The following is a 113248-nucleotide window of genomic DNA, read 5'->3' as shown; positions in this document are numbered from 1 at the left end:
GTCGCTGTTCTTCCGGACCACCACCGGCTGCAGCACGCCGAACTCGCGGACGCTGTGCACGAGCTCCGCGAGGTCCTCCGGGTTGAAGTGCGTGCGCGGCTGGCGGGGGTTGGGGACGATCGCCTGCGGGTCGACCTGGATCAGGTGGATCCCGGGCACCGCCTCGAGCTCAGCCTCGGGTGCCGCGTCGGCGTTCGCGGAGGGAGCCTCGGGTGCCGGAGCGATCTTCGCGCCCGGGAAGAACACGTCGACAGGACGTTCGGCCTGGTCCGCCGTCGGGATGAGGGCGCCGATGCCGCGGCCGAGTCCAGTGCGCTTCGCCATTATTTCTCCTTGCTCTGCGTCTGTCGCGACGCGATCTCGACGGCGGCCTCACGGTAGGCGATCGCTCCGGCGGACTGACCGTCGTAGGCGATGACCGTCTGGCCGAAACTGGGGGCTTCCGATACGCGTACGGACCGCGGTATCACGGTGTCCAACACCTGTGACGGGAAGTGCGAGCGCACTTCCTCCGCAACCTGCTGCGCCAGACGCGTCCGCCCGTCGAACATAGTCAGGAGGATCGTCGAGAGATGGAGGCTCGGATTCAGGTGCTTCTGGATCATCTGGATGCTGCCGAGCAGCTGGCTCAGGCCTTCCAGGGCGTAGTACTCGCACTGGATCGGGATGAAGACCTCGTTCGCCGCGGTGAACGCGTTGATCGTGAGGAGTCCGAGCGATGGGGGGCAATCGATGATGACGAAGTCGACAGGGTTGTCGACGAGGTAGTCCTTCAGAGCACGGCGAAGTCGGTGCTCCCGGGCGACCTGTGCGACGAGTTCGATCTCGGCACCCGCGAGGTGGATGGTGCTCGGCGCACAGAAGAGATTGGGGCTCTCCGGACTGGGCTGCACGATCTCCGCGAGCGGGAACTCGTCGATGAGGACGTCATAGACGCTCGGTGTGTCGGCATTGTGTGGCACCCCGAGCGCCGTGGAGGCGTTCCCCTGAGGGTCCAGGTCGATGACGAGCACCTTCGCACCCAGACCTGCCAATGCCGAAGCGATGTTGACGGCGCTCGTGGTCTTACCCACGCCACCTTTCTGGTTCGACACCGTCAGGATTCGCGTGTCTCCCCCGAACTCCACGGTGACTGCTTCGAGCGCGCGGCGACGAACGGAGAGATCCGCGATTTCTCGCGCGAGGGGGGTGTCCATCCCGAACGATTCGTTCGACGATGCCTTCTCGGACTGTTTCACGTGAAACATCCACTCCTTTCGGGGCCGCGTTCCACTCTAATCGCAGCGACCGACGTCGGATCACAGGCACGACCGGGCGGCAGAGGTGCTTCCCGTCCGCGCACTTCCGCATACACGCGGACAGTCAGCTCCGGTGAGGTTCGTTTCACGTGAAACGACGGCTTCAGCACGGCCCGCTGAACGCGGCTTTCGTCACCGGTGGCTTCGCGCAACTCCATCGACGAAAGGCGAAGGGACGCCCCCAGCGCTGACACCGGGGTCCCCTGCTGAGACGGATGTCTGAATCACGCGACTGGGGTCCCTACCGCTCCACCGAAGCGTGCTCGCGAGCCGACCTCGTGCCCCTCCTCTCGATGAGAGCGCCTGGCGGTCCGGCGTAGCTTCTTCGCGTCGTCCGGTTCGACGCCACATTTCTCGAGGCCCAGTCCCGCGCTCGCAAACCTCAGCCTCCCCACCTCACTCGGGTACCTTGTCGCAGCTTCCCACGCGGGGTGCCTGCCGCGGTCAGGCGAATCCGCGACCGCGTCCTTGTGGATAGCCCCTGCCTACACCCTCGAGCCACCGCTGTGCCGGGCACCTCCCCCGCAGGACGCGGATCCTTCACGCGTGCACCCTCGGCCGGGAGGACGCCAGCGTCACGCGGCACCGATCCGGTCCGCTCGCGCCCCGTGCCCCGTGTGACAGCGCAACAGGCGCGTCGCGTCGTTCTGGCCCCTCCATGACCTGCCTGCCCGCACAACTCGCGGAGCATCACACCGCTGCCTCCTCCAGCGTCCTAGCCGGCAGGTGGACGAAGGATCGCGCCGCATGGGGGCACCGACCCCCAATGTGGCCCGTCCCTTCGCCCTTTGCGACGGCTCGTCTCCCGTGAATCCGCCGCCCGGTCGCGGTCTGTTTCACGTGAAACACAACCCCTCCTGACCTGTTCACATCCGTTCGCCATCTCGGGCACGCACAGCAGCACGTGTTCCCAGCCGCTGCTCGGGTCGCCCCACGACGACGGAGCAAACCTGGGAGCAGTTCTGGCGCGGAAGGATTTCCCTTCACGGCGATGCCCATCGAACGACGTGGCGTCGCCCATCCACGCACACCACTCGGCATGCGTGCCCGAAGTGTGTGGAACGACCGTCGCTCAAGAGCCATCTGCGTCACGCTAGCGATAGCCCCCGGCGGCAGCTCCTCCACGGGAAGGCCGATCACCGGGCCCCTCCCACTCATCGAGGGACACCGTTGAGCATCAAGGCCAGTCCGGTTGTCCGGGGTCATTCCCCGGACGAAACACGAGCGAGGCATGAGCGCCTCTGCCGCAGCGGTCAAAAGCTCCAAAGCCCAGTCCCGCGTCAAGGCACTCACCGGCCCCCTCCACACATGGACACACACCATCCAATACCAGGCCTGCACCGGTTACACCCCGTCTCCCCCGACGACACTCGAGACCAGGCACGAGGGATCCGATAGCGCCGCAGAAAGGTTCAGAGGCCACTCCTCCGAAGAAGGCCACTCACCGGGTGCCTTTACACGTCGACACACCATCGAACGCCAGGGCCCGGCCTGGTTGCCCCGAGTCGTCATTGACCAAGCACGGGACGAAGTATCGCGCCGCCCCCCGCCGCAGAACCCGGCGACACCATCACACTCTCCCAAGAGAAAGCCACCCGCCGGCTCCAGTCCAGGCTTCGAGGCACACCCCGAACGTCACTGACAGGACTGGTGGCACCATGTCCGTTTCAGACGGCAGAGGAAACGAGGCACCGAGGCACCCCCTGCGGTAGCTTCGCCGAGCGGATGACCTTCTTGCCTGTCGACGCCCCCGCGGGGGACCTCCACTGCCGCAGCGACCTGCAGGAGCCAGCGGTACGACCCAGTCGACTCTGACGAGGGCTCCCCCCGACGACGGATGACACGTTCGCCCCGTGCCGCGCTCACCGTCACCACACTCTGCGCACGCGCTGATGATCGGTGCCCCTCAGCGCAAGGACGGGCACTCAGGCACCGTGGGAGCCACACTGAGAACCGACTGTTTCACGTGAAACACTCATTCAAGATCGCTACGACTGAGGGATACCTCCTCCTCTACCGAATGCGCCATGGCAAACGGTCGGAGATCGTCAGCGGACGACGTAGGCGCGTGCGATAACTCGTCGAAGCGAATCGCGGGACGTTTCACGTGAAACGGTTGTGTGTCTGATGTGGCCACGCCGACCACGATCCCACCTCCTGCGTCTGCCTCACGGGAGGTTCTGCGATCCGCAGCCCACCACGCCGCGCCGTGAAGACAGCACACCCCGCTCGCTGACCCACAGCACGGGCAGGTGCCAGTGTCGAGCAGAAGGGCACTCAACGAGCAGTGCGTCCAATGACCTCGCAGGAGAACATCACTGTTGACCTACGGACCGCCCGGGGCAGCGCCCCACGCTCCTTGGCTCGATCAGTGGATGCCCCACCGGTCTCCACACGCGCTTTCCAGAAAGACCCGGGGACGCTGATGAGTACGCCCGTCCACAGCGCCGATGCCAAGGAGTTGTGTGGCGGCGCCCACCGATTCCCTCCTCCGAGGCCGGCCTCGGAGTCGTGATACTCGCCCCTGACCGCCTCAGCGAAGATGGTCCCGCGATGGAAGAAGCTCTACGCCCCCGAACCCAGCGCTCCCGACAACCGTGTCAGACAGAGGTCGATCGCCGATTCAGGTTCACCGTAACTGGAGCAACCAGGACACTGGCGTCGCTGAAGCACCCAGTGAACGCGATTCCCGACTCAGCGCCTTCGGAGCCGTGAGTAGCGTCCTACCGCACTGCACCGAGACTCGTTGTTGTTTCACGTGAAACATGGCCTGTCCGGGCGAACCTCATGCGTGAGCCGACACTACCTTTTCGGATCAGCCGATCAAGAGGTAATGCCCACCAAAGAAGGCCACTCTGACGGCAGAGTTTCACGTGAAACGACAATGTCCTCAGCGCACGTGGGCACGGACGACCCGGGTCGTCTCGGGAAGCAGTCCCTCGCCCAGAACCTCGACGCGAACGTCGGAGAGTGTGAACTTCGCGATCTGCTTCCGCGCCGCCTCGATCTCGTTCGCGGCGTTCATGCCCTTCAAGAGGGTGAGTTCACCACCATCGCGCACCAGTGGAGCCGTCAGTGGAATCAAGGTACGCAGCGCGCTCACCGCACGAGCCGTGACGACGTCGAAGGCACCCTTCGCACGGACGTCCTCCGCACGCGCCCGGAGGATGGTGACGTTCGAGAGCTCGAGATCGTTCACCTGCTCCGTCAACCAGTTGATCCGACGCTCCATCGGCTCGACCAGTGTCCACGACACATCGGGGCGGGCGATGGCGAGCACCAGACCGGGCAGTCCGGCCCCAGACCCGATGTCCGCCACGGAACCATGGAAGAGCGGTGCGGCGATCGCGCTGTTCAGGATGTGACGGGTCCACAGGCGGGGCAGTTCGAGCGGCCCGATCAGACCCCGCTCCTCCCCCTCACGGGCGAGGGAGTCCGTGAACCGCCGAGCGATCTCCAGGCGGTCTCCGAAAAGATCGGCAGCGACAGCCGGCTCCTGCTCGACGGTCTTCTCGCCGGAATCGTTCGTCTCAGACACCCGCCCGTACTCGCCTTCGGTACGTCAGTGACGACGCAGGACCGTGTGACGGTCCGCGCCCTCGCCGTACGACTCGGAGACGAGCCCTCGCTCGGCAGCGATGTCGTGGACCAGCTTGCGCTCGTAGCTCGACATCGCCGGCAGCGACGCCTGCGACGAGCCCTCATCGAGCTTGGCGGCCGCCGCCTCGACCAGGGTCACGAGCTGCCGGCGGCGCGTGTCGCGGGATCCTCCGATGTCGAGGATGAGACGCGAGAACGAGCCAGTCTTGTTCTGCACGGCGAGACGCGTGAGCTCCTGCAGCGCCTGCACCGTGTCCGGAGCGGAGAGCAGCGCGAGGCCGTCACCCTCGGCCTCGACCGAGACGTAGGCACGCCCCTGCCGGACATCGAGGTTCAGGTCGCCGTCGATGTCGGCGATGTCGAGCAGCTCCTCGAGGTAATCCGCGGCGACATCGCCTTCGTTCTCGAGCTGCGCCACAGTGGGCTCGGTGCTCCCGGTCACGACCTCACTCATGACGCGTTCCCCTTCTTCTTCGCGCGCTTCTTCCCTACCGGCTGCTGTCGCTTCGGTGCCTCAGCCTTCGCCTTCTCGGCCTGCTCCAGCAGACGCTGCTGCTCTGCCTCGTACACCGACATCGGCACGACCTTGCCCGAGGAATCGATGGCCTTGCCCTTACGCGCCAGACGCTCTTCGCGCGCCTTCGCCGCCTCCGAGCCCGGGGTGGGCATCTCACGGATGACGAGGAACTGCTGGCCCATGGTCCAGAGGTTCGAGATGAACCAGTACACGACGACACCGAGCGGGAAGAACACACCGGAGAAGATGAAGCCCAGCGGCAGCACATAGAGCATGATCTTCTGCATCTGGTACGCCTGGCCGGTCTTGGCCTCCGGCGAGAGGTTCTTCGAGATGATCTGCAGCTGGGTGAAGAACTGCGACGCGATCATCAGGACGACCAGGGTGACGAGGATGATGATCGCCGTGACGTTCTGCGCATCGATGGCGTTGCCCAGCGTCTCGTGCAGCGAAGCGACGCCGAAGAGCTTCGCGTCGTAGAACTCCTTCGTGAGCTCCGGGCTCAGCAGGCCGACGCCACCCACGTTGTCGCGGGCGTGCTTGCTGACGTCGCTCAGCACGCTGTATAGCGAGAAGAAGATCGGCATCTGCACGAGCAGCGGCAGACAGCTCGACATCGGCGTCGTGCCGTGCTTCTTGTACAGCGCCATCGTCTCGCGGCTCATCGCCTCACGAGAGAGCTGATCCTTCTTGCCGCGGTACTTCTCCTGAACTTTCCGCAGTTCAGGAGCGATTTCCATCATCTTGCGCTGGCTCTTGATCTGCTTCACGAACAGCGGGATGAGCGCTGCACGGACCACGATCACGAGGCCGACGATCGAGAGGACCCAGGTGATGCCCGAGGCCGCAGGAAGACCGACGGCGGTCAGCAGCCAATGCCAGGCGACGAGGATGAGCTCGACGACCCACTTCAGCGGCCACAGGATCGTGCCGAGCAGGTCGAATCCGCCGGATGCCGGCTCCGGGCTGGGGGTGGCACTGGCGAACAGAAGGTCAAGACCCACCGATCAGTCCTTTCGGGAGGGGACGACGAAACCGTGTGCGGTCAGGTCGTAGCGGAAGTGTCGGTGCGGTGTGACGTCGTCGACGCCTCCGCGAGACCAGGGATTGCAGCGGAGGATGCGCCACGCCGAGAGCAGAGCCCCCCCCACGGCGCCGTGCTGCTGCACCGCACCTACAGCGTAGGCGGAACAGGAGGGGTAGTACGCACATACGTCCCCGTACATCGGCGAGACCACCCTGCGGTACCCCGCCAGGAAGGCGAGCACGACGTTGCGTGGCAGGAGCGGGATGCTGCGAAGCACGTCGCGCCCGTGCATCTCCCCCGTCCCCACCGACGAGGCCGGCAACGCGGTCATGAGGCGGCCTCGGCCGGTGCGAGCCGCGCCAGGCAACGATGCACATCGCTGCGAAGCTCCGCGTAGGAGGCGGTCGCGGACGCAGGAAGGGCACGGATGACGACATCCGTGCCCTGAGGAACACGCGGGAGCGCCTCCGCACAGACGGCTTTGAGTCGCCGACGGACGGTGTTGCGCACCACGGCCGTGCCCACCTGCTTGCTGATGATGAAGCCGAACCGGGCGGCCCTGCTCTCGCCCGTCGCCAGCATGGAGGTGAGGACGCGGGCCCCGCCACAACGCGATCCGCGTCGAACGACCAGTCGGTAGTCGCTCCCGCGGGTCAAACGGAACGGGCGGGCGAGCACAGCTGCTTACGCGGAGAGCTCGGTACGGCCCTTCGCGCGGCGTGCCGAGAGGATGGCACGGCCGGCGCGGGTACGCATGCGGGCACGGAAGCCGTGCTTCTTGGCGCGACGACGGTTGTTGGGCTGGAAGGTGCGCTTGCTCATGAGATCACTCCGGGAATGCTGTCACCGGATTCACTTCGACCGGAGACATAGGGAACTGCCAAACAGGCATAAGTCAACCGACTAAGGGTACGTCTTGGCGGCGGACAGGGCAAATCTGCGACCTGTACCGCTTGTCATCCCATGCGTACCGCACAGCCATTATCCACAAGCCGGACGCATCCGCCACATCCAACACGCCCGCGTGTTTTCAAGGGCAGGTTGCCGTTCCGAGCCGGTGTGACTACCGTGGCATCCGAAGTTATCCACAGGGGAACGGCACGTCGACCCCGACCCGATCCGTCGTCCGGAGCACCATGTCCTCACCAGCCCAGCCCGAAGTCCCGATCTGGACCACGGTGCAGGAGCTGCTGGAAGCCGACGATCGGGTCACGCCGCAGCTCCAGGGCTTTCTGAGCCTCGCGGTGCCGGCCGGGGTGATGTCGGCGACCCTGTACCTCGAGGTGCCGAACGACCTCACCGCCGCCCAGATCAACAAGCGCCTCCGCCTGCCCATCATGGAGGCCCTCGCTCACGTCGGCGAAGAGGTCACGTCCTACCGGGTGGTCGTGAACCACGAACTCGCGGACCAGCCCACGGCCCCCATCGCGGTCGCCGACTTCGGTCGCCAGGAGCCGGTGCGCGCCGAGTCGCCGATGGAGCAGCCGACGGCGCTGCGCCACGAGTCCCGCCTCAACCCGAAGTACACCTTCGACAACTTCGTGATCGGCCAGTCCAACCGGTTCGCCCACGCGGCCGCCGTGGCCGTGGCCGAAGCTCCGGCCAAGGCCTACAACCCGCTCTTCATCTACGGCGACTCCGGACTGGGCAAGACACACCTCCTCCACGCCATCGGTGACTACGCGCAGTCCCTCTATGCCGGGGTGAAGGTGCGGTACGTATCGAGCGAGGAGTTCACGAACGACTTCATCAACTCCATCGCCAACAACCGCGGCGCCGCGTTCCAAGCGCGGTACCGCGACGTGGACATCCTCCTCATCGACGACATCCAGTTCCTCCAAGGACGGGCGGAGACGCAGGAGGCGTTCTTCCACACGTTCAACACGCTGCACGACCACAACAAGCAGGTCGTCATCACCAGCGATGTCGCACCGAAGCACCTGACCGGCTTCGAGGACCGCATGCGCAGCCGGTTCGAGTGGGGCCTCATCACCGACGTGCAGGCGCCCGACCTCGAGACCCGTATCGCCATCCTGCGGAAGAAGGCGCAGAGCGAGGCCCTCCACATCCCGGACGAGGTGCTCGAGTACATCGCCACGGTCGTGTCCTCGAACATCCGCGAGCTGGAGGGTGCACTCATCCGCGTCTCCGCGTTCGCGAGCCTGAACCGCTCTGCTCTCGACATCTCCCTGGCTCAGACCGTGCTGCGGGACATCATCGACACGGCCGAGGACAACATCATCTCGCCGACCGACATCATCACCGCGACCGCGCAGTACTTCAAGCTCACCGTCGACGACCTCTACGGCTCCAGCCGTTCGCAGCAGATCGCCACCGCACGGCAGATCGCCATGTACCTCTGCCGTGAGCGCACCAGCCTCTCCCTCCCGAAGATCGGTCAGCTCTTCGGCAACCGGGACCACACGACGGTCATGTACGCCTACAAGAAGATCAGCGAACTCATGAAGGAGCGTCGCTCGATCTACAACCAGGTGACCGAGATCACCACGCAGCTCGGTCGTCGCTGACGACCTGCACCCACGAGAGGGACGCCGCATCCGACACGGGACGGCGTCCCTCTCGGCGTTTCGGCGACATGCACCCGCCGGATAGATGCGTCTATGCACATGTGGATAACTTGTGGATGAACGTGGAACGCGCCGTCTCGAATGTGGGGCGATCGGGGAAACCTGTGGATAACCCCGGGATGGCGAAACGACGACCGACCCCTGTCCACCCGCGGATTCCTCAGGGTCTCCACAAGTGACACGTGTGTAGTTCCCTACTCGCGCCTGCTTTCCACCGACTTATCCACAGTATCCACAGGTGTTAACACCGTTAAGGAGTTAAGTCGTTCAGGGTGCGATCCGATCACCAGACGGTGGGGAGAACCGGCGGCGGCATGACAAGTCCTCCGGCGTAGGGAACCGCAGGACTGTGGGGCTAGCATGGGATTCCCTGCAGTGGCAGGACCCGACGACGACCCGTCATGTTCGACGACAAGGGAGCACCCGTGAGGTTTCAGGTCAACCGCGATGTCTTCAGCGAGGCTGTGTCCTTCGTCGTCAAGCTGCTGCCCCAGCGCAATCCACAGCCGATCCTCGCCGGTGTCCTGATCGAGGCGGACGGCTCCGGACTCACCCTCTCGGCCTTCGACTACGAAGCATCCGCACGGACGACCATCGAGGCGACGGTCGAGACACCGGGCACGATCCTCGTCCACGGGCGGCTGCTCTCCGACATCGCGAGCCGCCTCCCGAACGCTCCCATCGAGATCGCCGTCGAGGATGACGGCGGAATCGCCGTGACCTGTGGCTCGGCTCGCTTCACCCTCGCGGCCATGCCGGTCGAGGAATACCCGTCCATTCCCGAGGTGTCCGGATCCTCCGGCGTCGTCCCGGCCGACGATTTCGGCACGGCGATCGCGCAGGTCGGCTTCGCCGCGTCCCGTGACGATGTGACTCCCGTGCTGACGGGTGTCCAGCTCGAGGTCACCGGACAGACGCTCAGCCTCGTCGCCACCGACCGCTACCGGGTCTCGCTCCGCGACGTGCCCTGGGATGGCGAGGCCGTCGAGGCCACCGCACTCGTTCCCGCCCGCACCCTCGTCGAGGTCGGCAAGACGTTCGGACACGCCGGCACGATCCAGATCGCCTTCTCGGGTGCCGGGGATCGCGAGATCATCGCGTTCACCGCCGGCAACAAGACCGTGACGTCGCTGCTCATCAAGGGCAACTTCCCCCCGGTCCGCCGCCTCTTCCCCGAGCAGACCGACCACTACGCCGTCGTCAACACGGCCGATCTCATCGAGGCCGTCCGCCGTGTCTCCCTCGTGCTCGACCGCGCGGCGCCACTGCGTTTCACGTTCTCGACCGACAGCGTCACGATGGATGCATCGGGCAGCGAGCACGCCCGCGCGTCCGAGTCGGTCGACGCGATCCTCTCCGGCGGCGACGAGGTGACGCTGGGTCTCAACCCGCAGTACCTCATCGAAGCCCTCGGTGCGGTCAAGAGCGAGTTCGTGCGGGTGACCTTCACCTCCAGCGACAACGCCAACAAGCTGAGCCCGGTCCTCATCACCAGTCAGACGTCGGTCGACCAGGCCGGTCTGGACTCGTTCAAGTACCTCCTCCAGCCCAACCTCCTCCTGCGCTGAGCACCCCCGGCCCCGAGGGAGTGTCCGACCCGGAAGGTAGGCTGGCTCCGTGATTGTGGAGCATCTCAGCCTGGTCGATTTCCGCAATTACGCGACCGCGGAACTCGCCTTGCACCGCGGGCCGAACGTCCTCGTCGGGCGGAACGGCCAGGGCAAGACGAACCTCGCGGAGGCGGTGGTGTTCCTCGCGACGCTGGGATCGCATCGGGTGTCCTCGGACGCGCCGATGGTGCGGGACGGCCAGGAGTTCGCCGTCATCCGGGCCCGGCTCGCGCACGGTGAGCGACGCGTGCTCGTCGAGGTGCAGCTCAATCGCCAGGGGTCGAACAAGGCACGGATCAACGGCTCCCCGTCGAAGACGAACGAGCTCCCCCGCTACGCACATGTCGTGCTGTTCGCGCCGGAGGATCTCCAGATCGTGCGGGGCGACCCCTCGGCCCGCCGCCGGTTCGCCGACCAGCTCCTCATCCAGCGCACCCCGCGACTCGCCGCCGTGCTGGGTGACTACGACCGCGTGCTCAAGCAGCGCAACGCCCTGCTCAAGTCGGCGCGGGCACGGGGCATCCGCGGTGAAGCGCTGAGCACCCTCGACGTCTGGGACGACAAGCTCGTCTCCCTCGGATCCGAGATCATCACGGCACGGCAGCGGCTGGCGTCCGATCTGCAGCAGCCCGTCGCCGATGCATACGCGGCGATCGCCGGCGCGGACCACCGTCCCCGGCTCGACTGGGCGCTGTCGGTCGCCGGCAGCGATCCCGAGGATGACGACGACCGCGATGACGCGGACGGTGCCGCTCCCGTCGACGACGTGCGCGGGGACGCCCGTCGCATCGCCGAGATGTTCCGCGCCTCTCTCGCGGCGAAACGCTCGAACGAACTCGACCGCGGCCTCACCCTCACCGGACCCCATCGGGACGACCTGGTGCTGCGGGTCCGGGACCTGCCGGTGAAGGGGTACGCCTCCCACGGCGAGTCCTGGTCGGTCGCACTCGCCCTGCGACTAGCGTCCGCCGAGCTGCTCCGCAGCGAGTCCCCGGCCGGCGACCCGGTACTGATCCTCGACGACGTCTTCGCGGAGCTGGACGCCGATCGGCGGCAGCGGCTCGCCGCACTCACCGCGGGCTACGAGCAGGTGGTGGTCACGGCAGCGGTGGAGGAGGATATCCCCGACGTGCTCCATGCTCACGTCGTCCGCATCACGGCGGGGACCATCACCGATGAGCGGGACCGGCTGCAGGGAGAGGACGGTGCGCCGAATGACTGACGTGGTCACCGACAGCGCGGCCTCGGCGGAGGCTCCCGAGACCGTCTCCACCTACCTGCGACTGCGGGGACTCAAGCCGAGCGCCAAGAACTGGAAGCGCAAAAGGCGGATCTCCGTCGACGACGACAACGCGCCGTTCACCCCCGGCCGCGATCCGGGGAGCCTCGGCGCCGTCCTCGACACGCTCAGCCGTGAATCCGGCTGGGAGACGACGCTCGCCCGGGAGGACCTCGTCCGCCAGTGGGCTGACCTCGCGGGGGCGGACACCGCGAAGCACTCGGAGCCGGTGTCTCTCGAGCGCGGACTGCTCACCGTCAAGTGCGATTCCACCGCGTGGGCGAAGAACCTCCAGTTCATGCGCGCGACGATCCTCACGGAGATCGGACGACGGTACCCGGAGGCGGGAGTGGAGAACCTCCGCTTCATCGGACCGGACGTCCCCTCGTGGAAATGGGGTCCCAGAGCCGTTCCAGGGCGGGGCCCGCGCGATACCTACGGGTAGGGCACCATGCAAGGGGTCCGAAACGCTCAGAGGGCCACACGCGGCCGTTGAGCGGCATTTCGACTCGAAACCCGGCTAGAATGGGAGTTCGAGATATCGATCTGGAGAATGCCCTCTGATGACGCCTGAATCCCCTGCTGACGAGACGGAACCGAACAACGACGCTTCGTCGGGCTCACAGGCCGGAGGATCGGCGGCACCCGCACCGAAGAAGCAGCAGCCCGGTGAGTACGGCGCCGACTCGATCCAGATCCTCGAAGGACTCGAAGCGGTCCGCAAGCGACCCGGCATGTACATCGGCTCGACCGGTCCCCGCGGACTGCACCACCTCGTCTACGAGATCGTCGACAACTCGGTGGACGAAGCGCTGGCCGGGTATGCCGACACGATCTTCGTCACCCTCCTCGCCGACGGCGGCGTGCGCGTGGTCGACAACGGTCGCGGTATCCCCGTCGACCCGCACTCGTCTGACCCCTCGAAGTCGACCGTCGAGGTCGTGCTCACGATCCTGCACGCGGGCGGCAAGTTCGGTGGCGGCGCCTACGCCGTCTCCGGCGGTCTGCACGGCGTCGGATCCTCGGTGGTGAACGCCCTGTCGACCCGCTTCGACGTGGAGGTCAAGCAGAAGGGCTTCGTCTGGCGGCACAGCTTCGCCGACGGTGGCGTCCCGCAGCAGAAGCTCGAGAAGGGCGAGGCCACCGAGGAGACCGGGACCAGCATCACGTTCTGGCCGGACGCGGAGATCTTCCAGGAGACCGTCGAGTTCGACTACGACACGCTCCGCACCCGGTTCCAGCAGATGGCGTTCCTCAACAAGGGACTGCGCATCGAGCTGTCCGACGAGCGGCCGGAGTCGGCGTACGAGACCGAGGAAGACGGCCAGGCGGTCACGAAGCAGCCGGGCGACGTCTTCTTCTACGAGCGCGGTCTCGTCGACTACGTCGAGTACCTGAACAAGGTGCGCCACGCCGAGGTCGTCAACGAGGAGATCATCGCCTTCGAGTCCGAGGACACGGCGCGCAAGATCTCGCTCGAGGTCGCGATGCAGTGGACGACGTCGTACACGGAGAACGTGTTCACCTACGCCAACACCATCAACACGCACGAGGGTGGCACGCACGAGGAGGGCTTCCGGGCGGCGCTCACCACGCTCGTCAACCGCTATGCCCGTGCGAACAACCTCCTCAAGGAGAAGGACGACAACCTCTCCGGAGACGACGTGCGCGAGGGGCTGACCGCCGTCATCTCGATCAAGCTCGGCGAGCCCCAGTTCGAGGGTCAGACCAAGACGAAGCTCGGCAACACCGAGGCGAAGGCCTTCGTGCAGAAGGTCGTCGGCGATCAGCTCGGCGACTGGTTCGAGCGCAACCCGAACCAGGCGAAGAACGTCATCCGCAAGGCCATCGACGCGGCGACGGCACGCCTCGCCGCGCGCAAGGCACGCGAGACCGCGCGTCGCAAGAGCGTGTTCGAATCCGCAGCGATGCCCGACAAGCTCAAGGACTGCACGAGCAAGGACCCGTCGATCAGCGAGATCTTCCTCGTGGAGGGCGACTCGGCCGGCGGTTCGGCCGTGCAGGGTCGGGACCCGCACACGCAGGCGATCCTGGCGCTGCGCGGCAAGATCCTCAACGTCGAGCGCGCGCGTCTCGACAAGGCGCTCGGCAACAAGGAAGTCCAGGCGATGATCCAGGCCTTCGGCACGGGCATCGGCGAGGAGTTCGACATCGAGAAGGCGCGGTATCACAAGATCGTGCTGATGGCCGATGCCGACGTCGACGGTCAGCACATCACCACCCTGCTGCTCACCCTGCTGTTCCGCTACATGCGCGGACTCATCGAGGCCGGCTTCGTGTACCTCGCGATGCCGCCGCTCTACCGCCTCAAGTGGTCGAACGCGGCACACGAGTACGTGTTCAGCGACGCCGAGCGCGATGCGCTGCTGGCCTACGGCCTGGAGAACGGCAAGCGCATCCCCAAGGACGCGGGCATCCAGCGCTACAAGGGTCTCGGCGAGATGAACGCCAAGGAACTGTGGGAGACCACGATGGACCACACCACCCGGACGCTTCGTCAGGTGACCATCGAGGACGCCGCCGCCGCGGACGAGATCTTCAGCGTGCTGATGGGCGAGGACGTGGAATCGCGTCGGAGCTTCATCCAGCGCAACGCCAAGGACGTCCGGTTCCTCGACATCTGATCACCGCGGGGTCCCTGAGTCCGTCGAACGGGACCCGCTGCTCCGACCAGCTCAGCCCACCAGGAAAGACACATGACTGACGAAGAACGCCCCGACATCACCGAGGGTCACGAGCACGGCAAGATCGACCAGGTCGATCTGCAGTCGGAGATGCAGCGCAGCTACCTCGACTACGCCATGGCGGTCATCGTCGGCCGCGCCCTCCCCGACGTCCGCGATGGCCTCAAGCCGGTGCACCGCCGTGTCATCTTCGGCATGTACGACGGTGGGTTCCGCCCCGACAAGTCGTTCTCCAAGTGCGCCCGCGTCGTCGGCGAGGTCATGGGTCAGTACCACCCGCACGGCGACTCGGCGATCTACGACGCCCTCGTCCGTCTGGTGCAGCCCTGGTCGCTCCGGTACCCGCTCGCCCTCGGCCAGGGGAACTTCGGCTCCCCGGGCAACATGGGTGCCGCAGCCCCGCGATACACCGAGACGAAGATGGCTCAGCTCGCGCTCGAGATGGTGCGCGACATCGAGGAAGACACCGTCGACTTCACCGACAACTACGACGGTCAGACGCAGGAGCCCACGGTCCTGCCCGCCCGCTTCCCGAACCTGCTCGTCAACGGCTCGGTCGGCATCGCGGTCGGGATGGCGACCAACATCCCGCCGCACAATCTGCGCGAGGTGTCCGACGCGGCGCTCTGGGCTCTCGACAACCCCGGGGTCTCGCGCGAGGAACTGCTCGAGGGTCTGATCCAGCGCATTCCGGGCCCGGACTTCCCGACCGGCGCGCAGATCCTCGGCACCAAGGGCATCCATGAGGCGTACCGCACGGGTCGCGGCTCGATCACGATGCGCGCAGTCGTCAACGTGGAGGAGATCCAGGGTCGCACCTGCCTCGTCATCACCGAGCTGCCCTACCAGGTCAACCCCGACAACGTGGCGGTGAAGATCGGCGACCTCGCCCGTGACGGCAAGATCACCGGCATCGCCGACATCCGTGACGAGTCGTCGGACCGCACCGGTCAGCGCCTGGTCGTGGTGCTCAAGCGCGATGCGGTCGCGAAGGTCGTGCTGAACAACCTGTACAAGCACACGCAGCTGCAGGAGAACTTCGGCGCGAACATGCTCGCGATCGTCGACGGTGTCCCCCGGACGCTCGCGATCGACGGCTTCATCTCGCACTGGATCGCTCACCAGATCGATGTGATCGTCCGGCGCACGGAGTTCCGCCTCCGCGAAGCCGAGAAGCGCATGCACATCCTGCGCGGCTACCTGAAGGCGCTCGACGCGCTCGACGAGGTCATCGCCCTGATCCGTCGTTCGCAGACCACCGCGGATGCGAACGAGGGACTGCAGAAGCTCCTCGACATCGACGAGATCCAGGCCGACGCGATCCTGCAGATGCAGCTGCGTCGACTCGCCGCTCTCGAGCGTCAGAAGATCATCGATCAGGCCAACGAGCTCGAGGCTCAGATCACCGACTACAAGGCGATCCTGGCCGACGAGGGCCGCCAGCGCTCGATCATCCGCGAGGAGTTGACGGGCATCGTCGAGCGGTTCGGCGACGAGCGGCGGACGCACATCCTGCACGGCTTCGACGGCGACGTGTCGATGGAAGACCTCATCGCCGAGGAGGAGATGGTCGTCACGGTCACGCGCGAGGGCTACATCAAGCGCACGCGCAGCGACAACTACCGCTCGCAGCACCGCGGCGGCAAGGGTGTCAAGGGCGCCCAGCTGCGCGCGGACGACATCGTCGAGCACTTCTTCGTCACGACGACGCATCACTGGCTGCTGTTCTTCACCGACAAGGGCCGGGTCTACCGCGCGAAGACGTACGAGGTGCCGGAAGCAGGGCGCGACGCGAAGGGCACCCATGTCGCGAACCTCCTCGCGCTGCAGCCGGACGAGAGCATCGCGCAGGTCCTCGACATCCGCGACTACGCGGTGGCGGACTACCTCGTCCTCGCCACGCGCGAGGGCCTGGTCAAGAAGACCCGTCTGGACAACTACGACACGAACCGCCAGGGCGGCGTGATCGCGATCCGTCTGAACGACGAGGACGAGCTGGTCAGCGCCCTCCTCGTCAACGCCGAGGACGACATCCTGCTCATCAGCCGCAAGGGCATGTCGGTGCGATTCCAGGCGACCGACGAGGCGTTGCGCCCCATGGGCCGTGCCACCGCCGGGGTGAAGGGCATGAAGTTCCGTGAGGGTGACAGCCTGCTGTCCGCCTCCGTCGCCGCACCCGGGAAGTACGTCTTCGTGGTCACCGACGGGGGCTATGCGAAGCGCACCGCCGTCGAGGAATACCGCGTCCAGGGGCGTGGCGGATACGGCATCAAGGTCGCCAAGTTGAACGACGATCGGGGCACTCTCGCGGGTGGTCTGATCGTGTCCGAGGACGACGAGGTCTTGGTGGTTCTGTCCAGCGGCAAGGTGGTACGCTCTGCCGTGGCCGAGGTCCCCGCCAAGGGTCGCGACACCATGGGAGTGGTGTTCGCCCGCACGACGGAGGCCGACCGCATCCTCGCCATCGCCCGGAACGGCGAACGTGGTCTCACCGAAGAGGAGACCGAGCCGGATGCCGACGCCGAGGCCCCCCAGACGACTGAGACACCCGAGGATACAGACGCATGAGCACAGTGGCTGACAAGCTGGCGAAGAAGTCGACACGCAAGACCGGTGGCAAGCAGGTCCGGCTGCGGCTCGTCTACGTCGACTTCTGGTCCGCGGTGAAGCTCTCGTTCCTGGGAGCGGTCGCTCTGGCCGTCGTCACGATGGTGTCGTTCTTCCTGATCTTCCTCGTGCTGCAGGCGACCGGCATCATGTCCACGGCCGACGAGTTCGTGCGGAGCTTCACCGACGGCGCGATCCCGCTGTCCGAGCTCGTGGGGCTGCCGCAGGTCATGGCGTTCGCGGCGGTTGTCGCGATCCTCAACCTCATCGTGTTCACGGTGCTCGGCGCCGTCGTCGCGGGCATCTACAACCTGGCCGTGAAGGTCACGGGCGGGTTGCTCGTCGGCTTCATGTCGAACTGACCCGAAACCCCGTCTTTCCGCCGAAACCCCGGCCTGCGCACCGATGCAGGCCGGGGTTTCGGCGATAGCGCGGGGTCTCGGCCGGTGGGGGTAGGGAAAACCCGAACGTGAGTGTCCGGTTGACTCGGTGGGCGAGGTCCGGCGGCGGCCCTACCGTGGAAGCATGACCACACAGACTGCGACCCCGGGCACCGCGCCAGCGGTGAAGCCGCCGTTGCGCATCCCGCTCACGATCCTGCATCTCGCCGGTGTCGGGGTGATCGGGGGCGCCATCTTCGGCATGCTCGGCGGGCTCCTCGGCACCGGACTCGGCCTCCTCTTCGTCTTCGGCGTCGGCATCGTGGTGCTCGTGGGCCTCGTATATGTGCTCTTCGGCGTCGGCTGGTTCGAGATCGCTCGCGTCGCCGCCCTGTACCGGGTACCGAACGCCCCGCTGCGGCTCCAGCCGCGGGACCGTCCCGGCTTCGGCGGCTGGCTCCGCGCGCTCGGGAGGCAGGCGATCGATGGGCGGATGTGGCGTGCGGTGGCGAACTTCGCCATCACCGCGGTCCTCGGCTTCGTGGTGCTCCGACTGTTCTGGGCACTCCTCTGGTCGATGATCATCGCCTTCGCACCGCTGACCTCGGCCGAGACCATCGTCGGCCCCTTCGGTGGCGGGCAGATCCCGGTGTCCTGGGCGCCCGTGATCGGCGTCCTCGGCGCACTCGCCTCCGCCGCCGGGATCATCGGCCTCGCGCTCCTGGCCCGGACACTCGCGCTGGCGATCGTCGCCCGGGCTCGTGAGGTCGAGCTCACCGAGCGTGTCCGCGCATCCACCGCCCAGCGTGAGGGTGCCGTCCGTGCGGCCGATGTGGAGCGGACGCGGATCGAGCGCGATCTGCACGACGGCGTCCAGCCGCGGCTCGTCTCCGTCGGGATGACGCTCGGGCTCGCTCAGCAGAAGATCGACACCGACCCCGACGCCGCGAAAGAGCTCATCTCCGAGGCCCACACGTCGACGAAGGCCGCCATCACCGAACTGCGGCAGCTCGCCCGCGGGATCCACGCCTCCGTGCTCGACGACCGCGGACTCGACGCCGCGTTGTCCGCGCTCGCCAGCCGCTCCCCCATCCCCGTGCAGTTGGACGTGCGGATGGACCCTTCGACAGGCTCAGGGACCCAGGGTGGTGGGGCAGGGACCCAGGGGTACGGCTCAGGGACCCAGGGTGGCGGCGCCGGGGCAAGCCGGCCCGGACGTGATGCGGAGGCGGCGGTGTACTTCTCCATCGCCGAATCGCTGACCAACGCGGCGAAGCACTCCCGAGCGAGCGAAGCGCGGGTCACCGTCCGGCTCCGCGAGGGAAACGTCCTCTGGGCGCGGGTCGAGGACAACGGCATGGGCGGCGCCCAGGTCATCCCCGGCGGAGGCCTCGACGGCATCGCGAACCGGATCCTCGCCGCGGGCGGGACCTTCCGTCTCGACAGTCCGCAGGGCGGCCCGACCAGCCTGGAGGTGAACGTGCCATGCGCATCCTGATCTGCGAGGATTCCGTCCTCCTGCGCGAGGGGCTCGTGCGTCTGCTCGAGGACGCCGGCCACGAGGTGGTCGCGGCCCTCACCGACACGACCGGTCTCCGCGAGGCCGTGACGTCGACGACGCCGGACCTCTGCATCCTCGATGTGCGGCTGCCGCCGACCTTCACGGACGAGGGCATCCGCGCGGCGCTCGATCTGCGGGCGGTGCATCCGTCGCTCGCCATCCTCGTGCTGTCCCAGTATGTGGAGGAGCGCTACGCGTCCGATCTCATCGCCGCGCAGGGCGGTCCGCTCGGCTACCTCCTGAAGGACCGGGTGGCGGATGTCGCCGAGTTCATCGATTCGGTGCAGCGGATCGCCGACGGCGCCACGGTGCTGGACCCGGAGGTCGTGGCCCAGCTCCTGACCCGCCGGAACCGCGACGATCGCATGATGCGGCTCACCGAGCGGGAGCGCACCGTGCTGGCGCTGCTCGCCGAGGGCAAGTCGAACCAGGCGATCGCTGCCCTCCTCTTCCTCTCGGGAGCGAGCGTCGAGAAGCACATCACCTCCATCTTCCAGAAGCTGGGCTTCGAACAGGACGAGGCGGGCAACCGCCGCGTGCTCGCCGCGCTGGCCCACCTCGAGAACACGGGCGGCACGACGCCGCCGAACGGCCAGACAGGAGTCTCACGATGACCACCGAGAACACCGGAGCACAGGGCGGGCACACCCCGATCACTCCCCCGCCGCCGCCGTCCGCGGCTTCCCCCACGCCGTCGCCGAGCGCGCCCGGACCGCGGCGTTCATCCGGAGCCACCGCCGTCATGATCGTCACCGCCGTGGTCGGTGGGATCGCCCTGCTCGGAGCCGGAGGCACGGCGGCCGTCGCGGCGACCGGCACCCTTCTATCCTCCAGCCGACCGGATTCGGTGCAGACGGTGGACGTCGACGGCGTCACCGCGATCGATCTCGACGCCGATGCGAGCATGGTCCGCATCGACTTCGGAGATGTGGACGCGGCGGAGCTCTCCGTGACCAACGGTCGAGGTTCGTGGACGTTCGAGCGCGAAGCGGACGAGCTCGTCGTCCGGAGCCCTCGGCCCGCCTTCGGCTGGTGGTTCGGCAACTGGTTCGGTGACGACGAGCGCGCCGTGCTCACCCTTCCGAAGGAGCTCAGCAGCTCGGACCTCGACGCGAGCCTCACGCTCGATGCCGGCGCTCTCGACGTCTCCGGCGAGTTCGGCACCCTCGAGGTGCAGATCAACGCCGGATCCCTCGATGTCTCCGGAGCGGCCTCGGCCGTCGATGTGCAGATGAACGCGGGGCGGGCGGACGTCCTCCTCGACGGCGTCGACCAGGCGGATCTCGGCATCGCCGCGGGTGATCTGACGGTGGAGCTGACCGGCGACGCGCCGACGACGACCACCATCGACGTGAGCGCCGGATCCCTGAACCTGACCCTTCCGGATGTGGAGTACCGGATCAGTCAGGACGTCAATGCGGGGTCGTTCGATGCCCGTGTCGACGAGTCGCCCAGCGCCCGTCGCACGATCGACGTGTCCGTGTCGGCCGGCAGTGTGAACGTCGACCCCGGACGATGAACCGGGCGAGGGCGGGGCTCCGGTGCGGGGCCCCCGCCCTCGATTCGGATTTTCGGCGAAACTCCGGTAAAGTTCTGGAGGTTGACGGGGCTATAGCTCAGGCGGTTAGAGCGCTTCACTGATAATGAAGAGGTCCCAGGTTCAAGTCCTGGTAGCCCCACCCTTTCAATTCAAGAATTCCCTCACGGGGCCTTAGCTCAGTTGGTAGAGCGCCTGCTTTGCAAGCAGGATGTCAGGAGTTCGAATCTCCTAGGCTCCACCATCCTCCCCCGCCTCACCTCACCCGTCGGTTGCCATGAGTTCGTGCGGTGCCGTGTTCAGGCGTTCGACCCCGTCCGCCGTCACGACCACGATGTCCTCGATGCGGGCGCCCCACTCTCCCGGGAAGTAGATGCCGGGCTCGATGCTGAAGGCCATGCCCTCTCGGATCACGAGGTCGTTGCCGGGGGCGATGTAGGGCTCCTCGTGCACCGAGACGCCGATCCCGTGACCCGTGCGGTGCAGGAACGCCTCCCCCAGCCCGGCCTCCGCGAGCACTGAACGGGCGGCCGCGTCGACCTCCGCCGCCGTGACTCCAGGGCGCACCGCATCCACCGCCGCCTGCTGCGCGCGGACGAGGGTGGCGATGCGGTCCACAGCAGCCGGATCAGGCGTTCCGACGACATAGGTCCTCGTGCTGTCCGAGTTGTAGCCGCTCGGCACGGCGCCGCCGATGTCGACGACCACCACGTCGCCCTCCTCGATGACCCGGTCGGAGACCTCGTGGTGCGGATCCGCGCCGTTGGGCCCAGAGCCGACGATGACGAACTCGACCGTCCGATGGCCCTCCTCGACGATCGCGGCGGCGATGTCGGCGGCGACCTCTCGCTCGGTGCGCCCCGCGCGCAACCAGGCGGGTACGCGACGGTGCACGGCATCGATCGCCGCGCCGGCGCGACGCAGCTCGGCGATCTCCTCGTCATCCTTGATCATCCGGCCCTCCCGGAGGACGGGCGTGGCGAGTTCGAGCCGCGCCTGCAGCCGCTCGCCGATCGGCACGACGTGCAGCGCGGGAAGCGCATCCGAGACGCCGACGCGCGAGACGGAGCCCGTCGCCGCGGCCACGAGGGCGTACGGATCCTCGCCGTCCACCCAGTCGGCGACCGTCAGTCCCAGCTCGCCGATGGCCGTACTGCGCACCTTGGCGAGCTCCATGCGTGGGACGACCACCGTAGCCGCGCCCCGGGGAGGAAGGACCAGCGCGGTCAGCCGCTCGATGGTGTCGCCCTCGACGCCGAGGAGGTACTGGAGGTCGGGGCCGGGGCCGACGACGATCGCGTCGAAACCGGCAGCATGCGCGAGGTCCTGCGCGCGCTCCAGGCGGCGGGCGTAGACGGCGGCGGAGAAGGGGAGGGTGCTCACAGCCACCACGCTAACGCGAGCGACACCGCTGCGTCAGGCCTTCACCGCGAATCAGCTGATCGCCTGGCGGATGCGCGCGGCGAGGAACTCGAGATCCTTCTCCGTGAGCGCGGTCACCGCGTACGCGGTCGGCCAGACGGTGCCGTCGTCGAGGTGGGAGATCGGCTCGAAGCCGAAGGTTCCGTAGCGGACCTTGAACTTGCTCGCCGGCTGGAAGAAGCACAGCACCTTGCCGTCTCGGCCCCACGCCGGCATGCCGTAGTACGTGCGGGGCACGAGCTCCGGCGCCACCTCGGACACCAGCGCGTGCAGCTTCTCGGCGAGCTGCCTGTCCTCGTCGGTGAGCTTCGCGACGGCTTCCTTGAGATCGGCCTCGCCGGCGGCGCGCAGTTCCTCGGGCGACTTCTTGGCTCGGGAGCGTCGGGTGCGCGCCTCCTTCGCGGCGGCCTGCATGGCCTCGCGCTCCTCGGTGGTGAAGTTCTTCTCGGTGTCGGCCATGATGGTCCTCTCGTGCGGCCTCGATGATGGTCCCAGCGTAGGGACGCCGACCGCTCCCGTGCTTCTCGATTCGTGATCGATCCGCCGGTCCCGTCACGCGGCGGGCGATGGCTCGATACCCGGATAGGGTGTCTCCATGGACCTGCGCGTCGCCGCATACGGGGTCGTCACCGATGAGGGTGGGCGCCTCCTCCTGGCGCGATGGACCGAGGGCCGGCGAGTGGCCTGGACCCTCCCCGGCGGTGGGCTGGAGCCGGGCGAGGCGCCCGAGGATGCCGTGCGCCGGGAGATCCGCGAGGAGACGGGCTACACGGTGAGGGTCGGGTCGCTGCTCGGTATCCATTCCCGTGTCATCCCCGCCGGGCGGCGCGTGCAGAAGTCGTCGGATCCGCTGCACACCCTGCGCATCGTCTACCGGGCGGAGGTATCCGGCGGGAAACTGCGCTGGGAGACGGAGGGATCCACCGATCGCGCGGAATGGTTCTCGCTCCCCGCGGTCGCGGGTTTGCAGCGTGTTCGCCTGGTCGACATCGCGTTGCGGATGGCCGGCATCCTCTAGGAGTCGAGCCGTCAGCGTTCGTCGGGAACCGAGATGTCGGCGACGGTGGCGTCGTACGCGGCGATGAGGTCGTCGGCGTCGACGAAGAGGCTGTAGCCGTGCGTGCCGGCGCCCATCGCCACCCGCTGACCGACGATCGATGCGTCGGCGTAGACCGGCCAGTCGGTGGTGCTGCCGATCGGCACGATGGTCCCGCGCTCGTAGCCGGTCGCCGCGAGGGCCAGCTCGGGCTCCGGGAGGCGCAGCTTGTTGACGCCCACGAGGGCGCGCAGCTTGGGCCAGGAGATGGATCGTCCGCCGGGGACGAGAGCGAACAGATACGTGTCGTCCGAGCGTTTCACCACGAGGGTCTTCACGATGCCCGACGGCGGGATGCCGAGGATCTCGGCGGCCTCGACGAGGCTACGCGCCTGCGGCCGCTCGCGGATCTCGATGTCGAGTCCACGGGCGGCCGCAGCATCCCGCACCCGCGCGTGCGGGTCGGGAGTGGTCACGCGTCGGGAGCCGACAGCGGGTCGTCGGCCACCCACAGCTCATCGTCGGCCCGCAGCGCCTGCCAGGCGGCGTAGAGCACGCCGACCGCGGCTGCGGCACCCAGGACGATGGCGATGACGGATCCGAGACCAGGACCCTTCTTCTGCGAGACGGCCTTGCGCGCCTTGTACTCGACGCCGTGACGCTTGGCGTTCGCGACGTCCCAGGCGGTCAGTGCCGTACCCACGACACCGCCGACGATCGGGACGACCTTGTCGTCCACGACGTGCTTGCCGGCCTTCACCGAACGGTCGACGACCGGGGCGACGCGGCGGTTGTAGGTGTCCTGGACGACCGGGACGATCTGCTCGCGATTGAAGTTGCCGAGCTGGCGACCTGCCTCACGAGCGACGTCGGCAGCGTGGCCGACGAGCACCTGCTGGTCTTCCCACAGCTGGTTCGCGTCCTTCTGAAGACGACGAAGCTGCTTCTTCCGCTTGCGGCTGAGGCTCACGATGCTCTCCTGTCCATTGGAGTACGGGTTCCCCATCTTGCCACGAGAGGCTGGATGCGGCGAGGGAATCGCCCGCCCCTTGCATCATCGGCGCCGGGCCTGTACGCACCCGGCCCGCTCACCGGAAGCTCTGCGAGAATGAACGCATGGTTCACGCTTCCCACGTCGCAACTCTGCACACCAACCACGGTGACATCGTCATCAACCTCTTCGGCGACCACGCCCCGAAGACGGTCAAGAACTTCGTCGGCCTCGCCGACGGGTCCCAGGAGTGGACGCACCCCGCCACCGGCAAGCCGGGCGAGGGCCCCCTCTACAAGGACGTCGTCTTCCACCGCATCATCCCGAACTTCATGATCCAGGGCGGCGACCCGCTCGGTCAGGGCGTCGGCGGTCCGGGGTACAACTTCGACGACGAGATCAACAACGAGCTCAACTTCAACGAGCCCTACATCCTCGCGATGGCCAACGCGGGTCTTCGCCGCAACGCCATCACCGGCAAGGTCGAGGGCACGAACGGCTCGCAGTTCTTCATCACGACCGACCCGACGCCGTGGCTGCAGGGCAAGCACACGATCTTCGGCGAGGTCGCCGACGACGCCTCGCGCAAGGTCGTCGACGCGATCTCTGCCGTTCCGACCGCGGCGGGCGATCGCCCGATCGAGCCGGTCGTGCTGCAGTCGATCGACATCGTCGCCGCCTGACGACAGCGACGGCCGATCCGGATGACGACGCCCGAGTTCACGAACAACCGTGAGAACTTCTGCTACCGGCATCCGGATCGGCAGAGCTTCGTGCTCTGCCAGCGGTGCCTTCGGACGATCTGCCCGGAGTGCCAGACGCCTGCCCCGGTCGGCGTCATCTGCCCGGAGTGCATGAACGCGGAGCGCAAGAACCGCACCCCTGCGCAGAAGAAGGCCGCGCGTCGGTGGCGCGGCGGTGGGGCCGCCACCATGGGTGCCGTGCGCAGCGGCAAGCCCGTGGTCACGTACGCGCTGCTCGCGGTGACGTCGTTCATCGGCCTCGTGCAGCTCATCCCCGGGCTCAACGCCCCGATCATCCAGGCCCTCGGCTTCTACGCGCCGTTCCTGTACCCGAACCTCTCCCTCCTGCCGTTCGAGCCGTGGCGGTTGCTGACGGTGCTTTTCGTGCACGGCGGCTTCGTTCATCTCGCCCTGAACATGCTCGCGCTGTGGATGCTCGGACAGAATCTCGAACCGATGCTCGGTCGCGTCCGCTACCTCGCGCTGTATCTCATCAGCGGTCTCGGCGGTTCGGTCATGGTGGCCGTTCTCGCTCCGGAGACGTGGACGGTCGGCGCCTCGGGGGCGATCTTCGGACTCCTGGCGTCGCTCCTGATCATCGGACGGCACATCGGGGCGAACGTCACCGGCATCCTCGTCATCCTCGGCATCAACTTCGCCTTCGGATTCTTCGCGGGCGGCATCTCCTGGCAGGCGCACCTCGGCGGCGCGATCACGGGTGCTCTCGTGGCGCTGATCTACGTCCGCACGAAGCGCCGCGACCAGCGGACCTGGCAGATCGTGTCGCTCGCAGCCCTGGTGGTGCTGTTGATCGTCGTGGTCGCCGTGGTACCGCCGCTGATCCTTTTGGCCTGATCCCGAGTTGTTAACAGGGTTGTTAACCCCTGTGAATAACATCGGTGTAATTCTCCCCAGTGTGGGGATAACCTGTGGATAACTTCCGCTTCGCTCCACAGACGAAAACCCCCCGCCGAAGAGGCGAGGGGTTTTCCGTCGTTCTGCGCGGTCAGCGCCAGCGTGTCGTCATGAGGAATCCGATGAGGGCGATGCCCAGGCCGATGGCCAGATTCCAGTTGTCGAGCCCGGGGATGGGGAACTGCATGCCCGAGATGTAGAAGACGAGGATCCACGCGAGGCCGAGGAGCATGAAGCCGATCATCACCGGCTTGAACCAGACGGCGTTGGGAGCGGCGTCGCCTTCGGCGCGCTCGACGGCGGGTTCTTCGGTCTTGCGGTCACGTGCCATGCCGTCATTGTACCCGGGAGACCTCGGCGCCGACGAGCCGTCAGGGCGCGGATCGGCGATGCCCCAGCTCCTGCTGCACAGGTCGGACGGATATGATCACGCCCATGACTGCATCTGTCGCGCCTGGGGGGCGGCGCGAACGGCGGCAGCGACCACGGTCGCGAGCCACGTTCGCGAGCGTGCTCGGCGAACTGCTCCTGACCGCGGGCGTCGTCGTCCTCCTCTTCGTCGCCTGGCAGATGTGGATCGGCGACATCATCATCGCGGCCCAGAAGAACGAGGAAGGTGCCGCGATCTCGCAGCAGCTCGCCGCGGGGGAGGCACCGGAACTGCCGCCGCTGGTCGAGACGGACGACGGCGAGACCGTGTACGAGGCGCCCGTCCCCACGGCGCCGGCCGACGGGGAGTGGTTCGGTCAGATGCACATCCCCCGATTCGGGGCCGACTACAACTTCGGCATCTACGGGGGCACGAGTCGCGCGCGCACCCTCGACCAGAAGGGCATCGGCGTCTACACGCAGTCGAAGATGCCCGGAGAGGTGGGGAACTTCTCGCTCGCCGGCCACCGGACGACCTGGGGGAAGCCGTTCAATCAGCTCGACAAGCTGCACGTGGGCGACGCGATCGTGGTGGAGACGCCCGACGGCTGGTACACCTACCGGTTCCGCACCCTGGAGTATGTGAAGCCGACGCAGACCGACGTGCTCGCCGACGTGCCGCAGATGCCGGAGCAGCAGACCGGCGAGCAGTACATCACACTGACGGCGTGCTCGCCGCTGTACTCGCTCGCCGAGCGCATCGTCGCCTACGGGGTGTTCGAGAGCTTCCAGCCTCGGGCCGAGGGGCCTCCGTCCGCCCTCACCGACCCACCGCCCCCGCCGGCCGCGCCGTCCGTCTGACCCGCCACCAGGAGAGAGAAGACCCATGTACGCCGCACTCTGGCGCCTGCTGCCCGGCCCGTGGTGGCTGCGCGTCCTCATCCTGCTCGTGGTGATCGCCGCGGTGCTCTACGCGTTGCTCTGGTACGTGTTCCCGTGGGTCAGCCCGCTCATCGCGCCGGGCGAAGTCGACGTCGAATGACCAGGGTGCTCGTGGTCGACAACCACGACAGCTTCGTGCACACCCTCGTGGGCTACCTCCGGGAACTCGGCGCCGACACCACGCTGGTGGAGTCGGACGCGACCGACCCGGCCGGGATCGACGCGCTTCTCGGCGCGCATGACGCCCTCCTGCTCTCTCCGGGGCCGGGGGCGCCCGCCGATGCCGGCGTCTCGGTCGACGCGGCACGCATCGCGATGCGGCGGGGAGTGCCCACCCTCGGAGTATGTCTCGGGCACCAGGTCATCGGGGCCGCATTCGGCACGGCCGTCGGTTCCGCCCCCGAGGTGATGCACGGCATGGTCTCGGCCGTCCGGCATGACGGCTCCGAGCTGTTCGCGGGCCTGCCCTCACCCTTCGACGTCGGGCGCTACCACTCGCTCGCTCTCGCGGCGGGTGACCTTCCCGCCGACCTCACCGTGACCGCGACCGCCCCCGACGGCACCGTCATGGCGCTCGCGCACCGGACACTGCCGGTGCACGGGGTGCAGTTCCACCCGGAGAGCGTCCTCACGCCAGGGGGCTACCGGCTCCTCGCCAACTGGCTCCGGCTGTGCGGCGACGAGGAGGCCGTCACCCGCTCCGTCCGCCTCGACCCGCTCGCACGCTGACCCGCTGCGGAGTGTCGCGTCAGGATCCGGTGCAGTAGCGGAGTTCGACCGACGACCCGACGGGGACGTCGCCCGGCGCGACGGACATCGAGTGCACGGTCTCCGGATCCGTCGCCGGGCACTCCGGCGCCTCGGTCGGCACCGGGGTGAGCCCCAGGTCCTCGAGCGCCTGCGTGGCCGAGTCCAGGGACCAGCCGACGACGTTGTTCAGGGTGACCTTCCCGCTGGCCACCTCGAGGTTCACGACGGTGCCGGGAGCGACCTCGGCATCCGCCTCCTCGCTCGCCGTCATGACGGTGTTGGCGGCGAGGCCCTTGTCGTTGCGCTGCGTCACGGTGCCGAGTTCGAGGCCGGCGGCCTTCAACGCCTTCGTCGCGGCATCGAGGGACATCCCCTCGAGCTTCGGCACGACCACTGTCTCTTCGCCGGAGGACACGTAGAGGGTGACGGTCGAACCCTGCTCCACGGAGACGCCGCCCTCGGGGTCGGTGCGGATCACGTTGCCCTCGGCGATCGACGGGCTCGACTCGATGACGATCTTGGAGGAGAGATCCAGCTCAGCGAGATCGTCCTGTGCGCGCTCGGAGGCGACGTTCGTCAGGTCGGGGACGACTCGCGAGGTGCTGGGCACGTCGGCGGGACGCATGCTGATGGTCCAGACCCAGAACAGCACCGAGGCCAGGAGCACCGCCAGCAGGGCGACTCCCGCCCAGATCCAGGCGACGGGCGGTCCCGACTGCGTGCGTGCCATCGTGGTGTCGGTGCTGAGCTGACGCAGCGACCGCGCCGTCTCCTGCGCCTGTCGGGGGCTCGGGCCGTAGAGCTCGCTGGTCAGCGCGCCGATCTGCTTGCGGGTGGGTGCGGCGCCCGTCACCGCGGCATCCAGAGCGGCGCGGAAGTGCGCGGCATCCGGGTACCGCTGGTACGGGTCCTTGGCGAGGGCACGCAGCACGATCGGGTCGAGGGCGGCGGGCGACTCCTCGTTGACCTCGGAGGGCGGGACCGGCGTCTCGCTGACGTGCTGGTAGGCCACGGCGACCGGCGACTCGCCACGGAACGGCTGTCGCCCCGTCAGCAGTTCGTAGAGCACGACCCCTGTGGAGTAGAGGTCGGCACGGGCGTCGACAGGTTCGCCCTTGGCCTGCTCGGGGGAGAAGTACGCGGCGGTGCCGATGATCTGAGTGGTCTCGGCCACCGTCGAGGACGAGTCGGACACCGCGCGCGCGATGCCGAAGTCCATGACCTTCACCTGGCCCTTGTCGGTGACCATGACGTTGCCGGGCTTGATGTCGCGGTGCACGACGCCCGCGCGATGCGAGTAGTCCAGCGCTTCGAGGATGCCGTCGACGTAGCGCACCGCGTCCTCGACGGGAACCGGACCGTCGGCGATGATCTTCTTGAGCAGGGTGCCCTTGACCAGCTCCATCACGATGTACGGCGGCTCGTCCGAGGAACTGTCGACCGTCGACGGATCGCCGGCGTCGTACACACGGACGATCGACGGGTGCGACATGCGCGACGCCGACTGCGCCTCCAGGCGGAACCGCGTGCGGAAACTGGTGTCGCGGGCGAGATCGGGATCGAGGATCTTGATCGCGATCTCGCGGCCGAGGGTCAGGTCGTACCCGCGGTACACCTTCGCCATCCCGCCGTGTCCGATGAGCTCGTCGACGCGGTACCGGCCCGCGATGACTTGTGGCTCTGTGGACACGGATGACCCCCCTGGAAACGACTGCGGCTGGACTGGATACTCAGGCTACCCTTGGGCGCCGTCGCCGCCGTCACCCTCGCCGTCCTCCGGTGCCACGATCGTGACGGAGAGCGGGGGAGAGGCGTTCGACGTGCGCTGGTCGCCACCGGAGCACAGGCCCTGATACGTCGCGATGAGCTGCTGTCCCACGGCGTCGCCGACCGTCACCTGAGCGTTGCGCTGCGTCGGCTGGAAGTTCGGGCCGCCGGAGGCGAAGGTGCCGTTCTGCAGCGATACGACGTAGCCGGACAGCGTCGTGCCACTGGGGCAGGTGAAACCGGTGCCCCAGGAGATCGTCACGGTGCTGCCCGCGACCGGGTCGCCGGTGATCGTCGGCTGGTCGGTCGGCGTCGGCAGCGGCGTGCGGCCGGCGTAGACCGTGAGCGCGATCGGGGTCGTCGTGGCGACGTTCCCCTCCGGCTGCACCCGGTAGACCTTGCCGACGTCGCCGTCGCTCGGGGCGGGGTCGCCCTCGCCGCAGGCGATGTCGGAGAACCCGGCCTCCTTGAGCGTCGCGGTCGCGGTGCCGCAGTCCATGCCGTTGAGACCGAGTGCGGTCACGTCGACCCGGGTCTCGTCGGGCGTGGGCTCCTGCGAGGGCGTCTGCGTCTGTGTCTGCGTGGGGGTGCGGCTCGCGGACCCGGTGGGGTCGGGGTCGGCATCCTTGCCCTGGTTGCCGAACAGCGCCCACAGCGTGCCGGCGACGACGATGAGCAGCAGGACCAGCAGCGCGATGAGCGGCCAGGTCCAGGCGCTCTTCTTCTTCTTTTTCTTCTCCTGCTCCTCCGCGGCGGCCTCGTCGGTGGGAAGCTGCGCGGTGGTGGGGAGGATGCGTGTCGTGCCGTCGTCACCGGTCGCGGTGAGCATGCGCGTGGCGTCGTCGTCGCCGGCGATGCCGCCCGTCGCGATGGCGGGCACGGCGATGGCCGCGGAGTTCAGGTCTCCGCGACGCAGGGCCTGGGCCGCACGAGCGACCGTGGCCGAGGAGGAGGGGCGATCCGCCGGCTTCTTGGCGATCATCGCCATGACCAGGTTCTGCACGGGGATCGGGACCGTCGGCGGCAGCGGCGGCGGCTGCTCGTTGATCTGCGCCATGGCGATCGCGACCTGCGACTCGCCCGTGAAGGGGCGCTTGCCGGCGAGGCACTCGTACGCGACGATGCCGAGCGAGTACGTGTCGGTCGCGGGGGAGGCAGGGTGACCCGACGCCTGCTCCGGCGACAGGTACTGCACCGTGCCCATGACCTGACCGGTCGCGGTGAGCGGTACCTGATCGGCGATCCGGGCGATGCCGAAGTCGGTGATCTTCACACGGCCGTCGGGCGTGATGAGGAGGTTCCCGGGCTTGATGTCGCGGTGCACGAGACCCGCGGCGTGCGCGGCCTGGAGGGCCGAAGCGGTCTGCGCGACGATGTCGAGCGTCTTGTCGGCACTCAGTGCGCCGTCCCGCTCCAGGATCGTCGACAGGGCCTCACCCGGCACGAGCTCCATGACGAGGTAGGCGCTGCCGTTCTCCTCGCCGTAATCGAACACGCTGGCGATGCCCTCGTGGTTGACGAGCGCAGCATGACGCGCTTCCGCGCGGAACCGCTCGAGGAACCCGGGGTCCCCCATGTACTCGTCCTTGAGGATCTTGATGGCGACGGTGCGTCCGATGACGTGATCCGTCGCCTCCCACACCTCGCCCATGCCGCCGATCGCAATCCGCGACTGCAGCTCGTAGCGACCACCGAACGACACACCCTGCGTCGGCCTCATCTGCCCAGCACCGCCTCTATGACCTTCTTCGCAATCGGAGCGGCGATGGTGTCCCCGCTTCCTGATTGACCCTGTCCGCCGCCGTTCTCGACGACGACCGCTACCGCGACCGCGGGGTCGTCCGCGGGGGCGAACCCCGTGAACCACAGCGTGTGCGGCCTGTTTCCGTTCTCCGCCGTTCCGGTCTTACCGGCCACGTCGACCCCGTCTATTCTTGCACCCTGCGCCGCGCCGTTTGAGACGCTCGCGACCATGGCGGAGGTCACCTCGTCGGCGACGTCCGGCTCCATCGCGCGACCGAACTCGGTGCTGTCGAACGACCGGATCACCGAGAGGTCGTTGCCGATCACGGCGTCGACCATCTGCGGGTTCATGACGACGCCGTCGTTGGCGATGCCCGCGGAGACCATGGCGATCTGCAATGGCGTCGCGGTCACCTGCCCCTGCCCGAATCCGGTGAGGGCGGTCTGCGCGTCGTCGAGTCCCTGGGGGTAGCTCGAGGGCGTCGAGGTGAGCGGGATGTCGAAGCTGCGGTTGAACCCGAACTTCTCCGCCATCTCCCGGATCGTGTCATCGCCGAGCTCGACCGCGAGCTCGGCCATCGGGATGTTGCAGCTGAGACGGATCGCCTCGGCGATCGTGACCGTCGCGCCGGAGCCGCAGGTGCCGCCCCACGCGTTGGAGACGCGACTGCTCGAGCCCGGCAGCGTGTACGAGGCGGGGTTGGGGAGGGTCGACTCCGCCGTCCACTCTCCGCTGGCGTAGGCGGCCGCCGCCACGACGATCTTGAAGGTCGACCCCGGGGGATTGAGGTCGCCGGCGATCGCCCGGTTCGACAGCGGTTTGCCGGGGTCGGCCACGAGCTGGTCATAGGTCGCGTTGGCGGCGTTCGCGTCGTGGGTCGCCATGCTGTTCGTGTCGAAGCCGGGGGTGGACGCCAGTGCGAGGATGCGTCCGGTCTTCGGATCCATCGCCACGACGGCGCCCTGCAGGCCGTCCAGTGCCTCGGTGGCGGCGCGCTGCGCAGCCGTGTTCAAGGACAGCTCGACGCTGAACCCGCGCTGGGGCTGACCGGAGAGGATCCGCTCGATCTCCGCGAAGAACGCGTTCGAGCCGGTGCCCGAGAGATCGGCGTTCATCGCCTCCTCGATGCCGGTGCTGGAGCCGAGCGCGGGGTTGAAGTAGCCGGTGACGGGCTCCCACATCTCGGCGTCGGTGTAGACGCGCTGGAACCGGTACGTGTCGTCGCTGGGGACCGAGTTGGCGATCGCGGTGCCGTCGACGATGATCGCGCCGCGCTGGATCTCGTAGCTGTCCAGCCGGGTGCGCTTGTTGTGCGGATTCTGCGACAGCCCGTCGGTCTCGACGACCTGGATCCAGCTCGTCGCGGCGAACAGCGCGATGAACATGAACAGCATGACGATGCTGAGTCTGCGGAGTTCTCGTGTCATGTCAGCCGATCACCACCCGGGGCTGACGGCGGACGCCGTCGGAGATGCGGAGGAGGAGTGCCACGATGAGCCAGTTCGCGACGAGCGACGAGCCACCGGCGGCGAGGAACGGGGTGGTCAGACCGGTCAGCGGGATGACCCGGGTGACACCGCCGACCATGATGAACACCTGCAGCGCGATGGTGAACGACAGGCCCGTGGCGAGCAGCTTGCCGAAATCGTCCTGACCGGCGAGACCGATGCGGACGCCGCGGCTGACGAACACCATGTAGAGGCAGAGGATCGCGAAGAGCCCGATGAGGCCGAGCTCCTCGCCCAGGCTCGTGATGATGTAGTCGCTGTGCGCGAGCGGCGTGATCTCCGGGCGGCCCTGCCCCCAGCCGGTGCCGATGAGGCCGCCGCGGGCGAGCCCGAACAAGCCCTGCATGGGCTGGTATCCGGCGCCGTCGGGGTCGACCTTCGAGGAGTCGAACAGGAAGAGCCAGTTGACGAAGCGGCCCTGCACGTAGCTGAGGATCTGGGAGGCGACGGCGACGCCGGCGACCACGAGGCCGAGACCGATGAGCACCCAGCTCGTCTTGCCTGTCGCGACGTAGAGCATGGCCACGAACATGCCGAAGATGAGCGTTCCGGTACCGAGGTCGCGCTGGACGACGATGATGCCGAGCGAGACGAGCCAGACGACCAGCACCGGACCGAGCTCGCGCATCCGCGGCCAGGTGATCCCGAGCACCCGCTTGCCCACCGACGTGAGGCTCTCCCGCGTGCGCACGAGGTAGCCGGCGAAGAAGATCGCGAGACAGATCTTGGCGAGCTCTCCGGGCTGGAAGGCGAACATGCCGCCGAGCGAGACCCACACCTGTGCGTTGGCGTCGGGGATCCGCAGACCGGGCACGAACGGCAGGAGCAGGAGGAGGATTCCGGCGAGTCCGAAGATGTAGGTGTACCGGAACAGGATCCGGTAGTTGCGCAGCAGGATGACCACCGTGATCGCCCCGGCCAGCGAGATGGCGGTCCAGGCGAGCTGTTTGGTGGAGTAGGCGTTCCACCCGGTGTTCGCGAAGGCGATGTCGATCCGATAGATCATCGCGACGCCGAGTCCGGTGAGCAGCGTCGCGATCGGGACGACGAAGGGATCGGCGTCGGCGGCGACGAAGCGGAGCACGATGTGCAGCGCGAACGCCAGAGCTGCCAGGCCGCCGCCGATCGCCAGGATCATCGGGTCGATGGTGCCGAGGGCGCCGAGCTGGACGAGGGTGAGGGCGGCGCCGCTGATCGCACAGGCGAAGAGGAGCAGCCAGAACTCGCGGTTGCGCTGCGTCTGCGGCATGCGCAGCCGGCGCAGCGCCTTGATGACCGTGGTGTCGGCGTGGACGTCGGTGCTCACCCGGCACCTCCCGACGGTGTGGCGCTCGGGGAGGGGAGCGGTGTGGGCAGCGGGGTCTGCTCGATGATGTTCGCCTCGGCGCCCGTGCGGAGACGGTCGACGATGGCCATCGCGTCGGAGAGCGAGCGTGCGCTGATCGTGCGCTCGACCGAGGCCCGCTGATACGGGGGCAGGTCGGCGAGGAGGATCTCGGTGTCCTCCACCGGCGTCGACAGCGTGATCGGACCGATGTTCTGCTGCACACCTTGGAAGATCACGACACTGTCCTCATCGGCGCCGATGAAGTAGCGCGTCTGCGTCCAGCTGTAGGCGGCGAACGCGGCGAAGCCCAGCATCGCGAGGACGACGAGGGTGCCGGCGATCCAGCCCAGCCGGCGGCGCTTGGCGCGACGGCGGTCCTCCTCGATCAGCTCCTCGAGGTACTCGGGTGCCGGCTCGAAGTGGCTCGGCTCATTCGCGGCCTGCCGCACCGGGTGCAGCCAGTTGCTCCGCGGGGCCCGCACCGGCGGCACGTAGACACCCGACGGGTTCGATGCCGCTCCGACGATCGTGGCGGTGCCGGAGTGGACGGGGTGCTGACCGCCGACGTCGACGATCACGATCGTGACATTGTCCGGGGCGCCGCCGTCGAGGGCCTGCTTGAGGAGGTTGTCCGCCGTGCGGCCGGGGGCGAGCCCGAGCTGCATGGCCTTGAGGATGCGGGCCTCGTCCACGACACCGGAGAGGCCGTCGGAGCACAGCAGCCAGCGGTCGCCGGGCTGCGCGTGCATGACGAACATGTCCAGCTCGGGGTCGGCGTCCATGTCGCTGAGCACTCGCATGAGGACGGAGCGCCGCGGGTGATACCTGGCCTCTTCCGGCGTGATGCGGCCGGAATCGACCAGGCGCTGCACGAAGGTGTGGTCGGCCGTGATCTGCGTCAGCGCGTCGTCGCGGTAGAGGTAGATGCGGGAGTCGCCGATGTGACCGATGACGGCGTACTCGTCCACCATGATGATGGCGCTGAGCGTGGTGCCGAGTCCGGCGAGCTCCGGACGATCCTTGGCGGCGCGGATGAGGTCGCCCGCGGCGGTCGTGGCGGCGGCCTGAAGGGCGGCCTGCGCGTCCTCCGTGGAGGAGTACGGCTGGTCCAGCGGCTCCATGCGCTGGATCGCGATGCTGGAGGCGACGTCGCCGCCCGCGTGCCCGCCCATGCCGTCGGCGACGACGAACAGGTTCGCCCCGGAGTACCCGGAGTCCTGGTTGTTGGAGCGGACCTTCCCGGTGTGGGAGATCGCGGCGCTCGAGCCTTCGAAAACCATGCCGGCGTCAGGCCCTCAACTCGAACGTCGTCGCGCCGACCTTGACCGGGGTGCCGAGGCTCAGGGAGACCGGGCCGCCCGTCACCCGCTGGCCGGCCACGAACGTGCCGTTCGTCGAGTCGAGGTCCTGGATCGCCCAGGTGTCACCGCGGAGTATGAGTCGGGCGTGATGGCTGGACGTGTAGTCGTCGCGGATCACGAGGGCGGATTCGCTGGAGCGGCCGATCGTCATCGCGTCGGAGCCGAGGGGGAGCTCGAGACCGGCCTTCGGCCCGGACGTGATCACGAGGCGCTTCGCCGTCGCCACGGTCGCGGGGCCGGTCGAGGGTCGCGCCGACGAGGGACGGGGCGGAGCGGTCGGTGCCGGAGCGGCAGCAGCGGGTGCTCCCGCGGTGGCCTCGGCGGGGAGCTTGCGAGCACGCACCCCGAACAGGTCGGCGCGCAGGGAGTAGACGACCCCGAACACGAAGAACCACATCAGCACGAGGAAGCCGATGCGGAGAAGGAGCAGGACCAGTTCGCTCATCCGAGGGCTCCGAACACGCGGGTCGCGTCGTCGTCGGGGCGGGACGACCGCGACGGGGTGGCGACGGGGACGATGCGGAACACGAGGTCGGTGCGACCGATCGTGATCGTGGTGTCGGAGGGGAGGGCGGCTTCGCGGAGCTTCTGCCCGTCGACCTTCGTGCCGTTGGTGGATCCCATGTCGCGGAGCATGGCGCGCTCGCCGTCCCAAAGGATCTCGGCGTGACGACGGCTCGACCCGGCGTCGGCGATGGTGATGTCGGCGTCCGAGCCACGGCCGATCACGGTGCGGGCACGCGTGAGGGTGTGCCGGCGTCCGTCGACGTCGACCACGGCCTGCCAGCTCACGCGTCCTTCGACGGTGCCCGAGGTGACGCGCACGGTGCCGGTGGCGACCTTGTCGTCCGCCTCGAGTGTGAGGGACAGCGGGCCGGCGAAGCTGTAGCCCTGCGACTTCGCGTGCTTCGTGAGGAGGGCGTGCAGCTCGTCCGTCAGCGCGCCGCCGAGCCCGCGCATGCGCTCCGCGTCGTCGGGGCTCAGACGCACGACGTAGTTGTTGGGCGCGATGATGCGGTCACGGCTCACCACGGCCGCAGTGGTATCCGCCTCGCGTCGCAGCGCCGAAGCGATCTCCACGGGCTGGATGCCGCTGCGGAAGGTCTTCGCGAACGCGCTGTTCACTGCGCGCTCGAGACCCTTCTCAAAGCTGTCAAGTAGTCCCACTGGGCTCCTCTGGCATGCCGACCGGTAGGGACATCGTAGCCAGGTGACCTGGGGGAACGCCGCCGACGCCCCACCGGGGGTGTGCAACGAGGCCGAAAACGCGTGATATCCTCGGAAAGTTGAGTTCTTCGGAACGAGACGCTCGCGCGAGTGGCGGAATGGTAGACGCGCTGGCTTCAGGTGCCAGTGTCCTTATGGACGTGGGGGTTCAAGTCCCCCCTCGCGCACAGCGAGACATTCATGAAAGAGCCGGTCAGAGTCTGACCGGCTCTTTCTTCTTCTCCGCCGCGAACGCCCATCGATCGGTCTCACGCATGACCCCTTGGATGCACACCGCCGGACTCATCCTCGTCCGCATCGTCTTCCCCGGCGTCCTGGGCCTCATCAGTGGGCTGCTGCTCTGGTTGGGCATGCTCGAACGGTACGACGCGCCCGGGTTCGCCTGGGTGATGATCGCGACAGGGGGAGCAGGGGTCCTGGTGTCCCTCGCCGTGCTCTGGCGACTCAACGACGCGCGCGGTCGCGAGGATTTCCGGTGGTACGTCGTGCCGGAGGGCGAGGTGGAGGAGGCCGTCCCGCCGGAGCTGCTCTCGGACGAGGACAGGGAGCGCCTCACCCGTGAACTGGCCGAGGTGAACCGCCGGTGGCGAGAGGCACTGGAGGCGGGTTTCCTCTCCGGCGGCTCGCTCGCCGCCCACGAGATCCGTGCGGAACTCGAGGAGCGCGCCGCGGCTCTGCGCCACCGACTCGGCCTGTCCGCCGAGCAGGAGAACTGACTCACGTCCTCATCCTGGAGGGACGAAAGTCACCCTGGAGTTCCCTGATCGCTCCCCCTACTCTCAGCCGTATCCCAGTTCGGAGGGGTGGGTGAACTGGGCACGGAACAGGGGAGTGTCCATGCAGTTCTCTCTGCATACGAATTCCGAACGCGAACAGAAGAACAAGGACCGGAGAACGCGACGACGCCTGCTGTCGCCGCGACGACCGTGGGCGGTGGCGACGATGCTGGCCCTCGTGCTCGGGTCGCTCGTCGCGCCCGTGCTGCCCGCGACGGCAGCCCCTGGTGACCCGGCGCAGCTGTACCTCGGCGTCTCGTACGAAGGTCCGATCGTCGGCTCCGACAAGGACCTCACGGCACCCACGGAGTGTCCGGCGAACTCGGTCCTCACCGCGGTGCAGACGGAGAACCGGACGGCGGATGCCCCGGGCGCCACCGGCAACTCGATCCTCACGCGCTTCAGCCTCCAGTGCTCCACGATCACCGTGAGCAACGCGGGCGTCATCACCGCGACGGTGAACCCCACCTGGATCACCGGACCGGTCTACGACCAGAGTCGCGGCAACGTGCAGACGGCGACGTGTCCGGCGAACACCTTCGTACACCGGATCACCGGTACGACCTTCGTCGGCGACAACGGCGCCCGCTGGCCCTCCTCGGTGCAGATCACGTGTCGTCCGATGACCTTCACGGCGACCGGCGAGCTGCGGGTCAACCTCGCGGCGACCCCCACCGTCCTCACCGCAGGCCAGAACTTCAACACCAACGGCGGTCTGGACACGCCGACACCCCGATGTGGCCCCGCCGGGACGACCGGAACGAGCGACATCGTCGTGCGCGGCTACCGGGCTCAGAGCGGTGGCGAGGGCATCGACGGCTTCAATCCCTCCTGTACGACCATCCCCGACGACTTCGGCGATGCGCCGGCCAGCTACGGATCGGTCTCCCAGGAGCTCAATGCGGCGACGTATCTGGGGTGGTCGGCGGATGCCGAGAGCGCGATGCAGTACAGTGCGAACGCCACGGGCGACAACGCGGTCGGCGGCACGGCCCCCAACCAGACCATCAACGACGAGACGGGGGTGGCGTCGTTCGGGCCGATCATGGCCAGCGTGACCAACACCTATTCCGTGTCGGTGCTGGCCTCGAACAAGGTGCCCGGCGTGCCGGCGACTTTGGTCGGCTGGATCGACTTCAACCGCAACGGCGTGTTCGATGCGAATGAGGGTGCCACCGCGGCGGTGCCCGCAGGGACGGCGGACGGCTCGTCGGTGACGCTGAACTGGTCCGGCATCGCCTCCCAGACGGTGGGCGGGCAGACGTTCGCGCGGTTCCGCATCCAGAGCGGGACGGGTCTGACCACGGCGACCCCGACGGGGACCGGCGGCCCGGGTGAGGTGGAGGACTATGCCCTCGCGATCACGGCTCCGGCGCCGTCTCTGGCGTTGACGAAGACGGTCACGCCGACCACCGCCAGCGCGGCGGGGGACACGGTGACCTATTCGTTCGCGGTCTCGAACACCGGCAACGTCGCCGTCTCGGGGCTCGGCATCCGCGAGTCCGCGTTCAGCGGCACGGGGACGCTCGGGGCGGTGAACTGTGCGGCGACGACGCTCGCCGTGGGGCAGAACACGACCTGTACGGCGGCGTACACGTTGACGCAGGCGGACATCGACGCGGGCACGGTGACGAACACCGCGCTCGCGACCGGAACCTCTGAAGCGAACACCGGTGTGGAGAGCAACCCGAGCACCGCGACGGTCACGACGACCCGCACCCCGGCGCTCACGGTCGTGAAGTCGGCGACCCCGTCCGGACCGGACGACTTCACGGTCGGACAGGTGATCGACTACTCGTTCATCGTGACCAACACGGGCACCGTGACCGTCTCGAACATCGCGGTGAACGAGGCGGCGTTCACGGGTTCCGGCTCCCTGTCGACGATCGAGTGCCCGGTCGCCCCCCTCGCCCCGGGTGCGCAGACGACCTGTAGCGCGAGGTACACCCTGACGCAGACGGACGTGGACGGGGGATCGGTCAGCAACACCGCGACCGCCACCGGTGTGCCGCCGGGGTCGCTGACGCCACCGGTGTCGCCGCCGTCGACCGTGCGCGTGCCGGTGGACCCGGCTCCGGCGATCTCGCTGGAGAAGAGCTCCGAGACGACCGCGATCACCGGCGCCGGACAGACGATCGACTACTCCTTCCTCGTCACGAACACCGGGAACGTGACCCTGACCGACGTGGGCATCGATGAGGAGGCATTCTCGGGCACCGGGGCGCTGGACGTGAGCTGCCCCGCCGGCGCCGGATCCCTCGCCCCGGGAGCCGAGGTCACCTGCACCGCGAGCTACACCGTGACCGCCGCGGACTACAACACCTCCGCGCTCACGAACACGGCCACCGCCACGGGCACCCCGCCCACGGGTACGGCACCGGTGTCCACGCCGTCCACCGTCGAGATCCCCGTCACCTCCGCTCCGGCGCTCACGGTGACGAAGTCGGCGGACCGCACGGAGATCACCGCCGCGGGTCAGACCATCACCTACTCCTTCCTCATCACCAACACCGGAAACGTGCCGATCGCCGACGTCGGGGTGACGGAGACCGCCTTCACCGGCACGGGTACGGCTCCTGTCATCACCTGCCCCGCGGCCGCCGCATCGCTGGCTCCGGGTGCGCAGGTGACGTGCACCGCTCCCTACGTGGTGACCCAGGCCGACATCGACGCGGGCGGGGTGACCAACACCGCGACCGTGACCGGGGAGCCGCCCACGGGCGAACCGCCGGTGTCACCGCCCTCGACCGTGGTGGTCCCTGCGGACGAGACGCCCGCGATCAGCCTCGTCAAGACCGCCGACCCGACGTCGATCACCGCCGCCGGCGCGACCGTCGACTACGCGTTCCTCGTGACCAACACCGGCAACGTGACCCTGACCGGCATCTCCGTGACCGAGACCGCCTTCTCCGGCGCAGGCACGGCGCCGACGATCAGCTGCCCCGCAGCCGCGGCGACGCTCGCCCCGGCGGCCCAGGTCACCTGCACGGCGTCCTACACCGCGACTCAGGCCGACGTCGACGCCGGCCAGGTCACGAACACGGCCACGGCGACGGGCACGCCGCCCCGCGACCTCGAACCGCCGGTGTCCGCACCCTCCACGGCGATCGTCACGGTCCCCGGCGCGCCCGCCCTCACCGTCGCGAAGACGGCCGACCGGACGGAGATCACCGCCGCGGGGGACGTCATCACCTACTCCTTCCTCGTGACGAACACGGGCAACGTGACCATTTCGGACGTGACCGTCGACGAGGTGTCGTTCTCGGGTACCGGCGCGACTCCCGTCGTCACCTGCCCCGCAGCGGCCGCGTCCCTCGAGCCCGGGGCTCAGGTGACCTGCACCGCGACCTACGAGGTGACACAGGCCGACATCGACGCGGGCGGCGTGACGAACACCGCCACCGTGACCGGTGACCCGCCCGGAACCCTCGAGCCGCCGGTGTCGCCGCCGTCGGAGGTCGAGGTCCCGTCGATCGAGACACCCGGGATCACCGTCGTGAAGTCGGCCGATCCTTCGACCGCCGCCGGCTACACGGTCGGAACGGAGATCACCTACACCTTCGTCGTCACGAACACCGGCAACGTGACCCTCACCGACGTGACGGTGGATGAGACGGCCTTCACGGGCTCGGGCGAGCTGTCGGCGATCACCTGTCCGGCGGGGGCCGCGGCGCTCGCGCCGGGAACCCAGATCGCCTGCACCGCCACGTACACGCTGACGCAGACCGACGTCGACTCGGGGCAGCTGTCGAACACGGCGACGGCGACCGGAACGCCGCCTTCCGGAACGCCGCCGGTGTCGCCGCCGTCGACGGTGGAGATCCCGGGTGACCCGGCGCCGGCGCTGACCGTGGCGAAGACCGCGGATCGAACCGAGATCACGGCGGCGGGGCAGACGATCACCTATTCGTTCCTGGTGACCAACACCGGTAACGTCACGGTGCGCGACGTGACCGTGGACGAGGGCACCTTCACGGGCACAGGGACGGCTCCGGTCGTGACCTGTCCGGCGGGTGCGGCCACCATGGCACCCGGGGCCCAGGTCACGTGCACCGCCGAGTACGTCGTCACGCAGGCGGACATCGATGCGGGCGGGGTGACGAACACCGCGACCGTGACGGGTACTCCGCCGTCGGGGGAGCCGCCGGTGTCGCCGCCGTCCGAGGTCGAGGTGCCGTCGGAGCCGTCGCCCGGCCTGTCGGTCTCGAAGACGGCGGACCGGACGGAGATCACGGCCGCCGGGCAGACGATCACCTATTCCTTCCTCGTCGTGAACACCGGCAACGTGACGCTGACGGATGTCGAGGTGACGGAGGCCTCGTTCACCGGCACAGGGACGGCACCCGTCATCGAGTGCCCGGCCGCGGTGGCGTCGCTCGCTCCGGGAGCCGAGGCGACCTGTACGGCGGAATACGTCGTCACCCAGGCGGACATTGATGCGGGCGGGGTGACGAACACCGCGACCGTGACGGGTACTCCGCCGTCGGGGGAGCCGCCGGTGTCCCCGCCGTCCGAGGTCGAGGTGCCGTCGACTCCGGCACCGGGACTGTCGGTGGTGAAGTCGTCCGACCGCACCACGATCACCGCAGCGGGCCAGACGATCACGTATTCCTTCCTCGTGACCAACACGGGGAACATGACGATCGCCGACGTGACGGTGGACGAGACGACCTTCACCGGAACCGGCACGGCTCCGGTCGTGACGTGTCCCGCCGCAGCCGCATCGCTCGCGCCGGGAGCCCAGGTCACCTGTACCGCGCCCTACGTGGTCACCCAGACCGACCTGGATGGCGGCGGGGTGACGAACACCGCGACCGTGACCGGTACGCCGCCCACGGGCGAACCCCCGGTCTCACCGCCGTCGACCGTGCTGGTCCCCGGCGACCCGGCACCCGCGCTGACCGTGGCGAAGACGGCCGACTGGACGGAGATCACCTCCGCCGGGCAGACGATCACCTATTCGTTCCTCGTCACCAACACCGGAAACGTCACGCTCACGGAGGTGGGCGTGGACGAGGTCTCGTTCACCGGTACCGGCACCGCGCCGGTGGTGACCTGCCCCGCGGGAGCAGAATCGCTCGCCCCGGGGGCGGAGGTGACGTGCACCGCACCGTACGTCGTGACGCAGGCCGACATCGATGCGGGCGGTGTGACCAACACGGCCACGGGCACGGGAACGCCGCCGTCCGGGGAGCCGCCGGTGTCGCCGCCGTCGACGGTCAGGGTGCCGTCAGACGGGTCGCCGGCCCTCACGGTCGCCAAGACGGCGGACCTCACCGAGATCTCGGCCGCAGGGCAGACGATCACGTACTCGTTCCTCATCACCAACACGGGCAATCTGACGATGACGGACGTCGGTGTCGAGGAGGTGTCGTTCTCGGGGACGGGAACCGCGCCGGTGGTCACGTGTCCTGCCGAGGCGGCATCGCTGGCCCCGGGAGCGACGGTGACCTGCACCGCGCCGTACGTGGTCACCCAGGCCGATGTGGACGCCGGGCGACTGACGAACACGGCTGTCGCGACGGGGGAGCCCCCGACGGGACCGCCGACCAGCGAGCCGCCGGTCACGCCGCCGTCGACGGTCGAGGTCCCCGGCGACCGGAACCCGGCGATCACGGTCGTGAAGTCGGCCACCCCGAATGCTCCGGACTCCTATGTGGTGGGCCAGGAGGTCACGTACTCGTTCGTCGTGACCAACAGCGGCAACGTCACGCTGACGGATGTCGTGGTGAACGAGGGGGCGTTCTCGGGGACGGGGACGCTGTCGGCGATCGACTGCCCGGCAGGCACCGCATCGATGGCCCCCGGGGCGCAGCTCGTCTGCACCGCGTCGTACGTGCTGACGCAGGCGGACATCGACGCCGGTCAGGTGACGAACTCCGCCACGGCGACCGGCGTCCCGCCCGGGGATCTGCAGCCTCCCGTGTCGCCGCCGTCGGAGACGCGCGTCCCGGCGCTTCCCGCCCCCGGCCTGAACATCGTGAAGTCCGCGACCCCGGCCGTGATGACCACCGTGGGGGAGATTCTGGAGTACTCCTTCGTCGTGACCAACACGGGCAACGTGACGCTGGCGGACGTGGTGGTGGACGACACGGACTTCTCCGGAGAGGGCGAGCTGTCGGCGGTCACATGCCCGGATGAAGCGGCCCGCATCATCCCGGGGCAGACGGTGACATGCACCGCGACGTACACGACCACTCAGGCGGACGTGGACTCCGGACGGCTGACGAACACCGCGACGGCCACGGCGACACCGCCCACGGGCACGCCGCCGGTGTCACCGCCGTCGACCGTGGAGGTGCCGTTCGACGGGACCAACTCCCTCGCGATCGAGAAGCGGGCGACGACCGTCGACGTCAACGCGAACCGGATCATCGACCTCGGCGATCGCGTGGAGTGGACGATCATCGTTACCAACACCGGGGCACAGACGGTTTCCGACATCGCCGTGTCGGACCCGACGGCCGGTGCGGTCACCTGCCCGGCGACGAGCCTCGCCTCCGGGGAGCAGATGACATGCACGGTGCCCCCGCACACCATCGACGCCGCGGACGTGCGTCGCGGCGAGGTGCGAAACGTCGCGACGGTGACGGGGAACACGCCGGACGGGCCGATCGATCCGCCGACCTCGCAGACGATCACCCGAGTGGTCCCCACCCCGCCGACCGGTCTCGCGGTCACGGGCGGCACGCTGATGGCCGGAGGGCTGCTCCTCGGGGGAGTGATGGTCCTCGCCGGGCTGGGTCTCGGCCTCACCCGGGTGCGCCGGCGAGAGGAAGAGCAGGAGCAGCGCTGACCGAGAAGTGGTCCGTGGCGGGTGCGAATCACCCGCCACGGACGGTCGGGTCGAAGGAGGAGCCCATGATGTACGCACGCCACCGCAGGATCGCCCGTCTCACGGCGCCGCTCCTGATCTCCGTGTTCCTGCTCAGCGCCTGCTCCGCGGCCGAGGAGGAGCCGACCCCCACCCCGACCGCCGCGGACGGAGCGCCGCAGATCCCCGGTGAAGAAGAAGGGGTCGTCGGAGCGACGAGCGTACCGGAGGACGTGCCGGACGCTCCGGAGGTGCGCGCCGGCACTCAGATCACGACCTGCACCACGGAGGACGACGGCGGGACGGCGGAAGGCGTGGTCGGCAATCCCACGGACGAGGATGCGACGTACGTCGTGACCGTGTTCTTCACCACCGACGCGGCCACGGTCGTCGGGTCCGGTCAGGCGACGGTGGAGGTCCCCGCCGGGGAGGAAGCCGACTGGTCCCTCACCGCGGACTTCGTGCCGCCGAGCGATCTTCGCTGCGCGCTGCGCGGGGCCGGCGCCGCGTCCTGAACCGACCGCCGTCGACGGGCGCCGCTACGGCGCGGGGACGTAGCGCGCGAGCGGGTCGAAGGGAGGCTGCGAGGAGAGGTGCGCGACGGCGGCAGCGCCCACCGCGCAGGCCGTCTGCAGGGCCGACTGCGCTGGCAGTCCGCTCTGCAGGGCGAGCACGAGCGCGGCGCAGAAGGCGTCTCCCGCCCCCACGGTGTTGACGGCGCGGGTGGGCACGCCGTTCGCCCGTGCGATCTCCTCGCCGCCGCGGAACAGGGCAGCCCCCTCGGCGCCGTAGGTCACGGCGACGAGGGCGGCATCGGCCAGCTCCGGCATCAGCTCGCGCTCGGTCTCGTTCACGATGAACAGATCCACCCGCTGGAGCAGCGCGTCGGGAAGGGGCTGTGCGGGGGCGGCGTTGACGGCGACGAACCCCTCGGCGCGGGCGACGACGCTCTCGACGACGGACATCGCGATCTCCAGTTGCAGCAGGACGGCCTCGTCCGGCCCGACGGCGACGCCCTCGAGGGAGACGAGCTCGTTCGCGCCGGGGCACACCGCGATCTGGTTCTCGGCGTCGGCACCCACGACGATGAGGGCCGTCCCGGTGGGCGCGGCGACCGTGCGCAGGTCCGCGGTGTCGACGCCGGCGTGGCCGAGCTCATCGCGCATCCAGGCGCCGTCGGCGTCGGCCCCGACGGCCCCCACCATCCGGACCCGACCGCCCAGCTTGGCCGCCGCGACGGCCTGGTTGGCACCCTTGCCGCCGAGATCGCGCGAGAGCCGGCCCCCGGCGACGGTCTCGCCGGCGGTCGGCAGCCGATCGACGAAGGCGGTGAGGTCGACATTGGCGCTCCCGACGACGACGAGGGAAGGGGCGAGGACAGCGTCCGGCTTGACGTTCATGAGAAAGAGTGTAAACGTTTACGCACACCCGATTGCAAAGGAGCACCCCATGCCCGTCCCCGTCCTCCTCGACTGCGACCCCGGCCACGACGACGTCTTCGCCATCTGGCTGGCGGCGGGAGACGAGCGCATCGACCTCCGCGGCGTCACGACCGTCGGTGGCAACGGCTACCTGGAACACACCACCAGGAACGCGCAGATCGCCCTCACGGTCGCGGGCGTGACCGGCGTCCCCGTGGCTGCGGGAGCCGACAAGCCGCTCCGCCGCGAGCTCACCCCGGGGGCCTGGATCCACGGGGACAACGCCCTCGGCGGACCCGTCCTCCCCGAGCCCACGGTCCCGCTCGACCCGCGGCACGCCGTCGACTTCCTCGCGGAGACCCTGAAGGCCTCCGCGGAGCCGATCACGGTGATCCCCACGGGCCCGCTGACGAACATCGCCCTGCTCCTCCAGCAGCACCCGGAGGCGGCCCGCAACATCAAGGAGATCATCTGGATGGGCGGATCGACCGGACGCGGCAACGTCGGCGCCTATCCCGAGTTCAACGCCTGGGCCGACCCCGAGGCCGCGGCGGTCGTGTTCGCCTCCGGTCTGCCGCTCACCATGGTCGGCCTCAACATCTCCCACCAGGCGCTCATCACCGAAGAGGTCGTGCAGCGGATCGCGGCGGTCGGCAACCGCACGGCGGCGTTCGGCGTGGAACTGCTGCGCTTCTTCTCCGCGTCGTACGACAAGGCCGAGGGGATGCCGGAGGGACCGCTGCACGACCCCATCACCGTCGCCATCGCGATCGATCGTGCCGTCGCCACGGTGCAGCGCTGCCATGTCGACATCGAGACGGCCGGCGAGTTCACGGCAGGGGCGACGTGTGTCGACCTCCACGACATGCTCGGCAAGGAGCCGAACGCCGACGTCGCGCTGACCCTCGACGTGCCGGCCTTCTGGAACCTGGTGACGGATGCCGTCGCAGCACTCGCCTGAGGGTCACGCGCCCGGCGCGGGAGACGTCGACTCGGCCACGCGCAGGGTCGGGGCCACGCGGCGCAGGGCGTACGGGGCGTCCGGATCCTCCCTCCGCTGCACGAGAGCCTCCACCGCCTCCGCGGCGAGCTCGTCGAACGGCTGGACCACGGTCGTCAGACGCGGCTCGCACACCTCCGCCAGCATGGTGCCGTCGAATCCCGTGATGAGGATGTCGTCGGGGACGCGGAGGCCGGCGCGCTTCAGCGCGGCGACGGCACCGGCGGCGACGAGGTCGTCGCCCGCGACAATGGCGTCCGGGAGCGGACCGCGCGCTCGCAGCTCCGTGACGGCGGACTCGCCGAAGGCGAGCAGGTATTCGCCGAACACGTTCTCCTCGACCGGCAGCGACCGCGCGCGGACGATCGCCTCGAACGCGGCGCGGCGCTCGCGGCCGACCGACGTGACGTCGTTGCCCGACACGAGGACGATGCGAGAGGCGCCGCGGGAGACCAGATGGTCGACGGCGAGCCCGATGCCATGATCGTTGTCCACCCCCACGAAGTCGGCATCCAGGTCCAGCACCCTCCGGTCCACCTGGACCAGGGGAAGGCGCTGGGCGGTATCGGCGACGGCGTCGAACGACAGCTCCGCATCGGACGGGACCACGAAGACCCCCTCGACGCGGCGCTCGACGAGCATGCGCAGGCGCGCGCGCTCGCGGTCGACCTCGCCGTGCGAGTCCGCGATGACGAGGTCGAATCCCCGCCGCTGCAGATGGTCCTCGAGGCGATGGACGAGCTCACCGTAGAACGGGTTGCTGATCACCGGGACGACCACGCCGATGGTCGCGCCGGTGCCTTCGCGCAGACCGCGGCCGATGAGGTTGACCCGATACCCGAGCTGCTCGGCCACCCGGGCCACATGCTCGGCGGTGGCTCCGGAGACGCGCTCCTTGCCGTTCAGCGCGCGGGACACCGTGGCGATCGACACCCCGGCCGCGGCTGCCACATCGTGCAGCGTCACCGACGGCTTCCTCATCCGCACCTCGACTCCCGTCGGGCGCCGACACCGGCGCCTCGACTCCCAAGATAAGCCGCGCGTAAAGGATTACGCATTCCGGCGCCCCCCGCACCGACACGAAGAAGTGAGAACGACATGCACACCACCGCCCTCCGGCCCCGGACGGCCGTCGCCCCGCTGATGGTCGCCCTCCTCGCGGCCTGCCTCGCGTTCCAGCTCAACGCGAGCATGCTCAGCCCCGCTCTGGTCACGATGGAGCGCGAGCTCGACGCGACGGCATCGGAGATCGCGGCGACCCAGACGGTGTTCTTCACCGCCGCCGCCCTCTTCACCCTGTTCCTCCCGCGGCTGGGCGACCTCATCGGACGGCGGCGCGTGCTCGTCGGCATGCTCGTGGTGATGGCGGTCGGCTGCGTGGTCGCGGCGCTCGCGACGAACGTCCCGATGCTCTTCGTCGGCCGCCTCATCCAGGGCGTCTCCGGTCCCGTCGTACCGCTGTGCCTGATCATGCTGCGCGCGGCCGTCGCGGACCCGAAGATGTACGGCACGCTGCTCGGCGTCGTCACGGCCGTCAACGGCGGGATCGCGGGCGGCGACGCGCTGCTCGGCGGCTACCTCGCCACGAACCACGGGTTCGCCTCGATCTTCTGGACCATGGCCGGTGTCGCGGTGGCTGCGGCGCTCGTCGTGCGCCTTCTCGCCCCGGAGACGATGGCGGAGGACCGTCCGCGCATGGACTGGTGGGGGTCGCTGCTCCTGGTCGTCTCCGTCGGGTCGATGCTCGTCGCCCTGAACGAGCTCGGGAAGCTCGCCGAGGCGGACGTGCTCCTGGTGATCGTGCTGGCTGTCTTGGCCGTGGTGTCGTTCCTCGCCTTCTGGAAGCTGGAGGGCGCGCTGCGGGACCCGCTGGTCTCGCCCGCTCAGCTGAAGCAGCGCTCCACCTGGGCGCTCTGCGCGACCTCGTTGCTGACCCTCTCCGGCATCTTCGCGGTGATGAACGGCGTGGTCCCCGCTCTGGCGCAGGACACCGGCATGGGTCTGTCCATGAGCGCCGAGGAGGTGTCGTTCTGGATCCTGATGCCGTACGCGCTCGCCGGCCTGCTGATGGGACCGCTGACCGGACGGCTCGCGGCGACCGTGGGCTACCGCGCGATGCTCCGGGTGGGACTGATCGGCACGATCGTCGTGCTCGTGCTGATGGTGGCGAACGTCGGGACGTCCTCCCGGGTCACCCTGCTGCTGCTCTCGGTCGCGGCCGGCGTCACGTACGCCGGCATCGGCAACATCATGCTGAACGGCCTCGGCGTCGTGCTGTCGCCGAAGGAGCGGCCGGGATCGCTCCCCGGGTTGAACACCGGCGCGATCAACCTCGGGGCGGGACTGAGCTTCGTCGTGATCTACGCGGCCCAGACCTCGTTCGGCGGCAGCGGGGATGCGGCGGGCGGCTACGTCGCCGCGCTCCTCACCGGCGCCGTCGTGCTCGCCGGCGCGCTGACCTTCTCCCTCTTCATCCCGAAGCCCGTCCACGCCGAGCTGACCCGCTGAGGCGGCTCAGCTGAAGAGGATGAGCACGTAGACGGCGAAGGTCGCCAGGTGCGCGGCCCCGTGCATCGCGGTGACCCGCTTCGCCGCGAACGTCGTCACCGACAGCAGCAGGGTGACGGCGAGCATGAGGAGGTTGGCCGGCGACTCGGCGAGCACCACCTGCTGCCCGGTGAGCATGCCGATCAGGAGGACCGCCGGAATGGTCAGGCCGACCGTCGACACGAGCGCCCCGTGGCAGAGGTTGTTCACGCGCTGGGCCTCGCCGTTCAGGGCCGCGCGGATCGAGGTGATCGACTCCGGGAGGAACACGATGCCGGCGATCAGCAGCCCCGCCAGGGCGACGGGAGCGCCGAGCCGGCCGAGACCGTCGTCGAGCAGGGCCGCCATGTCGTGCGAGAGCAGCACGATGGGGACGACGGTGATGACGAGGAGGACGAGGCGGGTCAGCACCTCGACGCGGTGGGCCGCGAGCACCGCGCGGATGGGGGTCCGCGGTGCCGCGTTCGCCGCCGTGTGGGCTGGCCGCAGCCTCTCGTCCACCTCGGTGAAGTCATCGGCCTGCGCACCCATCTGCCGGAACAGGAAGAACGCGTACAGGACGAGTGTGAGCACGATGATCGGGATCTCCTGGCCGACCGTGTACGCACCGCCGTGGCCGATGAGCCCCGGAAGTCCGAACGCCAGAGCGACGAGGACCACGAGCATCGACAGGTACGCGGATGTGCCGGTGCGGTTGTGCGCCATACCCCGATGGCGGAGTCCGCCGAGGAGGAGGGCCAGGCCGATGACGAGGTTGAGGATGATCATGGAGACGGCCATGACCGAGTCGCGCGCGATGGTGGCGTGCTCGCCCGGCCCGAGCATGACCGCCGAGATGAGGATCACCTCGATGAGCACGATCGACAGGGTCAGCACCAGGGATCCGTAGGGATCGCCCAGCCGGTGGGCGAGGGCCTCGGCCTGCTTCACGACGCCGAACGCGCACACGAGGATCACGGCGACGATCGCGAGGAGGGCGACGACCAGGAGTGGTCCCGGCACGGGAGGCGCGAGCAACGGGTGCAGGGCGAGCAGGGCGACGACCGCGCCCCAGCCCAGGGCCACACGCAGCAGGTCGGTGCGGGTGATGAACGACCGGATCATGACGGACTCCTTCATGAGTCAGTCGTCGTGTGCGGGTACTGCTCCCTCGTCCGCTGCTCCGGGTGCCGGAGACACCCTCAGGATACCCGCGCTCCCGGAACAGCGGCTGAGCAGTGCAGGTCTCAGCTCTGGGGGGCGTCGTTCCAGGACCAGATGTCGTCGCCGCGCAGGACGGCGTCGGCTCCGCCGTCGCAGTAGATCGTCTGACCCGCCATGTGGGTGTTGACCGGGCTGGTGAGCCAGACGAGGAGCTCGGCGATGGAGGACGCCGGCTGGTGGTAGTTCAGGGGCATCGGCACGGCGGCGTCCACCATGGCCAGACCTTCGGGCGAGTCGAGCAGGCCCGCGGTCATCGCCGTGATGACGGTGCCGGGGGCGACGGCGTTCAGCGGGATGCCCGCTCCCGCCCACGCCGGGGTGATGCTCTCGCGACGGACCCACCGCGACAGGGCGCGCTTGCTGGACGAGTAGTTGAGGAACCCGGCCTCGGGTGTCGCGGCCAGGCGGTCGCCGATCTCGATCGCGCGCGCCTCGTCGTCGGCGAGGGCCGCGTCGACGAGCTCGGGCGACACCGGCTGCAGCGAGGCCATCGACGACACCACGGCGGCGCGCGGCGCATCGGCCAGGCTCAGCGTGGGCTGCAGCGCGGTCAGGAACTCGGTCACGCCGAAGAAGTTGATGGACATCGTCTTCGAGATCGGAGCCGAGATGCCGGCGCAGGCGATGACGGCGTCGATCCCGTCGTCGGCCGCCTCGACCACGGCGCTCGCCGCGGCCAGACGCCCCTCGTGGGTGGACAGATCTCCGTCGACCTCGACGCCGGCGAGGTCGACGCCGATGACGGTGTGGCCCTGAGAGCGGAGCAGCTCGGCGGTGGCGGCGCCGATGCCGGATGCGGATCCGGTGACGACATAGGTGCGGGTCATGGGGTTTCCTCCTTGATGGACACGACCGGCGGCGTGCCGGACAGTGCGGTGACGAAGCGGCCGAGCTGGCGGCGGAATCCGTCGATCTCGTCCGGTGACCAGCCTGCGACCGCATCGCCGACCATGCGATGGCCGGCCTCGACCAGGCGCGCATAGGCCGTCCGGCCCGCGTCCGTCAGGCGCACCTCGACCGTGCGTCCCGAGCGCACGGGGTCGACGACGCCCTGCGTCGCCATGCGGGCGACGAGCTTCGACGTGGTCGGCCGCGACAGTGTCGCGTGTGCGGCCAGGTCGCCGAAGCCCATCGTGCCTCCGTTCATCCCGAGCAGGTAGAGCGCGCGGATGGCGGACGGATCGAGGGCGACGTCGACGGCTTCCGCGACCTGACGTTGCAGATCGCTCTCACTCCATTCCGACACCACGCGGACGAGGGCCAGGTGGATGCCGGCGACGTCTTCGCCGGTGGTCATGTGTCCAGAGTACGCCTCAAAGTTGCCTCAGGCAACAGTTGTGATGTATCCCGCGCTCGCGGTGTCCTCCGCGAGGGTGAAGAAATGCCGATCGCCTGCCCGCCGCGCACGCCGCCACCGGCGCTGCTGCCCGTCGGCATAATCGAGCACGATCCACGCGGGTGGAGGTGTGCCCTGCGGACCGAGGACGAATGAGCACGCCCCGAGGCCGGGGGAGGCGAGTTCGGCGACGAAGCGGTCGTCGCCGGGTGCGAAGGGTGCGGTCTCGTGGAGCTCTGCCGGCTGCAGGCGGAGGACGGTGTCGGAGTGCTCCCGGACGTCGGAGCGGAGTCGACGCCTCATGCGACACCGCCTCGGCGTGCCGCCCACTCGCGGGTGTCGCGGACGCCCTGCGCATCGAGGTAGGCGCGGATCACGTCCTGGGTCAGGCGGGTCTGCGCCTCCGTGCCCATCGCCGCCTGCATGACGCCGATCGCGGGCGCGGGCTTCCCGTCCACCCGCTCGAGCGCCTCCCAGACGATGTCCTCGCGGCCGCCGCGACCCAAGGAATGCGGCATCGAGGTGAACCCCGTGCGGCGATGGTCGGTGGGTCGTGTCTCTGGCATGGGGATTCCTCTCTCGGGGCGGATGGGCAGGCTCGCGCCGAGGGACGTGTGTCCCTCGCGCTGCGCACGTCGGACCGCGGGGGGTGCTCTCCCCGACTCCGGCGCACGGGCTGCGGCGGCGCGCCTCCGCAGGCGGCCCTCTGAGTGGCGTGCGGAGCGGTCTGCCTGACCGGTTGCTGTCCTCCGACCGTACCACGTTATTTTGAGTCATTCAAAAGAAGTGAGAGACGATCACGGTTCCGTACAGGGTTGCAGAGCGATTCGCTCAGGCGTTTTTCTCCCGTTCAGCGGGAAATTTGACTTCCCTGTGCTTCCGGGTATGGTCGGGGGTTACGCCAGCCAGTCACAAAGGGGAAGCGCCATGTCAGGAAAGTCCACACCGGGTCGCGCCGGAAAGAAGGCGCCGCAGCTCTCTCTCAAGGAGAAGCGGGCGGCGAAGCGCGCGAAGAACGCCCCGGACGAGTTCCTCAAGCCTCGCAAGGGCGCGAAGAGCTGAGGACTCCGGCCCGGCGGGTGCGGCGCTCGATCGTGGCACCCGCCGGTACCCGGGCGATGGGCTACCGGGGTGCCGCCGCTGTGTCAACGGGCCTGTCCTGAGCGCCGATCCGACGCACGCTGGAGTCTCCGTCACGAGAGGAGCGCGTCATGTCGAACCCGGAAGCCTTCATGTACCCGGATGAGCCGCTGCAGCCGGAGGAGCCTCTGCGACCCGAGGAGGAGGACGTCGTCGAGTCCGATGAGGAGCCTTCGCGAGAAGGCATCGCGGCACACCTCGCCGAGCGCGGAGGCGACGATCCGGACGCTCTTCAGGACGTGCCGGCCGGCGGGGCCGGAGCCGACGCCGGCGCGGGGAACGCGGCCCGCGTGGACCCTGCGTCGAAGAATCCACCGGAGCCCGCCTACGAGTCGACCCACAGCAAGGAGCCCGGCGTCGGTCCGCGGCATGAAGAGGGCTGAGCGACCGATCAGCGGAAGACCCGACTGATTCCGCTCTCGACCTGCACGAGGTGGATGAACACGAGCCCGCGCAGGAGGGGCGCGAAGGGCGACCGTAGCGCTCGCCGGATCGGCCCGCGTGGCCTGGTCTCCCATGTCAGCGTCGCCCGGAGCTGAGTGCCGCCCGCCGCCGGTTCGAGCGCGAGGATGAGGAGGCGCGGGTTCGCGCTCGGGGCGTCGGGATGCTCGAATCGCCAGGCCACGTGTGTGGGATCCTCCGGCGCCGAACGGGTCACCCGGAGGCGATGGAATGCCGGCTTGCGCCGGAGTGGTCGTCCGTCGGGGGCCGTCGTGGGGGCGAACGCCTCCCAGGGACCGTCCTCGGGTCCCGGGAGGATGGTGGCGACGCTCTGATCCCAATCCGGGAGACGGTCGGCGGTCGAGAGCAGTGTCCAGACATCCGTCATGGCCGCCGGGATGAACATCGAGCGTGACCCGGAGATCCCGGAGATCTCCCGCCGTCGCTGCAGCGGGCGGGCTGCGGCTTCGACCTCATCCAGTTGCACCGTGATGTCGTCCGCCGTCACGGCGAGCCGGTCGAGGATGGCGGTGATCAGGCCGCTGGGCTCCTCGAGAAGGGCGCGGAGCACGGCGGCCGAGTCGCCCTGTCGGCCGCCCCCTGTGGCGGCGCGGAGCACCGCGAGGGCGCGGTCCGTCCAGTCGTAGCCCTCGGTCTCGTGGAAGACGATGCGACCGGGGCCGATCGAAGGAGCGTCCACGCCCACGGCCTGGAGCTGTCCGGCGTGCTGCGCCTCGACCGCCGTCCGGGTGGCGTCGAGATCGACGCCCGCACGCCGCAGGACCTGTCCGCCGGTGTCGGCATCGAGCGTGAGCGCGAGCAGCAGGTAATCGATGTCGGCATCGCGGACACCCAGGCGTGACGCCTCCTCCATCGCCGCGAGCGAGAGGGTGTGCATGGTCGCAGCGGCCTGCGTGAACCGGCTCATGCGTTCCGCCGCGGAACCGGGATCGTCGGATCGATGCGACGACTGTGCTTCTTGTGCACGGCCTGCCGCGTGACCCCGAGGGCGTCGGCGACGGCCTGCCAGCTCATCCCGGCGCGGAGCGCGGCCTCCACCTGGCGCAGTTCGAGAGCGTCGGCGAGCGTCCGCAACGAGGCCACTGCGCGAAGCCCGGCACGGGGATCGGTCGTGTCCGCGGCGGCGCGGGCGATGTCGAGGGACTCCATGATGTCAACCTAGGTTGCTGGCAGCGATGCTGTCAACCCGGGTTGCTTCTAGAGCCCCTCGACGATCCGTCAGGCGGCGGAGGGGTGCAGCACGACCTTGATGCAGCCGTCCTTCTTCTCCTGGAACGTCCGGTACAGGTCCGGGGCGTCTTCCAGGGCCGCGTGGTGCGTCGTCAGATCCATCACGCCGAGCGGGTCGGACGGGTCCTCCACAAGCGGGAGGATGTCGTCGATCCAGTTCTTCACGTTGCACTGTCCCATGCGCATGCTGATCTGCTTGTCGAACAGGGTCTTCATCGGCAGGATGTCGGCGTCGCCCGCGTACACACCGCTCAGCGAGACCGTGCCCCCACGACGGACGGCGTCGATCGAGGCGTACACGGCGGCGAGACGATCGATCCCGGCCTTGTCGAGCATCTGCCGTGCCGCGGGATCGGGCAGCAGTCCGACCGCCTTCTGCAGGAACTCCACGCCGCTGTTGCCGTGTGCCTCCAGGCCCACCGCGTCCACGACCGCGTCGGCACCACGACCCTCGGTGGCATCGCGGATCTCCTCGACGGCCGTGTCCGTGAGGTCGAGCGTCTCGATGCCGTGCCGCTCCGCCATCGCGCGCCGCTCCGCCACCGGCTCGACCGCGATGACGCGGTGGCCGCGGTGCCGGGCGATCCGGCTGACGAACTGCCCGACGGGGCCGAGTCCCATCACCGCGAGCGTCCCGCCTTCGGGAAGCTGCGCGTACTCCACGCCCTGCCATGCGGTCGGCAGGATGTCGCTGAGGAAGAGGTAGCGCTCATCCGGCAGGTCCGGCCCGACCGGGATGTGGTTGTAGTCGGCCAGCGGCACGCGGAGGTACTCGGCCTGCCCGCCGGGGACCTGGCCGTAGAGCTTGGTGTAGCCGAAGAGTGCCGCGCCGCTGCCGTACTTGCGCACCTGGGTCGTCTCGCACTGCGACTGCAGCCCGCGGAGGCAGAAGAAGCACGCCCCGCAGGAGATGTTGAACGGGATCACGACGCGGTCGCCGGGCTTCAGCTTCGTGACGTTCGCGCCGACCTCCACCACGACGCCCATGGGCTCGTGCCCGAGGATGTCCCCGCGGTCGAGGAACGGGCCCAGCAGTTCGTAGAGGTGCAGGTCGGATCCGCAGATGGCCGACGAGGTGATCCGGACGATGGCGTCCGCCGGCTGCTGGATGACCGGGTCGGCGACCTCCTCCACCGTCACGTTCCGCTTGCCCTGCCAGGTGAGTGCCTTCATCATGTCCTCCACGTCTCGATGTCCGTCGTCCCTACACGCTCTCGGGCGCGCCGCAGCATGGCCACCCGGTTGACAGGCCGCGGACGACGTGCGATCCCCGGGATTCAGTGGAACGGGCAGCCGCGCCCGGAACCGGCGGCACGCACCCGCCCACCCGAGGAGGGCTTGGTGGGAAGGCGGCGACGGTTCACGTCGAGTCCCTCGTCGAGCACCGTCAGCTCCGGGTCGCTCAGCACCGCGACGGCGGCGGAGAGGCCGGCGATGACGAGCTTCTCCCCAGGGCAGCGGTGTCCGGTGGCGACGTCGCCCCCGCCCTGCGGGACGAAGGTCACGAGGTCCTCGTAGTCGTCCACGTCGGTGAAGCGCTCGGGGGCGAAGCGCTCGGGGTGGGACCACGACCGCTCATCCGTGTTCGTGCCGAGGATGTCGAGCACGACCCGGCCGCCCTCCGGGACGGTCACCCCCTCGATCTCGACCTCGGTGGTGGTGCGACCAGGCAGCATCGGCACGAACAGCCCCGTCCGCCGCACCTCCTGCGCGAACATCGTCGCCAGGGTCCCCCCGACCAGGGCCCCGCGCTCGGAGGTCTCGGCGGCGATCCGAGTGCGCCATTCGGGGTGATCGTGCAACTGCTTCGCGGCGAAAGCCACGAACCGCGCGGCGGCGATCATCGGGCGGATGCTGTTCTGCAGCTCCACGCCGGCGACCTGGGTGGGCAGGAGCGCCCCGGTCTCGTCGCGGTGCGCGGCCCACAGGGCGAGTGCCGTGCCCTCGGGGGCCGACAGATCGCCGGCGCGGACGGCTTCGATGAGGCGTCGCGCATGGCGGTCGGAGAAGATGCGGTTCGCGAAGGCCTCGACATAGGCGGGGGAGTAGGGAGCACCGAATCCGTCGACGATCTGCGCGAGTCGGGCTGCCCATCGGGTGTGCGCCGCGGCCGTGCCGGGCAATCCCGCCCACCGCATCATGGCGCGACCGAACGCACCGACGGCGGCGTCGTACGCGGTCCGGGTGCCGCCGGCGCGCCAGTCCTCGAGCTCCGCCGCCCACTCCCGTTCGAGGAAGGGCGTGAGCCGCTCGACCTGGGCATCCTCGTACGCGGCCTCCACGAAGGTGGCTTTGCGGTGGCGGTGCGCCGCGCCGTCGAGCGCGTGCACCGAGCCGTGCCCGAAGAGCGGTTCGCGGATGACCCCCGGCATGGCGCCGGCGCGGGCGATGCGGCTCTCGTCGTAGAACAGCTCCACCCCCTCGGCTCCGCGGACGAAGGCGGCGGGGTGCCCGAGGAGGCGCATCGGGGCGGAGCGGGCGCCGGGGCGGGCTCGGCGCCAGATGCGCTCGCCGAAGTCGTAGCCCCGGGTGAGCAGCGACGGCGAGTCCTCCTGCAGGACCGCGTCGAGGCCGTCGGACAGTCGGGAAGTCAGTCGCTGAAGCATGATCCGACCCTGTCACGTGGCCGCGAGGGGGCCCAAGGGGGAGGCGACTTCGGATCGATTGTGCTAGCCGGGCTGTCGGTGCCGCCGATGTCAAGCACCTGTCCGACCGACGCTCGAAGCACCCAGGATGGCAGGGAACGGAGGAACCATGGCCACCAACACCCGCGACCTGACGTGCACCACTCATGACGTGTTCCGCGTGCTGGCGAACGGCTGGCTCTACCCCGCGTGGGTGGTCGGCGCGTCCCGCATGCGTGACGTGGACGACTCCTGGCCGGCGGCCGGGGCCCAGCTGCACCATTCGGTCGGCACGTGGCCCGCGCTCCTCGACGACACGACGGAGCTGGTCGAGTGGCACCCTCCGCACCGCGCCGTGATGCGGGCACGCGGCTGGCCGGTCGGCGAGGCGCAGGTGACGATCCGCGCGCGGTCGACTCCGACCGGATGCCAGGTGCGCATCGATGAGGAGCCGGTGAAGGGCCCGGCGACGATGGTGCCCCGGTTCCTGACGACGCCGATGCTCCGCTGGCGGAACGCCGAGACGCTGCACCGCCTCGGCTACCTGGCCGAGGGTCGCGCGTCCTGACCCGGGCTCATCGCCTCACGCTCCCGCCCGCATGAACTCCTCGGCGGCGCGCACCTGCTCTGCGGACGGACGGATCCCGGTGTAGAGGACGAACTGCTCGAGCGCCTGTCGCGTCGCGACCTCGGCGCCCGTGATCACCGTCTTGCCCGCGGCCCGACCGGCGGCGATGAGCGGGGTCTCGGCGGGCAGGGCGACGACGTCGAACACGACTCCAGCGGCGTCCACCGTGGACTCGGGGAAGGCGAGTGCGTCCGCCTCCGCACCCCCGGCCATGCCGATCGGGGTGACGTTCACGATCACGTCGGCGGTGGTGTCTCCGGCCTCCGCGCGCCAGGCGAAGCCGTACAGCTCGGCGAGGGCACGGCCCGCGGATGCGTTCCGGGCGACGATGGTCACGTCCGTGAAGCCGGCATCGCGGAACGCGGCCGCCGTCGCCTTCGCCATGCCGCCCGAGCCGAGGAGGAGGACCGAGGACGCGGGGTCGAGGTCGTTCTCCGCGATCAGCTGCGCGATCGCCGAGTAGTCGGTGTTGTGGGCCGTGAGCACGCCGTCATCGTTCACGATCGTGTTGACGGAATCGATGGCCTGCGCTGAGGGGTCCATGCGGTCGACGAGGGCGATGACGTCCTCTTTGTAGGGCATCGAGATGGCGCACCCGCGGATGCCGAGGCCGCGCACCCCCTCGATCGCCTGCCTCAGATCGGTCGGAGCGAAGGCCTTGTAGATCCAGTTCAGACCGAGGGCTTCGTACAGATGGTTGTGGAAGCGCGTGCCGTTGTTGCTCGGCCGTGCCGACAGCGAGATGCAGAGCGTCATGTCCTTGTTCAGCATGGTCACCGATTCAGGCTACCCCTGCGTCTGTCAAGGTCCATGGCGGGAGATCGCGTCCTCCCCTAGGGTGAAAGTGCATGCAAGGGGATCGATCGTCTACGCCTCTCCCCAGGAGGCGGAGGCCCTCCCCACGGGCCGGACGATCCGTGCATGCGATTGGGCCCTCTCGAGTAGTTCAGTCCCCAATGAACTCCTCGAGAGGGCCGCTCTCCGGCCGGTCGCCACGAAGATTTTTCAGATTTGTCCCCCAAAAGGGGGACAAGAAGCGCGTGGAGGGGTTAGGCTGTTTCTGACGCACCCTCCGGTCGTCTTCGGCCCTCATCGCTCCCCCCGCGGTGAGGGCCACACCATTTTCCGGGCGCGTCCGCTCATGCAACATTTGGATTACCTTCTCGCAACGACTATTCCGCTGGGGGTCCCCTCCACTAGCGTTAGCGATGTCGGTGCACCCCTGCGTCGGCTTCTACATCAGCAGAACAGGCAGTACATGAGCACCCAGGGCACGGTCAAGTGGTTCAACTCGGAGAAGGGCTTCGGCTTCATCTCCCCCGACGACGGAGGCGCTGACGTCTTCGCGCACTACTCCGCCATCCAGTCATCCGGCTACCGCTCTCTCGAAGAGAACCAGCGGGTCGAGTTCGATGTGGCGCAGGGCCCCAAGGGCCTGCAGGCAGAGAACATCCGCCCCGTCTGAGGCGGAAGCAACACCGGGAACTCCCCGTCGGAATCACGCGCAGGCGCTGACCCGGCGGGGAGTTTCGTCTTCCCTGGCGGCCTCGGGCCGGTCAGGGCAGGAGGAGTGCGCGCAGCTCGTCGACGGTCGCGACGCGGAACGCCGCGTCGTCGCCCTCGTGCGGGTCGCTGAATCCCCAGCCCACGAAGATCACGGGAACGCCGTTGGCGAGACCGCCCTCGACATCATGGTGCCGGTCGCCGACGAGGACAGGGCGGGAGGTGTCGGCGCCGAGTTCGCGCAGCCGTCGCAGCGCCTCGGCGACGATGTCGGTCTTGGAGGCGAGCGTGGCCTCGTCCGGCGTGGCGCCCACGGTCGTGAGGAACGACGGCCGGAGTCCGAAGTGATCGACCAGGGCGTCGACCTGGTTCTCGGGCTTCGAGCTCGCCGTCGCCTGGGGGACACCCGCCGCGTGCAGGTCGTGGATCAGCTCGGCGACGCCCGGATACGTCCGCACGTCGGTCGTGTACCCGTCGGCCTTGCCGAGGGTGCGGTAGAACGCCACGGCCTCGGCCGACTGCTCCGGCGTCATCCCCGCCTGGTCCTGGAAGGACTGGAACATGGGAGGACCGATCCAGTGCACGAGCTCTTCCCGCGTCGGCGCCGGGTGGCCGAAGTGTGTCAGGGCGATGTTCAGGCGACGCAGGATCCCGACCGAGGCGTCGACGATGGTCCCGTCGACGTCCCAGAGCACACACGAGTAAGGCGAAGAGGGCATGCCTCCAGCCTAGGGTCCCGCGAACGGGTGCCCGCCCGTCCTGCACAGGTGTGCACGAAACGTGTTTATCCACCGAACACGTGAACACCCTTCACGCCGACCTATAGTCGTGACAGCGGCGGGATCACGGGTGAGAATGGGGGCATGTACGTGTCGGTGGAAGTCATCACGATGCTGGCGACGGCCGCGACGACTCTCGTCGCGATCATCAGCGGATTCGGCTGGATGATCGGTCGGATGGACACGCGGTTCGCCGCGATTGACGCGAGGTTCGCGATCCAGGACGCGAAGTTCGACCGGATCGAGCACGAGCTCACCGAGGTGAAGATTGCGATCGCGCGGCTCGAGGGTCCGCAGCCGCGCCTGGTCTCGACGCGCTGAGGATCAGAAGAGGCGGGGGATGCCCGACTCGATGCCCTTCATGTCGTCGTAGTCGAGCACGAGGCAGCGGATGCCGCGATCCTCGGCGAGGACGCGGGCCTGCGGCTTGATCTCCTGGGCGGCGAACACGCCCCGCACCGGGGCGAGGTGGGGGTCGCGACCCAGGAGCTCGAGGTAGCGGGTGAGCTGCTCGACGCCGTCGATGTCGCCGCGGCGCTTGACCTCGACCGCGATCGCGACGCCGTCGGCGTCGCGCACCAGCAGGTCGACCGGGCCGATGGCCGTGGGGTACTCGCGACGCACCAGGGTGGCACCCTCGGCGACGCGGTCCACCTGCTCCGCGAGCAGGCGCTGCAGGTCCGCCTCGACGCCGTCCTTCTGCAGCCCGGGGTCGATCCCGAGCTCGTGGCTGGAGTCGTGAATGACCTCGTAGATCTGCACGCGGAGGGCATCGCCGGTCTTCTTGTGGGTCACGCGCCACACTTCGACGACGCCGGCGCCGGCTTCTTCCTCGCCCGGGTCCTCGGTGGCGAGCACGCACGGCGGGCTCATCCAGTTCAACGGCTTGTAGCTGCCGCCGTCGGAGTGCACGAGCAGACTCCCGTCACCCTTGTGCACGAGCAGGCGGGTGGCGAGCGGAAGATGGGCGTTGAGCCGACCGGTGTAGTCGACCGAGCAGCGGGCGATGACGAGACGCACCCGACGAGCCTACTTCGTCGTCGCCGTGGTCGCGGTCAGAAGATCGCGCCGAAGAGCCCGAGCTCGGTGGCGGCCGACCGGGCGATGAGGAAGCCGATGATGCCGATGATCCAGGCGGTGTTCTCCGCGCCCGTCCGCTCCATCCAGGCGGCGAAGCGCTCCAGCGGCCGCTGCACGAGCGGGGCCGCCACCAGTCGCAGCACGAGGAGCACGACGGCCGGGGCGATCATGAGCGCACAGTATCCGGCCAGGGACAGGATCCGCAGCGAGGTGTCGACGCCGGCGTCCGCCAGCATCGTCATCGCCACGATGTAGGGCAGCATCGTCGCGACCTCCACGAGGCCGGCGGCGATGGCGACGGCCATGACCGCGAACCCGCGCGTCTTCGGGTCGAGCAGCCGTTCCCGCCAGCGGGTGATCCGTCCGGGCCGGGGCGCGGCCGTCGCGGCGGCGGCGGACGGAGCGGGAGGTTGCATCTGCGCGCCCGATGCCGACACGGGGTCTCTGCCCGGCATGCCGGGATCCGGCGTCGCGACGGTGGCCGTGGGCTCCCCGCCCGGCGCTGCTTCGGCGGGCTTCGTCGGCATCACGAACGCCGTGACGAGGAGGGCGGCGCCGACGACGAGGCGGGTGATCATTCCCGCCGGGGAGCTCAGGAAGTCGGAGGCGACGTCGACGAGGTTCACCAGCCCCCACAGGAAGAGGAGTCCGACCACGAGATAGAACACGGCGATCGTCGCGAGATAGAGGAGGATCCGCCCGGCGCGCACACGCCCGGGGTGCAGCAGCAGGAAGACCGGGATGAGCAGTGTCCCGACGCTCAGACCGTCGATGAGCGCGAGCACGGCGAGGGAGAGGGGCAGCGGCAGCCCACCGAAGAGTTCCATGCCTTTACGATCCCGACCCCTGGGCGAACGCGGATCGGGCGAAAGTCGGGGGTCGTCCTGACCCCCTCATCCTTTGGTCGGATGCGACGGAGTGCGGGCCGTGGTTGCATGAGGGCATGCACGATCCGGCCGACGGAGGGCCCGCCGCCTGGTACCGGCGGCACCGATGGTGGGTGGACCCCGTCGGCATGGCCGTCCTCGCGACGATCATGGCTGCTCTCGGGTTCCACGGGATCTGGGGCCCCTTCTCGCTGCTGCCCGAGGACGTCTCGCCGTGGTGGGCGCTGGTGCTCGCCATCCCGGCCTGCGCTCTGGCCCTCGGCAAGCGTCGGCGCCCGTGGACCGTGCTGGCCCTCGTCACCGTGCTCTTCGTCGCCGACCTTGTCACCGTCGGCGGCGTCGGGACGCTGGTGGTGCTGCTGGACGTGCTGTGGACCGCGGCCTTCCTCGCCGGCCCGCGTGGGCGCCGCGTGCTGCTGGTGCTGCTGGGCACGGCGACCATCGCGCTCTTCCTCGCCGCCCTGCTCTTCTCGGGGGCAGAACCACCGGTCGCGCTGCTGTTCGGCGTGCAGTTCGGAGCGATCTTCGGCACCGACTACTGGTGGGCGGTGGCGGTGTCGCAGGCGCATGAGCTGGCCGAGCTGCACCGTCAGCGGGCGGAAGACGCCGCGGCGACCGCCGCCAGAGACCGGGTGCAGGCGGTGCAGCGCGAGCGGGAGACCATGGCCAGGGAGTTGCACGACGTGGTGGCGGGGCACGTGATGGCGATGGCCATCCGGGCCGAGGCGGCGCTCGCTGCTCCGCCGGACCGGTCGGACGACCGTGCGGCGCTGCAGGCCGTGCGGGATGCCGGGCTGGACGCGCACGGAGCCCTGCGCACGATGATCGGGGTGCTGCGCCGCGGCGACGGCGCGCTCGCTCCGACGCCGGGGTGGGCCGACCTCGACCGCCTCGCCGCCGAGGCCCGGCGCTCGGGGCTGGACGTGCGGCTCGCCGTCGACGATCCGGGCGCGCTCGGCGGGGGCGGGGAGCAGGCGGTGGTGCGGGTGGTGCGCGAGGCGCTGGGAAACTGCGTCCGCCATGCCAACGGGGCGGTGGTCGAGGTCACGATCGGCCCGGCCGACGGGGCGGCCAGCGTCGCGGTGCGGTCGCGAGGCGGGGCGCCGACCGCGACCGCCGGGCAGGGCGGCGACGGGTGGGGGCTGCAGATGCTGCGGGAGCGCATCACCGCCCTGGGCGGGACGTTCCGGGCCGGACCGGAGCCCGACGGCTGGCTGGTCGAGGCACGACTGCCGGTGGAGGTGCGGGCATGACCGCGCCGACCGTGCTGCTCGCCGACGACCACGGCGCGATCAGGGCGGGCCTGCGCATCATGCTGGAGACGCACGACATCGCCGTGGTGGGCGAGGCGGCCGACGGGGAGGTCGCGGTCCGCAACGCGGCGGCGCTCCGGCCGGACGTGGTCCTCATGGACCTGCGCATGCCGGGACGTGACGGGGTCTCGGCCACCCGCGAGATCGTGGAGCGCGGACTGGGAGATGTCCTCGTGCTGACGAGCTTCGACGAGGATGAGCTCGTGCTCGCGGCGATCCGCGCCGGGGCCGTCGGCTTCCTCCTGAAGACCGTCGACGCGCCGACCCTCGTCCAGGCCGTGCGTGCTGTCGCTGCCGGAGAGGGGGCGCTGGACCCGCGGGTCACCCGGCGTGCGCTCGCCGCGGTGGCGGCGTCCGCCTCGGAGCCGCCGCCGATGACCACGTTCGTGCTCCCGGAACTGACGCCGCGGGAGCGGGACGTCCTCGACGGGATCCTGCAGGGGTGGTCGAACGCCCAGCTCGCCGCGCGCCTGAAGATCTCGGTGCCGACCGTGAAGACCCACGTGTCGAATGTGCTCACCAAGCTCGGGGCGCGTAGCCGGTCACACGCGGCCGCGTTGGTGCGCGGTGTCGAGGACTGAGGTCAGCGCTCGGTGGTCGGAACCGCTGGAGCCTTCTCCTCCGTGCGGAGCGGCCGGGCGGCGCCGGAGAACAGGCCGGAGAGCACCACGAGCGCGACGAGGATGAAGAGCGTGTTGAGCAGCCCGATGTGCTCGCTGATGACGCCGAGCACGGGAGGGCCGCCGAGGAACGCCACGTAGCCGATCGTCGCCGCCGCACTAACCCGTGCGGCGGCCTTGGCCGGGTCGTCCGCCGCCGCCGACATGCCGAGGGGGAAGCCGAGCGACGCGCCGATGCCCCACAGGGCTGCGCCGACGAGGACCAGCGGCAGTGTGGGCGCGAGGATGAACAGCAGGATTCCGGTGGCGGCCGTCGCGGCCAGGATGCGCAGCACCAGCACCCGGCCGAACCGGTCGACCAGCGGTCCGCCGAAGAGGCGCACCACCGTCATCCCGACGGAGAACACCGCCAGGGCGACGGCCCCCGTGCCCTCCGCGAACCCGTGCCCCTGCTCGGTGCCCAGGGCGATCCAGTCGTTGGCCCCGCCCTCCGCGAAGGACATGCCGAGCATGACGGTTCCCAGCAGGTAGGTGCGGGGTTCGCGCCAGGCCTCGAGGGCGGTGTGCATCCGCTGACGGAACGGGGGCTTCTCGTGGTCCTCGGGGTCGAGCGCGGCCTCGCGCACCGGCACCTGGAAGAAGCAGACGACGGCGATCGCGGCGATGAGGACGCCCATCGAGACGGCGTGCGTGCCGACGTCGACCTTGAGGGCCGCGGCGAGGGCGCCGATGCCGGCGCCGAGCACGGTGCCGAAGCTGAAGAACGCGTGGAAGACCGGCAGGATGGTGCGGCCCATCTGCTGTTCGATGGCGGTGGCCTCGACGTTCATCATCACGTCGACGCAGCCGTTGCCGAAACCGAAGAGCACCATGCCGATGAGCACGACAGGCACCGACCCGAAGACGGTGGCGCCGAGGCCGACGAGCGCGATGCCGGTCGCGAACGTGAGCATCGCCAGGAGCATGCCGCGTCGCGCGCCGGTCCGCGCCATCACCGCGGGGCTGGTGGAGATGCCGAGGATGGACGCGACGCCCATGCCGAGCAGGATGAGGCCGACCTGCGCGTTGTCGAGGTCGAGCGCCTCCTTGATCCCCGGCACGCGGGAGGCCCAGGTCGCGATCGAGAGGCCGCTGGCGAGGAAGATGGCGAAGATCGCGGTGCGCCAGCGCACGAACTGCGAGCGGGTGAGGGCGGTGTCCATGGCGGACAGCCTATCGAATCGATTCGACCTCCGGTGACGGAACCGGGCTATCCTCGGAGTATGACCAGGGAGACGCCGCGACGGCCCACGATCGCCGATGTGGCTCGCGAGGCCGGGGTCGCCACCTCGACCGCGTCCGTCGTCTTCAGCGGCAAGGCCAAGGTCGCACCCGCCACCCGGGACCGGGTGCTCGCCGCCGCGACCGACCTCGGCTACACCGGCCCCGATCCCCGCGCCGCCTCCCTCCGGCGGGGGCGCAGCGGCATCGTGGCGGTGGTCCTGGAGGGACATCTGCGCGCGGCGTTCCTCGATCCGGTCACGACCGCGATGATGGACGGCCTCACCGACGGCCTGGCCGACCTCAGCGCCGGGATCCTCCTCATGCGCGACGAGCCGGGCGAGGACGGCTCTGCCATCGCGAGCGCTCCCGTCGACGCCGTGGTGCTCATCGGATGCTCCGGGCGCACCCGCGCGTCCCTGGAGATCGTGCTCGGACGCGGTCTCCCGGTCGTCGTCATCGAGGGCGATGCGGGGCTCGATGTGCCGCGCATCACGCTGGACAACGTCGCCGCCTCCGCGGACATCGCCCGTCACGTGCGCGACCTCGGTCATCAGGACGTCGCGCTCGTCACCCTCTCGCTGGACGCGGAGCGCGAGCGCACCCTCATCACGCCGGAGCGGTTGGCGAACGCGACCGTCGACGTGACGGTCGACCGTCTCGCCGGGATGCGTGAGATCTTCCCCGACGCCCCGGCGATCTCGGCCTCCGGAAGCCTCATCGACGAGGGCATCCTCGTCGGTCGGATGCTGCTGGCCGATCCCGCCACCCGGCCGACCGCCGTGCTCGCGCAGAGCGACCTGCTCGCCGTCGGCGTGATCCGTGCCGCGGAGGAACTCGGACTCCGTGTCCCCGAAGACCTCTCGGTGGCCGGCTTCGACGGGATCCCGCTCGACGGCCTCGGCGATCTCACCCTCACCACGAGCGTGCAGCCCGCGGTGGAGAAGGGCAGGGCCGCCGGGGAGCAGGTCGCCCGGATGCTGCGCGGGGAGCCGGGCGTGACCCAGGACCTGCACTGCGTGTTCCGTGCCGGCACGACGACCGCACCGCCCCCCTCGCGCTGACAGCGCGCACCGGTCACGAACGCGCGGGCCCGAGGGGAACCGTCGCCGGCGCGTAGTCGAGGATGCGGTACCGCCCGCACTCGACGAGGGCGGTGGGCTCCGCGGCGGTCGGCAGGTTCCACGGCACGGTCTGCGTGTCCTCGACGAGGAACGACACCGCACCCACGGCGAAGTCCCGACGATCGACGAGCCAGGCGTAGCCGTGCAGCTCGTGATCGACCTGCACGAGCCGGGCGGGATCCGACGCGTGCAGCTTCGGCAGTCGGACCGTCCAGAACTGTCCCGCACCGGTGCGCCCCGACGCGTCCACCCAGTCGGTCACGCAGGTGAGATCGCGGTCGGGCGCGCTCGCCGCCTGCACGATGCGCGGCACGGACGCCGCGCCGCCGACGAGGAGGACGATGGCGACGACGGCGGGGACGACGCGAGTCAGCGTGGCTCGCGACATCCGGACGCGCGGGAGTGCGACGAGGGCGAGGATCGGGGCGAACACGAGCGGCTGCAGGTACCGGGCCGCGTGGGTTCCCGCCGCGATGCCGCCGACGATCACGAAGAGCGGGAGGACCCAGGCTGCCATCGCCACGAGACGGATGCCGCTGTCCGACGCGTGCGCCGTCCGCACGATCGCGAGCACCGTCAGCGTCAGGATGACGACCGCGGCCAGCACGCCGCCGGGGGTGGACAGGCGCTCGGTCGCGAGTCCCGCGTAGTACTCGACGGCGTGGGCCCACTCCGAGGGCTGCACGTAGCCCGCGCCGGAGTTCGCGATCCATGCCGAGAACGGAATGCGACCGAGGAAGCCCAGAGCGCTGCCCCCGACCAGGGCCCCGATCAGGGCCGGCGCGTGACGCCGGACCGGGGGCGCAGCGAGGGAGACAGCGCCGAGGATCAGGGAGAGCGGCACCGTGGCCCATGCGGCGAACAGCGGATTGCTCATGGTCGCGACCGCCGCGACCGCACCGAGGGCGATCACCGGCGTCACGCCTCCAGAGGCGTCGTCGAGGACGCGCCGACACAGAGCGACGGCGAGGAGCACGCCCACGACCGTGGCCGAGTAGTACGTGGTCGTCAGCATCAGCGACGCGAGCTCGAGCGCGTCGCGCGACGTCGACGACTCGGTGAGGATGAGGAGACAGAACGTCGCGAGGGCCGCGACCGACCAGGCGACCGGTGCCCGACCCTCGACGCGCCGACCGGCGGCGAGGCGGATCGCCCCGTAGAGCGCGAGCACGTTCACTACCGCGTTGGCCGCCAGTACGCCGTCCACGTCGAAGGGCAGCACGGCGTCGAGGGCCGTGAACACCGCGATCTCAGGAAGGAAGAGCACACTGGACATCGCCCAGTCGCCCCCGCCGCCGTCCAGGATCGATCGGGCGACCAGAGCCACGATCAGCGAGTCCCCGTCGTCGAACATCAGCGTCGACCGGGGTGACGACGCCAGGTATCCGACGACGATCAGCGCGAGTCCCAGCGCGGCCACCCACCCCGCCAGCTCTCGCCCCCGGACCCGCCGCATGCGACCACTCTGACACGCGATCTCGAAGCTCGCGGAGCCGACAGGCGCCTCGGCCCGGTAAACTGGACGGACACCGCCCGCCTGAGCCGTACGGCCGACGAGCCCCCGAGGAGCCGCGTATATGCTGATGCTCCTCGCAGTGTTCCTTCTCGGGTCGCTCTTGATGCCCGTTCTGGTGCGCTGGTTGGGAGCTCAGGCTTTCGCCGTCGCCGCCCTCGTCCCGGCCGCCGCGTTCGTGCACGCCCTCGTGCTCACGCCGCAGGTGCTCGACGGCCCGGTCCCGTTCGTCTCGGTGCCGTGGATCCCGCAGCTCGGGCTGAACCTGTCCATGAACATGGACGTCCTCGGGTGGGTGCTCACGCTCATCGTCACCGGCGTCGGCGCGCTCGTGCTGCTCTACTGCCGCTGGTACTTCCACGACGAGGCGGCCGGGATCGGGCAGTTCGCGGGCGTGCTCCTCGCCTTCGCCGGCGCGATGTACGGTCTCGTCCTCACCGACGACCTCGTGATGCTCGTGATGTTCTGGGAGGCCACGAGCATCCTCTCCTACCTCCTCATCGGCCACTACCGACGCCGCGCCGCCAGCCGACGTGCCGCGCTCCAGGCGCTCCTGGTGACCACGCTCGGCGGACTCGTCATGTTCGTCGGCGTCGTGCTCCTCGTCGTCGACGCGGGGACATCGAGCATCCGGGAGATCCTCGCGATCGCGCCGACCGGTCCGATCGTCGATGCGGCGATCGTCATGCTCCTGATCGGCGCCATCAGCAAATCGGCGCTCTTCCCCTTCCACTTCTGGCTCCCGGGCGCCATGGCGGCCCCGACGCCGGTCAGCGCCTACCTGCACGCCGCGGCCATGGTGAAGGCCGGCATCTACCTCATCGCCCGCTTCGCACCCATCTTCGCGTTCAGCCCGACGTGGCGGCCGATCGTGCTCACACTCGGCATCCTCACGATGCTCCTCGGGGGCATCCAGGCGCTGCGGGAGACCGACCTCAAGCGTGTGCTCGCGTTCGGCACGGTGAGCCAGCTCGGTTTCTTCGCTGTCGTCGTCGGCTACGGCACGCAGGCGGCCGCCCTCGCCGGCATCGCGCTGGTGATCGGGCACGCGCTGTTCAAGTCGGCGCTGTTCCTCATCGTCGGCGTCATCGACCGCCAGCTCTCCACCCGTGACGTGACCGAACTCTCCGGCGTCGGCCGGCAGGCGCCGGTCATGGCCACGGCCGCGTTCATCGCCGTGGCCTCGATGGCCGGGGTGGCTCCGACCATCGGATTCGTGGCGAAGGAGTCGACGCTCACGGCGCTGCTGGATGATGCGCTGGGCGGCTCCGTGTGGGGTCTGGTCGCCCTGATCGGCGTCGCGCTCGGATCCATGCTCACCGCGGCATATGGTGTCCGCTTCCTCTGGGGCGCGTTCTGGACCAAGCGCGACGCCGACGGACAGCGGCAGCCCGACACGGTCTGGCCCGATCCGCCGGTCGGCTTCCTCTCGGCACCGATCATCCTCGCCGGGGTGACGCTCGCCGCGGGCATCGGCGCCCCGGCCCTCGACGTCGCCCTGCAGCCCTATGCGCTGACCGCCACCCCCGGACTCGACCACGAGGGCGCGGCCGTCGAGGGCCCGGGACACCTCGCGCTCTGGCACGGCCTCGAACCCGCTCTCGGCATCTCGATCCTGTCGATCCTGCTCGGCATCGGCCTCTTCCTCCTCACCCGCCGGACCGGGTGGGACCGTCGTCCGCGACTGCTGCCGTTCACGGCCGCCGACGCCTACTACGTGGTGATGCGCGGCATCGACCGGCTCTCGGTGCTGAGCACCACGCTCACCCAGCGGGGTTCGCTGCCCGTCTACGTGGGGACGATCTTCGTCGTCTTCGTCGCCGCCGAGGTCACCGCGCTCGTGGCGAGCGACATCGACCGCTATCAGCTCTCGCTCTGGCACACGCCGGCTCAGCTCGCCGTGGCCCCGATCATGGCCGTCGCCGGCGTCGTGGCCGTGCGGGCCCGCAAGCGCTACACCGGCGTCGTGCTCGCCTCCGTCACGGGCCTGGGCATGGTCGTCCTCTTCGCGACCAGCGGAGCACCGGACCTCGCGCTCACCCAGATCCTCGTCGAGACGGTGACCATGGTGACCTTCGCCCTGGTGCTGCGCCGCCTTCCTGCGCGGATGGGCGAGCACAACGCCTCCGTCAGCCGCATCCCGCGCGCCCTCCTCGGGATCGGCGTCGGCCTGACCATGGCGTTCGTCGCCGTCGTCGCGACCCAGTCCCGCGTGGCCGACCCCATCTCGGCGATCTTCCCGGAGATCGCGTACGAGATCGGCCACGGCAAGAACGTCGTGAACGTGGCGCTGGTCGACCTCCGCGGTTGGGACACGATGGGCGAGCTGTCCGTGCTCGTGCTCGCCGCGACCGGTGTCGCCTCTCTCGTTTTCGTGACCCACCGCGCCGACCTGCTCGCCGCCACGAAGACCCTGCCCCGCTCGGTGCGGAAGTCGGCACGGAGCCGGCCGCTCGTGGAGACCACGGACGGCGTGCGCTTCCAGACCGCGGAGAACCGCTCGGCACCGCGCGCCTGGCTCGTCGGCGGCCAGAAGATGAAGCCGGAGAACCGGTCGATCCTGCTCGAGGTGATCGTCCGGATCCTGTTCCACACGATCATCGTGGTGTCGATCTTCCTGCTCTTCGCCGGGCACAACCTCCCCGGCGGCGGCTTCGCGGGCGGGCTCGTCGCGGGCATGGCCCTCGTGATGCGCTACATCGCGGGAGGCCGCTGGGAGCTGGGTGCCGCCGCGCCGACCGATGCCGGAAGACTCCTCGGCGCGGGCCTCATGCTCGCCGTGGGCACCGCCGTCGTGCCGCTGTTCTTCGGCATGGCGCCGCTCACCAGCACCTTCTGGGAGTGGGAGATCCCCGGTATCGGACACATGGAGTTCGTCACCTCGACCATCTTCGACATCGGCGTCTACCTCGTCGTGATCGGACTCGTCCTCGACGTGCTCCGCAGCCTCGGCGCCGAGGTCGACCGGCAGGCGGCGCTCCGCCCCGGTGAGAGCACCGCCGTCGACTTCTCCTCGAGGACCGGGGGGAACGGCTGATGGACGTCTCGCTCGCCCTGATCGCGATCATGGCCGTGCTCTTCGCCTGCGGCGTCTACGCGATGCTGGAGCGCAGCCTCACCCGCGTCCTCATCGGCTTCCTCCTGCTCGGGAACGCCACGAACCTGCTCCTGCTCATCGTCATGGGCGTACCGGGGAACGCGCCGTTCTTCGGCACGGAGGGCGACCTGAGCGACCCGCTGCCCCAGGCGCTGACGCTCACCGCGATCGTCATCACGTTCGCCGTCTCGGCCTTCCTGCTGGCGCTCATCTACCGCTCCTGGCAGCTCGGTCAGGCGGACACGGTCGAGGACGACGAGGCCGACATCGCGCTGCGGGAGCGCACCGACGAAGACGAAGACCTCATGGACGACGAGTCCGAGACGGACGACGACGACGCCACGACCGACTTCGTGGGCGTGCAGACCGCGCCCATCACCGTCCTGCACATGCGCGACAACCCGGCGATCCACGATGACGCGCCGTACGACGCGCCGTACGTGCCCGAGCCGGAACCCGACGGCGCGGACGAGGCCGACGCGGACCGGGACGACGACACGACAGACGGGGAGGGCAGGCCATGACCACGCTCGTCCCCCTCCTCGTCGCCCTGCCGCTCCTCGGTGCCGCGGTCACCCTCGTCTTCGGTCGCAACGCGCGCCTGCAGGTGTTCGTCACGGTCGCCACGCTCGCGGTCGTGTCCGTCATCGCGGCTGTGCTGCTCGTCGTCGTCGACGCGGGATCCCCCCTCGCGGTCTCCGTGGGCGGGTGGCCGGTGCCCTTCGGCATCGTCCTCTACGTCGACCGTCTCGCCGCACTCCTGGTGCTCGTCTCCAGCGTCGTGCTGCTCGCGGTCCTCCTCTTCTCCATCGGTCAGGGTGTGGCCGACGGGGCGGACGAGACCCCGATCTCGATCTTCAACCCCTCGTACCTGGTCCTCGCCGCCGGCATCTTCAACGCCTTCATCGCCGCCGACCTGTTCAACCTGTACGTCGGGTTCGAGATCCTCCTGGTCGCCTCGTACGTGCTCATCACCCTGGGCGGCACCGAGTCCCGCATCCGCACCGGGGCGGTCTACATCGTCGTCTCGCTCGTGTCGTCGATCCTGTTCCTCGCGTCGATCGCGATGATCTACGGTGCCCTCGGCACGGTGAACATGGCCCAGATCGCCGAGCGCATGTCGGAGCTCCCACAGGACACGCAGCTCGTCCTGCACCTCATGCTCGTGGTCGCCTTCGGGATCAAGGCCGCGATCTTCCCCGTGTCGTTCTGGCTGCCCGACTCCTACCCGACGGCCCCCGCGCCGGTCACCGCCGTGTTCGCCGGCCTGCTGACCAAGGTCGGCGTGTACGCGCTGATCCGGACCGAGACGCAGCTGTTCGCCTCGAACAGCATCGACACCCTGCTGCTCATCATCGCGCTGGCGACCATGGTCGTCGGTGTCCTCGGCGCCGTCGCGCAGGCCGAGCTCAAGCGGATCCTGTCGTTCACGCTCGTCAGCCACGTCGGCTACATGATCTTCGGTCTGGCGATCGCGACCCCGGCAGCCATCGGCGCGACCGTGTACTACATCGTCCACCACATCGTCGTGCAGACCACCCTGTTCCTGGCGGTGGGACTCATCGAACGTCGCGCGGGCAGCACGTCGATCCTGAGGGTCAAGGGCCTGCTGAAGATCGCCCCCGTCATCGCGCTGCTGTACTTCATCCCCGCCATCAACCTGGGCGGTCTGCCGCCGTTCTCCGGGTTCATCGGCAAGTTCGCCCTGTTCGAGGCCGCGGCCTCCGTGGGCACGCCGCTGATGATCGTGCTCATCTTCGGCGGCATCATCACCTCGCTGCTCACCCTGTATGCGCTCATGCGCGCCTGGAACCTCGCCTTCTGGCGCGAGGAGGAGGACTCGACCGAGACCGAGGGCCGCATCTCCTACCTCACCGGAGCCCCCGCCGCGGATGAGCAGCAGGAGCGCCGGCACATCCCGAGGATCATGACCATGGCCACCGCCGGCATGGTCACCGTCACACTGGCCCTGACGATCTTCGCCGGACCGCTGTACGCTCTGTGCGACCGTATCGGGGCGGGCCTGTTGCAGCCGGTCAACCTCGTACAGCTGGAAGACGAGGTGGAGGGATGAGCCCGGACACCAAGCGCGTCTGGCGGGACATCGGCATGCAGCTGCCGTTCCTCGCCTGGCTGATCGTGCTGTGGATGCTGCTGTGGGCCCAGTTCACGGTGCTGTCCTTCCTCACGGGACTCGTGGTGGCGATCTTCGTGACGCGGGTGTTCCGCCTCCCCACGGTCGAGCTCTCGGGGCGCGTCAACCTCTGGTACGGGGCCCTGTTCGTCGTGCAGTTCCTGTTCGCGATCCTCCGCGGCGCGCTCTCCGTGACGGCGCAGGTGTTCGACTTCCGCCGCCAGCCGGGTACCGCCATCGTCGCGGTACCCCTCCGCTACGCCGACGACCTCGTCATGACCCACGTCGCCGTGGTGTCGTCGCTCATCCCGGGCTCCCTCGTCGTCGAGGCCGACCGCGACCGCGGGATCCTCTATCTGCACGTGATCGGCGTGCGCAGCAAGGAGGACGTCGAGAAGCAGCGGCAGGGCGTCCTCGGCTGGGAGAAGCGCATCGTCCGGGCGCTCGGCAACCCGACCCAGTACCGTGCGCTCAAGGCCGACGAGCGCGCCGGCCGCATCGACCCCGCGACGATCGGCGGTGCCCGATGAACACCCTGCTCCTCATCATCCTCGCCGTGTTCGCCGTGGCTGCGATCCTCGCCGTGATTCGCATCGTCCGCGGCCCCTCGATCCTCGACCGCGCCGTCGCTGCCGACGTGCTGCTGACCGAGGTCATGTGCGTGCTCGGCGCCGAGATGGCCATCAACGGCCACACCCGCAATATCCCCGTGCTCCTCATCATCGCGGCGGTCGGCGTGTTCGGGTCGATCGCGGTCGCCCGGTTCGTCGCGAGAAGGGACAACACGACACCATGAACGTGTTCGGTCTGATGATCCCGGATGCCGTCGTCGATGTGGCGGTGCTCGTCCTCATCCTGCTCGGGGCGATCCTCTGCCTCTCCGCCTCCGTGGGGCTCCTGCACTTCCGCGATGTGCCGACGCGACTGCACGCCGCAACGAAGCCCCAGGTGCTCGGGCTGCTGCTGATCTGCGTCGCGATCGCTCTGTCGCAGCGGTCGATCGGCGGCGTGCTGTTCGGTCTCGTGCTCGTGGCGCCCGTGGTACTCATGCAGTTCGCGACCGCCCCCCTGTCCGCGCACATGGTCGGTCGCCAGGCCTACCGCAACGGCACGATCGAGCAGCGGGGGCTCGTCGTCGACGAGCTCGCCGAGTCGAAGCAGACCCCTCCCGCCGCTGGCTGACCGCCTCGCCGCCGACGTAGCCGGTTCCGCCCGCTGTCGGTTCACAACTCAGGAGATCCGCGGCGTCATCGGGCCGCGCGTGCGCTCAGGTCGGATGGGGGACGGATTCTCCTGAATTGTGAACGCGGTGCGCGGCCCCCCACTTCTCCTCCACCGCCTCGCGATCCGGAGCGGGCACTCCACATCCGGCCTCACTCCCCGTCCCGCCGTGTCGCGCCGGGCATCCTCCGGGATGTGATCGCCCACTCCGGACCCCAGCGCGCAGCAGATGTCTTCGACTCCACGGTGTTCAGTCGAGCGGATCTTCGCTCCGCCGGGCTGAGGGGGCGCGAGCTGACCGCCCTGGTGCGGAGCGGGCGGCTTCTGCGACTGCGCCGGGACCGATACGCCCGCCCGGATGTGGATCCTGTCGTCGCGGAGGCCGTGCGCATCGGAGGTCGCGTCACCTGCGTCTCCCTTCTTCAGCTGCTCGGGGTGTTCGTGCTCGCGGCCCACGGTGTGCACGTGCAGGTCGATCCCCATCGCTCGCGGTTGGGGCGTCGAGACGCGGAAGCTCACAGGGTGCACTGGGCAGAGGACGGCGCAGCGAGTACGCTGCACGTCACGTCCCTGGATGCGGCCGTACGGCATGCCGTCCGATGCCAGTCGCCTCGGGCGTCGGTGGCCACCCTGGACAGCCTCCTCCATCAGCGCCTCGTCACGATGGACGAACTGCGCGCGATCTTCGCTCGGCTGCCGCCGCGGTTCGGCGCGGTGCTCGCCCTGGCCGACGCGTCATCCGAGTCGGGGCCGGAGACCTTCGTGCGGCTCCTCCTCCGGTCACTCGGTGCCTCATTCGAGACACAGGTCCACATCCCCGGCGTGGGTCGAGTCGACTTCGTCGTCGATGGATGGCTGATCGTCGAGTGCGACAGCCGCGCTTTTCACGAGGGTTGGGCGAAGCAGCAGCGGGATCGTGCGCGGGACATGGCGGCCGCTCGTCTCGGCTATGTCACGATCCGGCCGCTCGCCGCTGACATCCTCTCCGACCCCGCAGGCACGCGAGAGGCGCTGCGGGAGGTTTTGGAGGCGCTCGGGCCCCGGCTCGTCGGCGCGCCGTTCACAACTCAGGAGAAAGGGCAGCCGCAGCCTGCATCATCCGCCGAACCGCCCCAACGCGCCGCGATCTCCTGAGTTATGAACGGTAGACGGACCCGAGGGGCGCGGGCAGCGATTCGAAGGGTCAGGTGCGGGCGGCGAAGGCCTCGATCAGGCGGGCGGCGGGCTCCGAGTCGCTGATGAGGGTGCCGTGGCCGTGGTCGGGGATGACGGCGAGCTCCGCGCCGGGGATCGCGTCGAGGATGACCTGGCACCAACTCATCGGCGCCAGCGGGTCGTCCTCCCCGCGCAGCACCAGCACCGGGCACTGGATGCGCACGAAGGCCTTCTCGGGCTTGTGCACGATGGTCGCGCGCATCTTGCGGATCAGATGCGGGCCGCCGCGAAGGTACTCCCGGGCACCGCGCCAGATGACGAGCGGTCGTTCGCCCACGAGGTCCTGCAGCAGGTATCGCGCCTGGGCGCCCACGTTCCGGGCGGCCTTGTCGACGGTCGGACCCGCCAGCACGACTCCGGCGACGAGGCTGGGATGCCGGGCGGCGAGCTCCGCGGCGATCTGACTCCCCATCGAGTGCCCGATCACCACCACCGGATCCGCGTCGACGTGCCGGAGGTAGGCGGCCACCAGGTCGGCGTGCCGCTGCATGGTCAGGGTGCGTGTGGGCTCGGGCGCCTCACCGAAGCCGGGGAGATCGAGCGCGATCACCCGCCCCTGCAGCCGCTGGGTGAGGTCGAGGTAGACGCTGCGCCCCATGCCGATGCCGTGCAGCAGGAGGTAGGTGGGCGGTCCGTCGCCGAAGGTCTCGGCGATCAGGGTCGCGCCTCCGTGCTCGAACTCCAGGAGGGTGGCCGGCGTCCCCTTCGGGGCGAGGTAGCTGGTGGGCACCTGTCCACGCTAGCCGAGCACCCTCCACGCTCCTCTCAGCCGGCGGGCGTGAGCGTCAGGGTGTCGACCGCTGCCGCCTTGACGGCCTTCGGTGTGAACGCCCACGACCGCTGCACCCCCGTCGACCAGTCCGTGGTCTGATCGACGTAGTGCTCGTGGAAGGCGTGCCCTGAGGCTCCGGTGAGGTGGATCCACGTCGAGTCGTCGAAGTCGGCGAGATCGACGACCATCCGCATGGAGGGCACGGTGGTTGTGGCGTACGAGACGCCGAGCTGCCACCCGGTCGCATCGACCACGGAGGCGCCGCCGCCGACCGGATACGGACCACGGTTGAAGAGGGCCTCGATCGGGGCGATGCCTGACGAGCCGAACGTGTCGCTCGTGAGGGTGAGGGCATGCAGATCGCCCCAGTTCCACCGCGCGACGTCCGTGCCCTGAAGCGCGGACAGCTCGTCGTACGCCTCTTCGGCCGACAGTGCGAGCATCTCGTCCCGGCCCTCGACATCGAGCTGGGGGTTGCTCCACAGCGGGTCCGCCGGGTTCTCCAGCATCGCTCCGACGACGGTGAACAGCCGGCCCTGACCGTCGATCGGCAGCGGCTGCTCGCGCTCGGCGAAGATGTTCTGCACGAGGTTCGACCAGAGCACGTTCGCGTACGCGGCGCCCGCCGACGAGGCGCTGTTCTGCGCGTCCCAGCCGCGGAGCAGCTCGACGGCCTGCTGCGGACCCGCTCCCCCGACCTCGATGTCCTTCATCGCGGCGACGAGCTGCGTGCCGATCCACATCTCGCCGTCCATCTGGATGTCCCGCATGTCGTCGGCCGTCAGGGGCCCGGCCGCGGCCCGGCGCTCGATGAGGTGGGCGATGCGGGCGGCGCGGTATCCCTGGTCCCAGTCTCGGGAGAGGAAGTGCTCGTAGTCGTCGGTCACGATGGCGTTGTTGGCCGTGACGATGTATCCGGAGCTGGGGTTGTACGACACCGGCAGCTCCTCGAACGGGATGTACCCGGTCCAGTCGTAGCTGCTGTCCCACCCGGGCTGCGGCATCCAGCCGTCGCCGGCACCGCGGATCGGGAGCCGGCCGGGGGTCTGGTAGCCGATGTTGCCGTCGACGTCGGCGTAGATGAGGTTCTGCGCCGGGACGTCGAACAGGGAGGCCGCGCGGCGGAAGTCCTCGAAGTCCTGGGCGGTCGACAGCGCGAAGATCGCCGTCGCGGTGGTGCCGGGGTCGAGCGCCGTCCACCGCAGGCTCACCGCGTACTCGGCGGCATCCGAGCCGGGAGCGGCCGGAACGGCGCCCTCCGCGGTGAGCCCTGGCGTCGGGTCGTCCGCGATGCCGGTGAAGTCATCCGTGAGGCCGGAGATGATCGGTCCGTGCACGGTGGAGCGGATGGTGAGCTCGATGTCGTCCCCGCCGGCGACCTCGATGGTCTCCGTGCTCTCCTCCAGCGGCACGAGCTCGCCGTCGCGCCAGTAGGAGTCGCCCTCGATGCGCTCGACGTACAGGTCGGTGACGTCGGTGGTGAGGTTCGTGAAGCCCCACGCCACGCGCTGGTTGTGTCCGATGACGATGCCCGGAAGCCCCGAGAAGGAGAACCCGCCGACGTCGAACGGGCAGTCCTCGTCCACCGTCGAGCACTTCAGCTGCACCTGGTACCAGACCGACGGGAGCGAGGCGCCGAGGTGCGGGTCGTTGGCCAGCAGCGGCATCCCGGATGCGGTGAGGTCGCCGGAGACGACCCAGGAGTTGGAGCCGATCCCCTCGCCGACGTCGCCGACGAGCACGCTCGCCGCCTCGATGACGGACGAGGTCTCCTCCCACTCCACGGTCGTGAGCGCCTGCTGTGCCTCGCCGTCGCCCTCGGGCACGGTGAAGGCGGCGGGCTCGGCGCCGGTCTCCAGCGGCGGGACCGTGGAGATGGTGGGCACGATCACGGGGTTCCGGTCGAACGGGTAGTCCGGATAGAGCGTGCCGAGCAGAGCCTCCACATCGACCTCCGGGTCCTCGGCGAGCTGCCCCGCGAGGAGTGCCCGCTCGGTCTCGTCCTCGACGTTGGTGCGGAGATCCCAGGCCATCGCCTTCAGCCACGCCACCGAGTCCGCGGGTTCCCACGGCTCCGGCTCGTAGTCGGGGTTCTGCAGTCCGAGGACCGCGTACTCGAGGGAGAGCTCCGCGCCCGAGCGGGAGGACAGGTAGGCGTTGACGCCGTCCGCGTAGGCCTCGTAGTAGCCGCGGGTGACGTCGTCCATCGCCTCGACCTCGGCCTCGGCGGTCGTGCGCCAGCCCAGCGTGCGCAGGAACGCGTCGGTGCCGGCCTGGGAGGCGCCGAACAGCTCGGCGACTCGGCCGGAGGTGACGTGCCGGCGGAAGTCCATCTCGAAGAACCGGTCCTGCGCGTGCACGAAGCCTTCGGCGAAGAAGAGGTCGTCCGAGGAGTCGGCGGTGATCGTGGGCACCCCGCTGGCGTCGCGCTGCACGGTGACCTCCGCTTTCAGCCCCTCGAGCGTCGTCGAGCCGGAGGTCTGCGGGAAGGAGCGCTGGATCGTCCAGGTCACGAAGAACGCGCCCGCGACGGCCACCACCACGAGGGCGGCGACCACGAGGAACGCGATGCGTCCGATGCGAGCGCCGAGAGAGGGGCGCGGGGAAACGGCGGACGCCGTCGAATCGGTCATCATCGTCGAGAACTCTTTCGGGTAGCCAGGTGAGACTCAGTCCCACCGAGCCCCAGTGCGCGTTTCACGGGTACGCGCTCTCGCATCATAGCCGCCCCGCGCTCGCCGCGGGATGGTCCGCGGCGAGCGGGAGGGTCAGCCGATGAGGCTGGGCTGCAGATCGCGCAGCGTGCGGCGGTGCGTCATGCGGGTGACACCGATCATCGCCAGCAGCAGGGCCCCGACGAGCCAGGCGCCCAGCACAGCCAGGTCCCAGCCGGCTCTCGCGTAGTCCCCGCCGTACATGAGCTGGCGCATGGCATCGACGACGTAGCCGAGGGGCAGCACGTGGTGCAGCGCGGCGAGGGGAGCGGGCAGTGTCTGCCAGGGGAACGTCCCGCCCGCTGTGACGAGCTGCAGCACCATGAGCACGAGGCCGAGGAACTGCCCCACGGACCCGAGCCAGACGTTGAGGGCGAGGATGATCGCGGCGAACGTGGCCGAGGCGAACATCATCACCCCGAGCGTGCCGAGCGGATGATCGAACGTGAAGCCGAGCGTGAGTGCCAGGATCCCCATGAGGCCGAGCATCTGCACCGCGCCGAGCATCGCCGGCGTCAGCCAGCCCGCGAGCGTGATCCGGATCGGGGAGTGCAGCGCCGTGACGGCCCGGCGGGAGATCGGCTTCACGATGAGGAACAGCGCGTAGATGCCGATCCACGCGGAGAGGGCGGCGAAGAACGGGGCGAGGCCGGCGCCGTAGTCCTCCGCGGAGGCGACCTTGTCGCTGGAGACCTTCACCGGGTCTGCGATCGTGTCGGCCTGCAGGGAGCGCAGGTCGGGGGTGGAGGCGGGGATCGCCTGCACACCGTCGGCGAGCCCGTCCCGCAGCTCCGCGGTCCCGGAGGACAGTGTCTTCAGGCCATCGCGGAGCTGGGCCGCGCCCGAGTTCGCCGCGGCCGCGCCCGTCGCGAGGGTGCCGGCGCCGCCGGCGAGCTCGCTCGCCCCCGATGCCAGCGAGGCGGAACCGGCGGCGAGCTGGTCGACCTTGCCGACGGCGTCCTGCACCTGCGCGTTGCCCTCCTCGATCCGGGTTCCGAGCGGATCCAGGCGGGCGAGCACCTCGTCGATCTCCTCGGGCGCGAGTCCCTGCTCCGTCAGGAGGTCGGCGATGTCCGAGCGCACCTGCGGCAGCGCGTCCGTCGCTTCCTGCACCGCGGCTCCGGCCCGGTCGGCGACGTCGGCGAGCTGGCGGTTGCCCGCGCTCACCTGCTGCGCGCCGTCGGCGAGCGTCCGGGCCCCGGAGGCGAGCTGCGCGGAGCCGTCGGCGAGCTTCGCCGTCCCGTCGGCGAGCGTTGCACTCCCGGAGGCGGCGCTGCGCGCGCCGTCGACGAGCTGCGTGGCGCCGTCGGTCGCGGAGACCAGGTTGTCGCGCACGTCGCTGAGGCCGGTCAGCAGTCGCTCCGCGGCCTCGCTGCCGACCATCTCGGCGACGGAGCTGCGGATCTTCTCGACGGCCTGCGATCCCATCGACGACGCGAGGTAGTTGTTCGCGTCGTTGGTCTCCAGCTCGATCCTGGCCTGGTGCGGGTCGTCGCCCGCCGCGGAGGTGAGGGCGGTGGAGAAGTCGGCCGGGATCGTCACGGTGAAGTCGACCGCGCCGTGGCGCAGGGCGTCGGCGGCTTCGTCCTCGGTCATGCGCTGCCAGTCGAACGCGTTCCCCTCGATCAGGTTCTCCGCCACGTCCTCCCCGTAGTTGACCGTCTCGTCGCTCGCCGGTTCGGTGCCGGTCGTGGGGGCGGGAGCGCCCTCGTCGTCGACCACCAGGGCCACGGGGACCTCGGAGAACTTCGCGTACGGATCCTGGTTCGCCCAGAGGTAGAGGCCGCCGTAGAGGATCGGCACGCAGATGAGGGCCACGAGGGCGAGGATGCCCATCCGGCTCGCGGTCAGGCGGCGGAGTTCGGCGGCGATCATGGCGGGGACCTTCATCGCGCTTCTCCTTCCTCGTCGGACGGGGCGTCGTCCTCGGACGGTACTTCGTCCTCGGACGGTACTTCGTCTTCGGTCAGCGGTTCGTCTTCGGTCAGCGGTTCGTCGTCGGTCACGGCCTCGTCGTCGGTCACGGCCCCGTCGTCGGGACGCTCGAGGACCAGCGGCTCGACGGGACCGGACGCGTTGATCGCGTCGAACTCGTGCATGCGCTCGAGGGCGACGGCGGCGGAACCGCCGACGATCACGAGCATCGCGTACCCGCGGTCCGCGAACTCGGCCGCGATGCGCCACCATCCGTCCGGGCTGCCGCCGTGGCGATCCGGGGCGACGAGGACGATGCCCTCGACGCCCTCGCGGAGCACGGCGAGCTCGCACAGGATGCGCACGCGGGCGGCCGGGTCGACCGAGCCGATGGGGACGGAGGCGAGCTCCTGGTATCCCACCCGGCCGAGCCAGCGTCGGGCGTGGAGCGGGGTCGCACCGCGCCCGGCGAACATCAACTCCTCACCGACCACCCCGGCGAGGGTGATGTCCGGATGCGGGTCGCTGACGTCCGGGGCGTCGACGAGGGCGACCCGGCGACGCAGTTCCTTCGGGCTCGCCGCCGCATCGATGGTGACGCGGCCCGTGTCCGGGCGCATCCGCCCGCTCGCGATGAGGCCGAGCACGGTCGGCCGCTGCTCGGTCTCCGCGAGCGCGTAGCGGACCGCGCCCGAGTGGAACTCGAGGCTCATGGAGGGAAGAGCCTGTCCGGCGCGACCCTTGCTGACATCGTGCAGTGTGATCCTCATGCGCGGACCTCCTGGTCGTCGGCGGTGATGTCCGGGTGAGAGGAGAGCAGCTCGTCCGCCTCGCGCCAGGAGAGTCCCGCGATGCTGAGCACGGCCCGGACGGCGACGTCTCCGGCGCCACTGCTCTGCGCGTCGGTGCGGGAGACGACCGTGCGCGCCATCTCCTCGATCAGTCGGGCGAGCGTGGGGGCGGCGAGATCCGTGCGGAAGCTGCCGTCCTCCTGTCCCCTCCGCACGAGGGCAGCGACGCTCCGGCGCAACGGCGCGAGGGCAGCGGCGGTGTGCTCGACGTGCGCCTCGTCGAGGGCGAGCGCGGCGGCGACCTGGATGTGCGCCGCCTCCTCCCAGAGCCGGGCGGCCAGTCGGGCGAGGGCGAGGCGGGCGTCGGGGTCGTCGATGGAGGCGGCGATGGCATTGAAGCGCTGGGCGCCGGTGGAGACGAGTTCGCGGATCAGGGTGTCCCGATCCTCGAAGTGTCCGTAGAGGGTGCGGCGCGACAGGCCGGCGGTCCGGGCGATCGCGTCGAGGGAGGCGTGCGGGTCGGAGGCAAGGGCGCTGCGAGCCGCGGACAGGATGCCGGCGCGGTTCTCTGCAGCGTCGCGACGGAGGGCGCGAGTGGTCATCCCTCCATGGTAATAACATGCACAGCACTGTGCAAGATAACTCAGCAACCTCGCAGCGTACCGACCGCGAGGCAGGGCGCCGAGGCTCCTCCGGGGAAGGTCGTGTTATGTTACGCGTCGCGCTTCGGCGCATTCTCAGTGGAGAGACCGGTCCGGACCGGGGCTCCGGCGGGATCGGTCCATGCAACGGCGGGGGGACGCCATGATCGAGAAGAAGGATGATGCACGCGCGGTGAGCGGGACATCGGCGGGAGGGGATCGGCACGGCGGCCTGCAGGGCAGGCTGACGGATGCGATCGTCTCGGGGGCGCTCGCGCCGGGCACGCGGGTGGACGAGCGGGGGCTCGCAGCCGCCCTCGGTGCCGCGCCGGCGGATGTCCTCCGTGCCCTGGACGGCCTCGCCGCTGTCGGACTCATCGCGGTGCGCCGCGACGGCACCCGGTGGGTGACCGCCTTCGACGGCGACCGCGCGCGCGACGTGGTGGCCCTGTTCGGCGACGTCTGGATCGGCTCCGTCCGACGCACGATGGCAGTGCTCCACGCGGACGACCTCGACTACCTGGACGAGCTCGTCGAGGACGTGGCACTGGCGGTGCGGTGGCGGGACGGCTCCGCGTTCGGCGACGGCCTGCGCGCTCTCGCGGTCGCCTTCGCGTGGATCGAGGGCAACGCGGAGCGGGCCGAGCTCGTCGGGAGCCTGGGGACGCTTCTCGCGTGCGTCGCCCGTCGCGCGGGGAGTGTCTTCGACTGGTCGGACGTGCGCGCCGCGGTCGTACGGATCGCCGTCGTGCTGCCGGGACGCGACGCGGCGGCGATGCGCACCGCCCTCATCGCGCTGTTCGACGACGTGCTGCCGGGGATCGTCGACCGCGCCGTGGCGCCGGCGCATCCGCTCGCCGCGGCGTCCTGATCACGGGGGCGGGTGCACGGTCGCCCGCGGCGCCCCGTGCGCTCAGTCGGTGCCGGAGTCGAAGGCCGCGCGCTCGGAGGCCGTGTCGACCGCGTCGGCGAGGTTCTCGTCAGCCTCCGAGATCGAGCCGTGCACGGACTCGGTGATCTCGGCGGACTCGCCGGCGGTCACACGGCCGACGAGCTCGCCGGTCGCGCCGCCGACGAGGCCGAGGCCCGCGTACTGCTCCAGGCGCGCGCGGGAGTCGGCGATGTCGAGGTTGCGCATCGTGAGCTGGCCGATCCGGTCCACCGGGCCGAACGCGGCGTCGCCGACGCGCTCCATCGACAGCTTCTCCGGCCCGTATGACAGGTTCGGGGAGACCGTGTCGAGGATCGTCCAGTCGTCGCCGCGGCGCAGGCGGATCGTCACGGTGCCCGAGATCGTCGAGCCGACCCAGCGCTGGATGGACTCGCGGAGCATGAGCGACTGCGGCTCGAGCCAGCGTCCCTCGTACATGAGGCGACCGAGGCGCCGGCCCTGCTCGTGGTAGGTCGCGAGGGTGTCCTCGTTGAGGATGCCGTTGACGAGGCGCTCGTACGCGATGAAGAGCAGCGCCATGGCCGGGGCCTCGTAGATGCCGCGGGACTTCGCCTCGATGATGCGGTTCTCGATCTGGTCGCTCATGCCGAGGCCGTGGCGACCGCCGATCGCGTTCGCCTCCTGCACCAGGGCCACCGGGTCGCTGAACTCGACGCCGTTGATCGCGACCGGACGGCCGCCCTCGAACGTCACCGAGACGTCCTCCGCCTCGATGGCGACGGACGGGTCCCAGAACTTCACGCCCATGATCGGGTCGACGGTCTCCAGCGAGACGTCGAGGTGCTCGAGCGTCTTCGCCTCGTGGGTCGCGCCCCAGATGTTGGCGTCCGTCGAGTACGCCTTCTCGGCCGAGTCGCGGTACGGGAAGCCGTGCGCGACGAGCCACTCGCTCATCTCCTGGCGACCGCCGAGCTCGGTGACGAAGTCCGCGTCGAGCCAGGGCTTGTAGATGCGCAGGCGGGGGTTGGCGAGCAGGCCGTAGCGGTAGAAGCGCTCGATGTCGTTGCCCTTGTAGGTCGAGCCGTCGCCCCAGATGTCGACGCCGTCCTCGCGCATCGCACGCACGAGCAGCGTGCCGGTGACCGCGCGGCCGAGGGGAGTGGTGTTGAAGTAGGTCTTGCCGCCGGAGCGGATGTGGAAGGCGCCGCAGGAGAGCGCGACGAAGCCCTCTTCGACGAGCGCCGTCTTGCAGTCGATGAGACGAGAGGCCTCGGCGCCGTACTCCAGCGCGCGGCCGGGGATGGAGGCGATGTCGTCCTCGTCGTACTGGCCGAGGTCGCCCGTGTAGGTGAACGGCACGGCGCCCTTGTCGCGCATCCACGCGACGGCGACGGAGGTGTCGAGTCCTCCGGAGAAGGCGATGCCGACGCGCTCGCCGACGGGCAGGGACTGGAGGACCTTGGACATGGCTCCCAGTCTATCGGCGCGCGACCCACCCCCTTTCGTGTGTTCCGGCCCCTTTCGGACGCACGCAGAGGGGTGGCTCGCGCAGAAAGGGGTGGGTCGGCGGGAAGATGGGCGCATGGGTGGAGCGATTCTGTGGGGAGCCGTCGCGGCGGCTCCGCTGTTCGTCGGCGCGGTGCTCGCGATGCTGCGCACGTGGCCGCCGCGGTGGCTGGGCATCGTGCTGGGCTTCGGCGCCGGAGCCCTGATGGCCTCCATCGCCTTCGAGCTCTGGGAGGAGGGGCTCGACCGCGGTGGTCCGATCCCCCTCGTCACCGGCGTCGCGCTCGGAGCCCTCAGCTACTACATCGCCGCCCGCATCCTCGACGCCAGAGCCGCCAGGAAGAAGGGCGAGGCCGGGGGAGGCCAGCTCGCAGTGGGGGCGCTCCTCGACGGGATCCCGGAGCAGCTCGTGCTCGGCATCGGTCTCGCCTCAGGGGAGCCGGTGAGCATCGCGCTCGTCGTCGCCATCCTCGTCTCGAACCTCCCGGAGTCCATCGGCTCCGCCGCCGACCTGCTCGACGGCGGCATGCGACGGAGCAGGGTGCTGCTGCTGTGGGCCGGGGTCGCCGTGCTGTGCGCGGCGGCCACCGTCGCCGGATTCGCCCTGGCGAGCGTGACCGGCGAGGTCTTCCGCTCCGGGGCGAGCGGTTTCGCCGCGGGCGCGCTGCTCGTCATGCTGGTGGATTCGATGGTCCCGGAGGCGCAGTCGAAGGCGAAGGAGTCCACGGGGCTGGCGACCGTCCTCGGATTCGCGCTCGCCGCGGGCCTCGCCTTCGCCTCCTGAACGGGACGGCGGGCGCGTTCAGACCCCGCTGGTGCGGGGGTCGCGGCGGACGCTGCGTCCGGTGATGCGCTCGATGCGGAACGACAGCGGGAGATCACGGTCGTCTCCGGCCCACGGGTGCACCCGCGCCGCCGCCCCAGCCGCCTGATCCTCCGGAACCGGCGACAGGACCCCGTGCATCAGCACACTCCACCCCAGGCCGCCGATCGGATCGTGGTAGTCGACCTCGAAGGAGACCGTGGCCGCCTCGCGGGACAGCGCCGCCAGGTGGCCGTCCGGTGAGGTGCGCAGGAGCAGCTCGTGCCCCGAGACGACGAAGTTCACCGGATGGATCTGCACCAGGCCGTCGTCGACGAATCCGATCCGGCCCACCGTGGTGGTCGCCAGCAACTCGTAGGACTGCTGCTCATCGAGTTCGTTGATCATGCGGACACTCCCTCCCCCTGTGCGGCCAGTGTAGCCACGCCGCTGCCGATCATCGAGGGGATGGACCGGGAATCACCGGGTGAGGTGTCAGGCCGACCACCTCTCCAGGTCCGCGGTGAGCGCGGCGAGGTACTCCGGAGGGCCGGCTTCCGCGAACCACAGCCACAACTCGGCGGCGTGCACGGGGTACCACGCACGGACCCGGGCGGGATCCGCACCGTACCCGTCGATGAGCGCCCGCTCCGAGCGCGGATCCTTCCGCGCGGCTCCCCACGCGGCTCGCGCCAGCTCCCGCAGCGGATCGCCGCGGTGTGCGGCCTCCCAGTCCACGATCCCGGAGATGCGTCCGTGCTGCGCGAGCAGGTTGCCGTCCGTCCAGTCGCCGTGACAGAAGACGCTTCCGGACGAGGGTGGGATGAGCAGGGGGAGGCGTGGCGCCTCGGCGGCGCGATACCGCTCGATGATGGCCGCGTCGTCCGGCGCGGGAAGCAGGTCGTCCGGCGGTTCGAGCCGGTGCAGGGCGCGCAGCAGGGGTGCCGAGGCCCGGAGATCCGCGATCCGGACGTCGGCGTCGGCGTCGTCGAGACGGGCACCGGGGAGGGCGGTCATGAGGATCACGCCAGACCGCTCCTCGACCACCTCGGGCACGGGGAGCCCGGAGCCGACGAGCCGGCGAAGGGCCCGCACTTCGTTGAGGTGCCGCGCCGGATCGGAGAGGCGCTTCTCGACCAGCCGCCGCCCGCCGTGCTCGACGAGCCGCACCGTGCCGACCGCTCCCTGCCTCATCCCGTCATCCTCGCACCGGGCCGGTCACTCGAAGCCGGGGTAGTCCTGCAGCCGCTCCTCGAACTCCGCGCGGTCGTCCTCGCTCAGCACCTTGCCGGCGATCACGACGAGCTGGAGCCCCTCGATCGGTTCGCCGGTGCGCGCGCTCTGCGCCTCCCGCGAGCTGCGGAAGCCGCCGTCGGCATCGTTCGACAGGTCGTAGATGTTCGCGTAGAAGCGCAGCGGGTCGGGGTAGTTCTCCGTGTAGTACTCCCACGTCGTCTGCGTGCGAGGGTCATCGCTGCCGTAGAGCTTGGCGATCATGGACGGGTCGATGCCGGAGTTCGTCGGATCGTTGAACGAGTACAGGTTCCACAGGCCGTGGGACGCCACGACCTCGTCGATCGCCGCCATCACGTCGAGCTTGCGCGCGTAGCCCTGCACGGGCTGCTCGGTCGCCCAGGCCGCCGACGTGTACTCCGACAGCATCGACTCGCCGCCGTAGCCGTTCCGCTCCGGCCGGACATCCTCGTCGCCGACCCGGACCCACGTGAACCCGAAGTCCGCGGTGAGCCGTTCACGGATGTCGGTGAAGAGGGAATCAGCCTCCGCGCGCACCTCCTCCATGGACTGCTGGGTGAGCGCCTCCTGCGGGGAGGTGCCCTTGATCCCGGGGTAGGCCTCCGCGTGCCGCTGTTCCGCGGTCTTCACGCCTTCGTAGTTCCCGGATGCCGAGGTGCGCAGAGCGCTGAGTGCCCCCACGGTCGCGACGTTGAACAGGACGGTGAGGACGAGCGCGATGACCCCGAGCCGTCGTCCGCCGGGGGTGAAGAGCGCGGCCACGATCACTCCGAGCACCACGAGCTGCAGCGTGATCATCGTCACTCCGTACAGCAGGTCGGTGCCGCCGACCACGAGCGTGCCGAACAGGATCAGGGTGAAGAGGATCGCGGCGACCAGAGCGATCCAGCCGAGCGCATTCGTGGAGGTCTTCTTCTCCTCCGTGGGCAGCTGTGGATCGACCGGTGGCGTGAGGTCGATCGGCTGCTGCCGCCGGGCACCGCGGTAGCCCCCGGGCGGCGGGACGGGCGGGGCGCCCTCGGTACCGCCGACGTAGCGGGCGCGCTGCCGCTCGTGATCACTCACCATGGCCTGTCCGTCCCGGTGCCGCCGGGGTCGTCACCCTGTTGCTGGTCCCGCTCCTGCGTCCCCTGCTCGAGCTTGTCCTGGAGGTCCTGCAGCTTGTCCTCGGACGGCTGCGGTTCCTCCTGATCCTCTTGCGGCTCCTGCGGCTGCTGTTCCTGCTCCTGCTCCTGCTGCTTCTGCTTGAGGCGGTCCTCGGTGTTGTCCAGGGTGTCCGACATGTCGCGCTCGGGGTCGGGGGACTGCTGCTGCGCCTCGTCGCTGCGGCACTCCTCCGGGGTCTCGACCGTGACGGTCAGCGCCTCGCCGTAGAGGGCGGTCGCCCCGGCGCCATCGCCATCGGCCCTGGCGGCGTCGCCCATCCGCTCGATGACGAGAGCGAGGTTGATCCGGACCGGGCAGACCTCCAGGCCGGTCGCGAGGTCGAGGGAGCGCTCCAGCTCCGCACGGGAGGCGGGGAGCTCGTCGGCACCGGCCAGTGCGGTGCCGATGTTGTAGGGGGCCTTATACGGCTCGAACCAGTTCAGGACGTCCTGTCCACGCGCCGAGGCTTCGGAACCCGCGAAGTCGTCGACGACGTAGGCGGTGATGGCCTGGTGGGCGAACGCGTACATGCTCAGCAGTTTGCCCACGAAGAGCAGGGCGGCGAGGGTGAGCGGGATCGTCCCGATCGCGACCCACCGGCGGATGAGCCGGCGACGGCGGTTCGAGCGGAGGAGGGCTGCGGCGGGGTCGTCCTGCGCAGGCATCACGACCCACCTCCTCCCCTGTCGTCGGCGTCTGAACATCCTATCCGCGACGATCAGGCGCGACCCGCGTTCGCGACGAACGCCGGCCTCGTTCGAGGCCGGCGTTCATACGGTGGACCGATCCGATTACTCCGCTGCCCTGACGCGGAACGTGTCGAAGGACACGCCGAGCGGCGCGGTCGCGCTCGCGGAACGGCTGCCGCTCAGGCCCACACCACCCGCCGGCAGCGGGGTGGGGTCGCTCGCCCGCAGCTGCCAATCGGCGGGCTCCGCGGCGTCTGTGACCCAGAGCTTCGCGACGAGCGACGTCTTGTCCGTTCCGGTCACGGACGCCTTCAGCGTGTACGTGGTGCCAGGGGTGACCGTGACGCCGTTCAGTGCCCGGGTCGCGAGGACGGTGCCGTCGCGGTGCGCCACGAGCCAGACCGTGCCGTCAGGGCGAAGCCAGGCGCGGACGAGATACCGACCAGCGGACGAGTCGCGGGCGATGACCCCGATGTAGGAGCCTCCTGTGCTCGACGGCTGATCGATGCGGAAGGTCGTCTCCAATGCCGGATCCGGAACCGACGGCGCGTTCAGCGTCCCGTGGCGGGTATCGCCCGCGGCCAGCTTCAGCACGCCGGAGCCGTCGGCGACGCCGGCTGCGGCGGCCGATCCTCCCGTGATCTTCCAGGCGCCGCCCGTGAGGGCTTCGCCCCACCCGGGGCCGGCGGTCCGGTCGAACTCGTCGCTCGCAAGCGGCGCGGGCTCCGCCACCACGGCCTCCCGCGTGGTGGTCGCCGTGCCCCCGACGTCGTCCGTCACCGTGAGGGTGACCGTCCGCGTCCCGGCCGTCGGGTACGTGTGCGTCCCCGTCGCGCCTTCACCCGTCGTGCCGTCACCCCAGTCCCAGCGGTAGCTGCGGATGCTGCCGTCGGCATCGGTCGATGCCGACGCGTCCGCCGACACCGTCAACCCCGAGGCGGAGAGGGTGAACGAGGCCGTGGGCGGCGTGTCGGCGCCCTGGACGACGACCGATTTCGTGACCGAGCCCACGAGATTCTGGCTGTCGGTGACCGTGAGCTTGACCGCGTACGTGCCGGGCTTCGCGTAGGCATGCGACGGCGTCTTGCCCGTACCGGTCGTACCGTCCCCGAAGTCCCAGCGATAGTCCGAGATCGTGGTCGTCCCCGGCGGCACGGAGGTGCTCGCGTCGAAGGCCGCGGTGAGGCCGCTTGCCGTGGCCGTATAAGCGGCGACGGGGGCTGTGGAGCCATTCCCCACGCTGTAGTGGGTCTTGATCTGTCCCGCGGTCAGGCCATACGGGTAGACCGCGAACTCATCGACAGTGCCGACGAGGTGGGCATCGCCGGCAAGGTTGGCAGGGGCGGCAAGAGTCTTGGTCGGCTCATTCGCCCAACCCTTCAGCCTGCCACCGCCAATCTTCCAGAACCCGTTGAAGTCCTGCGCTGTGGTGACGTTAGGGAGCTGGCCGTCGAGCTTTCCGTCGATGAAGAGCTTCATTCCCTCGGGGCTCACCGACGCGACGACATGATGCCAGCGGTTGTCGTTGTATGCCGTCGCGGTCGTGAGCACTTTGGTGCCGTCGTTGTATACCCCGAAGTTCAGGCGGCCATTGTCTGACATGTAGACGGTTCGGTCGTAGTTCTTCGAGTAGAAGCCAGCGGCCGAACTCTCGAAGTCGAACAACACGCCGCCCGCGGTCGTCGAGGTCTGGAACCACATCTCGACCGAGAACGATGACGGCACCGCGGCCTTCGTGGTCGTGTCGACTCGTCCGGTCTCTGTCCCGTCGAGGGCTGTCGCCCCGGCCACGCCCTTCGGCACGCCTGATGACTGAGGCGTCGCTCCTGAGCGGATGAGCGGGCTGTTCGTACCTGCCACATCCTGCGCGACGGTTCCCAACGGGTAGTACAACTGGGGGCCGTCAGCGAGCACGGCGTTGGAGTAGGCAGGTGTGGACGCGGCCGCCGTGGCGATCGTCGTCTTGCTCGAAACCGTGTGGCCGTCGCTGTCCGTGGCCGTGAAGGTGTACTGCTGCTGTGCGCCGACCGGAGCCGTCGTGTCCTCGAAGCTGACTGCGGGCAGGTTCCACCACGTGGATTCCACCTTCGTGGTGAACAAAGGGGTGGTCGAGTCGGCGCGGCGCAACTCGTATGTGAGCGTGAGATCGTCACGGTCCCAGTTGGCGGGAATGGTGACCTTCACGCGCCCGGGGGTGAGCGAAGTCGCGGTCGGCACCCACTTGTCGCCGGAGAGGCGGGGGCCGTCCTTCGGGCCCTCTGGAGGGGTGGTCGAGAAGCGGACGAGTCCTTCGAACCGTCCGTTGTTGACGGAGCGGAACTCGCCGCCGATGGAGATCATGGTGCCGGTGCCGGTGATCGACAACCCGGCCTGACCGAGTCCTGTGGTGGTCCCGACCGCCCAATCGGGTGACCACGCGTACGGCGACGGGGCGGGCGTGCCGCCCCAGTCCTTGCGACCGGGCGCGGTCGGCGCGGGTGCCAGCGTTCCGCGAGCATCCGCCGTGTATGCCTCGGAATAGCGGTGTACGCGCGGAGCCTGCTCCGGGTGGAGTCCCAGAGTTTCGCATGAATGCGTGTGACTGGTGGTGTAGACGACCTTGCCGGTCGAGTACACGCCGTAGTGGTCGCCGAGGCAATCCGCGATCCAGCGCACCTTGCCTGTGCCGGCCTCGGCGGCGAAGGTACCTTCGAGGCTGCCGGTCGCGGCGTCGACGAAGCCCCAGCCGGTGCCGTAGACACCCGTCGCGTCGGTGGCGAGACCGAACGTCCCGGCCTTGCCGGCGTAGATGCCGGATCCGGCGCCGTTCTTGACGGTCTTGGCCAGCCCCCAGTCCGTGTTCAGCGCTCCGGTGGTCTTGTCCACGGAGGCGCTGCCGCGCATCTCGGTGTTGCCGTTGACCTGGGAGAAGCGTCCGCCGACGATCGTGTCCGCGCCGGCCGGGTCCATGACCATGGCATCGACCTGGAGGTCGGTCTGCGGAGCCCACGGTCGGAGGGCACCGTTGGTGGTGTCGAAGGCGGCCAGGTTCTTCCGCGGCGTGCCGTTGGCCTGGGTGAAGAGGCCGCCGGCGTAGACGGTCGTCCCCGACGTCGCCAGCGCGTAGACGCCGGATCCGCCGATGGAAGGCACGAATCCGGGGACGAGCTCGCCGCTCTTGGCGTCGATCGCGGCGATGTTCCAGCGGTCCTTGCCGTTGACCTTGTTGAACGAGCCGCCGATGTAGATCCGGGTGCCGTCGGGCGAGGCGGCGACGGCCTTGATCACGCCGTTGACCTTCGGCGCGAACGGCAGGAGCGCGCCCGTGTCGATGTTGTAGGCGAGCACGTTGGAGCGCGCCGTCAGCGCCGTCCCCGGAGCGGCCTTCGGCTCGCGCGCGTTGTCGAACTTGCCGACCGCGTACACGATCGAGCCGATCGTCGTCTGCGCCCAGACATACCCGTTGTCGATCTGCACGGTCGGGATCGGATCGGACGTGACCACGTTCTGATCCCGCTGCAACAGCGGAGGCAGGCCGCCCGGGGCTTCGGCGGCCACGGCAGCACCCCCACCGAGGGCGACCAGCCCCGCGGCGACCATCACCCCCGCGAGCGCTCCGGCCACGCCCGTGCGCGCGCGCTTCCAGACAGCACTGTTCCCCATGTGTGTTCCCCAGTCTTCTGATGGCCGACCCCACGTCGGCACGACATCGCCGGACGACCGGCCGCGAGAGCTTCCCCCAGAGATGCTCGTATCGCAGTCGTCCGCCTCGGCGAACCCCCGTCGAAGGCATAAGAGCCTGCGACGGGTAACACAATACCATCGAAAGGCGCGGCACACACGCCGTATCTGCAGGGAAGCCCGGGGCCTCGGGCGCCGTCAGGGGGTGTGGGGTGGAACCGACCGTCCGGCGCGAGGGACGCGGAGGCCGCGCAGCCGGGCGACCAGGATCGTCGCGCGGGTGAGCTCCACCGCGAGCGCGGCGAGGACGACCAGTGCGGCGACCCAGTACAGCTCGATCACGTTCCCCACCTCGCCGGCGTCGGCATAGGCGGTGGTACTCGACGGTGCGGCGGGGAGCGACGGGGCGACGCCCGCCTCCCGGTGCTCGTACTCGACGCCGAGCTGTCCGGCGATCGTCTCGAGGTTCCCCTCGTCGATGACGGAGAGTGCATCGGCACCCTGGTACTGGATGTACTCGGAGCCGTTCTGATCGAGGCCGCCCGTCGTCACGCGCATCGGACCGCCCTCGGCCGTCCCGTACCCGAAGACGGCTCCGGCGTCGGTGTAGCGTGCGCTGTCGGCGAAGGACTCCGGCGCGGAACCCGTCGTCTGCTCGCCGTCGCCGAAGTAGAAGACCATGCGCGAACGGTCCGGCGACGACTCCGCCGCGGCGGCGAGGGTCTCGCTCAGCAGCGGTGCGGCCACCCCGATGGAGCTGCCGCGCGACTGGCTCGTGACCTCGGGGCGCAGCACGTCCAGCGATCCGAGGAGGGCGGTGGTGTCGGTGGTCAGCGGAATCCGCAGCTCGGCCGCCGCATCCGAGGTGATCAGGGCGAAACGGGCTCCGGGGTACTCCTCCACGAGGGCCCGCACGTCCGCGCGGACGCCATCGAGCCGGGGAGAGCCGTCGTCCCAGTCCTCGGCGACGATGCTCGCGGTGGTGTCGACGACCAGCACGATGTCGGTGTCGGTCGCCAGCGTCTGCGTGGATCCTCCGGGGAGCCCCGGCCGCAGCAGCATCACGGCGCAGGCGAGGACCATCACGAGCCGCAGGGCCCACAGCGACCGGTGCGCGGCGAGAGCGCGTCGATCGGTCACGACCTCGCCGCCGACCCGCGGGGCGCGGACGACCATCCAGACGCCCACCGCGGCGACGCCGGCGCACAGCAGCAGGATGAGGAACACGGGGAGGACGGGCTGGAAGATCACAGGCGCACCCTCCACACCATGACGACGAAGCCGAGCGCGAGGACCGAGAGAACGGCGATCCACAGGTTCGGGGTGTCCGTCCAGACCACCTGCGCCTCGCCGCGCAGCGCCGTGGCCTCCTGCTTCTGCACCTCGTCGATGATGTCGCCGACCGTGGTCGTGTCACGGAGTCCGTACGCGGCGCCTCCCGTGGCCTCGGCGGCGGCCGCGAGCTCGGCGCTGACGTCGGCGTCCTTGCCCTCGACCGGGTTGATCGCGAACACCCGCACGTCCTGGGAGGCCGCATACGCCGCGGCCTCGTCGAGCGTCACGATCGAGGCGCCGTTGATCTCGTTGTCCGTCGCGAAGATCACCGACCGCGACCGGTCGTCGTCCGGGTGGTCGAAGCCCATGGTGCACGCCGCGAGCCCGTCGCCGATGAGGGAGGCGCCGTCGCCGTTGAGGGTGCCGAGCCAGTGCTCCGGGATCTCGTCCACGTAGTCGAAGCTCGACATCATGCTCGCGAGGTGCTCGCGGATGAAGTCGTAGTCGTCGGTGAGGGGGAAGATCTGCACGGGCGAGCTGTTGAAGATCGTCAGGCCGATGCGCTCCCCCTCGAAGCCGTCGAGCAGCTCGTCGAACACGGAGAGCACCTCGACGTCGACCTCGGACATCGAGCCCGACACGTCCAGACACAGCATGATGTCGCGGCTGGTGTCGACGGGCTGCACCGTCTGGGCGGACATCGGCCGTGCGGCCACGACGCCGGCGGCCAGTGCCGCTCCCGCGCCGAGAGCGAGCAGGCCGGTCAGGGCGACGGCGCGACGGGACAGCGCCTGACGGAAGGACGGGAGCGCCCGCAGCCGCTCCGCCCTGGCCACGCGGGCCGTGTCCGCCGCACGCCGGTCCCGATGGCGGCGCAGCCCCACCACGAGACCGATCACCACCGCGGCGACGACGACAGCGGCGGCGAGGACCAGCATCCAGACGTTCGCTAGTGCCATGCGCGCACCACCGTCCTGGCGGCTTCGGCTCCGGCGACCGGGTCGATCGCGGGCCCCCGCCGGAAGATGCTCGGATAGTAGTGACGACCCATCGCGTCGATGAGCGCCGGGTGGACGCCGCGGGACACGAGATCGTCGAGGGCGAGCACCGGTGCCTCCAGACCGCTGTACTCGTTGACGAACGTGCGTACGACGCGGCTCAGCTCCAGGTTAGCCTGCCGTGCGGAGAGTCGGCGGTCCCGGTAGTCGTGCTCGACGCGGTCGATGCGGTCGAGGTACTCCGAGCGCAGAGCGGACAGCACATCGAGCGTGGACGGCTGCCCGGCATCCGCGGACCCTCCGGAGGCGGCGGTGCGGGGGCGGGTGAGCCGGAACAGCAGCCAGGCGCCCACGATCAGCAGCGCCAGGACGCCGAGAGCGAGCAGCATCCATCCCCACCCGTACTGCGCCGGGGGGTAGAGCTCGTCAGAACCGGGCATCGGACCTCCGGTTCAACAGGTGCAGCAGCTGCGGAACGGCGTGGTCCTGACCGTCGAGCGCGGCGTGGCTGATCTCCATCCGTGTGAGCAGGTCGGCGAGCCGGGCGGCATCCGCCGCCCGCTGCGCGCTGAGCTCGTTCACGATCGTGCGGTCGCCCTGGACGAAATCGGGAACCTGCCAGAGGCTGTCGACGTCGGCGCGCAGCCGCGCGGACCGGTGATCGAGCACCGGTTCGGCGTCGCGCAGGGTGATCCAGAGCACGTCGTGCTGCACGCGCAGGCGGCGCAGCAGCCGCTCGGTCTCCGTCGTCACCGGGGCCTCGTCGGTGACGACGACGACGATCATGCGCCGCGCGATCGTCCGCGTGACGAAGGACAGCAGGGCGTCGCGATCGCTGGGGGCCGCCGCGTCGTCGACCGCGCGGTCGATCGTCCGCAGCGCGTGTTCGAGGGCGCCCTCGCTGCGCCCCGGTGCCAGGCGACGGACGCGGGAGGCGTCGCCGTAGACGACCGTGAAGTCGTCGCCGTGCCGGAGCGTCAGCACGCCGAGCGCTCCGGTCGCCAGGATCGCCAGGTCCTTCTTCGAGCGCTCGTCCGCGGCGAGAGCGGTCATGGAGCGCCCCGTGTCGACGACGAACATCACGGTGTGCATGCGCGTGGCCCGTGACCGCTTGACCAACGGCGTGCCGAGGCGGGCGGTCGCGCGCCAGTCGATGTCACGCACCTGGTCGCCGTACTCGTACTTGCGCAGGTCCTCGAAGTCGAGGCTCCGCCCGTGCAGCAGCGACGCATAGGCGCCGTCGAGCGCGTGCAGCGACTTGCGGTTCGAGTGGATGAAGAGCTTGCTCTTCACCTGCGTGATGAGGCTGGGCATCTGGCGCGGGGTCCGTGAACGTGTCGACGGGTCAGGGGGTGGGCACGGCGGCGAAGATCTGGTCGATGATCTCCTCGCTGCGGATGCCCTCGGCGTCGGCCTCGAACGTCAGCAGCACGCGGTGCCGCAGCACGAGGTGTCGCAGGGCGCGGATGTCCTCGGGAAGGACGTGGGTCCGGCCGCTGAGGAGGGCGAGGGCGCGCGAGGCCTGGAGGAAGGCGATGCTGGCCCGCGGGCTCGCGCCGTACTTGATGAAGCGGGCGCGCTCGTCCCCGATGTACGGCGCGGGATTCCGGGTCACGTACGCGATCGACACGATGTAGTTGCGGATCGCGGGGTCGACGTAGATGCGGCTCGCGACGTCCTGCAGCAGGTGCACGTCGTCCAGCGTGACGGCGCTGTGCACGTGCCGGTCGGGGTCGAGCACGCCCGAGTCGATGCGGCTGAGGATCTCGAACTCCTCCGCCGGGCTCGGGTACTCCACGATCTCCTTGAGGAGGAACCGGTCCATCTGCGCTTCGGGCAGCTCGTACGTGCCCTCCTGCTCGATGGGGTTCTGCGTCGCGATCACGAGGAACGGCTTCGGCAGCGGGTGGATCTCGCCGCCGATGGTGGTCTGGTGCTCCTGCATCGCCTCGAGCATGGCGCTCTGGGTCTTGGCGCTGGAGCGGTTGATCTCGTCGAGCAGCACGAAGTTCGCGTGCACGGGGCCGAGCACCGTCCGGAAGCTGCCCGTCGCGGCGTCGTAGATCTGGTTGCCCGTGATGTCGCTCGGCAGGAGGTCGGGCGTGCACTGGATGCGCTTGAACTTCGCCTTCACGGTGTCCGCGAGCGTGCTGGCGGCAGTGGTCTTGGCGAGGCCGGGCACGCTCTCGAGGAGGATGTGACCGCCGGCGATGAGCGCCACGAGCAGGCTGGTGCGCAGGCGCTCCTGGCCCACCATCTTCGCGGAGTACGCGTCGGAGATCGTCTGCAGCACGGAACCGGCGCGCGCCATCTCGGCGTCGGTCGGAGCGGCGGCGGGGGCCGCGGCGGCGATCGGCGCGGCGGACGCGGGCGGTGGCGGGGGTGCGGAGATCGTCGGCGGGGTCGGCGCGTCGGCGTCGGTCATCGGTCTTCGTCTCCCTCGGTCACACGCGGGCCCGCACGGCGCGCCCCTCCGCCGACCAGCGTAATCGCAACCTGCGCGGAGGTCGCCGCGAAGCGGCCGGATGAGTCTGCTCCAACGCCTCCATTGACATGCAACGTTTTACCCGCTGATACTTGGCTCGTTCGATACCGACCCGACTATGCGAGAGGAGGAGCTATGTCGTTCACAGTTCGGGCAACCAAGGAACGTGACATCAGCTGGGGTGTTCTCTGGGAACGCGCACGCCACCCCGTATCGCTCGGCCTCCTCGGTCGAGCGATACGGGGCCGGAAGGAACTTCATGCGACCGCAGATCAAAAGAGCGCTACCCATCTATTGGCTCGCTGACGATGTCGTCCGCATCGGCGCGCAGCAGGGGATCACGAAGGAGCTCACCGACCCGCAGGGCCAATTGCGCGTCCTGTTACCGCTGCTCGACGGCAGGCGTGAGTACGGCGACGTCCTTCGAGAGGCGTGCCAAGCCCTCGGCGACCTGTCTGAAGACGACGTGCGCGAGGGGATCCAGTATCTCGACGCAAGCGGCCTCATCGAGGACGCGTGCTCTTACGACAGCCTGCCCGTTCGGCTGGAGGCCAATCAGACGTTCTTTGCGGCCGCCGCCGAGAATACGCAGGCAGCGGCGAATCGTGCCCAGCACGTTCTCCGCGAGTCTCATGTCGTTCTGCTCGGGCTCGGAGGGGGCGGAAGCGCAAGCCTCCCGCAGCTTCTGGCGTGCGGCCTCCGTAAGCTCACCATCCTGGACTACGACGTCGTAGATGAGAGCAACCTCAACCGGCAGACTCTGTTCCGGACGAGTGATATCGGGCGGAAGAAGACCGACGTAAGCGCAGAGTATTGTCGAGCGTTCGCTCCGGACGTCGATGTCGAGGTGTTCGATCTGAAGGTCGCCTCGGTGGACGACATCGTTCGGGTCGCGCGGGGAGCCGACGTCATCATCTGCGCCATCGATGAGCCTCGGTTCATTGCCCAACGCCGTGCGAACGCCGCGGCGGTGCGACTCGGAATCCCCGTCGTCATCATGCTCACTCAGCACACCAGCGGCCGCTTCTTCTCGGTGGTTCCGCGAGAGTCCGGCTGCCTCGATTGCTTGCACATCTTCGACGAACTCAACACGGATGGCTTCCTGCGGCAGTTCCATGCACTGATGTCGCCGGCGAGAGACGCGGCGACCGCGGCGATTGCGCCGCACATTCAGAGGCTCACGTCCTTCGGCGTGGACGAGGCGATGCGCCTGATCACCGGATACGCGGCCCCTTTGGGTCTCGGCCGACAGGTCGAGGTGAACTACATCTCAGGAGCGCTCCGCATCATCATGAACTGGGATCGACACCCGGGCTGCCCGACGTGCGGATCGGGCGACTCCCAGTTCGACTACATCTTCGATGCCGACCCGCTGTGAATCCGCCTCGGCTGGGTCTCTGGCGCGTCCGCGACTATCGGGCGTGGTTCGCCGGTGACACGCTCACCCAAGTCGGCCTGAGCATCGGGGCCTTCGCCTTCACTCTTCTCGGCTACTACGTCACATCCGACGCCTTTCTCGCAGGGCTGATCGGCACTGTCTCGGCCGTCGCGCGGGCGGTGTCGACCCTTCCTGGTGGCGTTCTCGCCGACAGGTTCGACGCCCGAAGGCTGATGATCTGGTCGGGCGCGTCCGCGTTCGCAATCTACGCAGGGCTGTCGGCGATGTACGTCACGGGCACGCTGACGGCAGCTGCGCTCATCGTGATCGCGGCAGGAGAGGGGCTCGTCGTGGGGCTCTTCTTCACGGTCACGGACGTCGCGCTCCCGCGCATCGTCGGGAAGCGATTCCTGGCCGAGGCATCCGCAGCCAACCAGTCTCGCGACGCAGCCATCCGGCTTGCGGCGGCACCGGTATCGGGGCTGCTCTTCGGTGTGCACCCTTCGTTGCCGCTGATCGTCTCGGCGGTCGCTCGGCTCGGAGAAGTCGGATCCGCCCTCGCGATACGCAAGGACCTCAGCCCCGAGGGCCTCGGTGACGAAGCGGGGGTGCGATCGCTCGCCGCAGGTCGTCGTTGGCTGGCGGTGTGGCGTCAACCGCGAACCCTCATCGGTCTGATCGTGCTGGTCAACTTCTGCCTGGGTGCCTGTGGAATGACCATCGTGCTCAGCCAGCAACAGACAGGCACCCCCGCGTGGCAGATCGGAACCATCCAGACCATGCAGGGCGCAGGCGTGCTCGCAGGTGGAGCCGTCGCGGGATGGATACTCCGCCGATACAGCGGGCGCGCGATCGTGCGCCTATCGATCTGCATGATCACTCTGGCGTTCACCGCTCTTCTCGTTACTCAGAGCGTTCCCGCTGTGGCGGTCATCGGCTTCGTCGCCTCGATGCCGTTGATACCTCTCAACGCCGTGCAGGGGTCGTACCTCGCGTTGATCATCCCCGACCAGATCCGCGGTCGCGTGCTGTCGCTTTCGTCCTTGCTCGGAGCGCTCGCCGGCGGTGCCGCGCCTCTGCTGGCCGGAGCGCTTCTGGAGTACGCCGGTTACTACCTTGCGGTCGGGGTGCCTCTCGCCATCCTCGCGGGGACGGCGGTGGCCGCTGCGCTCTCCAGGGCGGTCGGAGCTATTCCCCGGAGGAGCGAGTTCGACCAGGTCGAACCGCTTCCCCTGTCCGCGGGTGCCATCGCAGACGCGTGATGAGCACGCCGAGCAGGCACAGCGCGCCGCCCACGAACATGAGCGGGGTGGGCACCTCCCCGAGGATCAGCCAGGACAGCAGGATCGCGAGGGCCGGGACCACGTACGTCGTCGCGGAGGTCTTCCCCGCGGTGCTGCGCTGCAGCACGTACGCCCAGCTGGTGAAGGCGATCGCGGTGGGGAAGATACCGAGGTAGACCACCCATAGCGTTGCGTCGAGGGGCGCCGTCTGCACGTCGGCGATCAGGGCGCCGAGCCAGGGAAGCAGGGCGATCGTCCCGGCGGCCGCCCCGAGCCAGGTCAGCGTGGTGGCGTCGACCCCCGAGGTGAGCAGGTGTTTCTGCAGCAGGGTGCACCCCGCGTACATGACCGCGGCGAGAAGGGCCAGCAAAAGGCCCGTGAGGTCGGGGCCGGTGCTGCTGGTGGAGTTCATGCCGATGAGGACCACCCCGAGGAAGGCGATGGGAGCGCCGATCACGAGGGGTCGGGGGAATCCCTCCCGGAGGAAGAGACCGCTGAAGACGACGACCATGAGCGGCGCCAGGTTCACGACCATCGCGGCGGTCCCGGCGTCGAGGGTGCGTTCGGCGCTGTTGAGAGCCAGGTTGTAGATGCAGAACCATCCGACTCCCCACACGGCGATCAGCAGCCAGTGGCGGCGCTCCGGGAGACGGATGCCGTGCCGGAGCGCGATGATCGTCAGCACGACGGTGCCCACGGCCATGCGCAGCAGCGCCAAGGCCCCGGGGTCGTAGTGCGGCCCCGCGCCACGGATCCCGATGAAAGCCGACGCCCAGAGCACCACCGTCACCGCGGCCGCGAGCAGCACGAGGGCGCCGCGCGATCGCGCCGGCGAGCCCTGTGGGTCGAGCCGCTCCGATGCCCTGATGTCCTGTCGCACCGTTCGATCCTGGCACCGGCCGCCGACATCGGCGATGCGGGGAAGCGACAGTCGTCGTCGCATTCCCGCCAGCGTCGCCGCGAGGCACTGCTAACGTCGAAGAGCAGCCACTGTCCGGGCGGGTCGAGCGTTCCGCTCCCACCGGGGAAGAACTGTCCTCCTCTCCCGGATACGGCTGCGCCCGATACATGACGGAAGAGTTTGAGGACGATACGTGACGAACAGTGAACGAGTAGCGATCATCGGCGCCGGCCCCTCGGGGATGGCGCAGCTGCGGGCCTTCGAGTCCGCAGCCCGCGCGGGGGCGGAGATCCCCGAACTGGTCTGCTTCGAGAAGCAGGCCGACTGGGGCGGCCAGTGGAACTACACCTGGCGCACCGGGCTGGACGAGTACGGCGAGCCCGTGCACTCCAGCATGTACCGCAACCTGTGGTCGAACGGGCCGAAGGAGGCCCTGGAGTTCGCCGACTACACCTTCGACGAGCACTTCGGACGGCCGATCTCGTCGTACCCGCCGCGTCCGGTGCTGTGGGACTACATCGCGGGGCGTCTCGCGAAGACGCAGGTGCGCGACCTCATCCGTTTCCAGACGGCGGTGCGCTGGGTGGAGTTCGACGAGGAGCGTGAGGTGTTCCGCCTCACCAGCGAGCACCTGCCGACCGGGCGCACGACCACGGAGGAGTTCGACCGTGTCGTCGTGGCCAGCGGACACTTCTCCTTCCCGAACGTGCCGCACTTCGACGGCATCGAGACCTTCCCCGGATCCGTCGCCCACGCGCACGACTTCCGGGGCGCGGAGGCCCTCGCTGGGCGGGACGTGCTCGTGATCGGGTCGAGCTACTCGGCGGAGGACATCGGCAGCCAGGCGTTCAAGATGGGCGCCCGTTCGGTCACCGCGAGCTACCGGACCGCGCCGATGGGCTACGACTGGCCGGAGGGCTTCGAGGAGCGTCCGTGCGTCGAGAGCTTCGAGGGACGCACCGTGCACTTCGCCGACGGCACCTCGAAGGAGGTCGACGCGGTCATCCTCTGCACCGGCTACCTGCACAAGTACCCGTTCCTGCCCGCGGAGCTCGCCCTGTCCTCGCCGAACAACGTCTACCCCGACGGGCTGTACCGGGGCGTGCTCTGGCAGGGCAACCCGCGCCTGGCCTACCTCGGCGCGCAGGACCAGTGGTTCACGTTCAACATGTTCGACGCGCAGGCCTGGTTCGTGCGCGACGTCATCCTCGGCCGGATCGCCCTCCCCGACCAGGCCGAGCGCGCCGCGTCCATCGCCGCGTGGCGGAAGCGGTTCGCGGAGATCGACTCGGCGGCGACGGAGATCCGCTTCCAGGCCGACTACATCCGCGACCTGCTGGAGTGCACCGACTACCCGGCGTTCGACCTCGATCGCGTCGTGGAGATCTTCCTCGCCTGGAAGCACGACAAGAAGGCCGACATCATGGGCTACCGCGACCGCGTGTACCCCTCGGTGATGACCGGGACGCTCGCCGCCGCGCACCACACGCCGTGGCTGGACGAGCTCGACGACTCGCTCGAGCGCTACCTCGAGGCCGACGCGCTCCTCGTCTGATCGCCGACCCACCCCCTTCCGGCCGTCCCACCCCTTTTCGCACGTTCGCAAGGGGGTGGGGCGCACGGAAAGGGGTGGGTCACGGTCTGGCCCGACGCCGCCCGATCCCCACGACGAGCGCAGCGGTGGCGAGGATGATCGCGGCGATGAGGAGCACCCAGAGCGCGACGCCGCCGTAGCCGCCGTTCAACGAGGGATCGAGGAAGGGGTACGGGTACCACCACGGTTTCCCGGTCGCGGGTGCGGTCACGAGGTTCGCGCGGAGCAGGGTGTAGACGACCCACACGATCGGGAAGATCGCGGCGATCCCCACGGTGCCCCAGCCGAGGGCACGACGACGCGGCGCGAACAGCACGTCGGCGAGCAGGACGAGCGGGATGACGACGTGCAGCACCTCGTTGGACCAGGCGACCGTGGCCCCCTGCGGCAGCGCGATCCCGCGGAGCAGCGTGTTGTAGACGACGCCCGTGACGATCATGTAGGTGCTCGCGCACACGAGCAGCGTCGCCAGCCACGTCGGTTCGACTCTCGCGTCGCGGTGCGTCAGCCCCCAGACCCCGCCGACGGCCAGCACCACCGCTGCAAGCACGTTGGAGAGGATCGTGAAGAAGCTGAAGAAGTTCGCGAACACGGTGGGCAGATGCGCGCCCCACGCGGTGTCTGCGGTGAGGGCGATCTCCAGGGTGCGCACGAGCTGCGCGACGATCGCCGCCACCGCGAGCGCCGCCGCCGCGAGTCGGATGTAAGGCCACCACCGCGTCATCGCCACCTCCGTCGCCACTGTAGCGGGATCGAAACCGCGCCCTCCCGGCGCGGTGCGGGATCGAGAACGTGCCTCCGCCCGGGTGTGGGATCGAAATCGTGCCTCCGGCGACCCCGGAAGGAGCGTATTCCGTCCCGTATCGCGCTTCCCCGGCGGACAAGCTTCGGCAATGATGGTCGAGATGGCGTCACGAAGGCCACGGACCCGCCGGAGGTAGTCATGTCGTACGACATCGAAGTGTATGGAAAGCTCCGGCTCGCACCGTCCGAGGTGCAGACCGGGACGGGTCCAGTCACAGCGAGCGAGATCGCTGGCGAGGGGCTCGTTCAGGCCTTCACTCATGATTCAGGGGAGTACTGCTTCATCGTCGACGGGCCGCACGACGTCGGCGGCGAGGACATGGACAGTGTTCCCACCGGCCTCCCCGACAACGTGCGCTTCCGGTACGCAGTCGTCGTCGAAGGCTCTGCGCAGCCCCATATCGGACATGCGCTGCGTTTCGCGGATGAGCTTGCCGGGGCGGTGGGAGGGGTCGTGCACGATCCACAGGTCGTCGTGGAGGAGACGTCCGACCCTCGATACGTGTCACGGAGGACCGGGCCCAGCCGCGAGAAGTTCCTGCACGTCGAGTGGTTCCGGTGCTTCGACGAGGAAAGCCCTTCGCTTGCTCAGATGTATCTCGAGTCGGCGAAGGAGCATCTTCCGGCCGCACTGCCCACCGTGTTCGGGGTCAGCGAGCCACTACGAGGAAAGCTCGCCGAGGACGGGGTGGAAGGGGCCGACCGCATCTACCGCGAAGATAGTCACCAAAGCAGACTGGTCCTCCGGGGGCGAAAGCCCCTCATCTCGGGATTCCTGGATTCGTGGTCCGATCAGTTCGTCGCTGAACACCAGTCCGCACACCTACTCTTCGACGCGGCGGCGCTCTCCCAGCCTCGATTCGTCAGCGCCTTCGAGAGCTTCTTCGTCGATTTCGCACAGCGTTCGAGCAGCTTCTTCTCGTACGCCGAGGTCACGCAGTCCCGCTTCTCACCGACGATGGCGCTGCCGCAATGGGGTGAGTGGCCGGGGCTGCCGCAGAGCCCTCCGTGGCTGAGCTGGTTCTCCACGGAGTACGCCGACCTCGTCCGCCCGCATCTGACCGCGGGTGCGCATCGCGAGCTGAGCGGCGGCATGCTCTATCGCTCGAACATGCCCGCGACGAGCGTCAGCGCTTCATGGACGGAGCCGGGGGCCTGGGTCCCCTCCGAGTTCGTGCCTGTTCAGGCGGATCCTGACAATCACCGCAAATCGACGGCTCGCGCGAGCGAGATGCCCATCGCGCTCCTGTCATCGGACTACTTCGTCAAGGTCCGGTGACTGTGGACCCCGATCGGTGGCGACTATCAGACGATCTCGATCGATTTCGAGCTCGACCACTTGGTGGAGTCGGACGCGTTAGGCGCAGTCGCGGGGTTCCTCGTGGATGTGGCACGTCGCGTCGGCAGCTTCTTCGCCTTCGCCGAGCTCAACGACACTCGGTTCGCGACGGCGCGTCCGCGCGGTTTCGACGGAGCGTGGGGAGGGCTGCCGGTCGACCCTCAGTGGGCCACCTGGTACGACGCGGAGTACTCCACGCTGGTCCGGCCCCGTCTCCGAGGTGGCGAGATCCAGGAGTTCCCGGAGGGGCTCATGCACCGATGGTCCACCACACCGGCAAGGGCAGACGCGATACGCCGGGGGCTCAGCACCACATGGCCGCCACCCGATCTCGTGGGCTCGGTCCACACCACACCAGGCGGTCCCCGTGGGATCGCACAGGCGAAGGTCGTGCCGGAATCGCTACGAGTCCCTTCCTCGTGAACGGGGGCCGGTCCTCGGTGAGCCTTTGTCGACGAACGCGCGCCACCGCCTGATACGGGATCGAAACCGCGCCTTCAGGGCCCCGGGCCGGTGTGTATTCCGTCCCGTATCGCGCTTCCGAGGGCTGTCGGAGGCCTGCCGATAGGATGGGAGAGCCCGATCGGGCCAGCTCATCCGCCGGTGGAATCCCGGCGAGAGGCATCATCCAGGGGGTTACCCATGCCAGGAATCGTGATCGTCGGCGTGCAGTGGGGCGACGAAGGAAAGGGCAAGGCCACCGATCTGCTCGGTGAGCGCACCGACTGGGTGGTGAAGTTCAACGGCGGCAACAACGCCGGGCACACCGTCGTCGTCGGCGACGAGAAGTACGCCCTGCACCTGCTGCCCTCCGGCATCCTGTCGCCCGGCGTGAACCCGGTCATCGGCAACGGCGTGGTCATCGACCTCGAAGTCCTCTTCTCCGAGCTGGAGGCCCTGTCCGCCCGCGGCATCGACGTCTCGCGGCTCAAGGTCAGCGCCAACGCGCACATCATCACGCAGTACCACCGCACGCTCGACAAGGTCACGGAGCGCTTCCTCGGCAAGCGCAACATCGGCACCACGGGCCGCGGCATCGGCCCGGCCTACGCCGACAAGATCAACCGCGTCGGCATCCGCGTTCAGGACCTCTTCGACGAGAACATCCTGCGCCAGAAGGTCGAGGGCGCTCTCGACCAGAAGAACCACCTCCTGGTGAAGGTCTTCAACCGCCGCGCCGTCACCTGCGACGAGATCGTCGACGACCTGCTCTCCTACGCCGAGCGTCTGCGTCCGATGGTCGCCGACACCGGCTACCTCATCGACCAGGCACTGAGCCGCGGCGAGGTCGTCGTGTTCGAGGGTGGCCAGGCCACGATGCTCGACATCGACCACGGCACCTACCCGTTCGTCACGTCGTCCTCGGCCACGGCCGGCGGCGCCTCGACCGGGTCCGGCGTCGGCCCCGGCGCACTCGACCGCATCGTCGGCATCGTCAAGGCCTACACGACCCGCGTCGGCTCCGGCCCGTTCCCGACCGAGCTGTTCGACGAGCAGGGCGACTGGCTGCGCAAGCAGGGCTTCGAGTTCGGCACCACGACCGGGCGCCCGCGCCGCGTCGGCTGGTACGACGCACCCATCACCCGCTACGCCACGCGCATCAACGGCATCACCGACCTCGTGCTGACCAAGCTCGACATCCTCACCGGGCTCGAGAAGATCCCCGTGTGCGTGGCCTACGACGTCGACGGGGAGCGCTTCGACGAGGTGCCGGTGAACCAGACCGACTTCCACCACGCGAAGCCGATCCTGGAGTACTTCCCCGGGTGGAGCGAGGACATCTCGACCGCGCGCACCTTCGAGGATCTTCCGCAGACGGCGAAGGACTACGTGCTCGCGCTGGAGGAGATGAGCAACACCCGTATCTCGGTGATCGGCGTCGGCCCGGAGCGCGATCAGGTGATCGTGCGCCACGACCTGCTCGACTGATCGGCATGACACGGTTCTGGCTCGGGGGCTACGGCCCGGCGATGGAAGGCTCCGCCGAGGGGATCGGCGTGCTGGCCGGTGACGAGGGCCGTGAGGCCACGACGCTCGCCTACCGCGGACCCGTGACGCAGACGCCGTCGCCGTCGTGGTTGGCGGCGCATCCGTCCCTCGACGTCGTGTACGCGGCGCTGGAGGGCGTTGCCGCGGTGCAGGCGTTCGTGCGCACGGGCGAGATGGCGCTGTCCCCGCTGGGCGATCCGGTGCCGACGGGGGACGGCGTCTGCCATCTCGCGGTGTCGCCGAACGGCCAGACGCTCGTCGCCAGCTGTTACGGCGACGGGCGGGTCGTCCGCTTCGGGCTCGCCGCCGATGGCCAGCTTGTCCCGGCGAAGGAGGATGCAGCCGCGGCCCTGCGTGCCGCCCTGTTCGGCGACGGCGATCCGGACGCGGCTCCCGTCACTCCCGCCGGCGATGGCATCGCCGCGGTCGATCCGTACGGCGCCGCGGACCGCGCGTCCCACGCGCACGCCGCCGCCTTCCTCCCGGACGGCCGCGTGGTGACGACCGATCTCGGGTTCGATCTCGTCCGGTTCTGGCGCCTGCAGGGTGGTGGGCTCGCCCTCGATCAGGAGGTCGTGCTCCCGCGCGGCACCGGCCCGCGGCACATGGTCGTGCATCCGAGTGGCCACCTGCACATCGTGACGGAGTACTCGTGCGAGGTCTTCACGCTCGCAGCGGCCGCCGACGGCACCTGGAGCGTCGTCTCCTCGGCTCCGGCGAGCCCCATCGCACAGGTCGGCGTGGACTTCCCCGCCGAGCTCGCCCGCACCAAGGACGGTCAGTTCCTCTACACCGCTCTGCGCGGCAGCAACACCATCGCGGCGCTGCGGGTGCGTGGCAGCGGCGAGGCTCTGGAGCCCGTCGCGCTCGCCGATTCCGGTGTCGACTGGCCGCGGCATCACCTCGTCTACCAGGGCAAGCTCCTCGTCGCCGGGCAACGTTCCGACACCGTGACGCTGCTCGACCTCGATGACCGCACGGGAGCCCCGCTCGGAGTTCGGCACGAGGCGCAGGCTCCCGCACCGACGAGCATCCTCCCGCTCCGCTGAGCCTGTGCGGGGCTGCGCGTACCCCGGGCTTGACCTCAACCATTCTTGAGGTTCTAGCGTCGTCCTCATGACGACCGAGACCGGGCGCGCTGCGCCGTCCACGCCCGCCCCGCCCCGCATCCTCGGTGGCGAGTACGTCTGGATCACGATCGGCGCGTGCGCCCTCGTGTTCCTCGGCGCCTTCGAATCACTGGCGGTCACCACGGTGATGCCCGCGGTCAGCGCCGACCTCGACGGAGAGCGGCTGTACGCGCTGGCCTTCGCCGGGCCACTCGCGACGAGCGTGATCGGCATGGTCGTGGCCGGAAACTGGTCGGACCGGCGGGGTCCCGTGGTGCCGTTGTATGCGTCCGTCGTCCTGTTCACGGTAGGGCTGCTTGTCGCGGGGCTTGCGTCGAGCATGGAGGTGCTCGTCGCCGGGCGCTTCGCCCAGGGGCTCGGCAACGGCGGGCTCATGGTGGCGCTCTACGTCGTGGTCGCCCGGGTGTATCCGACGTCGCTGCACCCGGCGATCTTCGCGGGGTTCGCCGCAGCGTGGGTCATCCCCTCCCTCATCGGTCCGACGATCGCAGGAGCGGTCACGGAGGTGTGGAGCTGGCACTGGGCCTTCCTCGGGGTCGTGGTGCTCGTCGTGCTCGCACTGCTGATGGTCGTCCCGGCTCTCCGGGGACTCGCCCGCAGCGGGGACGCGAACATGCCCTGGGCGCTCGGACGGCTGGGATGGTCGGTGCTCGCCGCCGTCGCGGTGCTCGCCCTCGACCTCGTGGGAGAGGTCCCGGTCGCCGGTCCATTCCTGTCGGCGGTGGCGGTGGTGGTCGCGGTCGCGGCGGTGCGCCCACTCGTTCCTCGGGGCACCCTCGTCGCCCATCGGGGGCTGCCGTCGGTGATCCTGGTCCGCGGTCTGGGGGCGGCGGCGTTCTTCGGGGCGCAGATCTACCTGCCGTACCTGCTCACGGATCGATACCTGCTGTCGCCGACCCTCGCCGGGCTCGCGCTGACCGGGGGTGCGCTCGCCTGGTCGGCGGCGGCGACCGTCCAAGGGCGGATGGGCGAGCGCCTGTCGAGCGTGACGGCCGTGCGGGTGGGGACGATCCTCGTGGTCGTCGGGATCGCGCTCGTCCTGGTGATCACCGTGATGCACGCGCCCGCGCTGCTCGCCGCGTTCGCCTGGATCGTCGCCGGCGCCGGGATGGGGTTGATGAGCCCGCGCACGAGCGCTCTCGTCCTGGCGATGTCGTCCCCCGCGGAACAGGGGTTCAACAGTGGCGCCATGACCGTGGCCGACTCGTTCGGCAGTGCGCTCGCCCTCGCCGTCACGGGCTCGCTCTTCGTCGCCCTCGGGGCTGCGGCAGGGGTGGATCCGTTCGCCGGGGTGTTCGCCCTCGCCGCCGTGGTCGGGGCGGGAGCGGCCGTCCTCGCTCCGCGGACGAGGGGTGTCGACCCGGCCGCCGCGGGGTGATTTGCGCCTCGCGTGGCCCGCCCTCTAGCCTGATGAACGGTGTTCAGGTGAACACCGTTCAGGAAGGATGGACCGATGACCCCCACGACCCGCGACACCTCGGCGACCCTCGGCCGCGTCGCCGTCTTCGCCGCGCTCATCATCGTGCTCGGCACGGTCGTCGTCCCGCTGCCGGGCGGGGTGCCCATCACCGGACAGACACTCGCCGTCATGCTGGCGGGTCTCGTCCTCGGCCCGCGTGTCGCGCCATGGTCGGTCGCACTCGTCCTCGTGCTCGCGGCGATCGGTCTCCCGGTGCTCGCGGGCGGGCGTGGCGGACTCGGGGTCTTCGTCGGCCCCACGGCGGGATATCTGCTCGGGTGGGTCGCCGGTGTCGTCGTCATCGGACTCCTGATGCGCACCGGCCGCCCGACCTGGTGGCGCGCCGCGATCGCGGCGTTCGTCGGCGGCGTCCTCGTCGTCTACGCCTTCGGCATCCCCGTGCAGGCCCTCGTCACCGGCGTCCCGCTCGACCTCACGGCCCTCTCGACCCTGGCCTTCCTTCCCGGCGACCTCATCAAGGTGACCGCGGCCACCCTCATCGTCATGGCCCTCCGTCGCGCCTATCCCCGGGCCTTCGCCGACCCCCGCCGCGTCCCCTCCGTCGTCGCCTGACTATCGGGCCGTCCTTTCCGGTCCCGTCGACTCCGTCCGTTCCGTCGACTCCGTCCGGTTCCGTCGACTCCGTCCGTTCCGCCGACTCCGTCCGTCCTGCTCCAGATGCACGACCGTGACACGTCTGCCGGCGGATCGCCCCGTCCGGATCGTGCGACCGTCCCCACGTCGTGCATCCGGAACCTCGGACCGGGCTCGCCGACCCGGATCCGGACCCGTAGCCCGCCGTGACGAGTCCGTGGTTCCTGGTTTGGATGCACGACCAGGTCACGTCTGCCGGCGGATCGGTCCCGTCCGAGTCGCGCAGCCGCACTCGGGTCGTGCACCCGGAACGTCGTCGGAAGGAACGTCGTCGGAAGGAACGTCGTGCATCCGGGACGGGGACCCCCCCGGGGAAGACGGGCATATCGGCCGACGGGAACAACTCACCCGTGACTCGACGTTCCTCATGAGCGAGACTGGGCCACGGACCGATGCGGCCACGAGAGGGGCGAGCATGACTGCTGCCGAGAAGACCGACGAATACGACCTCATCGTGCTGGGCGGTGGTCCGGTCGGGGAGAACGTGGCGGACCGTGCCGTGCAGGGCGGTCTCAGTGCGATCATCGTGGAGAGCGAGCTCGTCGGCGGGGAGTGCTCGTACTGGGCCTGCATGCCGTCGAAGGCCCTGCTCCGTTCGGCCCAGGCGCTCCGTGCCGCGCAGCACGTCGCCGGCGCCGCGCAGGCCGTCACCGGGACCCTCGACGTGCGGGCGGTGTTCGAGCGCCGCGACTCCTTCACGAGCAACTGGTCCGACGACGGACAGGTGAAGTGGCTCGAGTCCGCCCACATCGACCTCGCCCGAGGCCACGGCCGGCTGACCGGGGAGCGCGAGGTGACCGTGACCGACCAGGACGGCGGCACCCGCGTGCTGCGCGCCCGTCACGCGGTCGCCATCAGTACCGGCTCGGACGCGGTCATCCCGCCGATCGAGGGTCTGCGGGAGGCTTCGCCGTGGACGAGTCGCGAGGCGACCAGTGCCGAGGAGCTGCCCGAGAGCCTCGCGGTGATCGGCGGCGGCGTGGTCGCGGTCGAGATGGCCACCGCGTACGCCGCGCTCGGCTCGTCGGTGACGCTCCTCGCGCGCAGCGGGCTGCTGGGCGGGATGGAGCCCTTCGCCGGGGAGCGGGTGGCCGACGGCCTGCGTGAGCTCGGCGTCGACGTCCGCACCGACACCGGCACGACCGCAGTGCACCGCGACGGCGACCGGGTGACGATCACGCTCGACGGCGGGGAGACCGTGACCGCCGCCGAGGTGCTCGTGGCGACCGGACGCTCCCCGCGCAGCGCCGACATCGGCCTCGACGTGGTCGGTCTCGAGCCGGGCCGCTGGATCGAGACCGACGACACCCTCCGCGTCCCCGGACACGACTGGCTCTACGCCGTGGGCGACGTCAACGGCCGCGTGCTGCTGACCCACCAGGGCAAGTACCAGGCGCGCGCGGCGGGCGACGTCATCGCCGCCCGCGCGAAGGGCGACGCCGTCGATGACGCTCCCTGGGGGCGTCACGCCGCCACGGCCGATCACGCCGCGGTGCCCCAGGTCACCTTCTCGATCCCGGAGGTCGGATCGGTCGGTCTCACCGAGGCGGCGGCCCGCGAGGCCGGCACCGCCGTCCGGGCCGTCGACTACGACCTCGGCTGGGTGGCGGGCGCGAGCCTGTACGAGGACGGCTTCGCCGGGCAGGCGCGCCTGGTCGTCGACACCGACCGCGACGTCGTGATCGGGGCGACCTTCGTCGGCCCGGAGGTCGCCGAGCTCGTCCACGCCGCGACCATCGCGATCGTCGGGGAGGTCCCGATCGCCCGACTCTGGCACGCGGTGCCCTCCTACCCCACGATCAGCGAGATCTGGCTGCGGCTGCTGGAGGGCTACGGCCGCGACTCGGCCTGATCCGGGCAATCCGATTCCGGACGCGTGACGAACAGAACGCGCAATATGTCCCAGATTCACGACCGCGCGCGCAACCCGGTGCCGGATGTCCCACCCGTCTTATACGCTCGAACCCACATCCGAGGAGGCAGGACCATGAAGGCTGTACTCGCAGGAAACGTCATCGCCGAGGCCGACCAGGACGACCTCATCCGCATCGAGGGGAACTGGTACTTCCCGCCGGCATCCGTCGCGCCGGACGCCCTCGTCGAGAGCCCCACCCCGTACACGTGTCCGTGGAAGGGCGAGTGCCAGTACTACTCCGTCCAGGTCGGCGGAGAGCTGCACAAGGATCTCGCGTGGTCGTACCCGCATCCGTACCCGTCGGCGTTCGACCGGGTCGGCAAGGACTTCTCCGGCTACGTCGCCTTCGCCCCTGGCGTCGAGGTCTCGGCCTAGTCCCGCACGACGCACGACCGCACGTCCGAACGACCGTCGGAGAGACACCCTCATGATCGAGTTCCGCAACGTCACGAAGCGCTTCCCCGACGGGACGCTCGCCGTGGACGACTTCAGCCTCGTGCTGCCCTCCCGCAAGACCACCGTGTTCGTCGGATCCTCCGGCTGCGGGAAGACCACCCTGCTGCGGATGATCAACCGCATGGTCGAGCCGACGTCGGGGGAGGTCGAGATCGACGGGGAGAGCGTGCTCTCGGGCGACCCGGTCGCCCTGCGCCGGCGCATCGGTTATGTGATGCAGAACTCCGGGCTCATGCCGCACTTCACCGTCATCGACAACGTGGCCACCGTGCTGCGGCTGAACGGGGTGAAGCGCACACAGGCGCATGAGCGTGCTCGCGAGCTGCTCACGACCGTCGGCCTCGACCAGGCGCTCGCCGAGCGGTACCCGAGCCAGTTGTCGGGCGGTCAGCAGCAGCGCGTCGGGGTGGCCCGCGGGCTCGCCGCCGATCCGAACATCCTCCTCATGGACGAGCCGTTCGGAGCGGTCGACCCCATCGTGCGCGCCGACCTCCAGCAGGAGACCCTGCGGCTGCAGCACGAGCTCGACAAGACGGTCGTGTTCGTCACGCACGACATCGACGAGGCGTTCCTCCTCGGCGACCAGGTCGTCATCCTCGACAAGGGCGCCCGGATCGTGCAGGTCGGCAGCCCGAGCGAGATCATCGAGAACCCGGCCGACGACTTCGTCTCCTCGTTCATCGGAGCCGACCGCGGCCGCCGCGCGCTGCATCTCAAGCAGACCCCGCGCGGGACCGTGGTCGTCGACTCCGAAGGCCGCACGCAGGGAGCGATCGTCGATGCGCCGGAGGGCGTGGTCGACGGAGCAGATGCGATGAAGGCGGCCCCGTGAACTGGGTCGGCGACAACCTCGGGCTGATCCTCGAGCTCACCGCGGTGCACCTGCAGCAGAGCGCGATCGCGATCGTGCTCGGTTTCGTGCTGGCGCTCCCACTGGGGTGGGTGGCCTGGCGCTATCAACTCGTGAAGGGTCCGGTCATCGTCCTGACCGGACTGCTGTATACGATCCCGTCCCTCGCCCTCCTGATCTTGCTGCCGTCTGTGGCGGGCTACCCGGCGCGCAGCCCGG

General features: G+C 69.4%; 105 protein-coding genes and 3 tRNA genes (2 of these 108 only partly in view). 53 read left to right on the top strand and 55 right to left on the bottom strand.

Annotated features, from left to right (window positions below; translation table 11 throughout):
- The 8 genes from AB1285_RS15380 to rpmH all read right to left on the bottom strand — a co-directional run.
- Positions 1-324 carry the start of a ParB/RepB/Spo0J family partition protein gene (locus tag AB1285_RS15380; RefSeq protein ID WP_187662781.1) on the bottom strand. 651 nt of this gene lie to the left of the window's left edge, so the window shows 324 of its 975 coding nt (coding positions 1-324); it begins with the start codon at positions 322-324; its stop codon lies beyond the left edge, outside the window.
- A complete protein-coding gene (locus tag AB1285_RS15375) occupies positions 324-1247 on the bottom strand; it encodes a ParA family protein (RefSeq protein ID WP_232089132.1) in 924 nt (307 codons plus the stop codon). Before AB1285_RS15375 ends, AB1285_RS15380 begins: the two co-directional genes overlap by 1 nt.
- 2941 nt (positions 1248-4188) lie before the next feature.
- Positions 4189-4836 (bottom strand): 16S rRNA (guanine(527)-N(7))-methyltransferase RsmG, encoded by a 648-nt coding sequence (gene rsmG, locus AB1285_RS15370; protein WP_280567620.1) that lies wholly within the window; start codon positions 4834-4836, stop codon positions 4189-4191.
- A gap of 24 nt (positions 4837-4860) precedes the next feature.
- A complete protein-coding gene (locus tag AB1285_RS15365) occupies positions 4861-5352 on the bottom strand; it encodes a protein jag (RefSeq protein ID WP_187662783.1) in 492 nt (163 codons plus the stop codon).
- A complete protein-coding gene (gene yidC, locus AB1285_RS15360; RefSeq protein ID WP_187662784.1) occupies positions 5349-6419 on the bottom strand; it encodes a membrane protein insertase YidC in 1071 nt (356 codons plus the stop codon). Before yidC ends, AB1285_RS15365 begins: the two co-directional genes overlap by 4 nt.
- Positions 6420-6422: 3 nt before the next feature.
- The gene (yidD, locus tag AB1285_RS15355; RefSeq protein WP_370428210.1) at positions 6423-6773 is read right to left on the bottom strand and encodes a membrane protein insertion efficiency factor YidD; all 351 of its coding nucleotides are present in this window, start codon (positions 6771-6773) and stop codon (positions 6423-6425) included.
- Positions 6770-7120 (bottom strand): ribonuclease P protein component, encoded by a 351-nt coding sequence (rnpA, locus tag AB1285_RS15350; RefSeq protein ID WP_187662786.1) that lies wholly within the window; start codon positions 7118-7120, stop codon positions 6770-6772. The genes yidD and rnpA overlap by 4 nt, the downstream gene beginning before the upstream one ends.
- A gap of 6 nt (positions 7121-7126) precedes the next feature.
- A complete protein-coding gene (rpmH, locus tag AB1285_RS15345; RefSeq protein WP_022879826.1) occupies positions 7127-7264 on the bottom strand; it encodes a 50S ribosomal protein L34 in 138 nt (45 codons plus the stop codon).
- A 314-nt stretch (positions 7265-7578) separates the two neighbouring features.
- Between rpmH and dnaA the strand changes: the two genes are divergently transcribed.
- The 12 genes from dnaA to AB1285_RS15285 all read left to right on the top strand — a co-directional run bounded on the left by dnaA (position 7579) and on the right by AB1285_RS15285 (position 20953).
- Positions 7579-8970, top strand: a complete 1392-nt coding sequence (gene dnaA, locus AB1285_RS15340; protein ID WP_187662787.1) for a chromosomal replication initiator protein DnaA — start codon at positions 7579-7581, stop codon at positions 8968-8970.
- Between the two features lie 485 nt (positions 8971-9455).
- Positions 9456-10598, top strand: coding sequence for a DNA polymerase III subunit beta (gene dnaN, locus AB1285_RS15335; RefSeq protein ID WP_259954814.1), 1143 nt, complete (start codon positions 9456-9458; stop codon positions 10596-10598).
- A 49-nt stretch (positions 10599-10647) separates the two neighbouring features.
- Complete coding sequence (recF, locus tag AB1285_RS15330) at positions 10648-11862, top strand: DNA replication/repair protein RecF (RefSeq protein ID WP_315636778.1); 1215 nt, start codon at positions 10648-10650, stop codon at positions 11860-11862.
- Positions 11855-12364 carry a DUF721 domain-containing protein gene (locus AB1285_RS15325; protein ID WP_259954811.1) on the top strand — a complete coding sequence of 170 codons (510 nt, stop codon included), beginning with the start codon at positions 11855-11857 and terminating at the stop codon, positions 12362-12364. The genes recF and AB1285_RS15325 overlap by 8 nt, the downstream gene beginning before the upstream one ends.
- A gap of 118 nt (positions 12365-12482) precedes the next feature.
- Positions 12483-14564: a DNA topoisomerase (ATP-hydrolyzing) subunit B gene (gyrB, locus tag AB1285_RS15320; protein WP_187662791.1), complete on the top strand. Its 2082-nt coding sequence runs from the start codon at positions 12483-12485 to the stop codon at positions 14562-14564.
- 72 nt (positions 14565-14636) lie between these two features.
- Complete coding sequence (gene gyrA, locus AB1285_RS15315; RefSeq protein WP_370428209.1) at positions 14637-17192, top strand: DNA gyrase subunit A; 2556 nt, start codon at positions 14637-14639, stop codon at positions 17190-17192.
- Positions 17189-17593 carry a DUF3566 domain-containing protein gene (locus tag AB1285_RS15310; protein ID WP_025102877.1) on the top strand — a complete coding sequence of 135 codons (405 nt, stop codon included), beginning with the start codon at positions 17189-17191 and terminating at the stop codon, positions 17591-17593. Before gyrA ends, AB1285_RS15310 begins: the two co-directional genes overlap by 4 nt.
- Before the next feature lie 163 nt (positions 17594-17756).
- Positions 17757-19109, top strand: coding sequence for a sensor histidine kinase (locus AB1285_RS15305; RefSeq protein ID WP_370428208.1), 1353 nt, complete (start codon positions 17757-17759; stop codon positions 19107-19109).
- On the top strand, positions 19097-19786 hold the full coding sequence (locus tag AB1285_RS15300; protein WP_370428207.1) for a LuxR C-terminal-related transcriptional regulator: 690 nt from the start codon (positions 19097-19099) through the stop codon (positions 19784-19786). Before AB1285_RS15305 ends, AB1285_RS15300 begins: the two co-directional genes overlap by 13 nt.
- Positions 19783-20691, top strand: coding sequence for a DUF4097 family beta strand repeat-containing protein (locus tag AB1285_RS15295; protein ID WP_370428206.1), 909 nt, complete (start codon positions 19783-19785; stop codon positions 20689-20691). The genes AB1285_RS15300 and AB1285_RS15295 overlap by 4 nt, the downstream gene beginning before the upstream one ends.
- A gap of 86 nt (positions 20692-20777) precedes the next feature.
- Positions 20778-20851: transfer RNA gene (locus AB1285_RS15290), tRNA-Ile, on the top strand.
- Between the two features lie 26 nt (positions 20852-20877).
- A tRNA-Ala gene (locus AB1285_RS15285) sits at positions 20878-20953 on the top strand.
- 17 nt (positions 20954-20970) lie between these two features.
- Here the strand turns inward: AB1285_RS15285 and AB1285_RS15280 are convergent.
- Entirely contained in the window at positions 20971-22092 is a 1122-nt protein-coding gene (locus AB1285_RS15280) for a M24 family metallopeptidase (protein ID WP_370428205.1), read from the bottom strand.
- A gap of 51 nt (positions 22093-22143) precedes the next feature.
- Positions 22144-22590, bottom strand: coding sequence for a hypothetical protein (locus tag AB1285_RS15275; protein WP_363446022.1), 447 nt, complete (start codon positions 22588-22590; stop codon positions 22144-22146).
- 136 nt (positions 22591-22726) lie between these two features.
- Between AB1285_RS15275 and AB1285_RS15270 the strand changes: the two genes are divergently transcribed.
- Positions 22727-23149 (top strand): NUDIX hydrolase, encoded by a 423-nt coding sequence (locus AB1285_RS15270; RefSeq protein WP_370428204.1) that lies wholly within the window; start codon positions 22727-22729, stop codon positions 23147-23149.
- 11 nt (positions 23150-23160) lie between these two features.
- On the opposite strand, the gene AB1285_RS15265 is transcribed toward AB1285_RS15270, so the two are convergent.
- Both AB1285_RS15265 and AB1285_RS15260 read right to left on the bottom strand, forming a co-directional pair.
- Positions 23161-23643: an aminoacyl-tRNA deacylase gene (locus AB1285_RS15265; protein ID WP_232089133.1), complete on the bottom strand. Its 483-nt coding sequence runs from the start codon at positions 23641-23643 to the stop codon at positions 23161-23163.
- Complete coding sequence (locus AB1285_RS15260) at positions 23640-24137, bottom strand: hypothetical protein (RefSeq protein WP_025102885.1); 498 nt, start codon at positions 24135-24137, stop codon at positions 23640-23642. The genes AB1285_RS15265 and AB1285_RS15260 overlap by 4 nt, the downstream gene beginning before the upstream one ends.
- A gap of 146 nt (positions 24138-24283) precedes the next feature.
- Between AB1285_RS15260 and AB1285_RS15255 the strand changes: the two genes are divergently transcribed.
- Positions 24284-24841, top strand: coding sequence for a peptidylprolyl isomerase (locus AB1285_RS15255; RefSeq protein ID WP_187662799.1), 558 nt, complete (start codon positions 24284-24286; stop codon positions 24839-24841).
- A gap of 21 nt (positions 24842-24862) precedes the next feature.
- The gene (locus AB1285_RS15250; protein WP_187662800.1) at positions 24863-25756 is read left to right on the top strand and encodes a rhomboid family intramembrane serine protease; all 894 of its coding nucleotides are present in this window, start codon (positions 24863-24865) and stop codon (positions 25754-25756) included.
- 151 nt (positions 25757-25907) lie between these two features.
- On the opposite strand, the gene AB1285_RS15245 is transcribed toward AB1285_RS15250, so the two are convergent.
- Positions 25908-26147 (bottom strand): cell division protein CrgA, encoded by a 240-nt coding sequence (locus AB1285_RS15245; RefSeq protein WP_025102888.1) that lies wholly within the window; start codon positions 26145-26147, stop codon positions 25908-25910.
- Positions 26148-26251: 104 nt separating this feature from the next.
- On the opposite strand from AB1285_RS15245, the gene AB1285_RS15240 reads away from it, so the two are divergent.
- From AB1285_RS15240 to AB1285_RS15230, 3 genes are read left to right on the top strand one after another with little or no spacing between them, the layout of a single operon-like run.
- Complete coding sequence (locus AB1285_RS15240; protein WP_187662801.1) at positions 26252-27046, top strand: class E sortase; 795 nt, start codon at positions 26252-26254, stop codon at positions 27044-27046.
- Positions 27047-27071: 25 nt separating this feature from the next.
- Positions 27072-27227, top strand: coding sequence for a hypothetical protein (locus tag AB1285_RS15235; protein ID WP_370428203.1), 156 nt, complete (start codon positions 27072-27074; stop codon positions 27225-27227).
- Positions 27224-27856, top strand: a complete 633-nt coding sequence (locus AB1285_RS15230; RefSeq protein ID WP_259954805.1) for an anthranilate synthase component II — start codon at positions 27224-27226, stop codon at positions 27854-27856. Before AB1285_RS15235 ends, AB1285_RS15230 begins: the two co-directional genes overlap by 4 nt.
- Positions 27857-27875: 19 nt before the next feature.
- On the opposite strand, the gene pknB is transcribed toward AB1285_RS15230, so the two are convergent.
- From pknB to AB1285_RS15195, 7 genes are read right to left on the bottom strand one after another with little or no spacing between them, the layout of a single operon-like run.
- Entirely contained in the window at positions 27876-29567 is a 1692-nt protein-coding gene (gene pknB, locus AB1285_RS15225; protein WP_187662803.1) for a Stk1 family PASTA domain-containing Ser/Thr kinase, read from the bottom strand.
- A 45-nt stretch (positions 29568-29612) separates the two neighbouring features.
- Positions 29613-31364, bottom strand: a complete 1752-nt coding sequence (locus tag AB1285_RS15220; protein ID WP_232089135.1) for a serine/threonine-protein kinase — start codon at positions 31362-31364, stop codon at positions 29613-29615.
- The gene (locus tag AB1285_RS15215) at positions 31361-32815 is read right to left on the bottom strand and encodes a penicillin-binding transpeptidase domain-containing protein (RefSeq protein ID WP_370428202.1); all 1455 of its coding nucleotides are present in this window, start codon (positions 32813-32815) and stop codon (positions 31361-31363) included. The genes AB1285_RS15220 and AB1285_RS15215 overlap by 4 nt, the downstream gene beginning before the upstream one ends.
- Before the next feature lies 1 nt (position 32816).
- Complete coding sequence (locus AB1285_RS15210; RefSeq protein WP_370428201.1) at positions 32817-34202, bottom strand: FtsW/RodA/SpoVE family cell cycle protein; 1386 nt, start codon at positions 34200-34202, stop codon at positions 32817-32819.
- Positions 34199-35503 carry a PP2C family protein-serine/threonine phosphatase gene (locus AB1285_RS15205; RefSeq protein WP_060922719.1) on the bottom strand — a complete coding sequence of 435 codons (1305 nt, stop codon included), beginning with the start codon at positions 35501-35503 and terminating at the stop codon, positions 34199-34201. The genes AB1285_RS15210 and AB1285_RS15205 overlap by 4 nt, the downstream gene beginning before the upstream one ends.
- Before the next feature lie 7 nt (positions 35504-35510).
- A complete protein-coding gene (locus AB1285_RS15200; RefSeq protein WP_187662806.1) occupies positions 35511-36029 on the bottom strand; it encodes an FHA domain-containing protein FhaB/FipA in 519 nt (172 codons plus the stop codon).
- Positions 36026-36751, bottom strand: a complete 726-nt coding sequence (locus tag AB1285_RS15195) for an FhaA domain-containing protein (protein ID WP_025102897.1) — start codon at positions 36749-36751, stop codon at positions 36026-36028. Before AB1285_RS15195 ends, AB1285_RS15200 begins: the two co-directional genes overlap by 4 nt.
- A gap of 144 nt (positions 36752-36895) precedes the next feature.
- Between AB1285_RS15195 and AB1285_RS15190 the strand changes: the two genes are divergently transcribed.
- From AB1285_RS15190 to AB1285_RS15175, 4 genes are all read left to right on the top strand, one after another.
- Positions 36896-36978: transfer RNA gene (locus tag AB1285_RS15190), tRNA-Leu, on the top strand.
- A gap of 87 nt (positions 36979-37065) precedes the next feature.
- Positions 37066-37527 carry a hypothetical protein gene (locus tag AB1285_RS15185; RefSeq protein ID WP_370428200.1) on the top strand — a complete coding sequence of 154 codons (462 nt, stop codon included), beginning with the start codon at positions 37066-37068 and terminating at the stop codon, positions 37525-37527.
- A 121-nt stretch (positions 37528-37648) separates the two neighbouring features.
- Complete coding sequence (locus tag AB1285_RS15180; RefSeq protein ID WP_370428199.1) at positions 37649-44383, top strand: DUF7507 domain-containing protein; 6735 nt, start codon at positions 37649-37651, stop codon at positions 44381-44383.
- Between the two features lie 65 nt (positions 44384-44448).
- Complete coding sequence (locus AB1285_RS15175) at positions 44449-44916, top strand: hypothetical protein (protein ID WP_259954170.1); 468 nt, start codon at positions 44449-44451, stop codon at positions 44914-44916.
- A gap of 24 nt (positions 44917-44940) precedes the next feature.
- Here the strand turns inward: AB1285_RS15175 and AB1285_RS15170 are convergent, their stop codons facing one another.
- Positions 44941-45801 carry a ribokinase gene (locus tag AB1285_RS15170; RefSeq protein WP_370428198.1) on the bottom strand — a complete coding sequence of 287 codons (861 nt, stop codon included), beginning with the start codon at positions 45799-45801 and terminating at the stop codon, positions 44941-44943.
- 49 nt (positions 45802-45850) lie between these two features.
- Here AB1285_RS15170 and AB1285_RS15165 point away from each other — a divergent pair, with 49 nt between their 5' ends.
- On the top strand, positions 45851-46783 hold the full coding sequence (locus tag AB1285_RS15165) for a nucleoside hydrolase (RefSeq protein ID WP_187662812.1): 933 nt from the start codon (positions 45851-45853) through the stop codon (positions 46781-46783).
- A 3-nt stretch (positions 46784-46786) separates the two neighbouring features.
- On the opposite strand, the gene AB1285_RS15160 is transcribed toward AB1285_RS15165, so the two are convergent.
- Positions 46787-47788, bottom strand: a complete 1002-nt coding sequence (locus tag AB1285_RS15160; RefSeq protein WP_370428197.1) for a LacI family DNA-binding transcriptional regulator — start codon at positions 47786-47788, stop codon at positions 46787-46789.
- A 132-nt stretch (positions 47789-47920) separates the two neighbouring features.
- Here AB1285_RS15160 and AB1285_RS15155 point away from each other — a divergent pair, with 132 nt between their 5' ends.
- Positions 47921-49330 carry an MFS transporter gene (locus AB1285_RS15155; protein ID WP_259954163.1) on the top strand — a complete coding sequence of 470 codons (1410 nt, stop codon included), beginning with the start codon at positions 47921-47923 and terminating at the stop codon, positions 49328-49330.
- A gap of 6 nt (positions 49331-49336) precedes the next feature.
- On the opposite strand, the gene AB1285_RS15150 is transcribed toward AB1285_RS15155, so the two are convergent.
- The 5 genes from AB1285_RS15150 to AB1285_RS15130 form a co-directional block, all read right to left on the bottom strand.
- Positions 49337-50473, bottom strand: coding sequence for a calcium:proton antiporter (locus tag AB1285_RS15150; protein ID WP_259954162.1), 1137 nt, complete (start codon positions 50471-50473; stop codon positions 49337-49339).
- A 122-nt stretch (positions 50474-50595) separates the two neighbouring features.
- On the bottom strand, positions 50596-51399 hold the full coding sequence (locus AB1285_RS15145; RefSeq protein ID WP_370428196.1) for an SDR family oxidoreductase: 804 nt from the start codon (positions 51397-51399) through the stop codon (positions 50596-50598).
- Positions 51396-51869 carry a MarR family winged helix-turn-helix transcriptional regulator gene (locus AB1285_RS15140; protein WP_280568240.1) on the bottom strand — a complete coding sequence of 158 codons (474 nt, stop codon included), beginning with the start codon at positions 51867-51869 and terminating at the stop codon, positions 51396-51398. Before AB1285_RS15140 ends, AB1285_RS15145 begins: the two co-directional genes overlap by 4 nt.
- Before the next feature lie 27 nt (positions 51870-51896).
- Entirely contained in the window at positions 51897-52211 is a 315-nt protein-coding gene (locus AB1285_RS15135) for a hypothetical protein (protein ID WP_187662818.1), read from the bottom strand.
- Positions 52208-52474, bottom strand: coding sequence for a hypothetical protein (locus AB1285_RS15130; protein ID WP_370428195.1), 267 nt, complete (start codon positions 52472-52474; stop codon positions 52208-52210). Before AB1285_RS15130 ends, AB1285_RS15135 begins: the two co-directional genes overlap by 4 nt.
- A 361-nt stretch (positions 52475-52835) precedes the next feature.
- Between AB1285_RS15130 and AB1285_RS15125 the strand changes: the two genes are divergently transcribed.
- Positions 52836-52970: a hypothetical protein gene (locus AB1285_RS15125; RefSeq protein ID WP_255218720.1), complete on the top strand. Its 135-nt coding sequence runs from the start codon at positions 52836-52838 to the stop codon at positions 52968-52970.
- Positions 52971-53119: 149 nt separating this feature from the next.
- Positions 53120-53431 carry a hypothetical protein gene (locus tag AB1285_RS15120; protein ID WP_187662820.1) on the top strand — a complete coding sequence of 104 codons (312 nt, stop codon included), beginning with the start codon at positions 53120-53122 and terminating at the stop codon, positions 53429-53431.
- A gap of 8 nt (positions 53432-53439) precedes the next feature.
- Here AB1285_RS15120 and AB1285_RS15115 read toward each other — a convergent pair whose 3' ends face one another.
- From AB1285_RS15115 to AB1285_RS15100, 4 genes are all read right to left on the bottom strand, one after another.
- A complete protein-coding gene (locus AB1285_RS15115) occupies positions 53440-54417 on the bottom strand; it encodes a Clp protease N-terminal domain-containing protein (protein WP_370428194.1) in 978 nt (325 codons plus the stop codon).
- Positions 54414-54659 carry a hypothetical protein gene (locus AB1285_RS15110; protein ID WP_187662822.1) on the bottom strand — a complete coding sequence of 82 codons (246 nt, stop codon included), beginning with the start codon at positions 54657-54659 and terminating at the stop codon, positions 54414-54416. The genes AB1285_RS15115 and AB1285_RS15110 overlap by 4 nt, the downstream gene beginning before the upstream one ends.
- Before the next feature lie 69 nt (positions 54660-54728).
- Positions 54729-55913 (bottom strand): zinc-dependent alcohol dehydrogenase, encoded by a 1185-nt coding sequence (locus AB1285_RS15105; RefSeq protein ID WP_370428281.1) that lies wholly within the window; start codon positions 55911-55913, stop codon positions 54729-54731.
- 104 nt (positions 55914-56017) lie between these two features.
- The gene (locus AB1285_RS15100; RefSeq protein ID WP_370428193.1) at positions 56018-57346 is read right to left on the bottom strand and encodes a cytochrome P450; all 1329 of its coding nucleotides are present in this window, start codon (positions 57344-57346) and stop codon (positions 56018-56020) included.
- Between the two features lie 148 nt (positions 57347-57494).
- Between AB1285_RS15100 and AB1285_RS15095 the strand changes: the two genes are divergently transcribed.
- Positions 57495-57932: an SRPBCC family protein gene (locus AB1285_RS15095; protein ID WP_187662824.1), complete on the top strand. Its 438-nt coding sequence runs from the start codon at positions 57495-57497 to the stop codon at positions 57930-57932.
- Positions 57933-57947: 15 nt separating this feature from the next.
- Here AB1285_RS15095 and AB1285_RS15090 read toward each other — a convergent pair whose 3' ends face one another.
- On the bottom strand, positions 57948-58769 hold the full coding sequence (locus tag AB1285_RS15090) for a shikimate 5-dehydrogenase (protein WP_187662825.1): 822 nt from the start codon (positions 58767-58769) through the stop codon (positions 57948-57950).
- 481 nt (positions 58770-59250) lie between these two features.
- On the opposite strand from AB1285_RS15090, the gene AB1285_RS15085 reads away from it, so the two are divergent.
- Positions 59251-59457: a cold-shock protein gene (locus AB1285_RS15085; protein WP_017203899.1), complete on the top strand. Its 207-nt coding sequence runs from the start codon at positions 59251-59253 to the stop codon at positions 59455-59457.
- Positions 59458-59548: 91 nt separating this feature from the next.
- Here the strand turns inward: AB1285_RS15085 and AB1285_RS15080 are convergent, their stop codons facing one another.
- A complete protein-coding gene (locus AB1285_RS15080; protein WP_370428192.1) occupies positions 59549-60214 on the bottom strand; it encodes an HAD hydrolase-like protein in 666 nt (221 codons plus the stop codon).
- Positions 60215-60358: 144 nt separating this feature from the next.
- Here AB1285_RS15080 and AB1285_RS15075 point away from each other — a divergent pair, with 144 nt between their 5' ends.
- Entirely contained in the window at positions 60359-60595 is a 237-nt protein-coding gene (locus AB1285_RS15075; RefSeq protein ID WP_062637647.1) for a hypothetical protein, read from the top strand.
- 3 nt (positions 60596-60598) lie between these two features.
- On the opposite strand, the gene nucS is transcribed toward AB1285_RS15075, so the two are convergent.
- Both nucS and AB1285_RS15065 read right to left on the bottom strand, forming a co-directional pair.
- The gene (nucS, locus tag AB1285_RS15070) at positions 60599-61294 is read right to left on the bottom strand and encodes an endonuclease NucS (protein WP_268777587.1); all 696 of its coding nucleotides are present in this window, start codon (positions 61292-61294) and stop codon (positions 60599-60601) included.
- Positions 61295-61329: 35 nt separating this feature from the next.
- Positions 61330-62181: a GAP family protein gene (locus AB1285_RS15065; RefSeq protein ID WP_370428191.1), complete on the bottom strand. Its 852-nt coding sequence runs from the start codon at positions 62179-62181 to the stop codon at positions 61330-61332.
- A gap of 116 nt (positions 62182-62297) precedes the next feature.
- Between AB1285_RS15065 and AB1285_RS15060 the strand changes: the two genes are divergently transcribed.
- Both AB1285_RS15060 and AB1285_RS15055 read left to right on the top strand, forming a co-directional pair.
- Positions 62298-63494 carry a sensor histidine kinase gene (locus AB1285_RS15060; RefSeq protein ID WP_370428190.1) on the top strand — a complete coding sequence of 399 codons (1197 nt, stop codon included), beginning with the start codon at positions 62298-62300 and terminating at the stop codon, positions 63492-63494.
- Entirely contained in the window at positions 63491-64135 is a 645-nt protein-coding gene (locus AB1285_RS15055) for a response regulator (RefSeq protein ID WP_187662830.1), read from the top strand. The genes AB1285_RS15060 and AB1285_RS15055 overlap by 4 nt, the downstream gene beginning before the upstream one ends.
- Positions 64136-64137: 2 nt before the next feature.
- Here the strand turns inward: AB1285_RS15055 and AB1285_RS15050 are convergent, their stop codons facing one another.
- Positions 64138-65376: an MFS transporter gene (locus AB1285_RS15050; RefSeq protein ID WP_259954142.1), complete on the bottom strand. Its 1239-nt coding sequence runs from the start codon at positions 65374-65376 to the stop codon at positions 64138-64140.
- A 60-nt stretch (positions 65377-65436) separates the two neighbouring features.
- Between AB1285_RS15050 and AB1285_RS15045 the strand changes: the two genes are divergently transcribed.
- Positions 65437-66498, top strand: a complete 1062-nt coding sequence (locus AB1285_RS15045; RefSeq protein WP_259954141.1) for a LacI family DNA-binding transcriptional regulator — start codon at positions 65437-65439, stop codon at positions 66496-66498.
- Positions 66499-66511: 13 nt separating this feature from the next.
- Here the strand turns inward: AB1285_RS15045 and AB1285_RS15040 are convergent, their stop codons facing one another.
- Positions 66512-68014, bottom strand: coding sequence for a hypothetical protein (locus AB1285_RS15040; RefSeq protein WP_370428189.1), 1503 nt, complete (start codon positions 68012-68014; stop codon positions 66512-66514).
- A gap of 121 nt (positions 68015-68135) precedes the next feature.
- Between AB1285_RS15040 and AB1285_RS15035 the strand changes: the two genes are divergently transcribed.
- From AB1285_RS15035 to AB1285_RS15005, 7 genes are all read left to right on the top strand, one after another.
- Positions 68136-71108 carry a Na+/H+ antiporter subunit A gene (locus tag AB1285_RS15035; protein ID WP_370428188.1) on the top strand — a complete coding sequence of 991 codons (2973 nt, stop codon included), beginning with the start codon at positions 68136-68138 and terminating at the stop codon, positions 71106-71108.
- Positions 71108-71692: a Na(+)/H(+) antiporter subunit C gene (locus AB1285_RS15030; protein WP_268777581.1), complete on the top strand. Its 585-nt coding sequence runs from the start codon at positions 71108-71110 to the stop codon at positions 71690-71692. Before AB1285_RS15035 ends, AB1285_RS15030 begins: the two co-directional genes overlap by 1 nt.
- Complete coding sequence (locus tag AB1285_RS15025) at positions 71689-73242, top strand: Na+/H+ antiporter subunit D (RefSeq protein ID WP_370428187.1); 1554 nt, start codon at positions 71689-71691, stop codon at positions 73240-73242. The genes AB1285_RS15030 and AB1285_RS15025 overlap by 4 nt, the downstream gene beginning before the upstream one ends.
- Positions 73239-73832, top strand: a complete 594-nt coding sequence (locus AB1285_RS15020) for a Na+/H+ antiporter subunit E (protein WP_187662838.1) — start codon at positions 73239-73241, stop codon at positions 73830-73832. The genes AB1285_RS15025 and AB1285_RS15020 overlap by 4 nt, the downstream gene beginning before the upstream one ends.
- Complete coding sequence (locus AB1285_RS15015; protein WP_187662839.1) at positions 73829-74098, top strand: monovalent cation/H+ antiporter complex subunit F; 270 nt, start codon at positions 73829-73831, stop codon at positions 74096-74098. The genes AB1285_RS15020 and AB1285_RS15015 overlap by 4 nt, the downstream gene beginning before the upstream one ends.
- Positions 74095-74484, top strand: coding sequence for a monovalent cation/H(+) antiporter subunit G (gene mnhG, locus AB1285_RS15010; protein ID WP_071328007.1), 390 nt, complete (start codon positions 74095-74097; stop codon positions 74482-74484). The genes AB1285_RS15015 and mnhG overlap by 4 nt, the downstream gene beginning before the upstream one ends.
- Positions 74485-74883: 399 nt before the next feature.
- Positions 74884-75657 carry an endonuclease domain-containing protein gene (locus tag AB1285_RS15005; RefSeq protein ID WP_429977486.1) on the top strand — a complete coding sequence of 258 codons (774 nt, stop codon included), beginning with the start codon at positions 74884-74886 and terminating at the stop codon, positions 75655-75657.
- A gap of 49 nt (positions 75658-75706) precedes the next feature.
- Here AB1285_RS15005 and AB1285_RS15000 read toward each other — a convergent pair whose 3' ends face one another.
- From AB1285_RS15000 to AB1285_RS14980, 5 genes are all read right to left on the bottom strand, one after another.
- Positions 75707-76468: an alpha/beta fold hydrolase gene (locus AB1285_RS15000; protein WP_370428185.1), complete on the bottom strand. Its 762-nt coding sequence runs from the start codon at positions 76466-76468 to the stop codon at positions 75707-75709.
- Positions 76469-76503: 35 nt separating this feature from the next.
- Positions 76504-79143: a penicillin acylase family protein gene (locus AB1285_RS14995; RefSeq protein WP_370428280.1), complete on the bottom strand. Its 2640-nt coding sequence runs from the start codon at positions 79141-79143 to the stop codon at positions 76504-76506.
- A gap of 135 nt (positions 79144-79278) precedes the next feature.
- On the bottom strand, positions 79279-81114 hold the full coding sequence (locus tag AB1285_RS14990; RefSeq protein ID WP_370428184.1) for a YhgE/Pip family protein: 1836 nt from the start codon (positions 81112-81114) through the stop codon (positions 79279-79281).
- Positions 81111-81908 (bottom strand): hypothetical protein, encoded by a 798-nt coding sequence (locus AB1285_RS14985; protein WP_370428183.1) that lies wholly within the window; start codon positions 81906-81908, stop codon positions 81111-81113. The genes AB1285_RS14990 and AB1285_RS14985 overlap by 4 nt, the downstream gene beginning before the upstream one ends.
- Complete coding sequence (locus AB1285_RS14980) at positions 81905-82531, bottom strand: TetR/AcrR family transcriptional regulator (protein ID WP_187662845.1); 627 nt, start codon at positions 82529-82531, stop codon at positions 81905-81907. The genes AB1285_RS14985 and AB1285_RS14980 overlap by 4 nt, the downstream gene beginning before the upstream one ends.
- A 232-nt stretch (positions 82532-82763) precedes the next feature.
- Here AB1285_RS14980 and AB1285_RS14975 point away from each other — a divergent pair, with 232 nt between their 5' ends.
- On the top strand, positions 82764-83441 hold the full coding sequence (locus AB1285_RS14975) for a GntR family transcriptional regulator (protein ID WP_365756750.1): 678 nt from the start codon (positions 82764-82766) through the stop codon (positions 83439-83441).
- 42 nt (positions 83442-83483) lie between these two features.
- Here AB1285_RS14975 and argG read toward each other — a convergent pair whose 3' ends face one another.
- Positions 83484-84929 (bottom strand): argininosuccinate synthase, encoded by a 1446-nt coding sequence (gene argG, locus AB1285_RS14970; protein ID WP_259954124.1) that lies wholly within the window; start codon positions 84927-84929, stop codon positions 83484-83486.
- Between the two features lie 115 nt (positions 84930-85044).
- Here argG and AB1285_RS14965 point away from each other — a divergent pair, with 115 nt between their 5' ends.
- Positions 85045-85752 carry a ZIP family metal transporter gene (locus tag AB1285_RS14965; protein WP_259954122.1) on the top strand — a complete coding sequence of 236 codons (708 nt, stop codon included), beginning with the start codon at positions 85045-85047 and terminating at the stop codon, positions 85750-85752.
- A gap of 18 nt (positions 85753-85770) precedes the next feature.
- Here the strand turns inward: AB1285_RS14965 and AB1285_RS14960 are convergent, their stop codons facing one another.
- From AB1285_RS14960 to AB1285_RS14915, 10 genes are all read right to left on the bottom strand, one after another.
- Complete coding sequence (locus AB1285_RS14960; RefSeq protein WP_187662849.1) at positions 85771-86178, bottom strand: pyridoxamine 5'-phosphate oxidase family protein; 408 nt, start codon at positions 86176-86178, stop codon at positions 85771-85773.
- An 87-nt stretch (positions 86179-86265) separates the two neighbouring features.
- On the bottom strand, positions 86266-86964 hold the full coding sequence (locus AB1285_RS14955) for a phosphotransferase family protein (protein ID WP_370428182.1): 699 nt from the start codon (positions 86962-86964) through the stop codon (positions 86266-86268).
- Positions 86965-86988: 24 nt separating this feature from the next.
- Positions 86989-88092 carry a DUF4064 domain-containing protein gene (locus tag AB1285_RS14950; protein WP_370428181.1) on the bottom strand — a complete coding sequence of 368 codons (1104 nt, stop codon included), beginning with the start codon at positions 88090-88092 and terminating at the stop codon, positions 86989-86991.
- Positions 88086-88835, bottom strand: coding sequence for a hypothetical protein (locus AB1285_RS14945; protein WP_187664061.1), 750 nt, complete (start codon positions 88833-88835; stop codon positions 88086-88088). The genes AB1285_RS14950 and AB1285_RS14945 overlap by 7 nt, the downstream gene beginning before the upstream one ends.
- 126 nt (positions 88836-88961) lie before the next feature.
- Positions 88962-92501, bottom strand: a complete 3540-nt coding sequence (locus AB1285_RS14940) for a PKD domain-containing protein (protein WP_370428180.1) — start codon at positions 92499-92501, stop codon at positions 88962-88964.
- Between the two features lie 216 nt (positions 92502-92717).
- A complete protein-coding gene (locus AB1285_RS14935) occupies positions 92718-93770 on the bottom strand; it encodes a vWA domain-containing protein (protein ID WP_370428179.1) in 1053 nt (350 codons plus the stop codon).
- The gene (locus AB1285_RS14930) at positions 93767-94753 is read right to left on the bottom strand and encodes a VWA domain-containing protein (protein ID WP_370428178.1); all 987 of its coding nucleotides are present in this window, start codon (positions 94751-94753) and stop codon (positions 93767-93769) included. The genes AB1285_RS14935 and AB1285_RS14930 overlap by 4 nt, the downstream gene beginning before the upstream one ends.
- A complete protein-coding gene (locus AB1285_RS14925) occupies positions 94744-95232 on the bottom strand; it encodes a hypothetical protein (RefSeq protein ID WP_370428177.1) in 489 nt (162 codons plus the stop codon). Before AB1285_RS14925 ends, AB1285_RS14930 begins: the two co-directional genes overlap by 10 nt.
- A complete protein-coding gene (locus AB1285_RS14920; protein WP_370428176.1) occupies positions 95219-96106 on the bottom strand; it encodes a DUF58 domain-containing protein in 888 nt (295 codons plus the stop codon). The genes AB1285_RS14925 and AB1285_RS14920 overlap by 14 nt, the downstream gene beginning before the upstream one ends.
- Before the next feature lie 31 nt (positions 96107-96137).
- Positions 96138-97145 carry an AAA family ATPase gene (locus tag AB1285_RS14915; protein ID WP_370428279.1) on the bottom strand — a complete coding sequence of 336 codons (1008 nt, stop codon included), beginning with the start codon at positions 97143-97145 and terminating at the stop codon, positions 96138-96140.
- Between the two features lie 391 nt (positions 97146-97536).
- Between AB1285_RS14915 and AB1285_RS14910 the strand changes: the two genes are divergently transcribed.
- The gene (locus AB1285_RS14910; RefSeq protein WP_268777566.1) at positions 97537-98655 is read left to right on the top strand and encodes a HesA/MoeB/ThiF family protein; all 1119 of its coding nucleotides are present in this window, start codon (positions 97537-97539) and stop codon (positions 98653-98655) included.
- A complete protein-coding gene (locus AB1285_RS14905; protein WP_366237189.1) occupies positions 98652-99917 on the top strand; it encodes an MFS transporter in 1266 nt (421 codons plus the stop codon). The genes AB1285_RS14910 and AB1285_RS14905 overlap by 4 nt, the downstream gene beginning before the upstream one ends.
- Here AB1285_RS14905 and AB1285_RS14900 read toward each other — a convergent pair.
- On the bottom strand, positions 99844-100818 hold the full coding sequence (locus tag AB1285_RS14900; protein ID WP_370428175.1) for a DMT family transporter: 975 nt from the start codon (positions 100816-100818) through the stop codon (positions 99844-99846). The two genes, AB1285_RS14905 and AB1285_RS14900, sit on opposite strands and share 74 nt — an antisense overlap.
- 214 nt (positions 100819-101032) lie before the next feature.
- On the opposite strand from AB1285_RS14900, the gene AB1285_RS14895 reads away from it, so the two are divergent.
- On the top strand, positions 101033-102394 hold the full coding sequence (locus tag AB1285_RS14895; RefSeq protein ID WP_370428174.1) for an NAD(P)-binding domain-containing protein: 1362 nt from the start codon (positions 101033-101035) through the stop codon (positions 102392-102394).
- 79 nt (positions 102395-102473) lie between these two features.
- Here AB1285_RS14895 and AB1285_RS14890 read toward each other — a convergent pair whose 3' ends face one another.
- The gene (locus AB1285_RS14890) at positions 102474-103157 is read right to left on the bottom strand and encodes a Pr6Pr family membrane protein (protein ID WP_370428173.1); all 684 of its coding nucleotides are present in this window, start codon (positions 103155-103157) and stop codon (positions 102474-102476) included.
- A 219-nt stretch (positions 103158-103376) separates the two neighbouring features.
- On the opposite strand from AB1285_RS14890, the gene AB1285_RS14885 reads away from it, so the two are divergent.
- The 9 genes from AB1285_RS14885 to AB1285_RS14845 all read left to right on the top strand — a co-directional run.
- Positions 103377-104516 carry a hypothetical protein gene (locus AB1285_RS14885; RefSeq protein WP_370428172.1) on the top strand — a complete coding sequence of 380 codons (1140 nt, stop codon included), beginning with the start codon at positions 103377-103379 and terminating at the stop codon, positions 104514-104516.
- A 702-nt stretch (positions 104517-105218) separates the two neighbouring features.
- The gene (locus tag AB1285_RS14880) at positions 105219-106505 is read left to right on the top strand and encodes an adenylosuccinate synthase (RefSeq protein ID WP_363445255.1); all 1287 of its coding nucleotides are present in this window, start codon (positions 105219-105221) and stop codon (positions 106503-106505) included.
- Between the two features lie 5 nt (positions 106506-106510).
- Positions 106511-107614, top strand: a complete 1104-nt coding sequence (locus tag AB1285_RS14875) for a lactonase family protein (protein WP_370428171.1) — start codon at positions 106511-106513, stop codon at positions 107612-107614.
- Between the two features lie 67 nt (positions 107615-107681).
- Positions 107682-109073 (top strand): MFS transporter, encoded by a 1392-nt coding sequence (locus AB1285_RS14870; protein ID WP_370428170.1) that lies wholly within the window; start codon positions 107682-107684, stop codon positions 109071-109073.
- 75 nt (positions 109074-109148) lie between these two features.
- A complete protein-coding gene (locus tag AB1285_RS14865) occupies positions 109149-109727 on the top strand; it encodes a biotin transporter BioY (protein ID WP_280565884.1) in 579 nt (192 codons plus the stop codon).
- Positions 109728-110223: 496 nt separating this feature from the next.
- Positions 110224-111660 carry a dihydrolipoyl dehydrogenase family protein gene (locus AB1285_RS14860; RefSeq protein ID WP_259954097.1) on the top strand — a complete coding sequence of 479 codons (1437 nt, stop codon included), beginning with the start codon at positions 110224-110226 and terminating at the stop codon, positions 111658-111660.
- Between the two features lie 135 nt (positions 111661-111795).
- The gene (locus AB1285_RS14855; RefSeq protein ID WP_187662864.1) at positions 111796-112098 is read left to right on the top strand and encodes a DUF427 domain-containing protein; all 303 of its coding nucleotides are present in this window, start codon (positions 111796-111798) and stop codon (positions 112096-112098) included.
- 52 nt (positions 112099-112150) lie between these two features.
- The gene (locus tag AB1285_RS14850; RefSeq protein ID WP_259954095.1) at positions 112151-113011 is read left to right on the top strand and encodes an ABC transporter ATP-binding protein; all 861 of its coding nucleotides are present in this window, start codon (positions 112151-112153) and stop codon (positions 113009-113011) included.
- Positions 113008-113248, top strand: the 5' portion of a protein-coding gene (locus AB1285_RS14845) for an ABC transporter permease (protein WP_025104210.1). The gene runs 443 nt beyond the window's last position; only the first 241 of its 684 coding nucleotides appear in the window; it begins with the start codon at positions 113008-113010; the stop codon falls past the right edge of the window. Before AB1285_RS14850 ends, AB1285_RS14845 begins: the two co-directional genes overlap by 4 nt.

It is taken from the genome of Microbacterium sp. NRRL B-14842 (assembly GCF_050470785.1).
The sequence above is the reverse complement of the archived record's forward strand: the minus strand, read 5'-3'. Positions and strand labels throughout refer to the sequence as shown.

What these genes read in the sequence shown, in the direction of transcription:
- AB1285_RS14965 (WP_259954122.1), top strand. Translation starts at nt 85,045, where the DNA reads ATGGGTGGAGCGATTCTGTGGGGAGCCGTCGCGGCGGCTCCGCTGTTC.
- AB1285_RS15275 (WP_363446022.1), bottom strand. Translation starts at nt 22,590, where the DNA reads ATGGCCGACACCGAGAAGAACTTCACCACCGAGGAGCGCGAGGCCATG.
- AB1285_RS14890 (WP_370428173.1), bottom strand. Translation starts at nt 103,157, where the DNA reads ATGACGCGGTGGTGGCCTTACATCCGACTCGCGGCGGCGGCGCTCGCG.
- AB1285_RS15175 (WP_259954170.1), top strand. Translation starts at nt 44,449, where the DNA reads ATGATGTACGCACGCCACCGCAGGATCGCCCGTCTCACGGCGCCGCTC.
- AB1285_RS15185 (WP_370428200.1), top strand. Translation starts at nt 37,066, where the DNA reads ATGACCCCTTGGATGCACACCGCCGGACTCATCCTCGTCCGCATCGTC.
- AB1285_RS15100 (WP_370428193.1), bottom strand. Translation starts at nt 57,346, where the DNA reads ATGCTTCAGCGACTGACTTCCCGACTGTCCGACGGCCTCGACGCGGTC.
- AB1285_RS14855 (WP_187662864.1), top strand. Translation starts at nt 111,796, where the DNA reads ATGAAGGCTGTACTCGCAGGAAACGTCATCGCCGAGGCCGACCAGGAC.
- AB1285_RS15375 (WP_232089132.1), bottom strand. Translation starts at nt 1,247, where the DNA reads ATGTTTCACGTGAAACAGTCCGAGAAGGCATCGTCGAACGAATCGTTC.
- AB1285_RS15065 (WP_370428191.1), bottom strand. Translation starts at nt 62,181, where the DNA reads ATGGAACTCTTCGGTGGGCTGCCGCTGCCCCTCTCCCTCGCCGTGCTC.
- AB1285_RS14955 (WP_370428182.1), bottom strand. Translation starts at nt 86,964, where the DNA reads ATGAGGCAGGGAGCGGTCGGCACGGTGCGGCTCGTCGAGCACGGCGGG.
- AB1285_RS14985 (WP_370428183.1), bottom strand. Translation starts at nt 81,908, where the DNA reads ATGAGGATCACACTGCACGATGTCAGCAAGGGTCGCGCCGGACAGGCT.
- AB1285_RS15255 (WP_187662799.1), top strand. Translation starts at nt 24,284, where the DNA reads ATGGTTCACGCTTCCCACGTCGCAACTCTGCACACCAACCACGGTGAC.
- AB1285_RS14885 (WP_370428172.1), top strand. Translation starts at nt 103,377, where the DNA reads ATGTCGTACGACATCGAAGTGTATGGAAAGCTCCGGCTCGCACCGTCC.
- AB1285_RS14865 (WP_280565884.1), top strand. Translation starts at nt 109,149, where the DNA reads ATGACCCCCACGACCCGCGACACCTCGGCGACCCTCGGCCGCGTCGCC.
- AB1285_RS15215 (WP_370428202.1), bottom strand. Translation starts at nt 32,815, where the DNA reads ATGACACGAGAACTCCGCAGACTCAGCATCGTCATGCTGTTCATGTTC.
- AB1285_RS15205 (WP_060922719.1), bottom strand. Translation starts at nt 35,503, where the DNA reads ATGGTTTTCGAAGGCTCGAGCGCCGCGATCTCCCACACCGGGAAGGTC.
- AB1285_RS15165 (WP_187662812.1), top strand. Translation starts at nt 45,851, where the DNA reads ATGCCCGTCCCCGTCCTCCTCGACTGCGACCCCGGCCACGACGACGTC.
- AB1285_RS15240 (WP_187662801.1), top strand. Translation starts at nt 26,252, where the DNA reads ATGACTGCATCTGTCGCGCCTGGGGGGCGGCGCGAACGGCGGCAGCGA.
- AB1285_RS14910 (WP_268777566.1), top strand. Translation starts at nt 97,537, where the DNA reads ATGCGACCGCAGATCAAAAGAGCGCTACCCATCTATTGGCTCGCTGAC.
- AB1285_RS15135 (WP_187662818.1), bottom strand. Translation starts at nt 52,211, where the DNA reads ATGAGGCGTCGACTCCGCTCCGACGTCCGGGAGCACTCCGACACCGTC.
- AB1285_RS15270 (WP_370428204.1), top strand. Translation starts at nt 22,727, where the DNA reads ATGGACCTGCGCGTCGCCGCATACGGGGTCGTCACCGATGAGGGTGGG.
- rpmH (WP_022879826.1), bottom strand. Translation starts at nt 7,264, where the DNA reads ATGAGCAAGCGCACCTTCCAGCCCAACAACCGTCGTCGCGCCAAGAAG.
- AB1285_RS15155 (WP_259954163.1), top strand. Translation starts at nt 47,921, where the DNA reads ATGCACACCACCGCCCTCCGGCCCCGGACGGCCGTCGCCCCGCTGATG.
- AB1285_RS15040 (WP_370428189.1), bottom strand. Translation starts at nt 68,014, where the DNA reads ATGCGGCGGGTCCGGGGGCGAGAGCTGGCGGGGTGGGTGGCCGCGCTG.
- AB1285_RS15130 (WP_370428195.1), bottom strand. Translation starts at nt 52,474, where the DNA reads ATGCCAGAGACACGACCCACCGACCATCGCCGCACGGGGTTCACCTCG.
- AB1285_RS15075 (WP_062637647.1), top strand. Translation starts at nt 60,359, where the DNA reads ATGTACGTGTCGGTGGAAGTCATCACGATGCTGGCGACGGCCGCGACG.
- AB1285_RS15300 (WP_370428207.1), top strand. Translation starts at nt 19,097, where the DNA reads ATGCGCATCCTGATCTGCGAGGATTCCGTCCTCCTGCGCGAGGGGCTC.
- AB1285_RS14930 (WP_370428178.1), bottom strand. Translation starts at nt 94,753, where the DNA reads ATGGCACTAGCGAACGTCTGGATGCTGGTCCTCGCCGCCGCTGTCGTC.
- AB1285_RS15045 (WP_259954141.1), top strand. Translation starts at nt 65,437, where the DNA reads ATGACCAGGGAGACGCCGCGACGGCCCACGATCGCCGATGTGGCTCGC.
- AB1285_RS14960 (WP_187662849.1), bottom strand. Translation starts at nt 86,178, where the DNA reads ATGATCAACGAACTCGATGAGCAGCAGTCCTACGAGTTGCTGGCGACC.
- argG (WP_259954124.1), bottom strand. Translation starts at nt 84,929, where the DNA reads ATGTCCAAGGTCCTCCAGTCCCTGCCCGTCGGCGAGCGCGTCGGCATC.
- AB1285_RS15085 (WP_017203899.1), top strand. Translation starts at nt 59,251, where the DNA reads ATGAGCACCCAGGGCACGGTCAAGTGGTTCAACTCGGAGAAGGGCTTC.
- AB1285_RS15305 (WP_370428208.1), top strand. Translation starts at nt 17,757, where the DNA reads ATGACCACACAGACTGCGACCCCGGGCACCGCGCCAGCGGTGAAGCCG.
- AB1285_RS15230 (WP_259954805.1), top strand. Translation starts at nt 27,224, where the DNA reads ATGACCAGGGTGCTCGTGGTCGACAACCACGACAGCTTCGTGCACACC.
- AB1285_RS15140 (WP_280568240.1), bottom strand. Translation starts at nt 51,869, where the DNA reads ATGACCACCGGCGAAGACGTCGCCGGCATCCACCTGGCCCTCGTCCGC.
- AB1285_RS15015 (WP_187662839.1), top strand. Translation starts at nt 73,829, where the DNA reads ATGAACACCCTGCTCCTCATCATCCTCGCCGTGTTCGCCGTGGCTGCG.
- yidD (WP_370428210.1), bottom strand. Translation starts at nt 6,773, where the DNA reads ATGACCGCGTTGCCGGCCTCGTCGGTGGGGACGGGGGAGATGCACGGG.
- AB1285_RS15180 (WP_370428199.1), top strand. Translation starts at nt 37,649, where the DNA reads ATGCAGTTCTCTCTGCATACGAATTCCGAACGCGAACAGAAGAACAAG.
- AB1285_RS14875 (WP_370428171.1), top strand. Translation starts at nt 106,511, where the DNA reads ATGACACGGTTCTGGCTCGGGGGCTACGGCCCGGCGATGGAAGGCTCC.
- AB1285_RS15060 (WP_370428190.1), top strand. Translation starts at nt 62,298, where the DNA reads ATGCACGATCCGGCCGACGGAGGGCCCGCCGCCTGGTACCGGCGGCAC.
- AB1285_RS14950 (WP_370428181.1), bottom strand. Translation starts at nt 88,092, where the DNA reads ATGGTGAGTGATCACGAGCGGCAGCGCGCCCGCTACGTCGGCGGTACC.
- AB1285_RS15105 (WP_370428281.1), bottom strand. Translation starts at nt 55,913, where the DNA reads ATGAAGGCACTCACCTGGCAGGGCAAGCGGAACGTGACGGTGGAGGAG.
- AB1285_RS15055 (WP_187662830.1), top strand. Translation starts at nt 63,491, where the DNA reads ATGACCGCGCCGACCGTGCTGCTCGCCGACGACCACGGCGCGATCAGG.
- AB1285_RS15115 (WP_370428194.1), bottom strand. Translation starts at nt 54,417, where the DNA reads ATGAGCCGGTTCACGCAGGCCGCTGCGACCATGCACACCCTCTCGCTC.
- AB1285_RS14995 (WP_370428280.1), bottom strand. Translation starts at nt 79,143, where the DNA reads ATGACCGATTCGACGGCGTCCGCCGTTTCCCCGCGCCCCTCTCTCGGC.
- AB1285_RS15125 (WP_255218720.1), top strand. Translation starts at nt 52,836, where the DNA reads ATGTCAGGAAAGTCCACACCGGGTCGCGCCGGAAAGAAGGCGCCGCAG.
- AB1285_RS14870 (WP_370428170.1), top strand. Translation starts at nt 107,682, where the DNA reads ATGACGACCGAGACCGGGCGCGCTGCGCCGTCCACGCCCGCCCCGCCC.
- AB1285_RS14940 (WP_370428180.1), bottom strand. Translation starts at nt 92,501, where the DNA reads ATGGGGAACAGTGCTGTCTGGAAGCGCGCGCGCACGGGCGTGGCCGGA.
- AB1285_RS15250 (WP_187662800.1), top strand. Translation starts at nt 24,863, where the DNA reads ATGACGACGCCCGAGTTCACGAACAACCGTGAGAACTTCTGCTACCGG.
- AB1285_RS15170 (WP_370428198.1), bottom strand. Translation starts at nt 45,801, where the DNA reads ATGAACGTCAAGCCGGACGCTGTCCTCGCCCCTTCCCTCGTCGTCGTC.
- AB1285_RS15120 (WP_187662820.1), top strand. Translation starts at nt 53,120, where the DNA reads ATGTCGAACCCGGAAGCCTTCATGTACCCGGATGAGCCGCTGCAGCCG.
- AB1285_RS15020 (WP_187662838.1), top strand. Translation starts at nt 73,239, where the DNA reads ATGAGCCCGGACACCAAGCGCGTCTGGCGGGACATCGGCATGCAGCTG.
- AB1285_RS15295 (WP_370428206.1), top strand. Translation starts at nt 19,783, where the DNA reads ATGACCACCGAGAACACCGGAGCACAGGGCGGGCACACCCCGATCACT.
- AB1285_RS14980 (WP_187662845.1), bottom strand. Translation starts at nt 82,531, where the DNA reads ATGACCACTCGCGCCCTCCGTCGCGACGCTGCAGAGAACCGCGCCGGC.
- AB1285_RS15325 (WP_259954811.1), top strand. Translation starts at nt 11,855, where the DNA reads ATGACTGACGTGGTCACCGACAGCGCGGCCTCGGCGGAGGCTCCCGAG.
- AB1285_RS15220 (WP_232089135.1), bottom strand. Translation starts at nt 31,364, where the DNA reads ATGAGGCCGACGCAGGGTGTGTCGTTCGGTGGTCGCTACGAGCTGCAG.
- gyrB (WP_187662791.1), top strand. Translation starts at nt 12,483, where the DNA reads ATGACGCCTGAATCCCCTGCTGACGAGACGGAACCGAACAACGACGCT.
- AB1285_RS15150 (WP_259954162.1), bottom strand. Translation starts at nt 50,473, where the DNA reads ATGATCCGGTCGTTCATCACCCGCACCGACCTGCTGCGTGTGGCCCTG.
- AB1285_RS15145 (WP_370428196.1), bottom strand. Translation starts at nt 51,399, where the DNA reads ATGACCCGCACCTATGTCGTCACCGGATCCGCATCCGGCATCGGCGCC.
- AB1285_RS15200 (WP_187662806.1), bottom strand. Translation starts at nt 36,029, where the DNA reads ATGAGCGAACTGGTCCTGCTCCTTCTCCGCATCGGCTTCCTCGTGCTG.
- AB1285_RS15310 (WP_025102877.1), top strand. Translation starts at nt 17,189, where the DNA reads ATGAGCACAGTGGCTGACAAGCTGGCGAAGAAGTCGACACGCAAGACC.
- AB1285_RS14880 (WP_363445255.1), top strand. Translation starts at nt 105,219, where the DNA reads ATGCCAGGAATCGTGATCGTCGGCGTGCAGTGGGGCGACGAAGGAAAG.
- AB1285_RS14920 (WP_370428176.1), bottom strand. Translation starts at nt 96,106, where the DNA reads ATGCCCAGCCTCATCACGCAGGTGAAGAGCAAGCTCTTCATCCACTCG.
- AB1285_RS14945 (WP_187664061.1), bottom strand. Translation starts at nt 88,835, where the DNA reads ATGCCTGCGCAGGACGACCCCGCCGCAGCCCTCCTCCGCTCGAACCGC.
- AB1285_RS15035 (WP_370428188.1), top strand. Translation starts at nt 68,136, where the DNA reads ATGCTGATGCTCCTCGCAGTGTTCCTTCTCGGGTCGCTCTTGATGCCC.
- AB1285_RS15110 (WP_187662822.1), bottom strand. Translation starts at nt 54,659, where the DNA reads ATGGAGTCCCTCGACATCGCCCGCGCCGCCGCGGACACGACCGATCCC.
- AB1285_RS15235 (WP_370428203.1), top strand. Translation starts at nt 27,072, where the DNA reads ATGTACGCCGCACTCTGGCGCCTGCTGCCCGGCCCGTGGTGGCTGCGC.
- AB1285_RS15245 (WP_025102888.1), bottom strand. Translation starts at nt 26,147, where the DNA reads ATGGCACGTGACCGCAAGACCGAAGAACCCGCCGTCGAGCGCGCCGAA.
- AB1285_RS14990 (WP_370428184.1), bottom strand. Translation starts at nt 81,114, where the DNA reads ATGAAGGTCCCCGCCATGATCGCCGCCGAACTCCGCCGCCTGACCGCG.
- AB1285_RS15025 (WP_370428187.1), top strand. Translation starts at nt 71,689, where the DNA reads ATGACCACGCTCGTCCCCCTCCTCGTCGCCCTGCCGCTCCTCGGTGCC.
- AB1285_RS15050 (WP_259954142.1), bottom strand. Translation starts at nt 65,376, where the DNA reads ATGGACACCGCCCTCACCCGCTCGCAGTTCGTGCGCTGGCGCACCGCG.
- gyrA (WP_370428209.1), top strand. Translation starts at nt 14,637, where the DNA reads ATGACTGACGAAGAACGCCCCGACATCACCGAGGGTCACGAGCACGGC.
- dnaA (WP_187662787.1), top strand. Translation starts at nt 7,579, where the DNA reads ATGTCCTCACCAGCCCAGCCCGAAGTCCCGATCTGGACCACGGTGCAG.
- AB1285_RS14860 (WP_259954097.1), top strand. Translation starts at nt 110,224, where the DNA reads ATGACTGCTGCCGAGAAGACCGACGAATACGACCTCATCGTGCTGGGC.
- AB1285_RS15030 (WP_268777581.1), top strand. Translation starts at nt 71,108, where the DNA reads ATGGACGTCTCGCTCGCCCTGATCGCGATCATGGCCGTGCTCTTCGCC.
- AB1285_RS15080 (WP_370428192.1), bottom strand. Translation starts at nt 60,214, where the DNA reads ATGCCCTCTTCGCCTTACTCGTGTGTGCTCTGGGACGTCGACGGGACC.
- AB1285_RS15365 (WP_187662783.1), bottom strand. Translation starts at nt 5,352, where the DNA reads ATGAGTGAGGTCGTGACCGGGAGCACCGAGCCCACTGTGGCGCAGCTC.
- mnhG (WP_071328007.1), top strand. Translation starts at nt 74,095, where the DNA reads ATGAACGTGTTCGGTCTGATGATCCCGGATGCCGTCGTCGATGTGGCG.
- AB1285_RS15095 (WP_187662824.1), top strand. Translation starts at nt 57,495, where the DNA reads ATGGCCACCAACACCCGCGACCTGACGTGCACCACTCATGACGTGTTC.
- AB1285_RS14925 (WP_370428177.1), bottom strand. Translation starts at nt 95,232, where the DNA reads ATGCCCGGTTCTGACGAGCTCTACCCCCCGGCGCAGTACGGGTGGGGA.
- AB1285_RS14850 (WP_259954095.1), top strand. Translation starts at nt 112,151, where the DNA reads ATGATCGAGTTCCGCAACGTCACGAAGCGCTTCCCCGACGGGACGCTC.